The following is a 93,003-nucleotide window of genomic DNA, read 5'->3' on the forward strand; positions in this document are numbered from 1 at the left end:
GTTCATCAACCATTCGGGTCCAGCATTGCGCGACGCGAACGCTGTATCGCTGTCGCGGTGCGGAACGGCTTTGAGTATCGCTTACGCACGTGCAGGTATATGGAAGTGTTCGGGTCGAGCGGAACGCGCGGGATCGTCAACGAGTCGTTGACGCCTTCGTTTGCGATGGAAGTCGCACAGGCCGCTGGATCGGTCTGGAACGACGATCGGGTCGGGATTGCCCGCGATACACGGGTTACCGGCGAGATGATCGCCGACGCGGTCGCCAGCGGACTGGCAAGCGTCGGGACCGACATCGACCGGCTCGGCGTCACGCCGACACCGGCGGCGCAGGCCTACGCTGAGCGAGCCGGTATTCCGGTCGTCATCGTCACCGCGTCGCACAACCCGCCGGAGTTCAATGGTATCAAACTCGTCGGCTCCGACGGTGTTGGCCTCTCGGTCGACGAACTCGAACGTATCGAGGAGGTGTTCTTGGCGGACGCCTCGGACACGACAGCATGGAACGAGGTCGGACAATCTAGACGTGTCGAGACGGCAAACGACGACTATCTCGACGAACTGCTCGATGTCGTCGATGTCGACCGGATCGCCGGGGGCAATCTAACTGTGGCGCTCGACCCTGGGCATGGTGCGGCCTCCCTCACGAGCCCCCAGTTCTTCCGTGCGCTCGGGTGTGACGTCGTGACAGTCAACGCCCAGCCAGATGGGCACTTTCCGGGCCGTGATCCCGAACCGATCCCCGAGAACCTCGACGATCTCGGGAGACTCGTCCGGGCGACCGACGCTGATCTGGGGATCGCCCACGACGGCGACGGCGACCGTGCGGTCTTCTTCGACGAGACCGGCGAGTACATGGAGGGGGACGCGACACTGGCTGCGCTGGTCGCCGCCGAACTCGATCCGGACGAGACGACGGTCTCCGCGGTCAACGTCTCCCAGCGGCTCGTCGATGCAGTATCTGCGGCCGACGCCGAACTCGAACTGACGCCGATCGGCAGTACGTATATCGTCAGTCGGATCCGCGAACTCCAGAAACAGGGCATCTCCGTTCCGATCGCGGGCGAGGGGAATGGTGGGCTCTTCTTCCCGCGATATCGGCTCGCCCGTGACGGCGCGTTCACCGCCGCGCGGTTTCTCGAACTCGTCGCCAGCCGCAACGCCAGCGAGATCGTCGCACCGTACTCGGGCTATTACAACGTCCGCGTCAACCTCACGTACGAGGACCGAACCGAGCGCGACGCGATGCTCGATGCCGCAGCCGAGTGGGCCAGAGATGTGGACGCCGAGCTTTCGACACAGGACGGCATCAGACTCGACTACGGGGACGCATGGGTTCTCACCAGGCCAAGCGGAACGGAACCGTTGATCCGACTGTATGCGGAAGCAGGTAGCGAGCAACGAGCACAGGAGCTGGTCGACCACGTCCGGGAGGCCCTCGAAAGCGGTCGGCAGTGAGTGGTCGTCGGTCTAAATCAGGTCTCCGGTAGAGCGTCGAGTCGTTTCTGTAGTGTCTCTTTTTCCGTTCGGAGCTGTTCGAGTTCCCGCTTGACTCCCCCCGACGCGAGTCGCTCACGGGTCCGCTCGTTGAGTTCGTCGACCGCGACCGCCGCGTTGCGCAGGCGCTCGAACGACGCCTCGTCCCGCGTCAGTCGCTGGACTTCGCGGAGCGCTGCGACCGTCGAATCGGGTGCGAACCGCCCGACGACGCGGCGCAGCTCGTCGGCTCGCCAGCGGACAGTCTCGGCCGGTTCGGGCGGCCACACGAGCGTCAGCGGTTCGGCATCGAGCCGATCCAGATAGGTCCGCTGTGTGGCGATCTTCCGTTTGAGCGCGTCGGCGTCGTCGGCGTAGTGGACGAGTTTAGAGTGTGAGTAGTCGGCGTACTCCAGCAGGGTCGGCACCGACTCGGTCCCGTCGGGACTGTCCTTGACGTACTCCAGCAACTCCTCGGGCGGTCGCGGCAGCGGCACGAGCGGGAACTGCTTCGTCCGCTCGACGAACTCTAGAAAATCGCGAGCACTCGTCTCGCTTCGGTATTCGCGAAACGCCTCACGAACTCCCTCGTTGTAGCGTTCGATCGGCTCGCGGAGACGTTCGACCGGCGCGTCCAGATCCGCTTTACCCAGTTCCAGCGTCCGCTCGACCTCCACTATTTCCTCCTCGATCTGATTGATCCGATCGACTGCATCGAGGCGTGCCTCATGATACTCCTCCTGGGCCTCGTTCCGGTTCTCGATTAGCTCTACGAGATCGGTGACGCCGTCCAGTCGCTCCCGTGCGCGGGCAAAATCACCCTCGTTGAGCCGTCGCTTGTCGACGATATCGAGCGACTCCTCGAACACGTCCCGTCGCGGGAGCCCGTCCGGCAGGTTCTCGACGAACGTGGAGTACTGGCCCCGAAACTGGACGTAGGATTTGAAATCACCCGTGCCGGTCGCGTCGTCGGCGTACCGGTCGAGGATCCGGTGTGCGTCCCGATATGCGTCGACGGCTTGCTCGACCTCGCTCTCTCCGATTCTCTCTAGCTCCTCGCGAAGCCGGTGTAGCTCGTCGTGGGCGTCGTCGAGCGCGTCGACCGACTCGAACTCCTTGGCGGTGTGTTCGTTCATCTGTTTCTCCGCTGATTACTCGTAGACACTGTCGGGATCGAACACCTTTTCGCCGACGATCTCGCCGTCGATGGTCCGGTGGAAACAGGAGTCGTAGCCGGTGTGACAGGCCCCGCCCTCCTGTTGGATCCGGTAGACGATGGCGTCGCCATCACAGTCGACGAGGATCTCCTCGACGTGCTGGACGTGGCCACTAGATGCGCCTTTCTCCCAGAGTTCGTCGCGACTCCGCGAATAATAATGGGCGCGGTCGGTTTCACGTGTCCGATCGACGGCCTCGCGGGTGGCGTAGGCGAGCATCAGGATCTCGCCGGTGTCGGCGTCCTGTGCCACCGCCGGGATCAGCCCGTCGTCGCCGAAATCAAGCTCGACGTCCGCACGTGTCTCGCTCATACCCGGGAGAAAGCGGCTCCCGGTGGTAGGCTTTTTGGTCGGCGGGACGTCGCCCGCGGGATCCTCTGCTACCGGCTACACAAGCCCGAGCAGTTCCAGCAACCGGAAGAGCAGATCGCCGTACACCAGTGCGACAAGAAGTCCGAGGAAGATGGGGACGATGAACGGGACGCCCGGTGAGACCCACACCCAATCGCGCTCGACCAGCGTGTCCAGCCCGTCCCGGAGCTTCTCGGAAGTCGTCCCGTACGCCGATCCCTCAATGCTGTCGAGGAATGCGGCCGCACCCCACGGGTCGTCGTAGGTCGTCGATTCGGCATCCTCATTATCGGTGGACTCCTCGCCCTGGGCAATCTGCTCGGCAGCTGCCGATTCGCCGCCATCAGAAACGGCTTCTCCCTCCACAGTCACTGCGCCGTCGGTCGGCGGGTTCGGCTCGTCCGGAAGCGTCTCGGGATCCCGATACCGGTCTGGATCGTCGCGCAGGTCCGCGAGCGTCAGTCCGCGCCAGCGCAGATACATCCGTAAGGCGTCGAGATCGAGCCCGCTCCGGGTGAACCCCTCCTGGTCTTCCATCACCCGGCCGTGGGCGGTCGACAGATCCGACCAGTGGCGGACTCGCCCGACGAGCATCGCCGGTGCAAACCGACCCCGTGCGGCGTTGTACGCGGTCAGGGCAACTGGGAACGCGACCGCGACGAGCACGGCGTTGGTGAGGATGGTAAACGAGAAGACGCCTACATCGGTCTGGACCGCCGGATAGACGCTCGTTTCGACGTAGTAGGTGGGAAAGGCCGGAAACAGGATCCCAATCGTCATCAGTGCCTTTGCGTCCGCGCCGCCGAACCCGCCCATCCACCAGAATGCGTAGGACAGTGGGACGACGATACCGAGGCTGATCGCTGTCGTGACGAGGAACAACTGCCAGTCGTAGCCGCCGATTCCGAACGCGTGCCAGCCGTCCCAGACCAGCAACAACAGGCCCAGAACGGCAAGCGGAAGCCATGTGACGTTCGGGACCCGTCGCGTCCGGATGTCGCGCCACGCGGCCCACGCGAACACGGGAACGGCGACGAGCCGCAGGAGATCGGTCGTCCCGGCAAAGACCGGACCGAGTTCGAGCATGTCCCGTACGCTGTGGGGCACCGAGTTATAAATTCCGGCTCCTGTTGCTCAGCCACTCCTGGACGTCTCTCCGTCCCCACTCGGACCGCTCCGATAGACCGCGTAGAGAATAAGCATCGCAATCAGGAAGTCGAAGCCGTGTTCGACGAGGTGGTGTGCTGTCATCGGGACGACGCCGAGGACCGTGCCCAGCCCGACGACCGAACGTGCGACGAGCAGGCCGAGCACTACCGTGATCAACAAATATCTCGGTGTCCGCCGACGCGAATAAGCGACGACGCCAGCGAGAAAGAGCGCTGTCGTTCCTACCACTGCGAGAATAATGATACCGACGAGCACCGGCGCAAGCTGTGGATCCATCCACGTGTCCCCGAACGATGCTGTCGCGACAAGCCGGATCCACGATGGGGACCAACACGCTGAAACCATCTTTTCTCTAGCTATCACGGCTCCGTAGTATGCTCTTCGGTCACCGTTCTCAGTCGCTGGGAAGAAACGAAACACCCTGTATTGAGGGGTCATTAAGAACAATCGAGTACCCTCGATAACAGATGACTCAGACACGACCCGCGATTCGGGCGCACGTCCACGACGACGCCGGGGTCCATTTCAACGAACTCGTCCGCGATTCGGAGTACGCACCGGGACAGATCCAGTACCACATTCGGCGGCTGATCGACGCTGGCGAGGTGGTTCGCGGCGAGTTCTATGGCCGAACACACTACTATCCGCCGTCGTATGACGAGTGGGAGCGAGGAGCAGTTGCACTCTTTCGTCGCGAGACGGCCAGATCGATCGTCATCCACCTGATCGAACACGAACCTGCGGCCCCAGCCGATGTCGCCGGGGCGCTGGGTATCGCCCGCAGTACGCTCGAACATCACGTGGGACATCTCGTCGAGCAAGATGTCGTCGAGAAACACTATGACGAGCACAATCGGGTGACGCTGACACTGTCGAATCCTGGACGGACTGCGACGATGCTCTCGGACGTGACGCCCCGCGTCTCTGACCGGTTTGTCGATCGGTTTACCCGTCTCGTCGACGACCTACTGGAGCGCGCTACTGAAGATTCGATCGACTCCCAGGAGTGCTGAGCAGACCGAGCGTCTCCGGACCGGTCTCAACGTTTTGCATGAAAGACGAGTAATTTTCCACACCGCAGCACCGTGTACAGGGGTCCAATCGTCAGTCTGCAAAAAATGGAGTCCGTTCGACCGTCTATACTCGCTCAGATGACGCGGTTCTAGATACTGACGTAATACTAGCGTTTAACACAAATGCACCCATAGATTGGCTTACCGTGACAGATAGAACGGAGTTTGTTGGGGTTCGACTCACGCCGGAAGAACGAGAGGAGTTTGAGAACTTCTTGCGTGACGAGGGCGAATTCAACAGTATGAGCCGATTTTTACGTGTTGCAGCGTACCGATACATGGCTAGTGCAGACGAAGAGTCGTCGATCGACCCGGAGGAGCTCATTGACGCCGTAGATTCAGCGGTCACTCCGATTTCCGAACGACTAGAAAGAATTGAAGATCATGTCCTCTCGATCGATTCGAACGTCTCGGACGACGATAACATCGACCGATTAGCACGCGATATCTACTCTTCGCTTCCAGCTCATACCGACACAAATGAACTGCCTGACTTCGGCGAAATCGGCCAGTTCGAATCTCCTAGTGATTTAGCATTAGCCAAATCGATTTCCACGCCGGATGTCTGGGCGCAGTATTACGACGAAGATCTTGCTGATACACGCCGTGCCTGCGCACGGATGCTAGAGTACTATCCAGATGTTAACTACATTGAAGACACGACAGGTGGTGCAGATAGTCACATACCTCGTCACGACGATATTGGCGTCGAGGATCCACCAAGCCATACAGATGTGTCGACTGATCAGACCACATCCCAACCTCGGTATCCTGAATCATCCAACCAGGACCGCACCACTGTGCGACGATACTACAAGGAATCAGGTGACTGACTGTGCCACCACAATACAAAGCCGTCGAAGAATGTCGCTCGGAAATCAGCCAGTATCTAAGACAGTTGGATACAGAGACTGACGACGATAATTCAGAGCTGCGCGATACAAAAAGTACTACCAGATACAAACAGGATCTACGATGGTACGACCACTGGTTGGACGACGCTGAAGTCAATTCACCGGTAGATGTAACGCCGGCTCAGGCTAATGAAGTTGGCCAGACATTGGCGCGAGAATTCAATGGGACAACTGACTTGTATCGGTGGGATCGGATAAACGCGTTCCACGATTGGCTAGTGAGAATGGATTATACCAGTTCGAATCCGTTTGAGCGGTGGAACGAGGATAAAGACGAACTATTCGGGTTCAGCAAGAGCTCCGAACAATCGAGTCGTCTCAAGGAAGCCGAACAGTATGCTGTCTCACAAGAAGAGACACGGGCAATGGAAGAGAACGTAGGGCGAAATCGCGTACGAGATCAACTTGTTATACGATTAATTTGGCAGACAGGCCTACGACGCGGCGAAGCGTCAGGATTGGTAATCAGTAACATTGATCGAGAACAGAGAGAAATAACCGTCCCTGCACCTATTGCTAAAAATGGCAAAGAGAGAGTTGTTGCATATCAGCAGTCACTAGATGGGTTGATAACAGAATGGCTGGATTATGGGTATCGGGACGAAAAGGCAGCCACTGCTGATCACTCTCGATTGTTCGTCGGTGAGCGAGGCGCACCACTATCGGGCGAGAGAATCAACGAGATTGTTATTGATGCCGCTGATGAAGCAGGATTCAATCGCAAAATCTACGCAGACGCTAACGCTCCCATTGACGAAGATGGCGATCGGATTCCCAACAGGTGGCTCATAACCGCACACAACATTCGGCACGGATTTGGCACCTACATGATCAACGAAACCGATGCCGGACTTTGGGAGGTGTCTAAGGCTATGGGTCACTCTTCAGTCAAAATAACTGAACGAATCTACGTCGAAGATGACCCGCGGGCAGGGACAGATCATCTCCACAAGTACGGACCTGATTAACTAGTACGGTCTGATAATCCGAGTCTTGTTTCTGAACTCTCGATCAGGAGGCCACATATATTGTAGCGATAGCTGTATTTCCGCTAAACATGATATGGGGTCTTTAGCGGAAGCAAAAGAACACTTGACTAACTTTCTTAACTCATACTTCTATTACCTGTGTGGCTTATGAAAACAATCTGGCTGGCTGCGCGGCAGGATGGCTTTTCCACCATACGCTTAAGACGTGTTTCGCCCCACTTGCAGGTATGACACCGCCCAGTAGTTTTGATATCGGGTTCGTGGTAGACCGACTGGGTGATCTCCCAGAGGTTGAGACGGTCGAATTCCAGCATGAAAGTGTTCAACTTCGGTACCAGAATAAACTGATCCGTATCAGGTTCGTTGATACTCATCGGGGTGGCCGGTGGTGGATGAACGGTGGTGATGTTGATCGGCTTTTTGTCCTCCTCGATGACAATGTCTTGGAAGTTGACGAGGCAACGATCTATTCGTATGAACTGCAGAGTGTTGACAGCGAGGAGGTTCTTGTCGAACGATTCGCCAACATTTTTACAGAGACAGCTGAGCGTCAGCCTCTCAGTTGGAATGAGTTGGCAGATGTGCTTGCTGCAAGTGATCTATCCGTCATCGATACACCGCGACAAGTCGCTGAGATCATCGCAGGGTGGGCGGTCACAGATTCGAGTGACAGCGTCCTTGATATCGCCACGGGGACAGGTACCGTGCTTTCTGAGGCTGCTGACCAACTCAATCTGACGATCGACGCTTCTTCCAGGTGCGTCGGGATTGATGCAGATCCGTTTGCCTGTGCGTTAGCCCGTAACCGGTTACAGGACATCGAGGCAGCCAATCTCATCAACACAAACTTTTTCGAATGGAACCTAGAGCACGATATTGACGGTGAGCAGGCTACGTTGACAGATACAGAGGGAGAAGTGCCAACCAAATTTGATGCAGTTGTCGGCGCACCGCCGGCTGTCCGGCTCGAACATCTCACATCAGAGCAACGTGACCAGCTTCAAAACTGGTCTCCTAGTGACGGGCGGCAGATCGGTGGGGCCTACGTTGCGAAGGCAGTGACGCACCTCAAAGACGGTGGCCGAGCCGCGTTCATCCTGCCGCAATACGTGTTACGAGATGGTCTGATTGATCATTTGACACAGACTTGTGCATTGCACCGGATCGTGGCGCTACCACTGGGTGCATTCACGGAAACACGGAAAGGGTTCGAAGCAGTCGTCGTGTCTCTGGTGAAGGAGGATCGGTCACCGGAGGTACGTGAAACGGGGGTTGCGAAATTCAACGGGATGGAGTTGCCGGACAATGCCCGGGGCTTATTTGAGCAGCCATTAGATGGGATCCTTGCGAACCGGTACAACACGTTCAATGCCGAGATTGTGAAGGCAGCGCATAACGATTTAGACGGGGAGAACTTGATGCGGTTGCTGTCTTCTCCCTCCATCTACGATGTACTCACAGCAGGTTGCTTTACCCGGTTAGGTGATCTTGGATCTGACATCGAGGTCGGGTCAGGTGTAACCAGCGGTAACAACGAGTTGTTTTATTTCGATCCAGAGGAACGTGATGTGTCGGGGATTGATGACCGATTCTTCCGGCCACTAATTGAGAACCTCTCGGACGACACACAGTCGATTACTGCGGACGAGATCGATCAGTATGTGCTGGATCTCCAGCCGTATCTCGATGAGTTGCCAGGCAATGCTACCCCTGAAACAGACAGAGAAATCATTGAGCATCTGGATCAAAACGGCTACGACAATCTTGTCGAGTATCTCCAATCAGCTGAAACTCGTCCGAACCGAACCAATCGCTCCAAAAGTAGCTTCACATTGCAGCGGCGAGGCAAGTTCCAGAATCCAGATCTGGTGCTTCCCGAATTCTTCGATGAGCCACAGTGCTACACGGTCGAGGTAGATGACGCGATGTTCGAGTCTACCGTGATCGGGATACGGACAGCAACGCAGGAGCTGAAGGTATCCCTGCAGCGTCTCTTGAATACGCCACTGTACAGCGAATTTCTATCAACGTTTGGATCGCCTGTGGATGTAAATTGGTATCGGATCAATCTGAGGGAACTGCGTGATGTCCCAGTGATTGAGGAGGCGTTGACAGCGGAGGTGGCTGAGAAGTTGGATGCGTTTCTCCCACCGTCGGATAATAACGATGTCATTGGAGCGAATCAGGTGTTGATCGAAGCCTGCCCCACAGATGAGGCGGAACAAGCATTCCAGCAGTACATGGCGTCGCGGGACGACTATGCCTGGTCTTGGTTCTTAACCCTATCCGAAATCGAACGGTTTCAAGAGCTTGTTGACAAAGACCGCAAAAAGGCACAGGAGTTCATCATCGAACGGTTCGACCGAGAGCTGCTCGACAAAGCCCGGCAAACGTTCAACCAGTTAGAGTTCTTCGAGCACCGGCGCGACTTACTTAACGACCTGCTTATGGAGTTCGAATCAAACCACTACCGGAGCTTCCTGGCTGGCATCACCCTCCAGTTCGAAGGCATCCTAACCGATCTTGTTCTCAAAAGCGGCGGCGACATCGTCAACCAGAACGGTGAAACAAAATTCAAACTCCCTGGTGAGAACCGGTCACAACAAAAAAACCTGAACAACCTTATCTCAACCTTCTTCGACGGTATCTTCAGCACGTTTATGCATGAGAATATCCGACAGAGACGTAACGCTATCGCTCACGGTGATGTGATTGAAGATGATCAGGACCTCGCGGTTCATTTCTTCATCGCGTTCTACGCCCTTTGCTATGCTTCACTGGCAGAGTACACCCGCCAGACCACCACAGACAGAATGACATAGCGACCAATATAATGGTGCGAAAAGATAGAAACGATTGGTCCTGTTGAAACCCTTATGGAGTGACATTTTCTCGTGGTCGTGCTGAATATAGAGTATGAACTCAGCACAAGCGTTGAATCGAATATCTGCCAGTGGACGTTCTAACAACACACTTCAGAAAATCATGATCACCGCTAATTATTAAACGGTCCATTACAAACTTAGTAGGGTGGGGCTACCTCGTTTATCCGAACAACAACCACCACTCGTCACGTACGAAATTGAAGATGGTGAAACGGTTTACGAAGCGATAACCGAGGCATTCGGAGCGATTGGAATTGACGTTTACGAAAAAAAAACGACCATTGAAGATTGGACAAAGAAGGACCTATTTGATTTGAGTATACTTGACTCAGAAGCACAGTGGCGCGTGTCCACCATCATATGGGATCGTCCAGTTGTTATCACTCCCGGCGAAATTCGAATCTATGAGCATTTGTGAGTCAATCCGAATAATTGCGAATCCGCCTTTCGACCTACGGCTGCTAGTGACCGTGTTTTGAGTAGATTAACGTATTGAAGGGCAGCGCAGGTTCGTCATTTGTCATCTGGACCGGGGACATCCGAAACCGTGTTCCAAATCGCTATGATGCAAGGGGCGTTCTCCCCGAGTTCGACGGTGTTGTCATTCCGATGAAAGACGACAACATCAGCGTCAGCCAATTTCGGAATATGCAACTGATGAACGTGGGTTTGGATGCTATCCTGGAGATCCGAGGGTGCCGTGGATGATTCCTGGGACTCCGCGTCAGCAATCTGTTTGGCAAGATCGGCTATCGGTATCGGCGTCGTTTCTTCTTGGAGATGATAGACAATGTCCCGACAACGCTTCTCTGCCAGCAAGCCAAGTGCCGTATCCAGAGAGAGGTCAGTCTCCCATTCCGTCAGCACTCCTTCCTCGACGGGTGACATCATACATATCTACTTGCAGGCATAGCTAATCTCAAATTTGGTGGTATATACAACACCTTTAAGAACACTTGGCCGACCATAGCTTATTGACATGCGGTCCCTGTCAGCGCGGCCCCCGCTTCTACTCAAGCGAGACGAGTTCCTCGATAGTTAGGACATTACTGATGATATTCCCATGGGCTCGACGGAGGCGTTTAGAAAGAGCCTGTTGGGAGATCCCGAGGGTTTCAGCAATTTCCGTCATCGTGGCATCCGGAGGGACTAGATAAAAGCCGGCATCAAGGGCAGTGACGAGAGCTTCGCGCTGTTTGGGGGTGAGGCCGAACTGTCCGCCGCCCTTGGCGGTCGTGGGATTGTATATTTTATTCACGTTCAGCGGAATGTCGTTTTTCTCGCAATACTCGTGGAAGGTCGAGAGGTTTCCCTGGCTGTCAAATCGCAGTCGAAGTTCCCATCTCTGATTACGGCCCGACGCTTCTAGTATGGTTGCGCCTGCCTCAAGATACGCCTGACCGACAGATTCGACATTATCCGGCCATACGGCCCGATAAAGCGTCTCGTCTTCAAGGATGTCAATGCGGGTAGCTTCCATGACAGATGGATCGTCCTCGAGAGCGGATTTGAACCGCTCCATATCACCACCAATAACCCAAAAATACGGGGTTAGAGTCCCACTCTCGTGCGCGACGATCCGCTCGATCTCCACAGTTATTTCCGGTACTTTGGCGAGGGCTTGCTGCATTGCCAGCGCACTGGCCGGCACAGTGAATTCCCCAAGGACGCTCATTGATATAGTCTCATGCCACTATGACACGGGAGGAATAATAAATCCGATTCTTTGACGGGGTGCTTGATAAGTCGATTCGAATTCTACCCGATGTGTTTCTGTTCTGTATACCTGCATTATTTGAGGTCCAAGTGTAGCTCTTTGAGTGCAACATACGCGCGTTGTATTCAGCACTCGGTTCCTATCAGGGCTAAAGGATTTCAACAGAGCCAAACGATTGTAATCAGAAGTTCAGTATTCGTCTCTTTGGTTAGCTATCACATCCTTAATATGAGTCTTAAGGTCTGTTCCGTTGGGCAGATTTATTGACGACCAGTAGTCGAACCGAAGAATTGGATATTTGTCGGCGACGAATAGTTCCCCATATGAAACGTCTTCGGCTGTTGTATCGTCTATCGCCGTACTCGTTACACTGGTTGTGATCGGTTCCCTTGTCGTCTCTAAACTTGATCTAAACAGCTCTGATTTTTAATGCGCTTCTCAAAGAGAAAATGGCGAGACTCTCAACTTCGAGTCGGTCGAGATACCGGCATCCCTGCTTCATACGCACAGCTGTATAGTAGTCGATGTGCTGATCATCAAACGGAACAACCCTAAAGTATAGTTCCCTAACACGATCCGCTAAGATTCTAAAATCCCGGTCGGTGTCGCATTCCGTTTAGCGGCGACCGTTTCAACAAGGTCCCAGTCCCGTTCCTCAGAGCACTATAGTCGTGGAGATCTCCGGCCCACTGTGCATATGCTTCGATTGGGTTGAGGTCGGCCTCAAACATCACAAAACAAACGTACCAGAGCAGTCCGTAACTGCTTGTCTGTGCCTTGGCTAACAGCCAACGTGAGCACCCAGTTGTGATTAGTGTCTCACACAGTCACTCAAGTCTCTCGCGTAGGGACCTACCGGATACGCACACCACACGCAAAACTATGTTGAAAGACTGATAATTGCCGCACAAGTCCACTCCTATATGACGCTTGATTATAGGACTCCGCCTAAGTCACGGGCCCCAACCTCTGGGGCTAAATGCCTCATCCCATCTATACTGGACACCATTTGCGGAAAATTTGCGGGGGTATACTACCAACAGAACCGCGTATAACAACTCTAGGCCCACTTAGTGGTCGTATAAAGCCGTTAGCTACCCTAAGATGAAAACCGGTGTTTTTGGTGTGACATTGAATGGCCGTTAAAACCAATTGGAAAATCAAATGAGAATTGGATAATCGAATGAGCGGAAAGGGGTGAATTTCTGAAAATCGGCGAATCTGAGTGAGATTGAGAAAGCAGTTGCTCGTTGCTTCAAAACAGAGTGTTAATAACTAATTGGTATTTTAAATGGTTTTTAGGTAACCGGGGGACAATAGTCGGAAAACGGCTAATGTAATTATTGAATGGATTTGTAGATTCTCGGTGACGTGAGAAAATGACTGTTTTCAGTCCTCTCCACAAAAGGATCTGAGTTATTAACTCATCGATCAATATCGTCAAGAACCAATCACTTCCCGGAACACAGACCAATTGGTAATTTAAATGGAAACCCATTATGTCGTACAGGGGAAGCGGATAATGGAACCAATTGGAATTTTCGATGAAAATTGAATTATTGGGTGACTGAATAGGCGACTCTCCTTTTTTGCAAGATCGTGAGCTCCCCACTATTTATTGTCATAATGTTTACGTTGAGAGGTTTGCTTGATCGAGCAAAAAGGAGTGTACAAACCACATTTTCCCTGTGGATATTCTTATGATTAAAATGTCATATTGGTGTTGATGTGTGGTTCCAAGTGAAATACTTCCGATAAAGATTATAACATATTCTAAAACATTTTGTGTAGAAAGTTCGAATTTATATGCGTGTGTGTTTTGTGAACGCCCTTGGTGTTAAAATGGGTGGGCCCCTCAAACGGATGTATATGTGCGATCACATGGTCTGCGGGCAGGTGAGTCGAGATGCCTGAGTGTCATAACTGTGGCGCGCACCTCACTCCGGAGTATGTTCGTGTTTTCGGTGATTCGAGCGGCTCAGTCCCGATCTGTATTCATTGTGCACCGAACGCTGAGGCGAGGGATGCCATAGCTGATAATGAGTGACGGCACCTCGAAAAAATTCAGGTTCCACGCTGATCGCTCGGCTGATCAGAATATACTGTCCTATGGCCCTCCCCAAAGTGATCAATCTGCTTGGCTTCTAAATAACAACTCCTCTGCTGGTTGCTTGTCGACAAGATTACTTGCGGGAGAATCGGGGATTGTGCATGACCAAAAGTTCAAATAGGTTATTGCACCGTGTTGAGGTAGGATGAGTCCTCCAGAGATCGCACATCTTCGGGAGGCACTCGATCAGGCGGGACACGCAATATACCTTACAGATTTTGATGGGAAGATTCGGTAGTGCATGCTTCATTTGAGGGCGTATCATAGAATAGAGCAAACGCCCTCCAGGCTATGTAGTGAACGTTCAGTACAGCGGCCAGTGTGATCTCGCTTTTCGATTCGAAACCCATTGAAGGAACGACAGAATGATTACGGTGGCGAGTCCGTCACGTCATTCGGCGGGGTCGTCTGCGTCTTCTCCAGAGGTTGGTGCGTGTAGCGGCGGGCGGAAGTGGGCTCGTGTGTGATCATTAGGATGGCAGTCCCAACGGCCTTCCCACGAGGACCCGTCTGGTACTGCTTGCTGCCATGGATGCTGAAGTTGTCTATCTAGAACATCGAATCCGGAGCGAAGTCTGCGTCACTCCGCTCGGAAAGTAGCCGAGGTCATAGTCAGCGACTACGGTGTTCAGCGTGTACGGGGGCGTGACTGTATATCCTCAAAATCGAGCGATCCGGCCGGTCCTTCAGTATCGATGGGAGCGGTCGTAGCTGGCTTGCCCGGCGTATCAGGCATCGATGTGGCCGGAAGTGCCGTCTGGGGCTGGGTAGTCATGTCGTGCTGCGTCGAGGAGAAACACGTGGATCTGGCCTCTTATTCACCAACCCACGCTAACGTTCTGAGCAGTAGTATATTCTCACAACAGATTTGTATCGTGTGTCATCAGGGAAGCCAGTATTAATTGTGCCGGGGGCTAAACAGTAGTTATGGCAACGGAATCGGCTCCGGAGTCGTTTTTCATCCACTCAGATCTGGAAATCGTCTTTGCTAATCCTGCGTTCTGTACACTCGTAGGGATAGAATCCCAACAGCAACTTATCGGCGCGTCAGTTGTCGATCTTGTCACGTCGGACTACCAGTCTTCACTCCGGGAGCAAGTGGCACGCATCGAAAATGGGGACGAACCCACTCTTGGAATAACTGCTGAGATCCAAACGTCGTCTAATCAGTCACAGCGTGCTATTCTCGTGAGTTCACTCGTTGAATGGGACGGCACGGAGCAGGTGCAAACGTCGGTGTTCCCGATTGCTGGGATGGACTCTGACAGTCGTCAACTGCTCTACAATGACGCCATGGATGAAGCACCGATCGGTATCACGATTTCGGATCCAGCTCAACCTGATAACCCTCTCGTCTATATTAACGATGGTTTCTGCGAACTCACGGGCTATCTGCGGGATGAGGTTCTCGGACAGAACTGTCGGTTTCTCCAAGGCGAAGCCACCCGTGGGGAGCCAGTGGCCCAGATGCGAGAAGCGATTGAAGCCGAAGAGCCCGTCAGCGTTGAGTTACGCAACTACCGAAAAGATGGCTCGATGTTCTGGAACCGTGTCACAATCATCCCGATTCGATCTGACTCCGGAACAGTCACAAAGTATCTCGGCTATCAGCAGGACATTACCGCCCAGAAGCGATACGAGCAGGATCTCTCGGTGTTTAAACGACAGGCCGAGCAGTCCGAGAAAGCTATCGTGATCACCGATTCGGATGGGACGATTCAGTACGTAAATCCGGCCTTTGAGCGAGTGAACGGCTACACAGCCGACGAAGCGATCGGTCGGAATCCACGGATTCTCAAGTCGGGACAGCATAGCGAGGAGTTCTATGCGGAGTTATGGGAAACGATCACCGCTGGCGATGTTTGGGAAGCAGAGCTGGTAAACAAGACAAAATACGGAGAACTCTACGAGGGAAAACACACTATTGCTCCAGTGACAAATCTGGACGGCGACATCACGCATTTTGTAGGGATCGCGGAGGATAGAACCGAGGATGTACTCACGACGCAGACGCTTGGTATCCTGAATCGTGTGATGCGACACAACTTACGTAACGCGCTCAATGTGATCGACGGGCACGCAGAGTTATTAGAAGATGAGGAACTGGATTCTGAGGCTCGACAGGCGTCGGTCGAAGCGATCCGGGATCGGGCTGCGCTGATGCGGAACGTCGCTGAGAAGACAGCGGAGATTCGGTCGATCTGGAGTCAAGCCGAAGATAGCGAAAGGTGGGAGCAACTGGATCTCGAATCAGTTTTGCAGACGTACCAGCGACAGTATCCAGATGCGGAAATTACGTGTCGGCTGGCGGATACAGAGGCTATTCAAGTTCGAAACGCAGAGCTATTCAAGAAAGCCCTTGAGGAGGCAGTCACGAATGCAATCGAACATACTGATCGGTCTCCACCTGACGTAACGATTACATTCCACCGCGACCCAGATGACGACCAGTTTCGACTGAGCGTTGCTGATAACGGCCCAGGGATTTCAGCAATCGAGCGCCAGGCAATCAAGTCAGGCGAAGAGACCCCGCTTGAACACGGTCTCGGAATTGGATTGTGGGTAATGAAGTGGGTTACCACAACACTCGGTGGTGAGTTGACGATTACCGACAACGAACCCCGGGGGAGTGTAGTAACGTTTTACCTGCCTACCGGCGATTCGAAGGCCAAATAGAGGCCTGTAAACATTGTTGGGGCCCCTGCGGGACAGGGTCCTCCCTCAAATAAGGGGAGCACCTTGTCTTGCAAATACTAAGAAATTGAACATACCCAAGTAGTCCATTACTGCTTGTCTGTACTTGGCTAATAGCTAACGTGATCGCCAAGCTGAAACCGGAGTCTCGAACAATCACTACAAGTTCCTCCCGCAGACGGACCTACCGGATACGCACACCCACATGCAAAATTATATTGACAATCTGATGAGTACAGCGCAAGCCCGCTCCTATATGGCGCTTGAATATAGGACTCCGCTCAAGTCACGGGCTACATCTTCTGGGGGCTAAATGCCCCATCCCATCTATACCGGACACCAACTGCGGAAATTTTGAGGGGGTATACTACCCGGGCAAACGGATATTACCACTTCATAATTGCCTAGAGGGTGTATAATGACTTTAGCTACCCGGGCAGCAAAAACGCCATTTTCGCGTGTCGTCGAACACCCATTGAAAACCAATTGGAAAATTAAACGAAAGTTGTAGAATCAACAGAAGTAATCGGGGTAATTTTCCGGAAAATCGGCCAATCTGAGTGAGATAGTGAGAGTGGTTTGTGGCTGCTTCAAAACGGAGTGTTAATAACTAATTGGTATTTTGAATGATTTTTAGGAAATCAAGTGACAGCAGTGAGAATATGGCTAATGTAATTATTGAATGATTTTTTGGATTCTCGGTGACGTGAGAAAACGACTGTTATCAACCCTCTCGACAAAACGATCTGAGTTATTAACTCACAGGCCAAAATAGTCAAAAATAAATTACTTCCCGGGACACAGACCAATTGGTAATTTAAACGAAAACTCCTTATGTCGCACAAGGGAAGGGGACAGTGGAACTAATTGGAATTTTCAATGGAAATTAAAATATTGGGTGACTGAATAGGAGACTATTCTTTTTTTTGCGAGATCGTGAGCTCCCCACCATATATTGTCATGATACTTATGTTGAGGTGTTTGCTTGATCGAGCTAAAAGGAGTTCACAAACCATATTTTCCCTGTGGATATTCTTATAAGTGGGTTGTTATATTGATGTTACTGTGTGGTTCCAAGTGATATATCTTCGATAAAAACCCATAATAACGGCCAAAATATTTCCCGTAGAAGGTTCACATCTATCTATATTTCTTTAATAATTTCTCCTAATAGTCTCGCCGATATTTATCCCACTTACTTACTACCAACCGCGACGAGTGACAACCTATCTGGAATCCATCAGAACCCCGGTGTAACATGCAGAGGATGAACTCAGCAGTCGGTCGGTGTTGGTTTCGAAGAGATCCAGATGAACTAACCGATCAGTAGCTGTACGGATCGATCGCTAGTCTAACTAGAAAATACGAACGATGTTCTGAGCGACGGGCAATTGATACACTACGCGTACCTCGTATTGGAAAAACTCTATACAACAGGGAAATAGTTAGTATAGGAAAACTTTAGGGGTGTTGTAGATAAGATATTGACAATTAGACTGCTAATGAGTTCTATCTTACTATCTGGGTATGTTGCCGTATTCGGAGTCTCCGCCGTGGCGTGTTTTGTGAGCTTGAGCCAGCTCCCACGAATCCAGAACACGGATGTACGAGTCGGCTTATTTAGTCTTCTCACAATCTGCGGTGTGTGGGCTGCTGCCCACGTTGGCTACCTTATTATGCCCTCAGCGATGGGGAAACTCGTATTCTACGTTGCGGGACTGATTGCTGGCATTGCTGCCGTTGGCGCGTGGCTGTATTTTTGCTCTGCATATACAGACCGCAGATATCACCGCCAACGCTCGTTTCGGTTCCTCGCTGTGATCGTCTTTACTGGGATCGTCCTGCTGAAACTGACAAACCCGGTTCATTCGCTCTATTTCACTACAGAAATCGTGTCAACGCCATTCTCCCATCTCGCAGTCGATCACGGGCTTCTCCACTGGAGTGTGATGGCACTTGCCTACGCGCTTTCATTCGTTGGGTTCTTCATGCTCTTCGAGCGGTTCGTCACCGTTGGCTTTGACACTACGCCGGTTGCTATCCTCGTTGGAATCACAGCACTTCCGGTTGTCCTGGATATTCTTGGCAATTCCAGTCCAGCCCTAGTAGATATGACGTATGAACCGATTGGCGTTGCCGTGTTCGCTGTTGGCGTGCTCTTCGTGTATCGTGACCGGTTTCAGAGACTCAATCTATCAGACGCTTCGGATCGCCCTGTGATTTTTCTCGACGAAGAGTATCATATCCGAGACTACAATCGTCGAGCACAGGAACTGTTCCCCGTCTTAGAAAATTCCATTGACAACCCCCTGTCTGATGTGTCGTCGCAGCTAGCGGATGGACTCCGATCCGAACAGCACATCATTGAATACGTGACAGACACGGAGACACGCTATTATATCGCGTCAGTAGCCCCATTTACGGCTGGAGAGACCGTAATCGGCCATATCTTCACACTTACTGATGTAACCGAGGCAGAACAGTATCGGCGTGAATTGGAACGAAAAACAACTAAATTAGAACAATTTGCAAGCGTCGTCTCGCATGATTTGCGGAATCCGTTGAGTGTCGCTCAAGGATACGCTGAATTAGCGCAAGAGGAGTCTGAGAACGCCGAGGAATACCTGGCGGAAGTCAGGAGGGCCCACACACAGATGGATGAGTTGATTTCAGATCTCCTTACGCTTGCACGGGAGGGCCAGTCAATCGAAGAGACGCATCCAACCGACGTATCCGATGTTGTCCTGCGGTGTTGGGAAGGTGTCGACACAGCCAATGCAGAACTCGTCGTTGACGCCGAGACGACAATTATGGCTGATCCTGACCGACTCGCACAGTTGTTCGAGAATTTGTTCCGGAACGCGGTTGAACACGCAGGGTCTGATGTCACAGTTACAGTCGGAATACTCTCGGACGGATTTTATGTTTCCGACGATGGGAATGGGATTGCCGAGTCAGATCATGAAGATGTGTTTGAGTATGGGTATTCAACGATGGAGGACGGAACTGGATTCGGCCTCTCGATCGTGAAAGAGATTGTTGATGGGCACGGATGGGAAATAACGCTTACAGAAAGCGTTGAAGGCGGTCTACGGTTCGAGGTTACTGACGTTGAGTTTGCTGAAGAGCTGGACTAACGGCTGACCGATCCACCCTCTTCAGTACAGCCTTTCTCACAGATACCGAGTAGGTTCCGACCTACCGTGTTACATCGTTCGCGTGTACTGGCCGATCCGGTCTGATCAAATCCGAGAATAACTCCGTGCAAGACTCGCGCTATATATAGCACGGCCTTCAGCATCTGTTTGAATTCTATCAATATCGACGTGACCGACTCGGAGCAGATATTCACCGGTAACTCTGCTTAGCGGTTACTGCCAATTTTTGGGATGGACGTTTCAGTACCCGCCTCCACCATCGAAGCAGCGCCCGCATTTACTGGCGTCCATGGCGGTATTTGACTGCTCGGTTGTGGTTGGGTGGAGATTATCATGCGATAGATGATAGTGGATTCCACAAAGAGTCTGACACTCTGACTTGCCGCCCTCATGTTTGTGGACTGTTCCTGTGACTTGGTTCATGATCACGTCCATGTGTGGTGGTGACGTGGACTGCTGGTATCACGTCACCGCTTGATACACAAAGGTATTTCACCACCTGTTAGCGCACGTAAAAATAACGGTTGACCGATACGCGTATTTTATTCAGCAGCGTCTGCAACACCTCTTCGATATCTGTCAGTAGCAACGTGCGAGACGTAGAGGATGAAATCAGCACAGGTTCGCCTGGAGAATTGCCGATAGTAATGCAACGGAACTATTTTACGATAGTGATGAATGGTTGATTCATATTAATTATGCCTCGTCAGCAGATCCATATTCTCCACGTTGACGATGAACCGAGACTCGCAGATTTGACCAAGACGTTACTCGAACGCGAGGATAACCGGTTTTCTGTCGAGACTGCAACCAGTGCTGACAAAGGGTTACAACTCTTGGCCGAGTCCGAGATAGATTGTATCGTGTCCGACTATGAGATGCCGGGAATGAACGGCATCGAGTTCCTCAAAAGCGTCACCGAGGATTATCCCAACCTACCATTCATCTTGTATACCGGCAAGGGATCCGAAGAAGTAGCCAGTGATGCTATCAGTGCGGGAGTTACTGATTATCTCCAGAAAAAGAGCGGTACCGATAACTACGCCCTTTTAACAAATCGAATAGTCAACGCGGTCAATAGCCGACGGCGCGAGCAAAAAATACAAATCCTACAAACATTCGAAAACGAACTCACAGAACTTGCCATAGATTTTCTTCGAACCAAAGAGCGTGACATTGATACTCTCATTGACGGTACACTGGAGAAAATTGGAACGCTTGTCGATGCGGATCGGACCTACGTTTTTGATATACACCATGAGGATGAAACGATCAGCAATACGTATGAATGGTGTGCAGGGGGTGTCGATCCACAGATCCACATGCTCCAAGACATTCCGCAGGATGCCGTTCCCTGGTGGATACAGAAGTTGGAGAATTTTGAGAATATAACCGTTCCGAACGTTTCCAAACTACCGCCAGAAGCTGAAGCCGAACAAGAGATCCTGGAAGAGCAAAATATCAAGTCATTAATTGTCACTCCAATGATTTCGAACGACGAACTTGTCGGTTTCATCGGATTTGACTGGGTTCAGGAGCAAGAAGCATGGTCGGATGAGTTCATCAACATCCTGCGGATGGTCGGCGAACTCATAATGACTGCGCGCAAACGTAAAGAGCGCGAGCAGGAGTTAGAGACGCTGAAAAGCCAGTACGAGACACTGGCTGAGAACTTCCCCGGTGGTGCGGTATTCCTCATCGACACGAATCTAAAATACGTACGCGCCGGTGGCGAAGAACTGAGCAACGTAGACCTGTCTCCCGATGATATCGAGGGCGCGAAACCGCACGACCTGTTTCCCGATGAACTCAGCGATGAACTTTGCCACTACTACAAGGAAGCGCTGGATGGTAACGCCAACACGTTCGAACAGGTATACGGGAGCGATCGATACCGGATTCAAACGGTTCCCGTTCGGACTGACGGTGTGGAAATCGACCATGTGATTGCAGTCTCACAGAACGTCACTGAGTGCGTAGAGGACAAACAGAATCTCCAAGCCCTGTTCGAGAGCTCTCCTGATATGATCGATATTCATACTAATGAGGGGACTATCGTCGATGTGAACCAGCAGTTCTGCGAGGCGTTCAACCAGCCAAAGGACGAACTCGTCGGGCAGAAAGTTTGGGAGATTGATCAGAATGTCGATCCAGAAGAATTGCAGGCCGCTTGGGATGAAATGGACGTTGGAGACCGGACAAAAATCGAAACGGAATTCGAGACCACTGACGGTACACTGTTTCCTGTCGAAGTTCATCTCACTCGGCTCCCTGTGGAAGATGGTAGCCGGTTTATGGTCGTCTCGCGGGACATTACTGAACGAAAGCAGCGGATGGAAGAAATCGAGACGCTCAAGGAACGTCTCGAACTCGCAATCGAAGGAGCGAATCTCGGCGTGTGGGATTGGGATATGAGGACCGATGAAGTAGAGTTCAACGACCAGTGGGCCGAGATGCTCGGCTACACGCTTGAGGAACTCGAACCTCACCTCCGTACGTGGGAGACACGCGTTCATCCGGAAGATATCGATGAAGTTAGAGCTGCACTTGATACGCATATCCAGCAGAACACGGATTACTACGACACCGAACACCGAATGCGAACTGCTGATGGTGAGTGGAAGTGGATTCGGGATCTCGGTAAAATCGTTGACCGAGATGAAGACGGAGAGCCAATCCGTGCTGTCGGGATCCACCTCGATATCGACGAGTCCAAACAGTACCAACAGGAACTCGAACAGAAAACTGAGGAGCTAGAAGAGTTGACAACCCGTCTTGAAGAGCAGTATCTGACCTTGTTTGAGGAGGCTCCCGTGATGGCGGTCGTCACACGAACAGAGAACGGCCGACCAATTATCGAGGACTGCAATAACCAGTTCGCAGAAACGCTTGGATTCGAAACAGAGGCACTCATCGGAACCGACCTCACGGAATACTACACGCCTGCCTCGCGGGAGGCACTGATCGAAGATGGTGGATACGAACGATCTTTGAAGGATGAATTCACCAGAGAGTCCCGAGAGTTAGTAGCTGCTGACGGGGAGATCGTGGAGACCGTGTTGCGGGCAGTCCCACGAAAGGATCCAGCCGGCGCGGTCGTTGGCACGATGGCGATGTACCTCGACATTACGGAGCGCGAAGAAGTAAAGCGAGCTAACGAGCGGCTTGAGGAGTTTGCTAGCATAGTCTCACACGATCTTCGGAACCCGCTGAACGTTGCTTCAGGGCATCTTGAATTAGCGCGTGAGGACTGTGAGAGCCCAGACCTAGAGGCTGTTGAGCAGGCGCACGACCGGATGGATTCTCTCATTGAGGATCTACTTACGCTGGCCCGTGAGGGAGACGGTGCGACTAATACGAAAGCAGTCGATCTCAAAGCCGTCGTTGCAGAGTGTTGGGAAACCGTTGAAACAGCCGAAGCCTCGCTTAGTGTCGAAACTGATCAGACGATAGTGGCTGATGAACGTCGGCTCAAACAACTATTTGAGAATCTCATTCGAAATGCGGTCGAGCATGGTGGTAGTGCTGTGACCGTAACGGTCGGCGGACTAGAGGACGGCTTCTACATTGAGGACAATGGGCCAGGGATTCCGGAAGACGACGATGAAACCGTGTTTGAGGTGGGATATTCAACGAATTCCGAGGGTACCGGATTTGGACTGAGTATCGTGCAACAAATTGTTGAGGCCCACGATTGGAACATACGCGTTACTACTCGCTCGGGTGGTGGCGCGCGCTTCGAGATCGCGGGTGTTGAGTTCATTACCGAATAATTGGCTCTGTTGAAATCCGATTAGTTCGATACCCTTACCGCTGAAACAGCTGTTGGGCAGGACTGGAAACTGTGCGGTGAGTTCAATAGTGAGATGCTGGAAGAAGCAAGTCATTATCAAATAAAACAAACGCCAAAACGCGTATCAGAACCGAAAACAGGGGTGTCCACAGTTGGGCTCACACCGGTACAAATCTATATCATCGGTCTTTGAATTCCACTGTGTGACCATTGTTCAGGAGTGCTTCAACAAGGTCGTCGTCGGGTCTGATTTTGAATTCTTTGAACGAGTTCTCCGGGGTTTCTGTCGAATACAGCTCTGAGTCGATATTCTCTGGAATCTCGTTCTGATGGGTATCCTCTTGAACGATAACCAGTTGACTGGGAACTTGTTTGGAGCTGTTACTTTCCGTCATCTGGATATATTCCGTTTAAACTATTAGATTATTTGCCTTCCGATTCCTATTTCCGTTGAGGTGGCTATTTGGTGAGGTTGATCTCCGTGAAGGGAATCTGGTAGTGACTGGAGAAGTTTTCCCTTGTTCATAATCGGGACACACTTCGGATTAGTGGCCCAAGCCAGTAAATTGAGGGAATGATGGTTGTGTGACTCTATAAAACCTATATAAGTTGTCACAACCCGAGTGCTAAATATAGAGGTTCTACTCAGCAGTCAGTCGGTGTTGATTTCGTATATTCCCAGGTGAATCAACCGGTCGGTATATGTGTGTACTTAGCGGTGTGACTCAATCTCGATCACAGGATTTCCATGCTCGTCGGCATCGATAGTGACCGTTGTTGTATCTGCCTCAAACCGGAGGGTCATGTTCAGGTGTTCGTCTTGAAATAACCCATCAAGCGCGTCAGGGTTGATATCATTGTTTATTATCCAATCCTGTTCAAGCACTCCCTCGTTATGTGCCAGCGCAACTGCGCTCACAACAGCCATACTCAACGATTCGCCTTCGTTCGGCTCATAGCGAAAATTCTCAGCCACGTTAGTCAATTCAGGTGCAGACATAATAGCCGTTGGCACCACCACTTCTCTAACCGATAACTCACGTACCCGATTGCGTGTACGATTCCGGTTTCCGAACGGGGGGATCGCAGAAACTCAGCTATCCACTGCTCATTATTGATTCTGCGCCAAAGGCGAGTAATCACCCTCTTTGGCAAGAATCCACATCGTTTCGAGCTCTTCGTCGGTAGCATCCGATGGATAAAGTATGCACTCGTTGGTCGAGCTTAGATTATCTATTATAATCGCACTTAGTTCACCACGGTCAGATACTCTTTCACCAGTGAAAATCATATTTCGGAAGGAAGTGTGTAGTCTGGTGGTGGATGTGTTTGAACGCATTGTTCGAAACCGTTCAGTAGCAGGTCAATTGCGTTCTTGTGTCCGTCCTTCTGGCGATGGATATGGGACGGGCGAATCGGTTGTGCATCGTAGGGCTCAAATGCACCGTATGGCACGTTATCCTCCTGTTCGAGGTACTGACGCATTTCGAGCAGTAGCGCGTGAAGGTAGATGAGTTCTTGGATCCTCACAGTATGAGATGCCACACCATCTCCCATAACTATTGTTGCAGTATAACCTGCATAGTGATTTTTTCAATAGGATTTGTGGCGACAATATCGGCGACGCTCTCCGTTTCGCAGTCTCTTATTGCATGGAGATCTCTTGGTGGCTCCGATAACTCCCTGCCCTGTAACCAACGCAAAAAAGGCAATTGTCGCTCTGCCGAATACAGACACAACATCATAGACTGGATGATCTGCAAATATCGTTCTCACTGAAACGTGTAGCAAGCAATTTCAACTGAGCCACACTCGGTGCACTTATTTGTATCTGAATCACCTGTTGCACCACAGTTCCGACACTCATAGAGGGTTTCACCGTTGCCATTACCTGCTTGGCGGATGATTTTGAGCAACCCCATTGAGTTGTTTATTCCACAGCAATACCCATTAAGGTTCGTGAATAAACCAACCCCCAATTAAACGCGGGTTCTATTCGTTCCATCACCTCTATCGACTAATCCAACAGATCTGATCTGAATCCGTTACCTGTGCAAGACTCGCGCTATACCTCTTGCATACCAGTATAGATACTATTCCATCTGTCAACGTCCTCACCGAACAGTTCGCAGGTTCCTTCTGACGGCTGATCCACCGAAGATCGGATACAAAAATGAAGGAAGAAAACATATCGTTCACGGGTGACAGCGATATTTGGATCTCCGACAGTTTATCTCCAGACACAGAATAGCCACTATACAGGCTAATAATGAATGATTCCCGGGTATTGGCGGCAGCGCGACCCCGGGATACGGCACCTTTGTTTAACGAGCGTTTTACGCTGTTAATTAGATGACGCGGTTCTGCAGGTAATCGAGGTGTTTCGCGTTGTAGACGATCTTGACTTCCTCGGCGTCGGGGCTGCCGATACAGGTCAGGCGAACGCCTTTCTCTTCGACTTCCTCGTCGCTGAGGATCTGCTGCATGTCCATGTCGATTTCGCCTTCGAAGACGATCGCTGCGCAGTTCGCACAGGCACCGGCGCGACACGAGAAGGGCCAGTCGTAGCCCTGCGCCTCGGCGGCTTCGAGAATGTACTCGCCTTCGTTCACTTCGAGGGAGCCGTAGTCCTCGGCGTCGAGGCCAGCGTCGGCAGCCTGATCGAAGAGGTCGTCGTCGTCCATGTCCCAGCCCTGGTCGTCCAGCACTTCGTAATTGAGGTATTCTACAGTGGGCATCAGGCTGACATTCGCGGTCCTAACGGTTAGAAGTTATTGTTTTCCGCCGCCGACCGAACGTCCGGAAATAGCCCGCAAGAATACGGTAACACCCCATACACGAGTCGGTAGATTTTAAAAAGGGAACACCGGTACGAACCGGAAGACGAGATACGCACCGATCGTCGAAATGGCGGGGACGAGGTTCTGGAGCAAAATCACTCGACCGGTCGTTCCAGGATCGAACAGATCGCCCGCGCTCGGGATGTCCTCGGGCTCTTCCTCGCCGATATCGGGCAGTTCCTCGCCCTCTTTATCGGCTGACAGCGCTCCCACGGAGACGGTCGCCTCTTTTTCCCCCCGGACCCCTTCCCGGACGCCGACCGTCCGGGTCGCACGCCCCCAGCCGAGTCCCACGATGCCCATCGTCGCGATGACGACGAAACTCGCGGGGATACCTAGCGCCGACAGCGCGACGACGATGAAGGAACTGACGGTCGCAATGACGATCGCGGCCGTCAGCGGGAGATGGGTGATATCGTTGCCCAGTGTCTCCATCGTCCGGCGACCGATCGTGAACGCACCGATCCCGACTGCAACGCTGCCGATAATGATCCCTGTGTTCATCTCTAGATCACCGCTGCCGACCAGCGGAGCGATCGCGTTGGCGATGTTACTCGTCCCCGAGCTAAACGCCATCAGACAGCCGATCGCGATGACGATCCCGGCACCGAACAGCTCGCGTCTCGTGGACTCCTCGCTGATTGTCACCCGTGGGATCCGTCTCGAGGTGTCGATAATAAACAACTCGTTGTCGCTGCGCTGGATGTTGATCCAGGCGTTAATCCGCGGGTAGAAGTACCGACCGATCACTCCACAGACCCAGAAGCCGATCAGCGGTGCGACCAGCCACCAGGTAACGATCGTCCCGAGTTCCGCCCAGTTGAGCGTGCCACTCGCCGACCCCAGCGCCGCGATCGCGCCGACGGTCGTCATCGACGTCGACGCGGGGACGCCGAAGAAGTTCCCGATAAACAGCGCGAACCCGATAAAGAACAGCACGGTAATACTGGTTTGCAGGGTGAACACGCCCGGATCGATCAGCCCTTCACTCAGCGTGTCGACGACCTCTCGACCGATCGTGAACGCGCCGACGAAGAAGAATACGGACATAAAGGCCGCCGCCGCGGTCTTCGTAATGACGTCGGCACCGACTGCCGGTCCGAACGCCGGGCCGGTCGTCGCTCCCCCGATATTGTAGCCGACGAAGATCGCTACGACGAGTCCGATCAGTAGTAGCGGTTCGATCACGAATATCTAGATAGTAACTACCGACTTAACGCGTTGGATATCGGCCTAACGCCGATGCGGCTTCCCGGCCCAACTACCGAACGAGTACCACGGGAACCGTCGCCCGCTTCGATACCGTTTCGGCGACGTTCCCGACGAGAAACCGATGTGACACGCGGCTCCAGTCCGCCCCGTGAGCGCCGAGCACGATCGTGTCATACTTTTCCGCCCGGTTGAGGATGTTTTTGGCTGGATGCCCGATCCCGACTACCGTTTCGATATTCCGATCCCGGTCGTTTGCGAGCCTGTTCGCTCGTTCGAAGACCGGTTCAGCGCGTTCCGCAGCGGCTTTCTCGATATCGTCTTCCAGTGCCAGTGCCGTGGCATCTCCCATCATCATCGACGGTACGCCGACGACGTGGAGAACGGTTATTTCGGCGTCTGGGTAGTTCTCAAACGCGTATTTGAGTGCATCTTCGGCGTGTTCAGAGTCGTCCATCGGGACGAGAACTCGTGAGACCATAGGATGGGCTACGACGGGGACTTACCTAAGGCTCCGGTCTAGACGACGCCCGGAAAGAGCACGAAGAAGCCGTAGGCAAGTCCGGTCGACATCGACGGGCCGATAATCCACATCGAGATGTATTTAATGATGGCTCGTGGGTTGAATAGATCGCCAGCGTTGAGAACTTCGTCCGGCTCCGCCTCGCCGATCGGTGCAGACTTGTTGCGCGGCTGATCGGCAGTAATCGCTCCGGGTGCTATTTCTTGATCTCCCACGTCACGGCGCACTGCGTCGCTGACCGTTATCGGCCGAGTCGCGCGCCCCCAGCCGATGCCGACGATGGTCATGACCGTCGCCATCACGAGGCTGATTGGAATCCCGAGCCAGGACAGCACTGTCGTGATTGTCGATGCTGTCAACATGACAAACAGAGCGGCGAGTAACGGGATATCGCTCAGTTCGCCGCCGACCGACTCCATTGTTCGGCGAGCGATCGTGAACGCACCGATGCCGATCGCCAGCGTGGCGATGATGATGGCAGTGTCGTCGGTGAGGCCGCCAGCCGTCCCCACGAGCGGTGCTGCGGCGTTCGGAACGTTACTCGCTCCTGCGCTAAACGCCATGTAACATGCGATAACGAAGACGACAGCCGTACTCACAACCTCCGACCGCGTCGTGTTCGGTCCGAGGGTTGGTTTCGGAACGGATCCTCTTCGGTCGAACACGAGGAGCGGTCCAGCCGATTTCTCGATATCGACCCGCTGATTGATCGCTGGATACAGATATCGCCCGATAACACCGCCGATCCAGAACCCGATGATCGGCGTCACAAACCACCACGAGATAATCTCGGCGATCAGCGCGTAGTTGAGCGTATTTGTTGCGAGCCCGAGTCCCGCGATCGCACCGACGGTCGTCATGGAGGTTGGGACGGGAACGCCGAAGACGTTCGCCACGAGGATCCCAAGGCCGATAAAAAAGAGGATCGCGACACCTGCGGCCAGTGGAATGCCGCCTTCGAGCGTGATGATTCCCTCACTCAGCGTTCCAAGAACGTTACGGCCAACTGTCCACCCACCGAGGAAGACGAAAAACGTCATGAGTACCGCAGCGGTCGCTTTACTTACTACTCCGGCACCGACGGGCGGCCCCCACGCGATCCCCGTCGAGGAACCGCCGATGTTGAAGCCGACGAATATAGAAGCGACGACTCCGATCAGCAGAATCGTTTCTACCATTGACAAAACATACGAGAAAGATATGGAAATATGTATCGTAGTGTACTGATACCGTCGCGAGTGCCGGTCCCGACTGTGGACCTCCCTCATACTCTGACGTTGCTGCCCTTTCTCGCTTCGGTGGGTTTAGGCGCTCCCCGGTCTACCCCCCACGTATGAGTGCATTTCCCGAGTTCGAGGTCGTCCCCGCGGTCGACCTGCAGGACGGCGAGGTCGTCCAGCTGGTACAGGGCGAGCGCGGCACCGAGAAACGCTATGGTGATCCTGTCGAGGCTGCCGAGCGCTGGATCGATCAGGGCGCGGCGACGCTCCACCTCGTCGATCTGGACGGCGCGTTCGAGGGCGAGCGCGCGAACGCCGACGCCGTCGAGCGGATCGTCGAAGCCACGGACGTCTCCCTGCAACTGGGCGGCGGGATTCGCACCGCCGCCGACGCAGCGGACCTGCTGGATCGGGGAATCGACCGGGTCATCATGGGAACTGCCGCGGTGAACGACCCCGACCTCGTCGCCGAGATCAGCGCGGACTACCCCGGGAGCGTCGTCGTGAGCCTCGACGCGAAAGACGGCGAAGTCGTCGTCGAGGGCTGGACCGAAGGGACGGGAATCAACCCTGCGGAGGCCGCCGCCCGGTACGAGGAACTGGGGGCGGGGGCGATCCTCTTTACCGACGTCGACGTCGAGGGGCGGCTCGAGGGCGTCCAGACCGAGCCGGTCAGGAAGGTGGTGGAGGCGGTCGACATCCCCGTGATCGCCAGCGGCGGCGTCGCCTCCATCGACGACATCCGCGACCTGCGCGCTGCGGGCGCGAGCGCTGTGGTCGTCGGGAGCGCGCTGTACGAAGGGGAGTTCACGCTCGAAGAGGCGCGAGCGGCCCTGGAGTAAGGGGTCGGCGAACAAATTAAGTCGATTCCGTGATAGGTAGGGACGATGACCCGTCTAGACCGACGGCCCTCCAGTTGGTCGAGTAGCGTCTCGCTGGCAATGGCGTACGTCGTTCGCGGCCCCTACGTCGGGCTCTTTTTCGTCCTGCTCGCCGGCTGGGCGTTCCAGTGGTTCGGGACGATGATGATCGCGGGTGGAACAGCGCTCCCCGAGGCACTGTTCGGTGCTGCGCTCGTGGTAGCCGGGGGATTTTTGCTCTTTGCCGCGCTCGTCGCCACCGCGTATACGGTCGTCCGGGACGCCGTCGCCGCCGCAGAGACACAGGAACCATAGTGGTCGGGTGCGTTGTCGTCGGTATGACCGACCGCGCCGCGGCAGTTACCCGCGAGACGGCCGAGACCGAGATCGACGTCACCGTCGAGATCGACGGAGACGGCGACGCCGCCGTCGACACCGGAATCGGCTTCTTCGATCACATGCTCGAATCGTTCGCCAAACACGGCCTCTTCGATCTGACGGTCGAGTGTGACGGCGATCTGGAGATCGACGACCACCACACCGTCGAGGACGTCGCCATCGTGCTCGGCGAGGCGTTCGAGGAGGCGCTCGGCGACAAGCGCGGGATCGTCCGCTACGCCGACCGAACGGTGCCCCTCGACGAGGCCGTCGCCGGGGTCGTCGTCGACGTGAGCGGTCGCCCGCTCTTCCGATTCGAGGGCGAGTTCTCGCAGGCCTCGGTGGGCGGGATGACCAGCCACATGGCGAAACACTTCCTGCGCTCGTTGTCGATGAACGCCGGGCTCACCCTCCACGCCGAGGTGACTGGGGAGAACGCCCACCACGAGATCGAGGCACTGTTCAAGGCGACGGCACGCGCGCTCGACGACGCGACTCGGATCGACGAGCGACGGAGCGACACGCCGAGCACGAAAGGCGAACTCTAGTCCACTACCTAGAAGTGTCGGCCCCGCTACCCTGAAAACAAGGATGTTCGACGAGATCATGGAGAAGTTCGAGGGGAGCCCGTCACAGCAGGCGGTGATCCGCTTGCTGTTGGAACGTGGCTTCTCGGTCAACGACGATGGCCGTGTCGTCTCTGGCGGGATCGAGATTCCGAACACCGGGATCGCCCGCGAGATTGATGTCGATCGCCGGGTCGTCGATTCGACGACCGACGCCATACTCGCAGACGAAGAGCTCACGCGGATCTTTCAGAACATCTCGCAGGTCCCCAGCCTGATGGATCTCGCCCCCGTTCTCGATCTCACCGTCCTATCGATAGAGGTCACCGACGCCGAACAGGAAGGAATCGTCGCCAGAGTGACCGGCCTGCTCGCCGAGGAAGGCGTGTCGATCCGCCAGACGATCAGCGAGGATCCCGAGTTCACCGACGAGCCACGGCTCTACATCGTCACCGATCAGGAGTTGCCCGGCTCTCTGATCAATGACCTCTCCGATCTCTCTTTTGTCCGCTCGATCGAACTGAAATGAGCCCGCGGGAAACCGATGGGCTATTACTGATATAGCGACGAGTTCGGGTATGGACGAGAGCGTCACGGGCACACTGGAGTTCGCCGCGGTACAGCTGGCGGCGGTCGTCGCCGGACTCCACCTGTACTGGGGGCTCCCCAGACTCGTCACGGCGGCACGGATCGATCAGCCGATCTACTGGGATCCGCGTCCGTTGTTATTTGTCGCCTCCGGGATCGGTATTCTCCTCGCCCTCCTGCTGGTCCGCCAGCAAGTTCTTTCGCGTATTCGGGCGTACGTCCTCGGCATCGGGATGATGCTGACCTACATCTTCGGCTGGGCGTACTGGCATCTCGGTGGGCACATGGCAGTCGTTCCCTGGGTCGAGGATGCACATGCTCATTCCCACGGCGGCAACCCACTGATCCTTCTCGGTGAGCACCTCGTCGCATCACCGATCGACGGGATCTCGAAGACCGCAGAGCTGCTGTTGCTCGCCGTTCTTGGACTCCTCCTGTACGCCGAGTATTCGGTCGATGACGGCGCTGCTCGCTCACAATCGACTGACAGTTCCGCGGACAACGACTGAGCCGACGATGGACGCCTACCGTACTGTCGACGAGCGTGCGACAGCGCGGTTCGAGGTGATGGGCTCGGAGTTTATCGGGCACGTTGCCCCGGTCGAAACCACAGAGCACGCCGAGACGTTTGTCGACGCGATCGAGAGCGAGTACGACGACGCGACGCACAACGTCCCGGCCTACCGGGTCCGGGCGGATCCGTTCCGCGAGTGGTCGAGCGACGACGGCGAACCCGCGGGATCGGCCGGGAAGCCCGCCTTGAACGTGCTTCAACAGGAAGATATCGAGAACGTAGTTGTCGTCGTGACACGGTACTACGGTGGGACGAACCTCGGCGTTGGGGGACTCGCTCGCGCGTACTCACGGGCCGTCAAGGAAGCACTCGACGAGGCGGGCGTCGTCGAAGAACAGCCACACGAGCGCGTCTCGATCACGGTTGACTACGACGACTCCGGGACAGTTCGGGGCGTCCTCGACAGCGCGGGCGTCGAGTTCGAGGCTGAGTACGAAGCAGACGTCACCTTCGACGTTCGCGTCCCTGTCGAGACTGCCGCCGATCTTCGTGACCGGCTCCGGAGTGCGACCAGCGGGCGAGCCGAGATCCAATAGCTCCGTTTCGCTAGCGGTATTCTGCAGGGTTACAGCTACTCCCTCTCGCGGTTTTCGATCCGAAGCGAAGGGGTCGTTCTCGTGGGTCGATTTCGGCGCGGCAGCACTCAGTCGACGATGATTTCGTCGTCGGAAAGCGGGTCGTCGTCGCGTTCCATCTCCGCGCGGTAGCGACCGATCCAGTCGGCAAAACAGGGCGGACAGAGCCGCTGGGTATCGACCTGCGAACGGTCGACGGTAAGCCGGACCGTCCGCGCGAGCGGATCGGAGACGGGGTCGCTACAGGAGTCACACGGATCTGACATCTACTCGGACGTGTGTGCCTCTCCCACAAAATTCTAGTGGTCGTCTCTTACCGGCTTACTGCGTGCGGAAGGCGCGGTCACCGGCGTCGCCGAGGCCGGGGACGATGAACCCGTCCTCGTCGAGATGGTCGTCGATCGCGACGGTCAGAAGATCGACCTCGTCGAACTCGTCGCCGACGCGCAGGAGGCCGTCCGGCGCGCTTACGGCGGAGAGAACGATAAAGCGCTCGGGTTCGGGGGCGTTCTCGAGGACGTGATCCAGCACGGTACACATCGTCGACCCGGTCGCGAGCATCGGGTCGGCGACGATGACGGTATCGTCTTCGGTGATCTCCGGTAGTTTCACGTAATCGACGGTGATCGGGAACGAACCGTCCTCCTTGCGTGCGGTCTCGTCGCGGCTGGCGCTGATAACGCCCTGACGCGCTCGCGGGAACGCCTTCAGAAGCCCCTCGACGAAGGGCGTCGCCGCGCGCAGGACGTTGATTATGACGACGTCGTCGAGTCCTTTTACGCGCTCGCCCATCGTCTCCTCCAGGGGGGTCTCGATCGTGACGTACTCGGTCTCCATCCGCCCGTCGATGATCTCGTAGCCACAGATCCGGCCGAGCTTGACGAGCCCCTTCCGGAAGGCGACCTGCTCGGTCTCGACGTCCCGGATCTTCGAAAGCGTGTCCTTTGCGAGCGCGTGCGTGACGACATGTGCCTCGTCTCGGTCTTCGATGGTCATGTTCGCCAATCGAGCACCCGGCGAGTATAAGCTATCGATCTGCCTGCGTCGCCGCCGGCCTGAGCCGCCGTCTTGGGGGACTGTCGTTTCGTCGACGCCAGTTCCGGAACCGTCCTCGCCGATCACCGCGGCTTTGTGCCCACGGTGAGTAGGTCCGACGATGACAGAGGATCTGTTCTCCCCCCTCGCACTGCGCGGGACGGAGATCCCAAACCGCGTAATGGTCTCGCCGATGTGTCAGTACTCCTGCGAGGAGCGGGACGGACTCGCGACCGACTGGCACCGAACCCACCTGGGCGCGCGTGCGGTCGGCGGCGCGGGCGTTGTGATGACTGAGGCTACTGCGATCGAACCCCGAGGCCGGATCTCCCCCGAGGATCTGGGGATCTGGAGCGCCGAGCACGCCGAGGCGCTCGCACCGATCACCGAGTTCATCCGCTCGCAGGGAAGCGTCCCGGCGACCCAGCTCGCCCACGCCGGTCGGAAAGCGAGTACACGAAGACCGTGGGAGGGGGGAGGTCCGCTCCAGCCCGACGAGGGGGGCTGGGACGCCGTCGCGCCGAGCGCGATCCCCTATCCGGGTCACGAGTCGCCGGTCGACGTCACGGCGCTCTCGTCGGCTGAAGTTACGGAGATGGTCGACACGTTCGCACAGGCTGCCGAGTACGCGCTCGACGCCGGCTTCGAGATCGCGGAGCTCCACGCGGCCCACGGCTACCTGCTCCACGAGTTCCTCTCACCGGTCGCCAACGGTCGGGACGACGAGTACGGTGGAAGCTTCGAGAACCGGATCCGGTTCCTCCTCGAAGTCACCGACGCGGTACGGGCTGTGTGGCCCAACGAGTACCCGCTGTTCGTCCGGATCTCGGGGACTGACTGGCTGCCCGACCGCGAGTCGTGGACCGTCGAGCAGTCCGCCCGACTCGCGGATCGGCTTGCGGCGGCTGGCGTCGATCTGGTCGACGTCTCCAGCGGGGGCATCCACCCCGATCAGCAGCTCCCGCCGTCCGGCCCGAACTACCAGGTGCCGCTCGCCGAGCACGTCCGCGAGCATACGAGCGAAGCTATCGGAATCGGTGCTGTCGGCGGCATCACGACGGCCGAGCAGGCGGACGCGCTGATCCGCAACGATCGGGCTGACCTCGCGATCGTCGGCCGCGAGTTCCTTCGCGATCCGCAGTTCCCGCTCCGGGCTGCCCGCGAACTCGACGCGCTGGACCGTGTTGACGTCCCGCCGCAGTACGAACGGGCGTTCTGAGTCCGGCCGGACCGTCTGCACGGTACATGTGGATACTTGTCAGCACGCTCCCGAACCGAACTGCCTTTGTCGGCGGCACCTCTTTATCAACTATGGGATTTGGTAGCTACGACGAGTCCGAACAACAGGATCAGAACGTGGAAACCGACGACGACGAGGCCGTCACCGTCCACGAGAACGACCACGATGGGGCTGTCAGTTTCGATACCGACGAGTCGACCGAGGATCTGGTCGGCCGACTCGACGAGATGCGAGACGACGACGAGGAGTAAGGCGATTCGGTTCGGCTACTGTCGTACCACGGAGTGTAGGGATAAAGCGTATATAGACGCCTGTTTTAGCGGTTACTCACACGGCCATGGAAGAGAGCATCTCGGGATTCAAGATCCGAGGGACGTGGGGAGATATCGTGGAACACGGTGAGCGGATCTCACGCGCGCTACGTGACGTGAAAGTCCATCGTGGCGACGAGTACAACGAGGCGTTCGAGGAGTGGGACGAGTGGCGGCCCAAATCCCACGAGCGGATCGAGGAAGACGTCAGCAAGAAGACCGCCGACCAGGCGAGCGTCGCCGAGGGGAAAGGCGAGCAGGCGGGTAAAAACCCCGACGAGGATATCAAAACGGCTGGCGAGAAACTCAGCGAGTCCTACGAGAAACTCGACGAGGACGACGCTGAGGGCGCGGTCGGCAAGTGGGGTGAGTCCATCGACTACGTCGCACGGGCGGCCGACTCGGCCGGACGAAAAGCCCTTCGCAAAGTCGAAGACACCGTCTATCAACAGGTGATGACGCAACTGGCTCCGTATTACTTCGACAACGCATTAATCAGCGCGAACCTCCAGCAATCGACCAACGGCAACGAGGAGGAGTTCATCTTCGAGGTCAACGTCAACGACGACGGGCTGAAAGACGACGTCTCCCAACGGCTCGCGGAGTACGAGGACACGATCGATCGCTGGCATATCGACACGGAAAAGGAGACAACAGTCGCAGAGGCGGTCGAGGGCGTCGAGCCGCCCGAGAACGACGTTGATGGACGCTCCAAGTCGACGAAGAACTGAGCGCGCGCGAGCGTACCCGATCCGTTCGATACTATTTTGAAATCCCATATATCGGCCTAATAGGCCGTCTAACGACTGATTTTAGCATATTACGGTTACCGTTCTGATCTCGCAGTGATCGGTGGGTCGTTGCTGGTCGACCGGTTCCGGTTCGACAGCCGGTGGTCATTCGTCCAAAAGTTATACACAGAGTGTTGACGACCGGGGATTTTACAACCTTATATGAATATAACCAACCCTTATTTTTGTGCTATTCAAATCCTTTGTGGGAAATTTGTTAGTATGTAAACGCAAACCCTTATATTGGGTTGTTTCAATACGATCAATCGCAATGGCAGTCATGAACGTGCGAAATAAGTTGGAATCGCTGGACGAACAGTCACTGATGTTCCGTAAGCCTGTGGACGACTCCACGGTGGTCGTATGGTAGACCCAGTTATCCTGGAAGTCAGTGTCGCGGATCTGGAACAGCTCGCGACCGGCGTCAACATGGTCTGGGCGCTCACGGTCACGTTCCTGATCTTCTTCATGCACGCTGGCTTCGCGATGCTGGAATCCGGGCAGGTGCGCTCGAAGAACGTCGCAAACCAGTTGACGAAGAACATGCTGACCTGGGCAATCGGGATTGCAGTGTTCTTCGTGGTCGGACTCGGGATCGCGAATAACGTCGGTTCGTTGCTCGGCGGCGGCGAGTCGAGTGCCTTGACGATGTTCGGGGCCGACTCCAGCTTCGGTCTCGTGAACGTCCTGTTCAGCGCGGTGTTCGCGATGACCGCCGCGACGATCGTTTCAGGTGCAGTCGCCGGACGTGCGAAACTCCGAGCATACCTGACTTACACCTTCCTGCTGGCGGCGATCATCTACCCCGTGGCCGCGGGACTGGTCTGGTACGCACCAGGCGGGACGCCACTCCTGACTGACCTCGGCTTTGCCGACTTCGCGGGCGGTATGGTCGTCCACGGACTCGGCGGCGTCGCCGGACTCACTGCAGCGTGGGTGCTCGGTGGCCGGATGGACAAGTACAACGAGGACGGCAGCACCAACATCATCCCCGGTCACTCGATGACCTTCGCCGTACTGGGGACGCTGATCCTCTGTTTCGGCTGGTTCGGCTTCAACGTCGGTACGGCCGCGACGGTCCTTACTGTCGAGGAAGGCGTGGTTCAACTCGCTGCCTTCGAGATAGTCGGCCGCGTCGCAATCGTGACGGCGCTGGGCATGGGTGTCGGCGGAATCGGTGCGGCGGCCGCCGCGCTGTACATGACCGGCAAAGTCGATACGCTGTACGTCGCAAACGGGATGCTGGCCGGGCTGGTCGGTGTCACCGGTCCGACGGATCTGATCACGCCGATGGGTGCGATCGCGATCGGCTTCCTCGCCGGCGCACAGCTCCCCCTGGTGTTCAAGTTCGTCGAACAGACGCTCAAGATCGACGACGTCTGTGCAGTCTTCCCGGTCCACGGGAGCGCCGGGATGCTCGGTCTGATCGTCTACCCGCTGTGGTCCGTCGAGGGAACGGCGATCGGCGGCGGGCTCATCGCTGGCGGAATCCTGTCGATCGATGCGGCGGCGTTCGGTCCACAGATCCTCGGCGTCGCGGTGCTGACGATCTGGACCGTCGTCTCTACGGCGGCTGTCTGGGGTGCACTCAAAGCAGCGGGTCAGGCACGTGTCACGCCCGAACACGAGCGTGACGGCCTCGACGTCTCCGAACACGGCGTCGACACCTACCCCGAGTTCGGCGGTCCCGACGTTGCCACGGATGGTGGTGAGATCGTAGAGCGATCCTCGTCGGAGCTCCGCTCCGACGGTGGTGTCGACACCGAGTCCTACGAGATCCGCACCGACGGTGGCGAGGTCGAAACGGACGACTCGATCAAGATGATTATGGCGGTCGTTCGACCCGACCGACTCGGCGCAATCAAAAAGCAGCTCGCGGAAGTCGGTGCCCCGTCGCTGACGGTGACGAACGTCTCCGGTCGCGGCAGCCAGCCCGCAAAGAAGGGTCAGTGGCGCGGCGAGGAGTACACGGTCGATCTCCACCAGAAGGTCAAGATCGAGACGGTCGTCGCGGAGGTCCCCGCGGAGGATGTCGTCGAGGCGATCCGTGAGGGTGCCAACACCGGCGAGCCCGGTGACGGCAAGATCTTCGTGATGGACGTCGAGGATGCGGTGCAGGTACGAACTGGCAAAACCGGACCCGACGCGGTGTAGGGGCAACTGGAGTACTGAGTGTGTCCAGGGCGGACGCGACTGGTTGGCGCGTCCGTCCGATCGGACGAGTGATCGTCCACCCCTCCGGGGCTCGCTGGCAGGTGGCTCCTGCCGCGAGCCCCTCTTTTCTTTCGAACGGCGTGTTCCGGCCCGTTTCCGCGAATCTCTTGGTCCCTCAGCTCACTTCGAAAACTGTAGTGTTACACTTCGAAATCCATAGCCATTCACTTCGAAAACTGTAGTGTGATCAGAGCGGGAGGACGAACGCCGGCAGTACGAACATGGCACCGACCGCGAGCACAGCAACGCCGACCCCGAGCCGCCAGAGCCCACCCTGTGCGAACCGCCACGCAGTGGCACGCTCGTCGGTGTCGGAGACGACGAACGTCGGGATGGCGTCGCCGTCACCGATCACTGCGTCGACGACCGAACTCCCCCAGCCCGCCGATGGGCCACGCGTCGCTTGCCCGTAGACGTAGACCGTCTCGCCGACATCAAGGCGACGCTCCGTAAAGCGCTGTTTGTTTCCCGTGTTCACTTCAGTGACGAGGAGGTTCACCGTCCCGTCCTGTTTATCGACGCCCTCGGTCGCTTCGACGTATCGTTCCAGTCTGTCAGGCAACTCCTTGCCGGGCTTGACGGTGATCGAGTCACCGTCGAGGCGGATGTCCGCTCCCTGTGGATTGACGCGCACGCGTCCCGTTCCGTCGTCGACGAGGAAATCGACGCCGCCCTGTCCCTCGTCGAGGGTCTGCCAGCTCGAAGAGTTCCCCGACGATCGCCACTCCTCGACCTCGTACGTGTAGGCGAGACACTCGGTGCCGGTAAAGGGGGCTGTGACGGTCCCGTGGTCGTCGTCGGGGACCGCCGTTCCCTCGACCTCGACCGGCCCGCGATGGCCGTTGACCGACCGGATGTCGAGCGGGTCGTTTCGGAGAATGTGATACGTGGTTCGCAGCCTGCGGCCGCCGCCGAGCAGGAAGTAGCCCGCTACGCCGGCGACGCCGAACAGGAGGGCGAGTTCGACAAGCATCACCGGCTATTGTCGGCTTGGCATCAAATCGTTTCCGTTGCGCGCGATGATGTCGTCGCTGTGGTGTGTCTGCCGTCGCACGACGCGCCCGAGCGGGACGGCTCGACGCCGCGATGCCGGTACTCACTTTACCGGCGCGTCCCAACCCGCGGGCATGAACCACGACCGCTCTCGCGAACTATACGACCGAGCACTGTCGTCGATTCCGGGCGGCGTCAACTCCTCGGTGCGCGCGATCCGACCGTACCCCTTCTTCGTCGAGCGAGGCGACGGCGGCCACGTCATCGACGCCGACGGGAACCGGTATCTCGACTTCGTCAACGGCTACGGCCCCCTGCTCTACGGGCACGACCTTCCACAACCGGTCCAGAGCGCCGCTCAGTCGGCGGTCAGCAAGGGGCCGATGTACGGCGCGCCGACGGAGATCGAGGTCGATCTCGCGGAGTTCGTTTCCCGGCACGTCCCGAGCGTCGAGATGATCCGGTTTGTCAACTCCGGCACGGAGGCGACTGTCTCCGCGGTCCGGCTCGCCCGCGGGTACACCGGCCGCGACAAGATCGTCGTCATGCAGGGCGGCTACCACGGCGCACAGGAGTCGACGCTGGTCGAGGGCGAGGACGGCCACGTCCACCCGAGCAGTCCGGGGATCCCCGAGGAGTTCGCCCGGCACACGATCCCGGTGCCGTTCAACGACGTCGACGCCGTGCAGGACGTCTTCGCGGCCCACGGCGACGAGATCGCCGCGGTGCTCACCGAGCCGATCCTCGGCAACAAGGGGATCGTCCACCCGGTTGATGGCTACCACGAGACGCTCCGGGATCTCACGGAGGACCACGACGCCCTCCTGATCTTCGACGAGGTCATCACCGGCTTCCGCGTCGGCGGGCTCCAGTGCGCGCAGGGCAAGTTCGGCGTCACGCCCGACGTGACGACCTTCGGCAAGATCGTCGGCGGCGGCTTCCCGGTCGGCGCGATCGGCGGCAAAGCCGAGATCATCGAGCAGTTCACGCCCGCGGGCGAGGTGTTCCAGTCGGGCACCTTCTCGGGTCACCCCGTCACGATGGCGGCGGGCTACGAGTCCCTGAAATACGCCGCCGAGAACGACGTCTACGAGCACGTCAACGCGCTGGGCGAACAGCTCCGCGAGGGGCTGACCGAGATCGTCGCCGACCGCGCGCCGAGTTACACCGTCGCCGGGACCGACAGCATGTTCAAAGTCCTGTTCACCCGCGAGGGGCCCGACTCCACTGAAGGTCAGTGCGAGGCTGGCTGTCGCCAGCGGTCCGACTGCCCGCGCTACGAGCACTGCCCGAAAAACGGCGCGGACGTCGCCGACTGCGAGGACGAGCGCTGGGAGCGGCTGTTCTGGCCCGCGATGAAAGAACAGGGGATCTTCCTGACGCCCAACCAGTACGAGTCCCAGTTCGTCAGCTACGCGCATACCGAAGAGGACGTCGAGACGCTCCTAGAGGCGTACGAGGCGGCGCTGTGACTCCTTCGAGCTCAGCCATCGCCAGTCTCGCGCTTTATTGCTACTTCTGCCGGTCGGAGCCGGCGCTGGTCACCGATTCACTGGTACCCTTCTGACGTTTTGATTTGAGTCTCCTAATGACCAACTGCTGATAAACAATTACAAAGGAAAGGGCCATCATCCCGATCGCCATTATTGGGGCCTCTATGATGGAGAGCCGGTCGTAGAATCCACTGAAGTAAGCCGCGAATCCAGCCACGACGAGGACGAGTGGTACAACCGTTAGAACGATTCTGCGTCTTGATATATTTTACTAATTGTATAGATTGAATTTGAATACTGTGATCCGGTGTTTGGATACAGTTGACTGCTTTCGATCTGAAATCTGTTCACTATAACTGGTCCGAGCGAGCAACGTTCCCGGACTGTCCCTTTCAGCGTCCCCGCCACCGCAACACCCGTACGACTCCCTCAAACAGCACGATCAGTCCGAGTGCAGTCACGATAGGTAACAGGCCGGTCGGATCCGGTGCCAACAGCAAACTGCCAAAAAAGAATACGGCCCACGCGACGTATCGACGTCCTGCCAACCGTTGCCAGAGACGCCCGGTGTCGTCCGATTCGAGAGATTTGCCGGAGTGAGCTCGATCAGCCACACGAACTACCTGCGATCCCACGATAATAAACCTCGGTCCCGGAAGCGTTTATTTTCCGGCGGCTGTTGGTCTCAGTATGGGACTGCTCAAACACCTCGCGAACGGCATCATCTCGGTCATCATCAGCGTCGGAATCACGGTCGCACTCGCGGACGAAGAGGACGGCCCGTGGGGGATCGGCGAGGTCGCGCTCTCGGTCGCGATCACCGCATTCCTCTCGGGCTTTTTCACGAGCTACTTCGCCAAGTGAGCTGTTCGGCTGCGTCGCCATCCAAAGAACGTGCTTTTCACCGTGGCAGATAGAGAGCAGGGTATGAGCAATCGCGATACGATACGGCTGGCGACGCGGCATTCGGATCTTGCGCTCCGCCAGGCGGCGACGGTGAAGGAGGCCCTCGAAAGCCGTCGACAGGACGTCGAACTGGTGGAGGTGGAGACGACGGGTGATCGGATCCGCGACGAGTTGATCCATCGGCTGGGCAAGACCGGTGCGTTCGTCCGCAGCCTTGACGAGAAGGTTATCGATGGCGACGTCGACGCCGCGGTCCACTCGATGAAGGACATGCCGACAGACCAGCCAGAGGAACTGATCGTCTCGGGTATCCCCGAGCGCGGCCCGCCGGGCGACGTGCTCGTCACACCCGAGGGAACGGGGCTGGACGACCTGCCCGAGGGCGCGACCGTCGGCACGTCGAGCCTGCGCCGACAGGCACAGCTCCTCGACGCGCGCCCTGACCTCACCGTCGAGCCGCTCCGGGGCAACGTCGACACGCGCGTCGAGAAACTGCTCGCACCGGGCCTGCAGGCCGAACACGAGGCCCGGACTGAAGCCGAAAAAGAGCGCAAGGGGAACGCGGGCAACGACGAGTACGAACACCCCTACGATCGGGACGTCGAGGAGTGGTTCTCGGATCTCGCCGAAATAGAGCGTCGCTCGATGGAGCGGCAGGTCGAGACGGAGTACGACGCTATCGTCCTCGCCGAGGCTGGACTCGAACGGAGCGGGCTGCTCCACCGCATCGAGTACGAGCGACTGCCGACGACCGACTTTGTCCCCTCTCCGGGCCAGGGCGCGCTCGCGGTGACGAGTCTGGACGACGCGGTCGGCGAACGGATCCATACCGCGCTCGACAACCCACGGACGCGCGTCGAGACGACGGTCGAACGGACGATCCTCGCAGAACTCGGCGGCGGCTGTGTCGCACCGATCGGCGTCTACGCCGTCGTTCAGGGCGAGCACGTCAACGCGACCGTCCAGGTGTACAGCCGCGATGGCGGCGAGACCGTGGCGACGAGTCGCGATCTGTCGGTCGAACGGCACGTCCGCGACGCGCGAGCGTTCGCCCAGGACCTGGCCGAGCGTGGCGCGGCCGAACTGATTGAGGATGCAAAGCGCGAGGAGAGTGAGGGAGAAGCAAAGCGGGTGGAGCGTGACGAGGAATGAGTGAGGAGGACTCCCCGGATCCGGACGATGCGGTCGGCAAAGTGTATCTCGTCGGCAGCGGCCCCGGCGATCCGGACCTCCTCACGGTGAAAGCCAGACGCCTGCTTGATGAGGCCGATGTCGTGCTCCACGACAAACTCCCCGGCCCGGATATCATCGACTCGATCCCCGAGGAGAAACGCGAGGACGTGGGCAAACGAGCAGGTGGAGAGTGGACGCCACAGGAGTACACGAACCGGCGGCTGGTCGAGACCGCCGAGGCGGGCAACACCGTCGTGCGCCTGAAAGGCGGCGACCCGTTCGTCTTCGGCCGCGGCGGCGAGGAGATGGAACACCTCGCCGAGCACGGGATCCCATTCGAAGTCGTCCCCGGCATCACGTCGGCGCTTGCGGGCGGCGCAGTCGCCGGGATCCCGGCTACACACCGCGATTACACCTCCAGTATCTCCTTTGTCACCGGTCACGAGGATCCGACCAAGGAGGAGTCGGCGATCGACTGGCAGGCGCTTGCCGACACCGGCGGCACGCTCGTCGTCCTGATGGGCGTCGGTAAACTGCCGCTGTACACCGACGCACTGCTGGACGCTGGCAAAGATCCCGAGACGCCAGTTGCACTGGTCGAACGCGCGACGTGGCCCGACCAGCGCGTCGTGACGGGCACACTCTCCACGATCGTCGACGTCCGGGACGAGTACGATATCGAGCCACCTGCGATCACGATCATCGGCGAGGTCGCGGCGACACGCGAGCGGGTGATCGAGTATCTCGAAAACGAACAGGGTGGGGACGATGCCGCGTGACACCACCGTCGCCGTCTTCCGGCCCGACGACGAGCGCCTCGACGACGCCGCCGAGTTGATCGAATCGCTGGGCGCGACGCCGGTTCCCGACGCGATGCTGGCCGTCAAACCCACCGACGCGACGCCCCGAACCGACGCCGACCTCGTCGTCCTGACGAGCAAGACCGGCGTCGAACTCGCCGCCGCGGCGGGCTGGGAACCCGCCGACGCGACGGTTGCGGCGATCGGCGAGAGCACCGCAGCGGCGCTTCGCGATGCCGGCTACACGGTCGATATCGTCCCCGAAGAGTACACCTCGACGGGGCTGGTCGATGCGCTCGCCGGGGACGCGGCCGGCAAGCGTATCGAGGTCGCACGGAGCGACCACGGCAGCGACGTGCTCACAGATGGGCTCGACGAAGCGGGCGCGTACGTGCACGAGACGATCCTGTACCGGCTCGTGCGACCCGATGGTGCTGGCGAGTCGGCCGCACTCGCCGCCGAGGGCGAACTGGACGCTGCGGCGTTTACCTCGTCGCTGACGGTGGCTCACTTCGTCGAAGCCGCAGAAGAGCGCGGCATCAGGGAGGCGGCGATCGAGGGGCTGAACGACGCTGTCGTCGGCGTCATCGGCCCGCCGACCCGCGAGACCGCCGCGGAGTACGGGATCGACGTCGACGTGGTCCCCGACCGGGCGGATTTCGAGGAACTGGCCTGTGACGTCGTCGAGGCGGCCGCGCCGACGCACTTCCAGTGACGGGTCCGGAGCGGATAATACTCATTTGAATCGGGATTAATTTATGTGTTGGGGGAGGGGTTCTTCTAGTATCCATGCGTTTCCGCCGAACGTTTCTCGCCACACTCGCGGCCGGGACGAGCAGTCTCGCCGGCTGTGTGAGCACTGGCGATGATGACGGGCCGGAACACGCCGAACCAGAGCGGGAACTGTGGTCGTTTCAGGCAGACGGGCGAGTCTCGACGACGCCGGCAGTCGTCGACGGGCGCGTGTACGTCGGGAGCAACGACACCAACATCTACGCGCTGGACGCCGCCGACGGCGAGGAACACTGGCATTTCGAGACCGGTGGCGAAGTCTGGTCGGATCCGGTGATCGAAGGCGACACGCTGTACGCAGGAAGTCGCGATTCTCGCATCTATGGGCTCGCTCTCGACGGTACCGAGCGGTGGACGTACGAAACCGAAGGCTCCGTATGGGCATCGCCAGCGGTGAGAGACGGCCGTATATTCGTCGGTAGCGGTGACATCCTGTACGTACTCGCAACCGACGTCGGTGAGAGAGAGTGGGACCTCGCTACCGGTGGTTCGATACTGTCGGCTCCGACGATCACAGACGATCGGGTCTACGTCGGGAGTAACGACTCTTACCTGTACGCGGTAGACCGTGCCGACCGCGACCTCGCGTGGCGCTACGAGACCGGGGAACACGTCTCGACGACTCCAGCACTGCACGAGGAACTCCTGCTTTTCGGGTCGACGGATAGACGCTTCTACGGAGTCGACCGTCGGACGGGTTCGGAACTCTGGAGTTACGGAACCGATGGTGGTATCTCATCCTCACCGACAGTACACCGCGGAAGTGTCTACTTCGGCAACTGGCGAATGCGGGTACACGCTCTCGATGTCGGGACGGGTGACCAGGAGTGGCGAGTCACACTCAACGGCCGGATCAACGGCTCGCCGACGATCATTGATGACGTGCTTTACATCGGGGATTCGTCGGGGATCGTCCACGCACTTGATCCTGATACCGGCGAGACGCACTGGCAGTTCGAGACGGGCAACGCGGTCAATGCCTCGCCGACGATTGTGGACGATGTCGCCTACATCGCGAGCAACGACGGACACGTCTACGCGCTTGATATCACGTAGGGACCGGCAGGAATGGTCCTCGCTACTCCGGACAGTTGGCGCTCTCTCGCATAGAAAGTACGGGACGAAAATCCACGACGTTGGAGTAGCTACGAACTGTCGTTTTCGATAGATTCCACCACTTTGGCAACCTGCCGCTCGGTTTCGAACGGCTCCAGCGCGGTCTCGATGTCGACCGCGAGCCGATACGCCGGGTTGCCCTTCCCGACCGGCGATCGGTCGTCGATCCGGGTTTGCTCGGCGTATGCCGTCTTGGAGAGGTCCTTGAGCCGCCGAACGACCTCCTCGTTGGAGATGTCTGCCGATAGATCGCCGAAGTTCCGTTTGCAGGCTGCAGACACGTCTTCTGCGTGAGCGGGCGTCTCCTCTTCTTCGTCGAGCCAGACCAGCGCGAGCAATGTTAGCCGCCCGGTTACGTCCGAAATTGGGGCCGATTCCATACGACGTTCCTGCATGATCGTACGTGTTGTTCAGGGTGACATATAGTTGTCGGGCGTGGTATGCAAACGCCAGTTGGATGTGGAGAACTACATTCCCGGAGATGACTGGTGTTTCGTGCGTACGATTTCAAGAGTTGTCGTCGCTGAGATGTGTTGATTCGAGCTCGCTGAACCCATTTTTGAGGTTCTTATTACGGATCGCTGTTTCAAGATCAGATCTAATGAGATCATTGCATGCTTCAACGAATTCGTTATCGCTTCTTCGTCCATGAACGGTGTATCGTCGGTCTCTATCAGTCTTAATTCCTATAACAATAACATCGTGACTTTCGCGTCTGAAGTATTCAACCGTCGTGGTAAATCCACCCAGGATCAAGAAACCCATGATGAGGGTGATACTATTGACTTCGGGATTTGTTATTTGGCCGGCAAAGAACATCATATAGGAGAGTATCACTAAGCCGGCAGTAGTAGCTGCGAAGAACCAGCCCAGGAATCTGTTCCTGGTGAGTGTTGTATCCCGGTTAATCGTAATACTGGTAACTTCGTCCGCCGGGATCGAAAATGATGGCCAGGTAGACGGATCTTCTGGACTGTACGTGATATGTGTGTCATCCCCGGCGAAGATTCCAGAATTCTCCCCATCAATGACGTATTCATCGATGTACCCTAGAGCTTCGAAGTCCATTGTTGAAAAGTATCTGAACTAGGTATGTTTGTTTATTGTGAATAAGCGTATTCGTTTAGGAAAATATAGCTGTCGGCGAGCTTACTGGGTGACCGTAGTATCATTATACCATTGTTTAATAGTAGTATACTTACCAGTTCAGTTCTTGTGCCGTGATAATGGATACACGCAGGCGTGCTGTGGTGCTCACCGCCTCCGTTTTCGTGGCGGTCGCAGTCGGTGTCTCGTTTCTCCCGGCCGCGCTCGGCGGCGTTGTCGGTGCTGACGCGTATTCCGACAGCACTGTCGAGTTCGACGACAACTCGCAGTTGCTCGATGAGACGAGCAGCCAGTCTGAGGGAGCATCGGTCGCTGAACCGCTCGACTCGGCAACCGGTGAGACGACGGTAATCGTACAACTGGCAGAGCCAGCTGGCTCTCTCGGTGAGACACCCGAGCAATCAGTTGCAACGCTCAAAGGCCATGCCGAACTGTCACAGGAGCCGGTCGTCAGGTTCGCGGACGCTCACGAGGGCGTCACCGTCGAACGGCAGTTCTGGATCACGAACGCCGTACTCCTGACCGTCGACACAGATCGCGTCCCGCTTGCGGAAGTCGCCGCAGTCGACGGCGTCACCGCTGTCGAGGAGAACAGCCAGGTCCGGGCGCTCGACGCACAGGCGTCCAGTCCGGACACGTCGTTGCTCTCTCCATCCGACTCGCTCACCCAGCAGGGCATGTCCAGCACCGACGCGACGTACGGGCTCGATATGATCAACGCGCCCGAGACCTGGCAGGAGTTCGGCACGCAGGGAGAGGGCGTCCGAGTTGCTGTACTCGATACGGGCATCGATGCCGAGCATCCGGACATCGATCTCCACACCGACGATCCGAACGATCCGACGTATCCCGGTGGCTGGGCGGAGTTCGATACTAGCGGGAACCAGATCGAGGGTTCGGAGCCCTACGACGTAGAATCACACGGTACTCACGTCTCTGGTACAGTGGGCGGGGGTGACGCGAGTGGCACGCATATTGGTGTTTCCCCCGGCGTCGAACTCACGCACGGCGGCGTGTTGATGGAGTGCATCGAAGACGACGGGGACGAATTCTGTGGAACCGGAACCCGGGCACAGGTCCTCGGCGGGATGGAATGGGCGGTCGACAATGACGCGGATATCATGAGTCTAAGTCTCGGTGCTAGCGAGTACGACGACGAGTACGCAACCGAAGTTAGAAACGCCGAAGCTGCCGGCGTCCTTGTTGTTGCAGCGTCGGGGAACGATGGTGAAGAAACCAGTAATTCGCCGGGTAACACGTACGAATCGTTTAGCGTCGGTGCAGTCGATTGGGACGAAGAAGTCGCGTCGTTCTCCAGTGGAGAGGTCGTCTCGAAGGACGATTTCGACGATCCGCCGGCCGATTGGCCTGACGTGTGGATTGTGCCGGATGTGACGGCTCCCGGGGTGTACACAGAGAGCACCGTACCGGGCGGGGACTACGAACCGAAATCCGGGACCAGCATGGCCACGCCCCACGTTTCGGGTACGGCCGCGCTGATGCTCTCGACGAACCCGGACCTGACGCCCGAGGAGACTAGACAGGTGCTCGCCGACACGGCGCGGAAACCTGCTGGCGAACCCGTGGAGCAAGACACGAGATACGGGAACGGGATCATCGACGCCCATGGGGCGACAAGCGCGGTCTCCGCTCAAGGTGTTCAGGGTACCGTCATCGGGGAGTCAACTGGCGAGGGTATCGACGGCGTCACCGTCACACTCTCCAATGATGACGGGGAGATCACCACTACGACAACTGACGAACACGGTGAATACTGGATCGAGCACGAGGAGTCCGGCACGTTCCAGCTGGCGATCGACGCCGGGTTCTCCAGCGAGACGACCGACACCGAGATCGGTAGCATCGTGGAGACGGTCGACGTCACGCTCGACGACACCGTCACCGTCGACGGGACGGTCACAGAGGACGTCACTGGCGAACCCGTCCAGAATGCGACCGTCACAGTCGCCGCCAACGACGACGAAACGACCGTCGACACCGACGAACACGGCGAGTACTCGGTCGGTGCCGTCTTCACCGCAGCGACGACCGACGCGACCGTCGACGTTGCGGCAAGCGGGTTCGAACCGGATAGCGACGACGCTTCGATCGCCGACACGTCCGCCGTGACGGTCGATCGGGTGCTGGTCGGGACTGCAAGCCTCACTGGGACGGTTACCGAGGCCGGTACCGATATCCCGATAGAGGGTGGCACAGTCACGGTCGAACGGGATGGCACGACGTACGAAACGGAGACCGATTCGGCGGGTACCTACGAGTTCGCTGCCCTGAAAGGTGCTGACGAGTACGATATCTCGATCACGGCATCAGGATTCACCGAGACGACCGATTGGGGTGTCGAAGTCGCTGATGGAGCCGACGAGACCGCCGACTACGCGCTAACTGGCAACGCCAGCCTCAGCGGGACCGTTACCGAGGCCGGGACGGACGCCACAATCGAAGGTGCGACGGTCACAGCGGAACGAAATGACGTTTCATACGAAACGGAGACCGATTCGGCGGGCACCTACGAGTTCACTGCACTGAAAGGCGCCGACGAGTACGACATCGCTGTCAGTGCGACCGGGTTCGAGGACGAGACCGAGACCGGAGTCGAAATCGCTGATGAAGTCGCCGAGACTGCCGACTACGCGCTAACTGGCAACGCCAGTCTGAGCGGTACCATCACCGAGGCAGGGACGGAAGCACCGATCGAAGACGCGACGATCATAGCAGAGCGAAACGGTATCTCCTACGAGACAACGACCGACGAGAACGGCGAGTACACGTTCGAGGCACTGAAAGGCGACGACGAGTACGGTATCTCGGTCGCTGCGGCAGGGTTCGAAGGGGAGTCCGATACCGGAGTCCAGATCGATGAAGGAGAGAACATGGCCGCCTACGAGCTGACTGGGACTGCCAGTCTCACCGGGACCGTTACAGACACCGATACGAATCCGATCGACAGCGTGACGATCACGGCCGAACGCGACGGGGTCACGTACGAGGCCATAACCAATCAGGACGGCGAGTACACGATCGAGGCGTTGAAAGGCGACGACGAGTACACCGTGACCGCCGCGAAACCGGGGTACGCGACGAACGCCACGGACCGGTCGATCGCCGACAGCGACGTCGCGGTGATGAATTTCGAGCTAACATCTGGCGGCACGGTCACTGGCACCGTCACGGCGTCGGATAGTGCCGAATCGCTCCCGGGCGTGCTGATCGAACACGACGCGGACAGCACGGTTCCGCCGGTCGAAACGGACGACTGCGGGACGTACTCGATCCGGCTTCCGGAGGGAGAGCAGTCGATTACCGCGTCGCTCGAGAACTTCGAGCCCCGCACCGAAATGGTAGATATTAGCGTTGGCGAGGCCACCGAGCGAGACTTCGCACTCGACCCGAAACCCGCCTCCGTCTCGGGAACCGTGACGGACATCGAGACCGACGATCCGCTGGAAGGGACGATCGTTTCGCTCTCCTCGGAGGGTGAAACCTACTCGGTCGAGACCGACGAGGACGGCGCGTACCAGCTCCAGCAGATCCCACGTGGCGAGTACGAGCTTTCGGTGAGTCATCCCGACTACGAGGAGGTCGATTCGAGTAGCCTGAGTCTGGCCGCCAACGCGGATAAAACGGGAGTCGATGTCGCGCTCACACCGAAACCGGGCGTGATCGAAGGTCAGATCATAGATGGCGCGGGCGAGCCCCTGGCGAATGCCACGGCACAGGTTACCGGCGAGGAGATGATTGCTCTCGACGCAAAGACGGATGCCGACGGGACCTACTCGTTTGCTGTCCCACGCGGCGAGTACACCGCCAAGACGACGAAACAGGCCTACGAGAGCGACACGACAACACTGACCGTCGGCCCCAACGAAACCGTCGCCCACGATGTCACGATCGTCCAGTTGCCGGTGTACTTCGACGTGATCGGGTTCGAGGCTCCGGATGCCGTCGAGCAGGGAGACACGATCGACATCGCGGCCGACGTCGACAACCTGGGTGCGGAGACCGGAACGATGAACGTCGAGTACCGGTTCGACGGGGAGACCGTCGACACGACGGAGCTGACGCTCGACGCGGGCGCGAAGGAGACCACCGCGCTCTCCTATGCGATCCCCGACGACACAGAAACCGGCGAGTACGACCACGGTGTCCACGCGAACACCAGCGCAACCGGGACGATCACCGTCCAAGAGGCCGAGGAAGACACCAGTGGCGGCGGTGGAGGTGGCGGTGGCGCGTTCGGACCGCCCGATTTCCAGGTGACGATCACCGACACGAACTCGCCGGTCGATGCGGGAGAGCGACTCGATGTCTCTGTCACGCTCCGAAACGAGGGCGACCGCTCGGACACCCAGTCGATCGAACTCGTCTACCGTGGTGAGGTAGTCGATAGTTCCGAACAGCGTGTTGCTGGTGGCCAGCAACGGTTCCTCACGCTTGCTGCTGACACGTCTGCTGAAGACATCGGCGAACAGGAAATCACGGTCCGGAGCGCGGACAGCGAGGACTCGACGACCGTGGTTATCGACGGCGACGAACCGGCCGGGGAGGCAGAGCCGTCGGACGATGGTGACGACGACAGCACCCCACCAGATTCCGACGACGGCGATGAAGATGAACCGACCGATGAGGAGGAGTCCGCGAATGGCGACGATGGCACCACTGACGACGTGGAATCAGAACCCGGTGACGAGGGTACGGACGACGAGTCACTCCCCGGCTTCGGACCGCTCGCTGGAGTGCTTGCGGTACTGTTAACAGTCGTGTTGCTGGCGCGTCGGTAGGCGTAGACCCGCAAGTTTAACCCTCATTCCGCACAACTCTCTCCCGACCAGATGGACGCTCCGATTCCAGAACTCGCCGAGCGCGCCGCCGAGTGTGCCCAGCGACTGCGCGACGCAGACGGCGTCGTCCTCGCCTCCCACATCGACGCGGACGGCCTTACCAGTGCCGCCATCGCAGCGAGCGCGCTCGAACGTGCCGGTATCCCCTTCGAGACGGTGTTCAGCAAACAGCTCGATGAGGGCGAGATCGCAGGAATCGCGAACATGGATCGGGACATCGTCCTCTTCACTGACTTCGGGAGCGGACAGCTCGATATCATCGCAGCACACGAGCAGGCGGGCGATTTTACGCCGGTGATCGCGGACCACCACCAGCCTGCCGACGCCGAGACGGCGTACCACCTGAACCCGCTGCTGTTCGGGATCAACGGCGCGTCCGAACTCTCGGGTGCGGGCGCGAGCTACGTCCTCGCCAGGGCGCTCGAACCAGACGACGGCGACAACCGTGATCTCGCCGCGCTCGCCATCGTCGGCGCGGTCGGCGACATGCAGGCCAGTGGGGGCGAGCTCGTCGGCGCAAACCGAAGCATCGTCGAGGAAGGGGTTGCGGCTGGCGTGCTCGACGAGGGTACCGACCTCTCGCTGTACGGCAAACAGACCCGCCCGCTCCCCAAACTCATAGAGTACTCGACAGATGTCTATATCCCCGGCATTAGCAACGACGAGCGCGGCGCGATGGGCTTTCTCGACGATCTCGACCTCAATCTCAAAGCCGACGGCGACTGGCGGCGGTGGGTCGACCTGACCGACGACGAACGCCAGATCGTCGCCAGTGCGCTCGTCCAGCGCGCAGTATCGAGAGGCGTCCCGGCGGACAAGATCGACGGCCTCGTCGGCACGACCTACTCGCTCACTGCGGAACCGGAAGGAACCGAACTACGGGACGCAAGCGAGTTCTCTACGCTGCTGAACGCGACCGCCCGCTACGAGCGCGCGGACGTGGGCCTCGCCGTCTGTCTCGGGGATCGTGGGGACGCGCTCGACCGGGCACGTCAGCTTCTGCGAGATCACCGGCGAAACCTCTCGGAGGGGATCGAGTGGGTCACCTCGGAAGGCGTCACGCGTGAGGAGCACGTCCAGTGGTTCCACGCCGAGGACCGCATTCGCGAGACGATCGTCGGCATCGTCGCCGGGATGGCGGTTGGTGCTGACGGCGTCGACCGCGGCACGCCGATCATCGCCTTTGCACATAAAAACGACGAGGAGGTGAAAGTCTCGTCGAGGGGCACGCACTCGCTCGTCCGGGAGGGACTCGATCTCTCGGCGGTGATGGGTGAGGCCTCACGTGCAGTTGGTGGCGATGGTGGCGGACACGACGTCGCCGCGGGGGCGACCGTCCCGGCAGGGACCGAAGCGGAGTTTATTGAGCTGGCTGACGAGATCGTCGGCCAGCAACTCTCCTGACCACTCCCGCTGGCGTTACTCAGCTGGGCAGGTATCGATCCCCAGGAGTTTGTTCACCGTGCACCGTTGTGTGAGCGCGCTCGCGAGGAGTCCCGCTCCAAATAGTAGCGCTCCGAGCCCGTTCTGTTTCGATCTGTGTGAGAGTGCTACGACCCCAGCGAGTAACAGCACGGCTCCACCGACGAACCGGACTGTGCGGTCGGTACCGCCGACGTTCTTCTCGAACATATCCGACGTTAGGAACGGATCTGCTTGAGCGTGACGCCACACTACCCGGAGTTTATATACGTTCGAGGGGCCAGGACCGCCATGCGCTGACCCGCCGACACGGCGCTGGCCGAGGCCGGTGTGCGACACGCCGCGTCGTGGACGTTCCCGTCGCCTGTTTGCTAACCTCATAGCCCGTCTGGCACGACCCCCAGCCGCAGGGTTCAAACTCGCTGCTCACCTAGCCCGCGCTGATGGACGCGTCCACGGTACGTGAGCGTGCTACGGATCTCCCCACCGAGCCCGGCGTCTACCAGTTCCTCGCCGACGAGCAGGTGCTCTACGTCGGGAAGGCGGTGGACATCCGTGCCCGGGTCCGCTCGTACGCCGACCCCAGAAGTCGGCGGATCGCGCGGATGGTCCGACGAGCCGACGCGATCGACGTTGCGGTAACCGACACCGAAACCCAGGCACTGTTGCTGGAGGCGAACATGATCAAGCGCCACCAGCCCCGGTACAACGTCCGGCTGAAAGACGACAAGTCCTACCCGCTGGTCCAGCTTACCGACCACCCGGTCCCGCGGATCGAGATCACGCGGGATCCGGACGAGGGTGCGACCGTGTATGGCCCGTACACGAGTCGCTCCCGCCTCGAAACAGTCGTCAAAGCACTCCGAGAAATCTACGGACTGCGCGGCTGCTCGGATCACAAGTACGCGAACCGGGACCGTCCCTGTCTCGACTACGAAGTCGGCATCTGTACCGCGCCGTGTACCGGCGAAATAAGCGAGGCGGCGTACGCGGAAGACGTCACCGCGGCACAGCGATTCTTCGAGGGAGAGATCGGCGTCCTCGCGACTTCCCTCAGCCGATCGATGGAGCAGGCCGCGGAGAGTCAGGAGTTCGAGCGGGCGGCCAACCTCCGCGACCGGCTGGAGACCGTCGAGGCGTTCCACGGCGACAGCGGCGATGCCGTCGCCACCGGGGACTCCGACGGCGAACGACTGCTGGACGTGCTTGGTGTCGCCATCGAAGGCGAGGAGGCGACCGTCGCCCGGCTCCACAGCGACGGCGGCCAGCTCGTCGACCGGGACCGTCACACCCTCGCTGCACCCGACAGTGGCCCGGATCAGATCGCCCGGGTCCTATCGGCGTTCGTCCCACAGTACTACGCCGAGCGGGAGCTTCCGGACGCGCTCGTGCTCCCGGAGCATCTCGACGACGAGGAGCTGGAATCGTGGCTCGACACCGAAGGCGTTGCGGTTCGCGTTCCGGGTGCCGGACGGGAAGCGACGCTCGTCGATCTGGCGCTCAAAAACGCCCGTCGCGGCACCGACAGTCGGGACGAGGTCGGAGCCCTCGCGGCGGCGCTGGACATCGAGCGCCCGACACGGATCGAGGGGTTCGACGTGAGTCACGCCCAGGGAAGCCAGGCGGTCGGGAGCAACGTCACGTTCGTCGACGGCTCCCGCGAGAGCAGCGACTACCGCCGCAAGAGACTGGGGGGCGGAAACGACGACTACGCGAATATGCGTTCGCTGGTCGAGTGGCGGGCCAGCCGTGCAATCGAGGGGCGTGACGACAGACTCGATCCAGATTTGCTGGTGATCGATGGCGGCGAGGGCCAGCTCTCGGCGGCACGGGAGGCGCTCGATGCGGTCGGCTGGGACGTTCCAGCGATCGCCCTCGCGAAAGACGAGGAGCTCGTAATAACGCCAGAGCGGACCTACGACTGGTCCGACGATGCCCTACAACTCCATCTCCTCCAGCGCGTCCGTGACGAGGCACATCGGTTCGCCCTCCAGTACCACCAGACGCTGCGGGACGACGTCTCGACGGCGCTCGATGGGATCGATGGGGTCGGCCCGGAGACGCGCAAACGGCTGCTGGGTCGGTTCGGCAGCGTCGAGGGGGTGCGGGAGGCCTCGATCGAGGAGCTCACAGCGGTCGACGGCATCGGCCAGAAGACTGCCGAGACGCTCGTCGAGGCGCTGTAGTTTACTGGGTTCCGTCGGGGTCGAACAGCGCGTCGTGGTCGTCGTGCGTCGGTGCCATTGTGAATGTTACAATATTGTCAGCGTGATGGATGTCGACGACCAGCCCATCAAGTACCCAGCGGTCGGCGTCGCGGTGGGCGCTTGCGTCGTACTGTTCTGTGACCGCAGTCGCGATACGGCCGGCTGCGGTCTCGGAGGCCCATGCGGTGTCCCACCGGTATGCCTGTCTGTCGAGATTATCGAGATGCCCGTATCCAGTTAGCCTGTCGCCGCGCCAGTCGGCGAGGCGGGCGTCCCCAGGCAGCGTCTGGATGCCCGTACGACGGGCGAGCTCGGCCAGACTCTCGTCGACATCGGACACAGCAGTGGGCGACGCCGCCCCGAGGAGCCGGAGCTTCGCATACAGTCCGGTGACACCGATTCTGCTCGCATCGATTTCGACCCAGTTGTCCCCATATATCGTTGGCGATGGGACCGATTCCGGATCGAACGGTCCGTTCAGGTAGAGTTGCGAGAACATGATCGCAGCAGTATGGGGTGGGAACGAGCGATGGGCCTCCCACACTCCCGCCCAACCGGCTCGTTCGTACAGCGTATGGACGAACGCGATGCCAACGGGAATCGCGATCGAGTTGCGAGGGAGTATCCACCGTGGAATCCCGTTTTGGAACGCCGGCTCCTCGATGTCACAGTGGCCGTACTCCCCATCCGAGCAGTTCATCCAGTAACGCGTCTGGATGTACTGCGCCGTTCCCTCGACGATTGCATGCCGGGTCCGGCGTCCGTCCACAGTCCTGTTCGGCGGATCGAGTGAGTCGAATCGCTCGCCCTGTAGCGCATGCACTAGCTCGTGAGCAATTGTCGACTCATCGACTGGTGGTGACGTCAACAGCATCGTTCGTTCGTCATAGAGGAACATCCCCGAGGGACCAACCTCGTCGGGCGGATCGTCCGCCCTGCTGGCGTGGACGGCTGTGTTCTTGATCTGTCCGAATCGATCGAGCGGGTCGCCAGTGTCGTGCGAAAACGGTGCTCCCTCTGCGATCTTTACAGTAACGGGGCTTTGCAGTTCGAGATCGAGCATCGTCTCGACCCGGCGTTTTGCCCGTTCGGCCTTATCGCGGATCGAGTCGGGAACCGACGGCGCATACCTGAGCACCGAACTGGACTGGGTTGGCCGCCTCCCGGAGAGTAGTACCATCCCACCGGTTGCGGATGTCGCGACCGTGAGCAGCCGTCGTCGCGAAGTGATGGTGTTCATGCTTCGACAAGTGCGTGGAGTGTCGCTGGAATCGGTACGTCGTTGGCAACACTCTCGTTGCCAGTTGGTCTCGTCGTTACGTAGACTCCCGAATCGAGAACTGTCGGTCCGTCTCTGAGTAGTGCGTCGAGTTCTAGTGTCCAGTCGGGTTCGAAAGAGCTGTAAGATAGTGCCGTAACACGCGACCCTCCTGCGATGTAGAGTCGATCACCGGCTGCTGTTATACCTTCAGCTGCGTTGTTCTCATGGGCTGTCACGAGGTGTTCTCCCGAGTCGAGATCTAGTCCCCACACCCCTGCAGTGGTGCCAGCATACACGGTAGATGCCTCCACGGCGAGACTGTAGACGGCCCGGTTCGAGACTGTTCTGTGCCACTTCGGGGTGCCGCTCCGGTCGAACGCATGGACCGTTCCTGCGTCGTCACCGACGAGTACCGTCCCGGACACGAGAACTGGGTCCGCAGCAGGTTCCCCATCAAGGCGTACGCTCCAGAGGCGTTCCCCCGTCGCTGTGGACAGTCCTACGAGAAGCTCACCGGTCGTTACGACGACGAGATTACCGTCGGCTGCTGGGGCTCCAGGGGTGGTATCGGCGGTTTCGTACGTCCACAGCACGGTCCCGTTTTGCTCGTCGAGTGCGTACAGCTCGCCGCCGAAGAGCGTCCCGACGTAGAACCTTCCGTTTGCGTAGTTGGCCATCGGAGCAATATGGGTCGAAAACGACTCCTGCCACTGCTCTTCGCCAGTCTCGATATCGATGGCCCGGACGATGCCGCCGGTCCCGTTGGCCTCGAAGACGAGGCCGACATTGTGGGCGATGTAGAGGGGGCTGCCGTTGGTTGCACCGGTAAGCGCCGTGGCGATTCGGTCACCAGTCGCCGCCTCAAACGCCGTGATGGTCTCGGACTCCGGTGTACTGTGGTAGACAAGACTGTTCGCGACCATTGGGTCTCCGGTCAGAGTCGCGTCGACCTCGCGCGTCCAGCGGACGTCGACGTCTCCTGTGGGGCCAGCAACTGAGACAGCTCGGCTGTTCGTCGGATCGTTGTGCTCCATCGGCCAGTCGCCGTCCATGTGCCCGGCCGTCCGCTCGCTCCCCGGCCTGTCGTCGGAGTGATCGACCAGCCGGTCCGTGCAGCCAGCAGTTCCGACGAGCGCCGCGCAGCCAACTCTTCGCAAGGCTGTGCGCCGGTGGATGTTCACTTCCTGGTCGGTCATCGTTTGCCCCACAGCGCGAGAGTGTTCCACCACATCCGTTTTCGCCGGTTTAACATTCTTTGGACCACCACTCGTCGAGATCGACCGAAAAGAGCGACTCCAGCAATGCAGCTCTCTCCGCAGGATACGTTTTGAGGAGCTGATTTGCATCACTCTGCCACGATCGTAACTGGGCGATCAGTTCATCGTCACTCATGAATCTCATAGCGTTCCATATCTCACCCGTATCAGTTGCTTCTCTGGTACGGTACTGCTCGGCGTCGAGAATAAACTGCTCGTATTTGAAAAAAAGTCCCCCGAGACACTCCGCGTTCCTGATCTCATTCTGTTCTGCGCCAGCGACCACCGCTCCAAGACCAGCGAGGAATCCAAATAGTACTGACTGTTGGTGGACGATGTCGTAGTATAGCGACCCTGAAGGGTCTAAACCTGCTTCTGCAATTTGTCCTTCGGGAAGACACATCGCTCTGTGAGTCCAGTACGATACGGCATCGTCACCAAGTCGGCATAGCAATCGTAACGCGAGAGGGAACATTACCTGCCACGTCGCGATGACCTCTCGGCGCGCTGTTGCCACGTCATCATCTAAAATGTCGTCATAGATGTCGTAGTACTCACCGATCAAGACACTAAACTGTAACAGTGTGTCCAGATCTTCTTCGTCAGTGGTGTATGATAAAAAAATCTGCTCGACGAGAAATGGAATCTCGATTTTTGGTCGTTTCGAACGTTTTGGTAAGAACTCATTGGGCGTGAAGGCCATTGACGAAACGCGTTTGCGCAAGGGTTTTTCGGGAATTTCCGCCAGCAGCTCGTCGACGAGCGAATAGGTTCTATACTCTAGGTCTGTGTAGTATTCCATCGCTCGTTGTACCTCGGATTCCGATAGGTTGAGAGGGCGGGCTAACATGGTGTCCTATATCATCCATTAATATATAGAGCTTTATACTCATTTATGTAGAAAGTGAATAAGATTTATATTATTAGAGTTTATTTCTATGTTTGATGGCAGATAATAGCGGGCATGGACCGAAACGACGGTCGATTCTCAAACAATTAGGTGGCGTGAGTGCTGGTACTGCAACGTTGTCTAGCGTTGCGGCTGCATCACCCGATGATACACCCCAGCCTCTACGGGAGCGTCAACGCCTCGAAAGCAAATATAAAAACACGGGACGAATCCGAAAGGCGGTCAACGAATATGCAAGTACTCTTCTCAATGAACTGCAACAGAGAGAGATTCTTCCGAGAGCGAACGTCTCAGTTCTCAACACTGAATCCGTACTGAAAGGTCGGGATTCGGTACGAGCCGAGCTAAAAGAGGAGGGCGTGGCTGTGACGACTTTCGAGAAGACTGAGGAACAGCATACAGATGGGGATGCCGGTCTACAACCCCTAATTATGATATCAAAAAATACACAAACACATAATATTGCTATTTATATTAAACCAAGAGAAAGCAAGAGCTATGCGATCGTGGATCCGGATTCAGACAGGGAAAGGTTCCTGATTGCACCGCACCGGGAGGAAGTGAAACTGCCAAAAAACCCGGATATAGGCGCCGCCTTCAGTACTGCTGGCGTGGTTGCAGTCGACAGATATGATTGTCCGGACAAAGAGTACTGTGGTAGTACCTGCTCACCATGTGCCAATAACGGCCGACAAGTGAAGCGTGATCACATTGTTGAGGAATGTTTCTATTCTCCGAAAAATATGGAATGTGTCTGTGAGGAAGTGAGCTCCACTTGCGGCGGTGACTGCAATTGCTCTAGTCAAGAGTGTGGCTATTGTTGTCCCGGCGATTGTGATGGCGTTGGCTGGTAAGCGCAAAAGAGTACGCTGATCGGAAGAAAGTACATAATAATCCCCACATCTAACGCAACGGTCCCGATATTGCTCGACGGCACCGGGCACAAAATATGAAAGCGACTGCTGGGTCGGTTCGGGAGCGTCGAGGGCGTTCGGACTGGCTCTTCGGAAGAGCTCCTGTCAGTCGATGGTGTGGGCAAGCGGACGGTCGCGTCGCTCGAACAGCAGCTGTGATCCCGCAGCTACTGATCGGATCCGGTGCCAACCGTTAACCCGCGTCAGTCCTAACGATCGGATATGTCCAACTCAGGGGGAGACAGGATACAGAGCGTGCATAGAACGCACGGTCTTCGGCCACAGACAGTGTTGATTGGCGCGCTGGCGCTGGCAGCGAGTGCCGTGCTTTTGACCAACTTCCTCGATCTAACGCCGCTCTCTATCGTCGGCGCGCTGTTACTGACGCTTGCCGTTGTGACGGTTGCGAGCGCAGTCGAGATCGTCAACGCGTACGAGAAACGTGCACTGACCGTCTTCGGCGAGTACCGGAAACTCCTACAGCCCGGGATCAACTTCGTCCCACCGTTCGTCTCGAAGACGTATGTCTTCGATATGCGAACGCAGACCATCGACGTCCCGCGTCAGGAGGCGATCACCCGTGACAACTCCCCGGTGACCGCCGATGCCGTCATTTATATCCGTGTCATGGACGCCAAGAAGGCGTTCCTGGAGGTCGACGACTACAAGCACGCGGTCTCGAATCTCGCCCAGACGACGCTCCGTGCCGTGATCGGTGATATGGAACTCGACGAGACGCTGAACAAACGCGAGAAGATCAACAGCCGCATCCACGACGAGGTCGACGAAGCGACCGATCGCTGGGGCATTCGGGTCGAAGCGGTCGAGGTCCGTGAGGTCAACCCGAGCCAAGACGTCCAGCGGGCGATGGAACAGCAAACGTCCGCCGAGCGTCGCCGTCGGGCCATGATCTTGGAAGCACAGGGTGAACGCCGAAGTGCGGTCGAAAAGGCCGAAGGTGACAAGCAGTCGAATATCATCCGCGCGCAAGGTGAGAAACAGAGCCAGATCCTCGAAGCACAGGGAGACTCGATTTCGACCGTGCTTCGAGCGAAGTCGGCCGAGTCAATGGGTGAGCGGGCAGTGATCGACAAGGGAATGGAGACGCTCGAAGAAATCGGCAAGGGCGAGTCGACCACCTTCGTCATGCCCCAGGAGCTCACTTCCATGATCGGCCGCTACGGCAAACATCTCTCGGGCAGCGATGTCCAGCAGGGTGAGGGATCGCTCGAAAGTCTGGATTTCGACGACAAGACGTCCGAACTACTTGGTCTCGACAACATCGAAGAGCTGATCAGCGAGTTCGGTACCGAGGAGTCATCAGCGCAGGCGGCCGAGAACATCGGCCGCGACTCACGTGCTGAAATCGATGACGCCGAGCTGGTCGACGAACTAGAAAAATAAGCTGATACGTTCGATTTTCGCCGGAATATTTACCACTCGTAGGTATGTAGTCTGGCGTATGATTGCGTCGATTCGCTGGCAGGGTGACTAACTGTATGCACGGAATCGTTCATAAGGCGTTCAAGGAGTTCGTCGAGAGTGAAATCGACGGTATCGACTGGGATTCGGTTGCCGACGAGGCCGGGCTGGACCCGAAATTGTATCTGCCGGTTACCCATTATCCCGACAACGAGTTCACCGGAGCGGCCACGGCGCTCGCCGAACTGGGTGGCCGAACAGACGCCTCCATCCAGCAGTCGTTCGGCCGGTCGCTGGTGCCGTCCCTGCTCGATACGTTCAAAGCGCACATTCGCGATGACTGGGATGCTCGAGAAGTGATTCTCGCACTGGATTCGATCTACGAACAGCTGGATTCAGACGACGGGTCCACCACGTCGGCGACGGTCTCGACGCGGAGTGATGGAGACGAAATCGTGTTAACGTATCGTTCGGACCACGAACTCTGCACGGTGTTGCGTGGCGTCGTACTCGGTATTGCAGACGAGTACGGTCAAACAGCGGAAATCGCGGAACCAGTCTGTCTACGGGAGGGCGACGAGCAGTGTGAGCTCCGCGTCACACTCGATTGAGTCGGTGGACGCGCACGCCCAAGAAGTGCTAATATTTATTATATACTTGGTTACGAAGCAGCTGACTAGAGGCAAATACTAGTTGTATGTGTGGTATTATACATGATGAACTATTACCTCACTCTGTGTCGATGAGTCGCAGCCAAACCAGTTGCGGGTACGAACGGCGGCCCCGTTCTGCAGCTGAATCGGCTATTTTCACGTCCGAACTGCAGCACACTGGCCCCCTAATTGCCCGCGACCGTTATCCGTCTCCTGCCATTTCGGCATCGGATAACGTCGTTACAGGAGACGTTTCCGCGCCAGTCTTCTGTGTCGTAGACACACGCAATTTCCCAACCACATCATGAGTAACAACAACAGCAATCTCAACCCAGATCTGGGTCGCAGAACAGTTCTCGGCGGGATGGCAGGGCTCGGTGCCCTCTCGTTCACGTCGATGCCATCGACAGCAGAGTTGATGGACGAACACGGCGAAACCCACGCATCCGGGCCCGACTCGCATCATCCGGGCCACCCTCGCTTCGTCGAAGTGGGCGAACAGCTATCCAACCCCGAGGATATCGGTGGCTGGTCATTCGATCCTCGAGACAATCTCTCGCCCCGGATTCCAGACTTCGAGCGAGATCCGGATAACTACGACGCCGATGAGTTCGAGTGGTCGATCGCCGAAAAGCCAGCAGACAGCGACGCCGAACTCGAATTCGAGCAGACACACGATAGCGCACCGGTACCGCGGTACTCGACCGGCGACGAGAACGTCGCCGAGTTCGTCGCCGATGTCCCCGGAACGTACATCCTCGAACTCGACGCGCCGGACGGCACACACCAGATGACGATCCACGCGTTCCCGGAGGGTGACGGTGCTCGCCCGAAAGTCGAACTCGACGGCGAGTACGGCGGCGGCGAGTTCACGCTGGCCGCGAACCCGGAGCTCGCCCCTGCAAGCCGTGCGGCAACCGACGACCTCGAAGTGGTCTTCCTCGCGGACGATCGGGACGCGCTCGATACCGACGATATCGAGACCGACGGTCACCAGGCCACGGTTCCAGAGAGCGCACTCGGTGGAGAGACCGGTCGCGTGCACGTCGCCGCACACGACGGCCACGCCCGGAGTATGCTCGACACGATCGAGCTGGACCAGGACGGCTCGATCCACTATCCGAACCGTGCTCCAGAGTGGATGGAAGACGGCGTTATGTACCAGATCTTCCCCCGCTCGTGGGGCGGAGAGCGCGGACAGACCACGTTCGATACCCTGATCAACGGCGACGAAGAGACCGGAGCACGCGGGCTCGACTACATCGAGGAACTCGGCGTCGACGCGCTCTGGTTGACGCCGGTCGTTCCGGCCGAGAGTGTCGACAAACTGTTCTTGAACAATAACCTCTCTAACTTCCCGGAGGACCAGCCGCCCGGTGGCGGCCCGCACGGCTACGACACGAACGACTACTTCGGCATCGCCGAGGACCTCGTTCCGGAGGGGAAAGAGCCGGTTGAGGCCTACAAGGAGTTCGTCGACGCGTGTCACGAACGGGACATCAAGGTCGTGTTCGACATCGTCATCAACCACGCAGGTCGCGGCCACCCGTACTTCCAGGATACGATCGCGAGCCAGGACGAAGAGCGCACACAGGCGCTGCTCGACGCTAACTTCGAATATCCGGCGATCAACGAGTGGGACGAGGACTCCAAGTACTTCGACTGGTGGGACCGCGTCGAAGCGGCCGGTACCGTCGAGGGGCTCCAGGAGAACCCGACCGCCGAGATCGCCGACCCTGCCCCGACGAATACGGGCTTTTTCGGCCTCCGTGTGATGCCGAACTTCAACTACGACAACGTAGCGGTCCGCGAGCACATGCTCGCAGTCGCTGACTTCTGGTCCGGCGAGGTCGGCGTCGACGGCTTCCGCTGTGACATCGCGTGGGGCGTTCCCAACAGCATGTGGAAAGACATCCGCGAGGTCGTCCGCGAGAACAACAGCGAATACCTGATGCTCGACGAAACGATCCCGAAGGATCCGACGATGTCCGAGAACGCCTTCGACATGCACTTCGATACCGAAGGGTTCACTGGGACATCCCACTCCGTTGCTAGCGGTGATACGGGCGCAGAGTCCCTGATTAGCACAATCGAGGACCGGGAGAATCAGGGTTTCCCGAACTTCTCGCTGATCCTCAACCTGATCGAGAACCACGACGAGGAACGACTGCTCAACAACACGGTCGTCAACCTCAACGATCCGCCCGAGGACCCCTCGGAGATCCCCGACGAGGAGTGGGAGTACGGTGCGAAGCGACAGCGTGCTGCGTGGGCAGCGGGTGTCGGCTTGCCGGGCGTCCCGTCGATCTACTACGGACAGGAACGCCAGATCAGTCGATGGGGCGAGAGCCGCTGGCCAGCCAGTTCGCTCGATGCCTTCGACGAGGACAACCGCGGTCGCGACGATGCGGGCAACATCGACACCGCGGCGGACGTTCGCGAAGGGGGCAAACAGCGCGCCTTCATGAACTGGGAGGAGTACGACGAGGACCATCTCCAGTTCTACAAGGACGTCATCGACACCTACCACGAGCTCGACGTGCTCAAACCGGCAGCCGAGCTCCGGAACGCGTACGCCTTCACCCAGGACACGCCGAATATGATCGTGTTCGGCCGGGACGCGTCCGAACTCGACGACGTAGATGGGCCCGAAAGCGTGATCGTCATCGCCAACTTCGAGGAGGATACCGTCAGTCCGATCCTCCGACCGGAGGTCGACGGCACGAACCTGGTCACCGGTGAGAACATCGCTACCAACGAAAGCGACACCGGGATCACCGTCGAGGTCGATACGTTTGCCGTTCTCGAAACGCCGTCGCTGTTCTCGCTTGGCGACATGATCATCGAACTCAGTGCGGAGCGCGGGACGGACGCCGGGCCGGGCACCTACGAGTACCCGACCGGCGACGACTTCGACGAGGGCGTCTTCGATCTGACGCGCTTTGACGTCCACCAGTCGAAAAACGACTTCCAGTTCGCTGTCGAGGTCGATGGCGACCTGACCAACCCGTGGGGCTACGATCACGGTATCTCCCACCAGCATCTGCAGGTGTACATCCGAGATCCCGACGCCGACGGAGGCTCCACCGACGCTCGCGAGGGCGTCAACGCGACCTTCGAGGCTCCGTACCAGTACCGTGTCGTCGCCGACGGCGAACACGGTGTTCGCGTGGAGGACGCGGACGGGAACGAACTCGCCACTGGCGAACTGACGATCAACAACGCCAACGAGGCGATGCTCTTCGAGTTCCCACGCGACGCCATCGAGGGGAACCTCGACCAGATGGCGATCGCTCCGCTCATGCTGGGCTACGACAGCTCGGCGTCGGGCAACGTCCGACCGGTCGAGGCCGAGGCCGGCCCCGAGGTCTTCGGCGGTGCAGAAAACGATAGCGCGCCGAACGTTATCGACATGGCCGGCGACGCGTCCGTCGAGGACGCTCTCGGGTACTCCGACGGTACCCTCGCGGAGATTCCGTACTCCTCACTGGTCGCCGAGTTCGAGGAGATCGAACAGTTCGAGACCGGTACCGGCGGCGAGCCGTACGGTCCGGATCAGTATACCTACCCGACCGGTGACGACTTCTACGAAGGGACCTGGGACCTCAGCGAGGTGACCATCTACGAGTCACCTGCCCGCGTCCAGTTCGAGTTCACTATGGCCGAGGACATCCAGAACAACTTCGGGCTCGATCCGGTCTCTCATCAGTTCGTCCAGATCTACATCAACTCCCCTGAGGCCGACGGCCCCGAGGGCGTCGAAGGTCGACCCGGGACGAACTTCAACACCGCTGTCCCACACCACACACGTGTGCTCGCACACGGCGAAGGGACGACCGATGTCGAGGATGCAGAGGGCGAACCGGTCTCCGGCGACGTCGAGTACTACATGACCGACTCGGACAAGGTCGCTGTCGACTTCCCGAAAAGCGCCGTCGACTGGACCGACGACGTCTCCTTTGCCGCGATCATTACGCCGTTCGACGGCTTCGGCGAGGGCGACATCCGAGCGATCAATCCAGAACCGGGCGAGTACTCGATCGGCGGCGGCGATGCGGACGCCGACGATCCAGCTGCCATGGATCTGCTCCTACCGGAGGGCGAGAGCCGGGCGGACGTGCTGACGTACGACGCAGATACGACGCCCGAGATTCCGCTTGTCGCGCTCGGTGACGCCGAGCCCGAACCGGCTAACGGCGAAGAGAACGGTGAAGACGACGAAGCGGACGACGACGACGGACTCCCCGGCTTCGGGGTCGCCGCCGGTGCAGCCGGTGTCGGTGCCGGCGCGCTCGCGGCAAAACGCCTCTCGGAGAACTCCGAGGAAGAGGCCGAGGAATAGGCTCGCTGCTTGCGGATTCGATCTTATTTTTTGCCGATCGATTAGCACTGGCTATCGAACAGCCACGATGCTCTCCTCGAAAAACGCGGTCCTCGTGAGCCACGCGAACGAGGGCTCGTCAGCGCGTGCGCTGACGGTGGGCGAAAAAGCCGACCGGCGGGCCCGCTCGGTACTACTCGGTAGCTTCAGGAGCCGCAACCGGCTGGACCGTAATCTCCATCTCGACGCCCTCGACGTCCCAGGTCTTCTCGTGACCGTCCTCGACGTCGCCGAGTTCGTCGGCTCGGACCTCCTCGGCGATCAGGTCCTCGTGTTCGGCCACCAGCTCGGCAACGCGGTCGTCGGCGATCTCGACGTCGAGGCGGATCCGCTCCTCGATGTCGAGATCCATCTCCTTGCGCATCTCCTGGACCCGCCGGATCACCTCGCGGGCGTAGCCCTCGCTCTCGATGTCCTCGGTGAGTTGCGTGTCGACGTAGACGACGCCGAGATCGTCGCCGTTCCGGCTGAAGGCGGTGCCAGTGACACCCTCTGGCGTCTCGGTGACGAATTCGACCATCGCGTCGGTGAGCGACTCGCCCTCGAGTACATCCGCGACGGCAGCTTCGAGCGCGTCGAGCTCCGGCTCATCGACGCGGGCCTCGTTGAGCGCGTTCATGACCTCGCCCGCCCGGCCGCCGAAGGCCGGACCGAGTTCGCTCATGTCCGCTTCGGCGCTGTAAGCGAGTTCGCCCCAGTCCTCGCCAGCTCCCACGAGTTCGATCTCGCGGGCGTTGAGCCGGTCGGCCAGCAGCACCCGGTGGCGTTCGACGGCCTGGATGGCTCGCTCGTCGTTCGCCGCAACGACCGCCCGCGTGACGGGCCAGCGCAGTTTGCGCTCGGCCTGCTGGCGGGCGTTCGAGCCCGCCTCCTCGACGGCCCGCAGGAAGGCGACGTCGGTCTCTAGCTGTTCGTCGGCCCAGTACTCGTCAGCTTCGGGCCAGTCCAGCGCGTGGACGGTGTCCTTGCCAGTATCGCCGGTGAGCGTCCGGTGGATCTCCTCGCTGACCAGCGGGGCGAAAGGCGCGAGCAGGCGCACGACCGTCTCCAGCACCTCGTAGAAGGTGGCGTAGGCGGCCTGCTTGCTGGCCGATCCCTCGTCGTCCCACATCCGTTCGCGGACGACCTGGATATAAAATCGGGAGACGTCCTCGACGACGAATTCAAGGAGCGCGTCGAGCGCGTTGTCTTGGCGGTACTCGTCCCAGGCCTCGGTCATTTCCGCGACGACGGTCTGCAGGCGGGCGAGCACCCACTCGTCGACGAGTTCGAGGTCGTCGTCGACATCCTCTAGTGTGGTTTTTGCTGGATTAAATTCGTCCAGACGCATGTACTCCAGCGGGAACCGGAACACGTTCCAGAGGATGTTGAGGTTCCGTTGCATGCTCTCGGTCTCGTCCCAGGAAAAGCGCATGTCCTCGCCCTGTGGGTTGACCGACAGGAGGAACAGACGCATCGGGTCCGCGCCGTACTCCTCGATCACTTCGTCGGGCTCGACTGTGATCCCCTTGGACTTGGACATCCCGCGGCCGTCGGGCATGTTGGCGTAGCCGTGCATCAGGACGTCCTTGTAGGGGATTTCGCCCGTCGCCGCCGTGCTCATGCCGAGCTGGGACCAGAACCAGCCACGGGTCTGGTCGTGGGCCTCCATGATGAGGTCGGCGGGCCAGAGCCGATCGAAGTCCTCGTCGCTCTCGGGGTAGTCGAGGGTGCCCCACGTCGCGACCGAGGAGTCGAGCCAGACGTCGAACACGTCGGCGACGCGGCTGTACGTCTCGCCGTCCTCGGTGATCGTCAGCTCGTCGACGGTGCCCTTGTGCAGGTCGACGGCTTTGGGATCGATCTCCTGGTCGACGCGCTCGGCGAGCTCCTCGCGGTCGCCGATCACGATGGCGTCGTCCATCGATCCGTTCCAGCCTCCGGCGGCTTCGCCGCCTCCGTTCGCGGACGAGTCCGCGTCGGGTAACCAAATGGGAACTGGGATGCCCCAGTAGCGCTGCCGGGAGACGTTCCAGTCCGGCGCGTCCTCGACAAAGTCCTGGAAACGGTTGTCCCGTGCCCACTGTGGGTACCACTCGCTGTCCTCGATGTTGTCGAGCAGGTCCTCTTTGATGTCGGTGATCGTGATGAACCACTGGTCGGTGACGATCTGGATGATCCCGGTGTCACACCGCCAGCAGTGCCCGTAACTGTGGTGGGTCTCGCCGGCCTGAAGCATCGCTCCGCTGTCCTGGAGGTCAGCGATGATCCCCTCGTCGGCGTCCTTGACGAACTCGCCGGCGTACTTGCCAGCGGCATCGGTGTAGACGCCGTCGCCGCCGACCGGACAGAAGATGTCGAGGCCGAGTTCGCGCCCGCGCTCGAAGTCCTCCTCACCGTGTCCGGGCGCGGAGTGGACGAGTCCCGTCCGGTCCGCCTCGACGTACTCGGCGGTGTACACCTGAAAAGCCCCCTCTCCGCCGGGGTGGTCGACGGCGTCGGCCAGCGGGTGGTCGTACTCCCAGCCGACCATTTCCTCGCCGGTCAGTTCGTCCACGACCTCATAGTCCTCGTAGCCCCCCTCCCGCAGGACGTCCTCGACGCACGCCTCGGCGATGTAGAGGACCTCCTCTTCGCCCGCTTTCTCCGCGCGGACGCCCTGATAGGTCAGCTCCTCGTCGACCGCGACGAAGGTGTTCGCCGGGATCGTCCACGGCGTCGTCGTCCAGATGACGAGCTGGCCGTCTCGATCCGCGAGATCGAACTTCACGTAGATCGAGGGGTCGGTGACATCCTCGTACTCGACCTCGTTGTTCGCGATCGCGGTCTCACACCGGGGACACTGCGAGATCGAACGCTGGCCCTGCTCGACGAGCCCCTTCTGGTGGGCTTGCTCGAAGCCCCACCAGGCCGCCTCCATGTACTCGGGGTTCACAGTCTTATACGGGTTGTCCCAGTCCATCCAGACGCCGAAGGACTTGAAGTCGGATTCGAGTCCTTCTAACTGCTCGTTGGCGAACTCCTTGCACTCCTCGATAAAGGCCTCCTCGCCGAACTCCTGGATGTCCTTTTTGTTCTCGAACCCCAGTCGCTCCTCGACTTTCGTCTCGATCGGCAGGCCGTGCATGTCATAGCCCGGCCGGTCGGTGACGTCGTAGCCGGACATCCGGAGATAGCGGATGTAGGCGTCTTTCAGCGTCTTGTTCCACGTCGTTCCCATGTGGGCCGCGCCCGACGTGTACGGCGGGCCGTCGACGAAGAAGAACTCTTCTGCCCCCTCGCGCTCGGCCTTTGCTTTCTCGTAGGCGTCGACTTCCTCCCAGTACTCGAACGCGCGGTCCTCGACCGCGTCCGGATCATACTGGTCGGCGACTTCGCGAAATCGGTCCATACCGGGCCTATCTCACTCCTGAACCAAAGGGCAATCGGTAGCCCGCTCCGGCTGTCGGTGTATTGCCGATCAGCTGCTGTCGCCGGTATCGTCTTCGAGCAGACGCTTGCCAGCGAGCAATCCACCGCCGATCGCCGAGACCGTCGCACCGATGCCGAAGCCGGGGAGGTCGTCGTCAGCCGGTCCCGTATCGTCTTCTGGCGTGCCGGCGTCGCTGTCGTTCGTCTCGTCCTCCGCCGCGGTGTCATCACCGTCGTCGGTCTCGGACTCGCTGGCGCTCACGTCGTCGTCGTCAGCGTCGGCGTCGCTCTCATCTGCTTCACCGTTAGCGCCGTTGTCGGAGCCACCGTCATCGGGGCCACCGTCGTCAGAGCCACCGTCGTCGGAGCTACCATCGTCAGAACCACCGTCGTCGGAGCTACCATCGTCAGAACCACCGTCGTCGGAACCACCGTCGTCAGAGCCGCCATCGTCGGAACCACCGCCGTCGGAGCCGCCATCGTCAGAACCTCCATCGTCGGAGCCACCGTCGTCGGAGCCACCGTCGTCGGAGCCGCCATCGTCAGAACCTCCATCGTCGGAGCCACCGTCGTCGGAGCCACCATCGTCAGAACCTCCATCGTCGGAGCCACCGTCGTCGGAACCACCATCGTCGGAACCACCGTCGTCGGAACCACCGTCGTCAGAGTCACCGTCATCGTTCGTGCCGTCAAACCCGTCCTCCCAGCCCTGGTGCGACGGGGCCGTGGTCTCGCTCGTGTGGTTACTCCCGTCTTCCCAGACATCGCCGTCGCCGGCGGACGGGCCGCGACGCGTCTTCCACTCGAAGGAGCCGGGGTCGTCGATCGTCAGCTCCCAGGTGTCGCCGTCGACGTTCGTCCCCTCGACACCGGTTCCCCAGCCGGTCAACTCGGACACGGTGCCGGTGAAGTAGACGGATTCGCCCTCCGCGGTCGGTGCGTCTATCCGGAGCGTGAGTTCGCCGTCGCCGCCGTCGTCACCGCCACCGTCGAGGTCGTCGTTTTCGACGGGCGGATCCCCGGCAGCATCTTCGGGCGCGTACACGGCCCAACCGCCGGCGGGTGCGGTAATCTCTGACCAACCGTCCGCATCGGCTTCGGTATCGTCGGCGTTGCCGGTGTACTCCTGGAGCGGTTCGTCGGTCCAGGGCACGGAGACGTCCTCGGTTCGTTCGCTGCCGCTTTTATTGAGCGCGACGACGGCGTTGTCCTCGCGTTCGTAGATGATGACGTCCTCGTCGACGTAGCGGGTGATCGCGGACCCACCGAGCAGGGTCGAGCGGATCCATAGCAGGTTCTGCAGGCCGGGGTCGTCGAAGTCGATCAGGTAGTTGTAGACCCGGGGATAGCCCTCGTAGGTGAGGATGAACGCGCGGGCGAGTGCTTCGAGTTCCGGCGGCGCGCTGTCGTGGTTGGCGATCATCGTCAGCGACTGGAACGGGTTCTGGGCGACGTAGCCCGCGTCGTCGCCATCGAGTGTCCGGAAGTCGCCACCGGTGGTGAACGCCTCCTCCCGCATCGTATAAAAGAGGGCGTAGTCGGTGATGTCCATTCCCGTCTGAGCGTACTCGTCGATGTACCCGATGGGACCGAACAGCACTTCTCCGACGGTGTACAGGCCCAGTTCGTCGGCCCACGGGTTGAGGAAGTCCTCGAACACCCAGTTGTGCATGTGTTTGGCGGCGTCCCAGCGCACGCCGTCGGCCCCGCAGTCGGCGATCAACTGCAGGTAGTCGTAGGCGAGATCCTGGACGGTGTCGGTCGTCCAGTCGAGCGTCGGGAGCCCCACCAGATCGTGGTGTTCGATCCGCCAGGGGTCACACTCCCACCGGTTGGGGTCTTTCGGCTCGCCATCCTCGAAACAGTCGTCGTCGTTCGGATCGAAGGCGTACTCCCATCCCTCGATTCCGCCCTCCTGATAGAAATGCTCGGAGTCGACGTTCGGGAAGTCATCGAGCGGCACGCTGGCACCGTTGTGATTGAGCACGATGTCGACGATGACGTCGATGCCCTGGTCGTGGGCCTCGTCGATCATCGAGCGGAACTGTGTTTCGGTGCCGAACTCGCTGTCGAGCGACGTGCGGTCGAACGGCTGATAGCCCAGCGGCGGATGATACGGGTAGTTTGGGCCGTATTCGGGGTGCTCATCGCCCTGATCGTCCTCGGTGAGGACGCTCTCCTGTGGTGCCGGCACGTGGATGGCGTCGAAGCCGGCGTCGGCGACCGTCGACATATTGGCCTCCATCTCCGTCCAGTCGGTGTGGAAGTACTGGAGCATCGTCGTCTCGCCGGGTGCGTCGCCTGCAGCGACTGTCCCGCTGGCTCCGGAGGCAACGCCGGACGCGACTGCCGCGCCGCTGATCCCCTTAAGCACGTCGCGGCGGTGTACTCCTGTGTTCCCCTCTGACATGGTTTGTTACAGAAATCGACCACTCAGCAAAAAGGCTGTTGATGTATTTCGTCGCAGTTCGATCTCCCGACGTGACAGCTGCCGACCCGGCTGCCGACCCGGCTCAGACGGCGTCGCGGATCGCTGGCAACAGCTTTCCGTAGCCGAGCATGTAGACGCCCGCGTACAGACAGAGCAGCCCCATCCCCGCGAGCCAGAGTGCGACGGTCGTCTCACCGCTGGTCAGGTAGACGTAACTGTTGATCTCTGCGGCAATACCGACGGCAGTTACCACACCGGCCAACAGTAGGTACGCGACCAGTTCGACCAGTACTTCGGGTTGCATATTCAGTCCGAGTCGTTCAACCGTTATGGCTCTTTCTGTCGGATTGTCTCCGTCTGACACGGGTAACGTGGCCGCCACAGCCACACTGGTCGACGTATTCGACGGTGGCTTCCGGGAACTTGACGGCAAGTCGGTCGTGGAGATATTCGCTCGGATGGCCGTGATCGCCGTGCGTGACGAGATTGACGTGATTCCCGGCGGTCGTGTGTTCGACGGCCTCGATTGCCTGTTCGATCACGAGCTCCCGATCGTCGGCGTGGCGTGGTGTTTCGAGGTTCGCCGACCAGGAGTTGTCGTGAACGCGTTCGGTCACTGGATCGGGGTCGTTGTGGTCGTGGTCTCCGGCCGTAGATCCCATATCGATCGTTCGGTCGCCGTCCGGGTACCGATTTCTACGAACATGTTCGACATCGCTACCGAGAAGTTTATAATGAATCGGGGGACCACAGGAGATATGGCACACAGAGCCGGTCGGTACGGCGATCTCGATTACCCCACGCTGACGAAGTACGGGTTCTTCCTCGGCCTCGGGATGTTCCTCGTCGGCGTCGTCGGCGAACTACTGCTCGCGGGCATAGTGCTCTCTGACGTCCCGGGCTGGGTGCATACACTCTTTTTTGATATGGAAGCGCTCGGCGTCGTCGTCGCGTTCCTCTCGGTAGTCGTGTTCGGCATCGTCCTCCCGTTGACCGAGTAATGGTCGAGTTCCCGACTACGCGCAACGCCCTCGAACCGGGCTGTGAGCGGTGTCCTGCACTCGTCGACTCCCGGGAGTGTATCTCGTGGGGGACCGGGCCGCTCGACGCCAGCGTCGTGGTCGTCGGCGAAGCGCCCGGTGCGGGGCTGTCGCCGGACGAGGCTCCCGACGAGCAATGGCGCGGCGGCAACTGGACAGGGAAGGCGTTCACGACACGCCACTCCGGCAGGCGGATCCGCCGCCTTCTGGACGAGGCGGGCTACGGCGATGACGTGTACTACACTAACGCCGTCAAGTGCTTTCCCGAAGCCGAGGACGGATCGAACCGCGAGCCGACCGACGAGGAGTGTCGGACCTGTCGAAGGCATCTCGACACCGAACTCGACCGGATCGATCCCGATGTGATCGTTCCTGCCGGCAAACACGCCAGCCGGTCGGTGTTCGCGCTCGCCGACCGCTCGCTCGATGGGTTTCTGGACTGCGTCCTCGATCCAGTCGAGTCGGCGAGCATCGAGCCCGCTGTCCTGCCAATCCTGCACCCCTCGTACCAGGATATCTGGATCGCCAGACTCGGGTACGAATCCGACGAGTACGTCGCGACGTTCGCCGAGCGATTGGACGCACTCGCCGGGTAATATCGATTACTTCGAAAGTTGTAGTAAATCGATACAAATACGGTAGTAATATACTTCGAAAATTGTAGTTAGTGAGATGTCGGGGCGGTTGACCTCGATGTTGGAGCCGCGGTTGTCGAATCGACGACTAGCTCCCGTCTGGCTGGACAACGTTTTTGCTACCGGCCGCCGACGTGTGGCGTATGAGCGAGGACTGCATCTTCTGTTCGATCGTCGATGGCGACATCCCCAGCCGCACCGTGTACGAGGACGACGAGACGCTGGCGTTTCTCGACGCCAACCCGCTCGCGCCCGGCCACACGCTCGTGATCCCGAAAGCCCACCACGAGCGGCTGAACGACCTCCCGGAGGACCTGGGAACCGAAGTGTTCGACACGCTTCACTACCTCGTTCCGGCCGTCGAGGACGCCGTCGGGGCCGACGCCTCCAACGTCGCCTTCAACAACGGCGCGGAAGCCGGCCAGGAAGTCCCCCACGTTCACGGCCACATCATTCCCCGCTTCGAGGGCGACGGCGGCGCGCCGGTCCACGCCATCGCGGGCCAGCGCCCCGACCTCTCGGAGGACGATCTCGACGACATCGTCGCAGATATCAAAGCCCGGGCCTGATCCGTGGGCGGTCACTGACGCGAACGAAAACGCGTTTAACCGATGGCGGAGTTCCATCGGGTATGATCCTCAGCGGACGCCACTCCCAGTCGCTCGCGGCCGATCTGGCCGAGCTGCTCGACGAACCGCTCGCGCCGGTCGCGTTCGATCGGTTTCCCGACGGCGAGGTGATGGCGAGCATCGGCGACGTAACACCGGAAGACAGTGAACGCGCGATCGTCGTGGCCTCCACACCGACCAGCGACGCACACCTCGAACTCCTCCAGTTGCAGGACGCCGCCCGCGAAGCCGGGTTCGAGGAGATCGTCACCGTCCTCCCGTACATGGGCTATGCACGGCAGGATCGGGCGTTCGACTCCGGCGAACCGGTCTCAGCTCGCGCCGTCGCTCGGGCGATCAGCACCGGGACTGACCACGTCTTGACGATCGACCCACACGAGGAGGCCGTCTGTGACTTTTTCGAGCCGAGTGCCACTGCCGTCAGCGCGGCAGGACGGCTCGCCGAACCGCTCCCCGACGAGCTGGTCGAGCCGCTCTTTCTCTCGCCCGACGCCGGTGCGATCGCCCTCGCCACAACGGCCCGAGAGGCTGCCGGGACGGGTGCGGTCGATTACTTCGAGAAGACCCGCCACTCGGGGACCGAAGTCGAAATATCGCCGAGCGACGCCAGTGTCGAGGGGCGGGACGTGGTTGTCGTTGACGACATCATCGCCACCGGCTCCACGATGAGCGAAGCCGTCGGGATCCTCCACGAGCGCGGCGCGAACCGGGTCTTCGTCACCTGCGTTCACCCCCTACTCGCCGAAAACGCTGTGACGAAGCTCTCGCGTGCCGGCGTCGATGCGATCTACGGCACTGATACGATCGAGCGTCCACACAGCGCGGTCAGCGCCGCGCCAGTGATCGCCGACGCGCTCGAAGAGCAGTTCTGAGGGCGGACGTTTATACGGGATCGGGCGGCCAACACCGCCGTGCTCTGACATCGCCGACACGACGCTGGTCTGCGCGGCTGTGCGACGCACCGCGTCGTGTTCTCTACGTGTCGCCTGTTTGCCCACAGTTCCGTCGCCCCTACAGCTCACCGAGTGCCGCTTCGATCGCGTCGTAGTCGGGGAACTCGGGCCACTCCCCGGCGACCCACCCGTACTCGACGACGCGCTCCTCGTCGAGCAGGAAGACTGCTGGACGCGGTTCGGACACGCCCGTCATGCCGTCGAGATCGTGTGGAATCCCGTACTCGACGGCAATGGTGTTGTTCGGATCGCTGAATAGATCGTAGTCCATCTCCCGATCCGCTATCAGCTGCTTGTGGGCGTACGGATCGGAGATCGAGCAACCGACGATCCGGACGTCGTAGTGCTCCTCCCAGGCCCGATCGCGCAGCTCGTTCCAGATGTACGTCGCCGGAAACGCGCCGTCCATCGGGTAGAAGACCAGGAGCACCGGGCTGCTGTCGGTCAATTCCGAAAGCGACCGGTCCTCCCAGAACTCGTCGTTCACGAGCGGGCGCGTGAAGTCGGGTGCGACCTCGCCCGCCTCGACGTGCTCGCGTTCGGGCAACTCGACGACGTCGAAATCGAGATCGGCCATCAGTGCTCACCTCCGTACGTCCCTTCGAGGTACTCGACGATGTTCCCGCTCTCGGACATCGTGACGCCCGTCCGCTCGTCGACGAGCGCGGGGACCGATCGTTTCCCGCTCACCCGCTTTACGACGTTCCGGTCGGAGTGCATCGGCTCGACGAACCGGGACCGATAGTCCAGATCGAGTCCGTCCAGCGTCCGAACCACTCGCTCGCAGAACGGACAGGCCTGGAGCCGGTACACCGTGATCGCTGTGTCGCTCATACCGAATGGTAGGTCCGCAGCATCGAAAACGTTGGCATGGTGCACCTTGCGGTCCCCTCACAAGAGTTAATTTACCCGATAGACAAGATATCCGCACATGAGTCTCGCCCTCTCGTCGATTCTGCAGTCAGCTCTGGTCGGGTTCTCGTTGCTCGGTGTCGATTTCACCGACTCGACGATCACTATCGTCGGAGTCGCTACGCTGGTCGTCCTGATGGGTCTGTCCGCGTTCTTTTCGTCCTCGGAGATCGCGATGTTCGCGTTGCCGGACTATCGGACCGACGTGCTGGTTGAGGAGGGGCGACGTGGTGCCGCGACGCTCAAGCGACTCAAGGAGGATCCCCACCGACTGCTGGTAACGATTCTCGTCGGTAACAACCTCGTCAATATCGCGATGTCCTCCATCGCGACCGGTCTCCTGGCGCTGTATCTCAGTCAGGGGGCGGCGGTCGCTGTCGCGACGTTCGGGATCACCGCCGTCGTCCTGCTGTTCGGTGAGAGTGCGCCCAAATCGTACGCCGTCGAGAACACCGAGTCGTGGGCCTTGCGGATCTCGCGCCCGCTCAAGCTCTCGGGCTATCTTCTCCTCCCTCTGGTCGTCACGTTCGACGTCCTCACCCGGCAGGTGAACAAGCTCACCGGCGGGCAGGCCGCGATCGAGTCCGGCTACGTCACCCGTTCCGAGATTCAGGACATGATCGAAACCGGAGAACGTGAGGGAGTCATCGAAGAGGAAGAACACGAGATGCTCCAGCGTATCTTCCGGTTCAACAAGTCGATCGCAAAGGAAGTAATGACGCCGCGGCTCGACATGACCGCTGTACCGGTCGATGCGGACGTCGACGAAGCGATCCAGACCGCCGTCCAGAGCGGCCACGCACGCGTACCGGTGTACGAGGGAAGTCTCGACAACGTGGTCGGCGTCGTCCACATCCGCGATCTAGTCCGCGATGTCAACTACGGCGAGGCGGACGTAAACGAACTCGACCTCGAGGATCTGATCAGTCCGACGCTGCACGTTCCCGAGTCGAAAAACGTCGACGAGTTGCTGACGGAGATGCGCGAGGAGCGAATGCACATGGTGATCGTGATCGACGAGTTCGGGACGACGGAGGGTCTGATCACGATGGAGGATATGGTCGAGGAGATCGTCGGCGAAATCCTCGAAGGCGGCGAGGACGAACCGATCGAGCATGTCGACGGCGGAGCAGTCGTTCAGGGGGAGGTCAACATCCACGAGGTCAACGAGGCCCTAGAGATCGATCTACCCGAAGGCGAGGAGTTCGAAACCGTCGCTGGGTTCGTGTTCAACCGCGCGGGACGGCTCGTCGAGGAGGGAGAGCAGATCGAGTACGACGGGATTCGGATCACTGTCGAGGAAGTCGAGAACACGCGAATCAAGCAGGCACGTCTGGAGGAGTTCGAGGCCGAGACTGACACTGACGATGGTGACGACGACAACGACGAGTAGCTCACAGCAGGAGATCGATGACCGAGAATGCGCCAAAGCCGATGACAATCGCCCCGACCAGCGAAGCAACCCAGGCGAACACGGTATACGCCATCTTGGACCGACTGACGCCGCCGTCGCCCGCGGCGTAGCCGCTCCCGATGATTGAACTGACGATGATCTCGTTGAATGAGACGGGGATGCCAAAAAGGACGGCAGTCTGTGCGATCGCAAAGGAAGGGATCAGCGCGGCGATCGATCGGCGCGGCCCGAGCGAGGAGTAGTCCTGGGCGATCGCCTTGATCATCCGCGGTGCGCCGGTCCACGAACCGATGAGCAGACCGATCCCGCCGCCGACGAGGATTGCCGTGATCGAGATGCCCTGTGGTTCCAGCAGCGGGAGCAGGGGGCCGATCGCCAGCCCAACCTGACTGCCACCGGCCGAGAAGGCAACCAACCCACCCATCACGAGCAGGAACCGCCGTTCGCCCCGCTCGGCGTTATGCCCCATCTCGCGGAACAGCAGCCCACCAGCGAACGCGGCGACCAGTAGCGAGACGAGGAGCGGTCCGGCAAGTGTTGGACCTGGGACCGACGCACCAACTGTCGCAGCGAGCGTCGCCCCCTCGCCGGGCGGGCCGAGGACGACGAACTCGATGTTCGCGAGGATCAGCCCGACGAGCCCACCGAGTACGGAGACTGCGTACCGTTCCGAGATCGACTCGTTTCGGAGGAGTTTCGCCGTCCCATAGGCGATCCCGCCGCCCACGAAGGGAGTCAGTACCCACAATGTCGTGATCTCGGCGTACTTCGCCCACGCCGGGTCGCCGCCCATCGCCAGTCCGACGCCGACAACGGCCCCAGTAACCGTAAACGCCGTCGCTATCGGGTAGCCAGTAAAGACGCCGATCGCCACGAGCGTTGCGGCGATGATCAGCGCGAGCGTTGCCGCAGTCGCCGATAGCGTCACGTCCCCGGCAATCAGTTCCCGTCCGACCGCCTCGGAGACGTTTGCACCCTGCAAGACAGCGCCGGCAAAGCCGAGCAATCCGACAAAAAAGCCCGCTCGCATTACAGAGACTGCGTTGGCACCGACTGCCGGTGCAAACGGGGTCGAGCCGCTCGACCCGGCACCGATCGCCCAGGCCATAAAGAGGCTCGCGAGGCACGCGATACCCAGTGTCGCCAGCGTCGCGGCGTCGACCATCTACCCCGGGCTTACCGGTGGGTCCTATAAGTGTCTACCGTCCTGCCCGTCGCTCCGACTGGCCGGAGTCAGGATTGCCCCTCGACAGCGCGCGCCTCGATCCAGGGCACGACGACCGCTGCGAATCTATCGTGAGCCTCCTCGTACGTCAGTGGTGACGCCGAATCGCCGCGCTGGCCGTGATAGGAGCCAAACTGCGTGTGGTTGACGTCCGGCAGCTGCTCGCTCGTGGTTGCGGCGGGCAGATCCGCTTTGCTGGCGCGGTAGTCCTCCCAGTCGAGCACGGTATCCGCGCTTCCGGTGACACTGAGGACGGCGATATCACGATCGCTGATGTCGTCGTTGCAGTAGGAGGCAACCATGAGCAGCCCGTCGACGTCTTCCTCGGCGGCGTAGCTGCAAGCCGCGACACCCCCGAGCGAGTGGCCGCCGACGACCCACGTCTCGATCTGGTCTTCGTCTGTGCGAATATCGTCCACCGCGTCGGCGTCGAGCAGCGCGACGTTCAGCGGCATCTCGGCGATGTAGACCGTCGCGTTCGCCTCTGTAACGAGCGGTGCGAGCGATCGGTAGTACGCGTTCGGCGCAACCCGTGCGCCCGGATAGAAGACGACGCCGACCTCGGAGTCACCGTCGGCGGGGGAGAGCACGCTGACTCCATCGGTCGTCTCGACGTCGACGCGCGGGTCGTCCTGCACGGACTGGATAGACGCCTCGGACCCCTCGTACGGCGTCGAGAAGTAGAGGACGATGCCGCCGCCGACCAGCGCGAGGACGAGCACGAGGACGACCGCGATCCGTTTCCACATACCGGATACGCGAGCGGTGGGATAAAAAAAGCCGCCGCCGAGTCAGTTCCGGAAGCCTGAGGCACCGAGTTTCACGAGCCGATAGCCGGCGTAGACGACGGAAGCAAGGACGGCGACGAGCACGAGCAGCCCAGCCGCGATAACGGGACCGCTGGCTGGCTCTCCGTAGTCAGGGTCGGAGTTGCAGTCCCCACAGCCGCCCGACTCACAGGAGCCATGCGAGTGGTCCCCGTCGTCGAGGAGATCGATCGCCTCGCTGAGCTCCTGGCTGCCTTCGAGGGTGGCCTGCTCGTCGGGCTGGCTGGGGCTCAGATCGACAGCCGCACCGTTCGTCGCCGGTTCTCCGGTGTCGGGCTCGGCGGCTCCACCACCCGGCTCGTCGATGTCGATGGCGACGCCGTCCCCCTCGAAGATCTCGGGTGCCTGCTCCCGGAGACTCTCCAGCCCGGACTCGATCTGTGTCTGATCCTGATGGCCCTCCGCGTACTCGGCGAGCTCGTCGGCCAGCTCCTGTGCACGCTCAGCACGGCCGGTCTCGACGTAGGCTCTCACCGCATCGAACATCCCGCGGCCGAGCCAGTGCTCGAAGATCGGGTTATTGTGTGCCGATTCCAGCGCTCTGAGCCGGTCGAGCTTGTCTTCGCCCGCCTCGATGTCGGCATCGAAAAACGACGCCCGGGCGGAGTAAAACGTCGCGACGGCTGCCCAGGTTGCGCTCGTCGGCGTGTTCAGCCGGTCGTGGTACTCCAGGGTCTTGCGGCCCCAGTGTTCGATCCGGCTGTAGTCGGCCTGCTCGAAGCTCGCGCGGGTCGCGTTGGCCGCCGCGATCGGGAGCCAGCGAGCGATCTCCGCTTCGACCGCCGGATACTGTTCGGCGAGGGCTTCGATCCGCGCGATTCGGCGTTCGATCGCCTCGACGTCCTCGCTGGCGGCATCGACGTTGGTGTGCCCGGCAAGCACGCCCGCGAGACCGACCGCGACGTCCCGGTCGGGATGGGCACTGTAGAGGTTTTCCGCCCGGGAGAGGTACTCGGCGTCGCCGAGATAGCGTTCCGCGTGGGCGTAGCCGTGCATGACCGCGGCTGCGACCTCGGTCACCTCGTGGCGGTCGTAGATCGCTTCGAGTCGGTCGAGCAGCGGCCCGATCCGTCCGGACTCCTCGGCTTTGCCGTACGCGTGGATCGTCTCCGCGGTCGCCTGCGCGAGCGGTCCGGCGATCGTCGGTTCCGACCGTGCCGCGTACAGCTCCTCGATGGCCTCCCGGTGGCTCTCGATTCGTTCCGGGTCGATTCCAGTCTCGTAGATGTCATCGCGTGCGTCCACCGCGGTCGCGTTTGCCCGTGCCGCCGCGAGGTGAATGTCGATGTTGGCGTTGGGGTGTTCCTCGTGGAGCCGCTCCAGTCGCTCCAGCATCTCGGTTTCCTCGTCGAGCTCGCCCCGACTGCCGTACGCGTCGGCCAGCGCCACGAGCGCGTCGACCAGCCGGCCACGTTCGTCCTCGTCCAGTGCTTCGGCTGGCGTCTCCTCGAAGGATCCGACCGCCGCTTCGAGCTCGCCGACGGTCCGTGTATCGCTGTCAAACATCGGTCTCTCCATTCCTGTTCGCGCTGCGCATACCTAAATACACGTTTCTCGGTCCGTTCAACCGCCACCCCACCTTTTTTATCGGGGGTCCCCATGGTTACAGTGAAAAACCGGTAGTGGGCGAAAATCGACTTCGATCGGCGACAGCTCTTTTCGACGGTCGTCCGTACGCCAACGGTATGGAGAAAGTTCGGATCGACGAGGTTGACGACCAGCTCAGTCCGCTGGGTGTCCATAGCGTCCGCAAACCCGTTTCGGACGCGCTCGGGACGACGGACTTTGCGATGAACTACTTCGAACTCGAACCGGACGAGTCGTTTTCCGGTGGACTGCACGCCCACCACGACCAGGAGGAAGTGTTCTACATCGAGGAGGGCGTCGCAACGTTCGACATCGGCATCGAGCGCGATGCCGTCGATGTCGCGGCGGGCGAGCTGATCCGGATCTCGCCGGGCGAGTTTCAGGAGGGGTACAACGACGGCGACGAGCGCGTGGTCGGCTGGGCGCTCGGTGCGCCGGGTGCGAGCCACGACTGGGATGCCCTGCAATCTCGACTGTACTGCCCCGAGTGTGACGAAGAGACGACCCAGGACACGCGGCTGGTCGAGGGGCAGTTCCAGTTCACCTGTACCGACTGTGGGGCCAAGCAGCCCTAGAGGTGCTCGGCGACGTCTTCGGCGAAGTAAGTGAGGATCAGGTCTGCGCCGGCGCGTTTGATCGAGACCAGCGACTCCAGTGCAGTGGCCTCGAGGTCGAGCCAGCCCCGGTCGGCGGCGGCCTGGAGCATGGCGTACTCGCCGCTGACGTTGTAGGCGGCGACGGGTCGGTCGAACTCCCGGTCGATGTCCCGGACGATATCGAGGTACGGCAGCGCGGGCTTGACCATCAGGACGTCCGCGCCCTGTTCGACATCGAGGTCGACTTCACGGATCGCCTCCTCGGCGTTCCCCGGATCCATCTGGTAGTGGCGCCGGTTCCCGAACGCTGGTGCGCCGTCGGCGGCGTCCCGGAAGGGACCGTAGAAACTGCTCTCGTATTTGGCCGCGTAGCTCATGATCGGCACGTCCTCGAAGCCCTCGCGATCTAACCCCTCGCGGATGGCGGCGACCATCCCGTCCATCATGCCACTCGGGGCGATCATATCCGCACCGGCCTCGGCCTGTGAGACGGCGATCCGCGAAAGCAGCTCCAGGGTCTCGTCGTTGTCGACGGTCAGCCGTGGCTCCTCGGCGGCGGCGTCTTCGAGCACGCCACAGTGGCCGTGGTCGGTGTACTCACACAGACAGAGGTCGGTGATGACGTAGGCGTCCGTTTCGGCCGTGATTCGTCGGGTCGCCTCCTGAATCACGCCGTCCTCGGCCCACGCCCGAGTGCCGCGGGCGTCTTTCGATTCCGGGATTCCAAAGAGAATGACGGCGCTGACACCCGTTTCGAGCACCTCCTCGACCCGGTCGACGGCTTCCTCAAGCGGGACGCGCTCGTGGCCCGGCATCGTCTCGATGGGGACGCGCTCGTCGGTCGTCGCGTCGACGAACACCGGCGCGATCAGATCGGCCGCCGCAAGCTCCGTTTCCCGAACGAGTTCGCGGATCCCGTCGCGGCGAAGTCGACGGGGGCGGTCTGTGAGGTCCATACCCGGGCTTGGTTCGGCGAGCGCAAAATCCCATCGTTCGCTCGGCAACGGATTTATACGCTGAACAGGCGCAATACTAGGGCCTTCAGGCCGTGGATACGCGCCGTCACTCTCGGAACGTCCCACCGTTCAAACGCCTGCCCTGAGTTTCCTACGGTGACATTTAAATTACAGGCCGACCTATCGAGACGTAGGAATCGGTCGGAACGGAGCGGATTCCGAACCGTCCTGCGGAGGCGGCCTGTCCGCCCACGTAACGAGGTAATATCCGAAACGGCAGTCGGTGAACGCACATCTCCGAAGGGTGTGTCTGTGCCGACTGCTGAAAGCGAGCACCACGATACCCCCGACTCTGCTGACACCTGCTGGCGTCCCTGTGGCAAAAACAACACTGGGACGCCGTACACGGTCGAAGATAGGGGTAACGGCGGTTTGGCACTGCCAGCAGTCCACCAGTCCGATACCGTGGGACTACCTGTGCCCGGAAGGGCTGGTAGTCCGATGACTGGACTGCAAACCTGAAACTCCTACCGCTCGGGATTCCTCCACCTTCAGGTGGAGGAGGATGTCAATGACTGAGAGAGGACGTATCTGAAAGCCTTTAAGCGACCGGCCCACCTCCCATCGAATATGAGTCAGGCTACCAAAATCGTCGTCGGAACGATCGGTGTCACGGGCGTGCTCGCTGTCGCATTGATCCTGCAGAACCTGCTCGCCTGATGTTCCAGGTACGTGATCTCCCAGACGATCTCGATGCTGTCCGCGACGCGCACGCCCCGGCGGCCATCGTCGTCGACGCCGCGTCGGATTTCAAGACGGTCCCGTCCGCACAGGCCGAGGATCTGGGCCTGATCGTCGACGCGCTCGACCCCTACACCGCTCCCGCCGACTGGCTTCCCAACGATGCGCCGACGGTACTTCGACGCTACGCCGGGTCCGATTTCACCATCGGACTGCCCGGCGACGGCAGTGTCGCGTGGACACACCAGACTGAGCCGCCCGTTGTCATCGTTAAGCCCCGAGTCCAGGGATCGCCCGAGGACTTCGTCGACTTCCTGATCGCCGAGGCACTCGTCGAAGTCGGGCTCGGTGTCCCCGAGGGATTTCTGGGGTTTTACGGCGAGCAGTATCGGGACCTCGATGCCGCGGTCGATCTCGGCCCGAACGGCACGTATCAGGTCGCTGCCGCGCTGTACGATGGCTGGCTCGGACTGCAGACGCGGGAGATCTTCGCCGAGTGGCTCGACACCCAGCCGCGGCTGGGCGAAGCGTGGCAGGACGCCGGCGAGCGGATCGAGGGGCGGCTATCCGGGCTTCCGGGCGCGATGGCACACGGCGATACCGACTTCGCCGATGCCACAGAACTCGCCTGCAGTTCGATCAAGCACGCACTGGAGCTCCCGGCACCGTACACGGCGCTGGACACCGACGTGTACCGGGACCGGGGGGCCGAGTACGCCGTAGCGTGGGCCGAAAAGACGTTCGAGCAGCGCTGACTCCGCTCAGAACTCGACTGTCGTCTCGCCGTCCTCGTCCAGATCGATCACGCCGGCGAACTGCTCGCGGTAGCTCTCGAGTACCTCGTCGGGGTGGACCTCCTTCGAGAGGTGGAACAGGCCAACCGCATCGTGATCGTCTAGCAATCCGAGCAGGCGCGTCACTGCTTCCTGCGCCGGATCCTCGCCCGCGTAGTAGGCCAACTCGGTAATCGAGTCGAGTGTGATCCGGAGCTTGCCGTCGTGGGAGTCGAGAAACTCCTCGGCCTTTTCGATGATCCCGTCCAGATCGTCCGGCGATCCGACGTAGTGCACCGAGTCGCCGGTTCGTCGGGAGTAGCCCCGCTCGACGCTGAGCGTGTCGAGAATCTCTGCGCGGGTCTCGTCGACGTCGTAGTACTCCAGTTTCTGTTTGACCTCGCGGGCAGTGGTTCGAGTGGAGATGACGAGGAAGTGATCCGTATCCGTCTTCAGAAAGTCGGTGTCGATCCGATCCGTCTCACCGGTGCTTGGATGAAGCAACAGTACGCCGGTGCCGCCGGGAATCGTCTCCGGCGTTCCGTCCACTGCAAGCGCGTAATCCATACATGTCGAAAACTGGTGAACCGTCTTAAGCCTGCGGGTAACGGCGGTTCAGTGGTCGACAGTTCCGTATGTCCGGTTGCAGTGGCCCGGTTACGACTCCGTCGAGAGGACTCCGTCCGCCGCGAGGACATCCTGTAGTTCCTCGAAGCTCTCGACGACGATTTCGCAGGCGGGCTCGACGGCCGCTTTCGGCTCGAAGCCGACGGACAGTCCGGCGACTTCGAGCATCGGAAGATCGTTTGCGCCGTCGCCGACCGCGATCGTGTCAGTCATCTCAACACCCTCTCGCTCTGCGAGGTTCGCCAGCGCGTCGTCTTTGGTCCCCTCGATCAGCGGTCCCTCGACCTCCCCGGAGAGGGCACCGTCCTCGACGGGCAGCCGGTTGGCGACGATCTCGTCGACTTCGACGCCCTCCCGGGAAAGCGCTGCAGCGACACCGCGCTCGAAGCCGCCGGTGAGGATGGCGGTGTAGACGTCAGCCTCGTTGAGTCGGCGGATCGTCTCGGCGGCGTCCTCGCGGAGCCGAACCTCATCGTAGGCGGCGTCGGCTTTCTCCTCGGGGAGGTCCTCGAGGAGCGCGGCCCGACTGCGCAGGCTTTCGGCGTACTCGATCTCGTCGTTCATCGCCCGTTCGGTGATCTCGTCCATCTCGTCGGCGACGCCACACTGGTTGCCGAGCAGTACTGTCATCTCCGAGTCCGAAAGGGTGCCGTCAAAGTCGAATGCGACGATCGTCATTACCGGACGTTCGGCCAGCAGGACTGAAAAGGGTGCGATTTTGCTCGCGGCGATGAAGAAAGGGTTATCCCTACCCCGGGCAATCCCACGGATATGAAGGTACTCGTAACCGACCCGATCGCTGACGCCGGTCTCGACCGGCTCCGCGATGCGGACCACGAGGTCGAAACGGCGTACGATGTCGAAGGTGAGGAGCTGCTCGAAGCAGTCGCCGACGCGAACGGGTTGATCGTCCGTTCGGGCACCGAAGTCACCGAGGAAGTCTTCGCCGCCGCCGAGGAACTCGTCATCGTCGGCCGTGCTGGCATCGGTGTCGACAATATCGACATCGACGCCGCCACTGACCACGGCGTGATCGTCGCCAACGCACCGGAAGGAAACGTCCGGGCGGCCTCGGAACACTCGGTTGCAATGGCATTTGCGACGGCTCGGTCGATCCCGCAAGCACACCAGCGCCTCAAGAACGGTGAGTGGGCCAAGGGCGACTACCTCGGTACCGAGGTCAACGGCAAGACCCTCGGCGTCGTCGGTCTCGGCCGCGTCGGCCAGGAAGTCGCAAAGAAGCTCTCCTCGCTCGGCATGGATCTGGTCGCGTACGACCCCTACATCAGCACCGAACGTGCCGAGCAGATCGGCGCGGAGCTCGTCGACCTCGACGGCTGTCTCGAACGGGCGGATCTGCTGACGGTCCACGTCCCGCTGACTGATGAGACCGCAAACCTGCTGAGCGACGACGAGCTCGCGAAGCTCGAGGATGGCTACCTCATCAACTGCGCCCGTGGCGGCGTCGTCGACGAGGCCGCACTCGCCCGTGCAGTCGATGAGGGCGTTATGGCCGGGGCGGCAGTCGACGTCTTCGGCGAGGAGCCGGTCTCGCCCGATAACCCGCTGCTCGACGTCGACGACGTCATCGTGACACCACATCTGGGTGCGAGCACCGAGGCAGCCCAGGAGAACGTCGCCGTCTCGACGGCGGATCAGGTCGTCGCCGCGTTCCACGGTGAACCCGTAATCAACGCGCTGAATGCCCCCTCGATCGACGAGAGCGCGTTCCCGCGCGTCGAGCCGTACCTCGATCTGGCCGACACCGCCGGAAAGGTCGCTGCCCAGTTGCTCGGTGACCGCATCTCAGAGATTGAAGTCGCCTACGAAGGTGAGATCGCCGATGAGGACGTCGATCTCGTGACAGCAAGCGCGCTGAAAGGGGTATTCGCCCCGCTAGAGTGGCGCGTCAACGCGGTCAACGCACCCTCGATCGCCGAGGAGCGCGGTATCGACGTCACCGAGTCCAAGAGCCAACAGAGTGAGGACTTCCAGAGTCTGGTCGCGGTGACCGTCCGCGACGGTGACGAGGAGATTACCGTCGAGGGGACGCTGTTTGCCGGTGAGGATCCACGGATCGTCCGAATCGACGGCTACCGTGTCGACGCAATCCCCTTCGGCCACATGCTGGTCGCCCGCAACGAGGACGCACCCGGCGTGATCGGGTACATCGGCAGTGTGCTCGGCGAGCACGACGTCAACATTGCCGGGATGTTCAACGCCCGCGAGACGATCGGGGGCGAGGCGTTGTCGGTGTACAACCTCGATCAGGGTATCCCCGAGGAACTCCGTCAGGAGCTCGAAGACGACCCACGGATCATCGAGATCCGCCAGATCACACTCGACGGCCGGGACGACTGACCCCGCGGGTTTATTCCTCTTTTAATTCCACATAATAAGCGCCGTCACTGTTTTTATGCTGGGCAATAAATCAGAGGGAGACGACACTCATGGCCCACGCTCTCGAGCCGATGACTGTACTGCTCGTCGATCCGATCGATGAGCTCGGGCCGCTTTCGCGTGCACTCCGAGAGACTGACGAGACGATTACTGTCGAGACTGTCTCGTCCGTCGATGAACTCGCCACGACCTCCGTCGAGCCGGACTGTCTCGTCGTAATCGATTACACGGCCAGAGACGTCGATGGCATCGATCTGATGCATGCGGTTCGCGAGGAGCTCCCTTCAGTTCCGGTTGTTATCCACTCCATCGATCCAGCTGCGTACTACGTAACTGGCGCGCTAGGAGCGGGTGCGACCGATGTAATCTGTACTGGACCCGAAAACAGGATCGATACGGATCGTCCCGTGGTGACCGTGCGTCGGATTCGCCATGCAGCGGGCAAAGGTGAATCGTTCCAGACCGACAGCGAACTGCTCGATTCGGTGATGGAACACCTTCCACACCAGGTGTTCATCAAGGACGATGTCGGCCGGATCGCGGCGATCAGCGACGTTTCGGTTCGCGAGCACAAGCCCGATCGTGATCAGTTGATCGGGATGACCGACTACGATCTGTTCGGCCCGGAGACCGCACGTGCCCTGCGCGAGCAGGAAGACGAGATCATGGCAACCGAGGAGCCAATGATCAACAACGTCGAACAGTTCGTTGACGACGAGGGGAGAGATCGATGGGTTAACACAACCAAGGCTCCACGATACGGACCCGACGGCGAGGAAGTCATCGGGATTATCGGCACTGCACGGGATATCACCGAACAGAAACGCAACGAGGAGATGATGAACGCTCTCCACGTTGCAAGCCGCGAACTCGTCTCCGCAACAGCCACCGAAAGTGTCGCGGACACCGCAGTCGAAATCGCCGACGAAATCCCGGATCTGCCAGTTCTCGACGTTCTTCTCGCTGACGCGTCCAGCGACTCACTACAAACGGTTGCAACAAGTCGCAGTGACGATTCGATGTCGATCTACGACCGATATACGCAGTGGTTCGATCGCGCGTACGAAACCGGCGAACTGCAGTTCATCGTACAGCTTTCGGAGAACGATCCGTCAGTCGTTGTCGGGTACGCCGAATCCGAGGCGGATGACTCGATCGACCCCGTTACGGTCGCGCTCCCGCTTGGTGAGCACGGTGTGCTCGGGTTCGAGTCACAGACCAGCCCGATAGACGATTTTGCGGTCGACCTGATGGAAGTGCTCGCTGCAAACGTCGAAGCCGCACTCGACCGCATCGCCAGAGAGGATGCGATCCGCGAGCGCGAGCGTGAACTCGCCAGACAGAACGAACGACTTGAAGAGTTTGCCAGCATCGTCAGCCACGATCTCAGGAATCCCCTGTCCGTCGCTCAGGGGTACGCCGAGACCTTCGACGAGGACGACGAGAGCGGCGAGCAGGTGCAGTGGGCGCTCGAACGGATGGAGCGGCTCACCGACGAACTGTTGACGCTTGCCCGCCAGGGGCAGATCGTCGGCAACACCGAACCGGTGTCGCTTCGAGAGATCGCCGAGCAGGCGTGGAAAAGCGTCGACACCGGGGAAGCGGAGTTAGATGTCCGAGACGATCGGACGTTTGTGGCCGATCCAGCACGGACGAGCGAACTACTCGAAAACCTGATCAAAAACTCCGTAGAGCACGGCTCCAGCGGATCGTCCATTCGGATCACTATTGGGACAATGGACGGCGGCTTCTACTTCGAGGACGACGGTGTGGGCATCCCGGAGGAACAACAGTCGCGTGTCTTCGATCAGGGCTTTTCCGCCGGGGACGGTACCGGATTTGGCCTGTACATCGTGGAGACGCTTGCGGAGGCTCACGGCTGGACTGTCGAGGTGACCGATGCGAAACACGCCCAGAGCGGTGCTCGCTTCGAGTTCGCGGGGGTGACGGATGACTGAGCAGATCGACGTACTGCTGGTTGATCCGGTCGAGACACTCGGACAGGTCGAACGCGCACTCTACGCGGTTGATGACGCAGTGACTGTCGAATCGGTTCCGAGTTCGGACGCGGTCGACGATCACGACCCCGACATCGTCGTCACATATCACGATCTGGACGCCGATATCGACGGGGCCAGACAGCTTTCGATGGTCCGGTTACGACTCCCAGATGTCCCGGTCGTCGTCGTAGCGAGGGATCCAGCGACGGAGTTCGTTTCGGAGGCGTTCGATGAGGGTGCTGCCGACGTCATCTCGCTCCCGCCGGAGATCACGATCGCCGAGGAGATGCCGGTTGCCGTCACTCGCCGACTCCGATACGCTGCTGGCAAGGGCGGTGGATTCGCTAGCGATAGCGAGTTGCTTGACTCCCTGATGGAGTATCTGCCACATCAGGTGTTTATCAAGGACGACCGCGGTCGGATCGCCGAAACCAGTTCCGTTGCGGCCGAGGAGTACGGCCTCACCCGTGAACAGATGATCGGTCTCACCGATCAGGAGCTGTTCTCGCCGGAGTACGCCCGCGATCTCTGGGCCGAAGAGTCGGAGATCATGGAGACGGAGGACGCAGTTATCAATCGGACTGAACACTATACCGATGAGCTCGGGTCGGACCGCTGGATCAACGTCACCAAAGCACCCCGCTACGACAGCGACTACACAGTCGTCGGAATCATCGGGACGGCTGTCGACGTGTCGGATCAGAAGCGCCAGGAGCAGATGGTCAACGCGCTCCACACGGCGAGCCGCGACCTGATGAGTGCCCAGTCCCGCGAGGAGATCGCGGAGATCGTCGTTGATATCGCGGACGATATCCCAGATCTCCCCGTCGTACAGGTGTCGCTGGTCGACGGTGACGGGGTTGAACCGGTCTGCTCCGGTGGGGCTACCGACGGAACGAAAGTGTTCGAAGCACAGCAAGAGTGGTTCCAGCGCGCGTTCGAGACTGGGCAATCGCAATATATTCACCTCCCATCCAGCGACGCCTCACCCGTCGTTCGCACGGAAACTCAGATCGACGACATCCCGGAGTTTGAACCGCACGTTGTCACTGTCCCGATCGGCGACCACGGCGTCCTCGGCTTTGGCGCGACCGGCGACTCGCTTGACGAGTTCGGGATCGATCTCGCCGACGTACTGGCCGCCAACGTCGAGACGGCACTCTCGCGCATGACTCACGAGGAAGCACTGCGTGCCCGCGAGCAGGAACTCGCCAGGCAGAACGAACGACTCGAAGAGTTCGCCGGAATCGTCTCCCACGACATCCGCAACCCTCTCTCGATCGCAAAGGGGTATCTCCCGCAGACCGAGGTCGACGACGAGATTAAAGATGAGATCCGTCACTCGCTCGACCGGATGGAGCGACTCACCGACGAACTGCTGACGCTCGCCAAAAAGGGACAGGTTGTCGGCGAAACGACCTCCGTCTCGCTCGATGCGGTGGCTCGTTCAGCGTGGCAGGAGGTTTCGACACCAACAGCCACGCTCGAAGTCGTGTCGGGGGACGCTCAGATCGAGGCCGACTGTGATCGTCTCGTCGAGCTGCTGGCAAACCTGTTCACGAACAGCGTTGAGCACGGCTCAGGGACCACGGACTCGCCCGTCGTCATAACGGTCGGGACAACGCCAACGGGCTTCTTTGTCGAGGATGACGGACCGGGAATCCCCGAGACGGAGCGAGCGAAAGTGTTCGAGCAAGGGTATACAAACAGTGATACTGGAACCGGCTTCGGCCTCTATATTGTTCGGACCCTCGCGGAGGCGCACGGCTGGTCGGTGTCAGTCGACGACGCCGCACTCTCGGACACGGGTGCTCGATTCGAGATTGACACGACTGGTGGCTAGTTTCTCCCCCGCCCATGGGTAGTAGTAACACGACATCTTTTTGTCATCGAATGATAACGTATAGACATTAACCAGATCACTGGGGGTGATACGATCTCAGCAACCGTCCTTGTAGCAGATCCAGCAGGGGTACTTACACAGGTCGATCATGCGCTCGAGGGGCTGAGCGACGAGGTGACGACCCGACACGTCGACTCGATATCCGTGGCAGAGTCGGCCGATCCGGACTGTATCGTCGTCCCGGACTGTTCGGACGTCGACGGTATCGAGGCAGTTCGTCGGGTCAGTGACACCATTGGGTCGGCCACGGTCGTCGCGGTCACAGTCGACGCAACGGATACGTTTGCTCCCACGGCAAAACGTGCCGGTGCGGACGATGTCATCTGTCTCCCATCGGAGGACTGGACTGACGACAGTTTTGCCGATCTCGTCGCGGAACGCCTCCTCCACGCGGCGGGGGAGATCGAGCCCTTTGCCGAGGAAGCGGTGCTGCTCGACGATCTCCTCGATAATATCCCACATCGTGTATTCGTCAAAAACGAATACGGCCAGTTCGCGGCGGTAAGCGAGGCGAAAGCGGAACATTATGGTCTTTCACGCGAGGAGCTGATCGGGCTCACGGACTTCGAACTCGTTCCCGAGATCGGTGCGGACCTTCGCGAGGAGGAAACAGACATCATGGAATCGGGGGATCCGGTCGTAAACAGCATCGACGAATACGTCGATGACGAAGGCCGAAGGCGGTGGGTCAGTACGACGAAAGCGCCGCGCCGCGACGATGACGGCGAAGTCGTCGGTATCGTCGGCTCGACGCGTGACGTAACCGAACAGCGTCGCCATGAGGAGATGCTCAACACGCTTCACACTGCCAGTCGCCGGCTCGTCGCGGCAGAGAGCCGGGAGGAAATCGTCGACGTGGCGACCGCGATCCCGACTGAAGTCCCCGACATGCCCGCTGTTGTCCTCGCTATCACGGACACTGGCAGGGAACTTTCGTTCGAGACCGCCCCAGAGGCTGGAACCGACTCTTTCGAACAGTGCACGTCGACGCTGGAGGCCTGTTACGAGATGGAAGAGCCGGTGTTCATGGCACCCGACGAGGGGACCCGTCGATACGCCGCAATAGACGAGCTGGATTCACCGCCCTGCGTCGCGTTTCCGCTTGGTCACCACGGTGCCCTCGGCGTTGTCGACACTGGGGAGGTTCTCGACGAGTCCGCGGCCGAGCTGGCGGAAGTGTTCGCTGCGAACGTCCGGACGGCACTCGATAGTGCTGCGCGGAAAGAACGGCTGGCGACCCAGAACGAGCGATTAGAGGAGTTCGCTGGCATCGTCTCCCACGACCTCCGAAATCCGCTCTCGGTCGCACAGGGCTATCTCGAACTGCTGGATTCGGATCCCGAGCTTGTCAGCGAAATCGAAGCGGCGCTCGACCGGATCGACCGGATGAGCGATGACTTGCTGACGCTCGCGCGGGACGGCGAGATCGTCGGTGAAGTCGGTCCGGAGCCGATTGCTGACGCTGCTGCACTCGCGTGGGACACCCTCAACACGGAAGAGGCGGCTCTCGTCGTCCAAGACGATGTCGGCAGTATCAACGCCGATCGTGACCGCCTGCTCGAACTCCTCGAGAACATCTTTTCGAACGCCGTGGAGCATGGCACCACGAGCCCTGACTCACAGGCTCGGCAGGACGCCGTGGAGCACAGCTCCACGAACCCTGACTCGTACACTCCTCAGGACGCCGAAGCACGAGATGCTTCGAGTCCTGCTCCGCAAGCTCAGCAGGACGCCGTGGAGCACAGCTCCACGAGCCCTGACTCACAGGCTCAGCAGGACGCCGAAGCACGAGATGCTTCGAGCCCTGCTTCGCAAGCTCAGCAGGACG

81 protein-coding genes are annotated in these 93,003 nt (G+C 59.5%); 44 read left to right on the forward strand and 37 right to left on the reverse strand.

All coding sequences use genetic code 11. The features are described from left to right. Window positions 1-99: 99 nt before the first annotated feature. Entirely contained in the window at window positions 100-1,458 is a 1,359-nt protein-coding gene (gene glmM / locus AArcSt11_RS01110) for a phosphoglucosamine mutase (RefSeq protein ID WP_250593778.1), read from the forward strand. Window positions 1,459-1,475: 17 nt separating this feature from the next. On the opposite strand, the gene AArcSt11_RS01115 is transcribed toward glmM, so the two are convergent. The 4 genes from AArcSt11_RS01115 to AArcSt11_RS01130 all read right to left on the reverse strand — a co-directional run bounded on the left by AArcSt11_RS01115 (window position 1,476) and on the right by AArcSt11_RS01130 (window position 4,490). After that, entirely contained in the window at window positions 1,476-2,612 is a 1,137-nt protein-coding gene (locus AArcSt11_RS01115; RefSeq protein ID WP_250593779.1) for a DUF7118 family protein, read from the reverse strand. A gap of 15 nt (window positions 2,613-2,627) precedes the next feature. Beyond that, on the reverse strand, window positions 2,628-3,005 hold the full coding sequence (gene hisI / locus AArcSt11_RS01120; RefSeq protein ID WP_250593780.1) for a phosphoribosyl-AMP cyclohydrolase: 378 nt from the start codon (window positions 3,003-3,005) through the stop codon (window positions 2,628-2,630). A gap of 75 nt (window positions 3,006-3,080) precedes the next feature. Further along, the gene (locus AArcSt11_RS01125; RefSeq protein ID WP_250593781.1) at window positions 3,081-4,130 is read right to left on the reverse strand and encodes an A24 family peptidase; all 1,050 of its coding nucleotides are present in this window, start codon (window positions 4,128-4,130) and stop codon (window positions 3,081-3,083) included. 48 nt (window positions 4,131-4,178) lie between these two features. Then, window positions 4,179-4,490: a DUF7471 family protein gene (locus AArcSt11_RS01130; protein WP_250594948.1), complete on the reverse strand. Its 312-nt coding sequence runs from the start codon at window positions 4,488-4,490 to the stop codon at window positions 4,179-4,181. Window positions 4,491-4,681: 191 nt separating this feature from the next. Here AArcSt11_RS01130 and AArcSt11_RS01135 point away from each other — a divergent pair, with 191 nt between their 5' ends. From AArcSt11_RS01135 to AArcSt11_RS01150, 4 genes are all read left to right on the forward strand, one after another. Further along, entirely contained in the window at window positions 4,682-5,227 is a 546-nt protein-coding gene (locus AArcSt11_RS01135; protein WP_250593782.1) for a winged helix-turn-helix transcriptional regulator, read from the forward strand. A 206-nt stretch (window positions 5,228-5,433) separates the two neighbouring features. Beyond that, a complete protein-coding gene (locus AArcSt11_RS01140) occupies window positions 5,434-6,120 on the forward strand; it encodes a hypothetical protein (protein ID WP_250593783.1) in 687 nt (228 codons plus the stop codon). Between the two features lie 2 nt (window positions 6,121-6,122). Next, window positions 6,123-7,169 (forward strand): tyrosine-type recombinase/integrase, encoded by a 1,047-nt coding sequence (locus tag AArcSt11_RS16870; RefSeq protein WP_250593784.1) that lies wholly within the window; start codon window positions 6,123-6,125, stop codon window positions 7,167-7,169. 248 nt (window positions 7,170-7,417) lie between these two features. Next, the gene (locus tag AArcSt11_RS01150; protein WP_250593785.1) at window positions 7,418-10,012 is read left to right on the forward strand and encodes an HsdM family class I SAM-dependent methyltransferase; all 2,595 of its coding nucleotides are present in this window, start codon (window positions 7,418-7,420) and stop codon (window positions 10,010-10,012) included. Between the two features lie 576 nt (window positions 10,013-10,588). Here AArcSt11_RS01150 and AArcSt11_RS01155 read toward each other — a convergent pair. Continuing rightward, the gene (locus AArcSt11_RS01155; protein ID WP_250593786.1) at window positions 10,589-10,966 is read right to left on the reverse strand and encodes a DUF7344 domain-containing protein; all 378 of its coding nucleotides are present in this window, start codon (window positions 10,964-10,966) and stop codon (window positions 10,589-10,591) included. A gap of 118 nt (window positions 10,967-11,084) precedes the next feature. Further along, window positions 11,085-11,750: a helix-turn-helix domain-containing protein gene (locus AArcSt11_RS01160; RefSeq protein WP_250593787.1), complete on the reverse strand. Its 666-nt coding sequence runs from the start codon at window positions 11,748-11,750 to the stop codon at window positions 11,085-11,087. 1,948 nt (window positions 11,751-13,698) lie between these two features. On the opposite strand from AArcSt11_RS01160, the gene AArcSt11_RS17180 reads away from it, so the two are divergent. The 4 genes from AArcSt11_RS17180 (at window position 13,699) to AArcSt11_RS01175 (ending at window position 23,527) form a co-directional block, all read left to right on the forward strand. Then, window positions 13,699-13,839, forward strand: coding sequence for a DUF7563 family protein (locus tag AArcSt11_RS17180; RefSeq protein ID WP_434803485.1), 141 nt, complete (start codon window positions 13,699-13,701; stop codon window positions 13,837-13,839). A gap of 990 nt (window positions 13,840-14,829) precedes the next feature. Beyond that, a complete protein-coding gene (locus AArcSt11_RS01165; RefSeq protein WP_353617653.1) occupies window positions 14,830-16,578 on the forward strand; it encodes a PAS domain-containing protein in 1,749 nt (582 codons plus the stop codon). 1,520 nt (window positions 16,579-18,098) lie between these two features. Beyond that, window positions 18,099-19,733 carry a sensor histidine kinase gene (locus AArcSt11_RS01170; protein WP_250593789.1) on the forward strand — a complete coding sequence of 545 codons (1,635 nt, stop codon included), beginning with the start codon at window positions 18,099-18,101 and terminating at the stop codon, window positions 19,731-19,733. 719 nt (window positions 19,734-20,452) lie between these two features. Next, complete coding sequence (locus AArcSt11_RS01175) at window positions 20,453-23,527, forward strand: PAS domain S-box protein (protein ID WP_259371224.1); 3,075 nt, start codon at window positions 20,453-20,455, stop codon at window positions 23,525-23,527. 199 nt (window positions 23,528-23,726) lie between these two features. On the opposite strand, the gene AArcSt11_RS17025 is transcribed toward AArcSt11_RS01175, so the two are convergent. The 8 genes from AArcSt11_RS17025 to AArcSt11_RS01200 all read right to left on the reverse strand — a co-directional run bounded on the left by AArcSt11_RS17025 (window position 23,727) and on the right by AArcSt11_RS01200 (window position 29,297). Then, window positions 23,727-23,942, reverse strand: coding sequence for a hypothetical protein (locus AArcSt11_RS17025; RefSeq protein ID WP_353617654.1), 216 nt, complete (start codon window positions 23,940-23,942; stop codon window positions 23,727-23,729). A 317-nt stretch (window positions 23,943-24,259) separates the two neighbouring features. Beyond that, window positions 24,260-24,523, reverse strand: coding sequence for a HalOD1 output domain-containing protein (locus AArcSt11_RS01180; RefSeq protein WP_250593791.1), 264 nt, complete (start codon window positions 24,521-24,523; stop codon window positions 24,260-24,262). A 135-nt stretch (window positions 24,524-24,658) separates the two neighbouring features. After that, window positions 24,659-24,886, reverse strand: a complete 228-nt coding sequence (locus AArcSt11_RS17185) for a DUF7511 domain-containing protein (protein ID WP_434803486.1) — start codon at window positions 24,884-24,886, stop codon at window positions 24,659-24,661. Continuing rightward, window positions 24,835-25,104, reverse strand: coding sequence for a UPF0058 family protein (locus AArcSt11_RS17030; RefSeq protein WP_353617655.1), 270 nt, complete (start codon window positions 25,102-25,104; stop codon window positions 24,835-24,837). Before AArcSt11_RS17030 ends, AArcSt11_RS17185 begins: the two co-directional genes overlap by 52 nt. 791 nt (window positions 25,105-25,895) lie before the next feature. Next, window positions 25,896-26,285: a ferredoxin Fer gene (fer, locus tag AArcSt11_RS01185; protein ID WP_250593792.1), complete on the reverse strand. Its 390-nt coding sequence runs from the start codon at window positions 26,283-26,285 to the stop codon at window positions 25,896-25,898. 114 nt (window positions 26,286-26,399) lie between these two features. Then, a complete protein-coding gene (locus AArcSt11_RS01190) occupies window positions 26,400-27,575 on the reverse strand; it encodes an inorganic phosphate transporter (RefSeq protein ID WP_250593793.1) in 1,176 nt (391 codons plus the stop codon). A 73-nt stretch (window positions 27,576-27,648) separates the two neighbouring features. After that, window positions 27,649-28,077: a universal stress protein gene (locus AArcSt11_RS01195; protein ID WP_250593794.1), complete on the reverse strand. Its 429-nt coding sequence runs from the start codon at window positions 28,075-28,077 to the stop codon at window positions 27,649-27,651. A 38-nt stretch (window positions 28,078-28,115) separates the two neighbouring features. Beyond that, a complete protein-coding gene (locus AArcSt11_RS01200; RefSeq protein WP_250593795.1) occupies window positions 28,116-29,297 on the reverse strand; it encodes an inorganic phosphate transporter in 1,182 nt (393 codons plus the stop codon). A gap of 155 nt (window positions 29,298-29,452) precedes the next feature. Here AArcSt11_RS01200 and hisA point away from each other — a divergent pair, with 155 nt between their 5' ends. Genes hisA through AArcSt11_RS01230 form a run of 6 tightly spaced genes read left to right on the forward strand, consistent with a single transcriptional unit; the run spans window position 29,453 to window position 32,841 of the window. Then, a complete protein-coding gene (gene hisA / locus AArcSt11_RS01205; RefSeq protein WP_250593796.1) occupies window positions 29,453-30,181 on the forward strand; it encodes a 1-(5-phosphoribosyl)-5-[(5-phosphoribosylamino)methylideneamino]imidazole-4-carboxamide isomerase in 729 nt (242 codons plus the stop codon). Window positions 30,182-30,226: 45 nt separating this feature from the next. Beyond that, complete coding sequence (locus tag AArcSt11_RS01210; RefSeq protein ID WP_250593797.1) at window positions 30,227-30,514, forward strand: hypothetical protein; 288 nt, start codon at window positions 30,227-30,229, stop codon at window positions 30,512-30,514. A gap of 23 nt (window positions 30,515-30,537) precedes the next feature. Next, complete coding sequence (gene hisB, locus AArcSt11_RS01215; RefSeq protein ID WP_250593798.1) at window positions 30,538-31,125, forward strand: imidazoleglycerol-phosphate dehydratase HisB; 588 nt, start codon at window positions 30,538-30,540, stop codon at window positions 31,123-31,125. Between the two features lie 43 nt (window positions 31,126-31,168). Then, the gene (gene trpY / locus AArcSt11_RS01220; protein WP_250593799.1) at window positions 31,169-31,672 is read left to right on the forward strand and encodes a TrpY family transcription regulator; all 504 of its coding nucleotides are present in this window, start codon (window positions 31,169-31,171) and stop codon (window positions 31,670-31,672) included. Between the two features lie 49 nt (window positions 31,673-31,721). Further along, the gene (locus AArcSt11_RS01225; protein ID WP_250593801.1) at window positions 31,722-32,240 is read left to right on the forward strand and encodes a hypothetical protein; all 519 of its coding nucleotides are present in this window, start codon (window positions 31,722-31,724) and stop codon (window positions 32,238-32,240) included. 7 nt (window positions 32,241-32,247) lie between these two features. Next, window positions 32,248-32,841 (forward strand): IMPACT family protein, encoded by a 594-nt coding sequence (locus tag AArcSt11_RS01230; RefSeq protein ID WP_250594950.1) that lies wholly within the window; start codon window positions 32,248-32,250, stop codon window positions 32,839-32,841. Window positions 32,842-32,948: 107 nt separating this feature from the next. Here the strand turns inward: AArcSt11_RS01230 and AArcSt11_RS01235 are convergent, their stop codons facing one another. Together AArcSt11_RS01235 and upp are read right to left on the reverse strand one after the other, a co-directional pair. Next, entirely contained in the window at window positions 32,949-33,146 is a 198-nt protein-coding gene (locus tag AArcSt11_RS01235) for a DUF7569 family protein (RefSeq protein WP_250593803.1), read from the reverse strand. A 55-nt stretch (window positions 33,147-33,201) separates the two neighbouring features. After that, a complete protein-coding gene (gene upp, locus AArcSt11_RS01240) occupies window positions 33,202-33,876 on the reverse strand; it encodes a uracil phosphoribosyltransferase (RefSeq protein WP_250593805.1) in 675 nt (224 codons plus the stop codon). Between the two features lie 160 nt (window positions 33,877-34,036). On the opposite strand from upp, the gene AArcSt11_RS01245 reads away from it, so the two are divergent. From AArcSt11_RS01245 to AArcSt11_RS01260, 4 genes are all read left to right on the forward strand, one after another. Beyond that, window positions 34,037-35,134: an NADH:flavin oxidoreductase/NADH oxidase gene (locus AArcSt11_RS01245; RefSeq protein WP_250593807.1), complete on the forward strand. Its 1,098-nt coding sequence runs from the start codon at window positions 34,037-34,039 to the stop codon at window positions 35,132-35,134. A gap of 92 nt (window positions 35,135-35,226) precedes the next feature. Further along, window positions 35,227-35,406 (forward strand): DUF5786 family protein, encoded by a 180-nt coding sequence (locus tag AArcSt11_RS01250; protein WP_250593809.1) that lies wholly within the window; start codon window positions 35,227-35,229, stop codon window positions 35,404-35,406. 86 nt (window positions 35,407-35,492) lie between these two features. Then, window positions 35,493-36,197, forward strand: coding sequence for a DUF5828 family protein (locus tag AArcSt11_RS01255; protein WP_250593811.1), 705 nt, complete (start codon window positions 35,493-35,495; stop codon window positions 36,195-36,197). 423 nt (window positions 36,198-36,620) lie between these two features. After that, complete coding sequence (locus AArcSt11_RS01260; protein WP_250593813.1) at window positions 36,621-38,411, forward strand: ammonium transporter; 1,791 nt, start codon at window positions 36,621-36,623, stop codon at window positions 38,409-38,411. A 247-nt stretch (window positions 38,412-38,658) separates the two neighbouring features. Here AArcSt11_RS01260 and AArcSt11_RS01265 read toward each other — a convergent pair whose 3' ends face one another. Beyond that, window positions 38,659-39,444, reverse strand: coding sequence for an E3 ubiquitin ligase family protein (locus tag AArcSt11_RS01265; protein ID WP_250593815.1), 786 nt, complete (start codon window positions 39,442-39,444; stop codon window positions 38,659-38,661). Window positions 39,445-39,598: 154 nt separating this feature from the next. Between AArcSt11_RS01265 and hemL the strand changes: the two genes are divergently transcribed. Continuing rightward, a complete protein-coding gene (gene hemL / locus AArcSt11_RS01270) occupies window positions 39,599-40,936 on the forward strand; it encodes a glutamate-1-semialdehyde 2,1-aminomutase (RefSeq protein WP_250593817.1) in 1,338 nt (445 codons plus the stop codon). 40 nt (window positions 40,937-40,976) lie between these two features. Here hemL and AArcSt11_RS01275 read toward each other — a convergent pair whose 3' ends face one another. Both AArcSt11_RS01275 and AArcSt11_RS01280 read right to left on the reverse strand, forming a co-directional pair. Next, complete coding sequence (locus AArcSt11_RS01275; RefSeq protein ID WP_250593819.1) at window positions 40,977-41,174, reverse strand: hypothetical protein; 198 nt, start codon at window positions 41,172-41,174, stop codon at window positions 40,977-40,979. A gap of 175 nt (window positions 41,175-41,349) precedes the next feature. Continuing rightward, window positions 41,350-41,571, reverse strand: coding sequence for a hypothetical protein (locus AArcSt11_RS01280; RefSeq protein ID WP_250593821.1), 222 nt, complete (start codon window positions 41,569-41,571; stop codon window positions 41,350-41,352). Window positions 41,572-41,647: 76 nt separating this feature from the next. Here AArcSt11_RS01280 and AArcSt11_RS01285 point away from each other — a divergent pair, with 76 nt between their 5' ends. The 5 genes from AArcSt11_RS01285 to AArcSt11_RS01305 all read left to right on the forward strand — a co-directional run bounded on the left by AArcSt11_RS01285 (window position 41,648) and on the right by AArcSt11_RS01305 (window position 45,684). Further along, window positions 41,648-41,821 carry a hypothetical protein gene (locus AArcSt11_RS01285; protein WP_250593823.1) on the forward strand — a complete coding sequence of 58 codons (174 nt, stop codon included), beginning with the start codon at window positions 41,648-41,650 and terminating at the stop codon, window positions 41,819-41,821. A gap of 63 nt (window positions 41,822-41,884) precedes the next feature. Continuing rightward, window positions 41,885-43,015, forward strand: coding sequence for a hydroxymethylbilane synthase (gene hemC / locus AArcSt11_RS01290; protein WP_250593825.1), 1,131 nt, complete (start codon window positions 41,885-41,887; stop codon window positions 43,013-43,015). Then, a complete protein-coding gene (cobA, locus tag AArcSt11_RS01295) occupies window positions 43,012-43,815 on the forward strand; it encodes a uroporphyrinogen-III C-methyltransferase (protein ID WP_250593827.1) in 804 nt (267 codons plus the stop codon). The genes hemC and cobA overlap by 4 nt, the downstream gene beginning before the upstream one ends. After that, entirely contained in the window at window positions 43,805-44,551 is a 747-nt protein-coding gene (locus AArcSt11_RS01300; RefSeq protein WP_250593829.1) for a uroporphyrinogen-III synthase, read from the forward strand. Before cobA ends, AArcSt11_RS01300 begins: the two co-directional genes overlap by 11 nt. A 74-nt stretch (window positions 44,552-44,625) precedes the next feature. Continuing rightward, entirely contained in the window at window positions 44,626-45,684 is a 1,059-nt protein-coding gene (locus AArcSt11_RS01305; protein WP_250593831.1) for an outer membrane protein assembly factor BamB family protein, read from the forward strand. Window positions 45,685-45,773: 89 nt separating this feature from the next. On the opposite strand, the gene AArcSt11_RS01310 is transcribed toward AArcSt11_RS01305, so the two are convergent. Then, entirely contained in the window at window positions 45,774-46,139 is a 366-nt protein-coding gene (locus AArcSt11_RS01310) for a hypothetical protein (protein ID WP_250593833.1), read from the reverse strand. A 112-nt stretch (window positions 46,140-46,251) separates the two neighbouring features. Further along, window positions 46,252-46,812 (reverse strand): hypothetical protein, encoded by a 561-nt coding sequence (locus AArcSt11_RS01315; RefSeq protein WP_250593835.1) that lies wholly within the window; start codon window positions 46,810-46,812, stop codon window positions 46,252-46,254. 158 nt (window positions 46,813-46,970) lie between these two features. Between AArcSt11_RS01315 and AArcSt11_RS01320 the strand changes: the two genes are divergently transcribed. Continuing rightward, entirely contained in the window at window positions 46,971-51,650 is a 4,680-nt protein-coding gene (locus AArcSt11_RS01320) for a carboxypeptidase regulatory-like domain-containing protein (protein WP_250593837.1), read from the forward strand. A gap of 51 nt (window positions 51,651-51,701) precedes the next feature. Continuing rightward, complete coding sequence (recJ, locus tag AArcSt11_RS01325; RefSeq protein ID WP_250593839.1) at window positions 51,702-53,114, forward strand: RecJ family nuclease; 1,413 nt, start codon at window positions 51,702-51,704, stop codon at window positions 53,112-53,114. 15 nt (window positions 53,115-53,129) lie between these two features. Here recJ and AArcSt11_RS01330 read toward each other — a convergent pair whose 3' ends face one another. Further along, window positions 53,130-53,342, reverse strand: a complete 213-nt coding sequence (locus AArcSt11_RS01330; RefSeq protein WP_250593841.1) for a YgaP family membrane protein — start codon at window positions 53,340-53,342, stop codon at window positions 53,130-53,132. Between the two features lie 233 nt (window positions 53,343-53,575). On the opposite strand from AArcSt11_RS01330, the gene AArcSt11_RS01335 reads away from it, so the two are divergent. Further along, complete coding sequence (locus tag AArcSt11_RS01335; protein ID WP_250593842.1) at window positions 53,576-55,318, forward strand: excinuclease ABC subunit C; 1,743 nt, start codon at window positions 53,576-53,578, stop codon at window positions 55,316-55,318. 1 nt (window position 55,319) lies between these two features. Here AArcSt11_RS01335 and AArcSt11_RS01340 read toward each other — a convergent pair whose 3' ends face one another. Genes AArcSt11_RS01340 through AArcSt11_RS01350 form a run of 3 tightly spaced genes read right to left on the reverse strand, consistent with a single transcriptional unit; the run spans window position 55,320 to window position 58,658 of the window. After that, window positions 55,320-56,579 carry a hypothetical protein gene (locus AArcSt11_RS01340; RefSeq protein WP_250593845.1) on the reverse strand — a complete coding sequence of 420 codons (1,260 nt, stop codon included), beginning with the start codon at window positions 56,577-56,579 and terminating at the stop codon, window positions 55,320-55,322. Beyond that, on the reverse strand, window positions 56,576-57,796 hold the full coding sequence (locus tag AArcSt11_RS01345) for an outer membrane protein assembly factor BamB family protein (protein ID WP_250593847.1): 1,221 nt from the start codon (window positions 57,794-57,796) through the stop codon (window positions 56,576-56,578). The genes AArcSt11_RS01340 and AArcSt11_RS01345 overlap by 4 nt, the downstream gene beginning before the upstream one ends. A gap of 49 nt (window positions 57,797-57,845) precedes the next feature. Then, window positions 57,846-58,658 (reverse strand): hypothetical protein, encoded by an 813-nt coding sequence (locus AArcSt11_RS01350; RefSeq protein WP_250593848.1) that lies wholly within the window; start codon window positions 58,656-58,658, stop codon window positions 57,846-57,848. Window positions 58,659-58,801: 143 nt separating this feature from the next. Between AArcSt11_RS01350 and AArcSt11_RS01355 the strand changes: the two genes are divergently transcribed. The 4 genes from AArcSt11_RS01355 (at window position 58,802) to AArcSt11_RS01370 (ending at window position 66,097) form a co-directional block, all read left to right on the forward strand. Further along, window positions 58,802-59,620, forward strand: coding sequence for a hypothetical protein (locus AArcSt11_RS01355; RefSeq protein ID WP_250593850.1), 819 nt, complete (start codon window positions 58,802-58,804; stop codon window positions 59,618-59,620). A 282-nt stretch (window positions 59,621-59,902) separates the two neighbouring features. Beyond that, the gene (locus AArcSt11_RS01360; RefSeq protein WP_250593852.1) at window positions 59,903-61,084 is read left to right on the forward strand and encodes an SPFH domain-containing protein; all 1,182 of its coding nucleotides are present in this window, start codon (window positions 59,903-59,905) and stop codon (window positions 61,082-61,084) included. Between the two features lie 95 nt (window positions 61,085-61,179). Next, complete coding sequence (locus AArcSt11_RS01365; protein WP_250593854.1) at window positions 61,180-61,713, forward strand: heme NO-binding domain-containing protein; 534 nt, start codon at window positions 61,180-61,182, stop codon at window positions 61,711-61,713. A gap of 346 nt (window positions 61,714-62,059) precedes the next feature. Beyond that, window positions 62,060-66,097, forward strand: coding sequence for a glucodextranase DOMON-like domain-containing protein (locus tag AArcSt11_RS01370; RefSeq protein ID WP_250593856.1), 4,038 nt, complete (start codon window positions 62,060-62,062; stop codon window positions 66,095-66,097). A 172-nt stretch (window positions 66,098-66,269) separates the two neighbouring features. Here AArcSt11_RS01370 and ileS read toward each other — a convergent pair whose 3' ends face one another. The 4 genes from ileS to AArcSt11_RS01390 form a co-directional block, all read right to left on the reverse strand. Then, complete coding sequence (ileS, locus tag AArcSt11_RS01375) at window positions 66,270-69,506, reverse strand: isoleucine--tRNA ligase (protein WP_250593858.1); 3,237 nt, start codon at window positions 69,504-69,506, stop codon at window positions 66,270-66,272. A 69-nt stretch (window positions 69,507-69,575) separates the two neighbouring features. After that, window positions 69,576-71,936, reverse strand: a complete 2,361-nt coding sequence (locus AArcSt11_RS01380) for an alpha-amylase domain-containing protein (protein WP_250593860.1) — start codon at window positions 71,934-71,936, stop codon at window positions 69,576-69,578. A 103-nt stretch (window positions 71,937-72,039) separates the two neighbouring features. After that, complete coding sequence (locus AArcSt11_RS01385; protein WP_250593862.1) at window positions 72,040-72,261, reverse strand: DUF8151 family protein; 222 nt, start codon at window positions 72,259-72,261, stop codon at window positions 72,040-72,042. 16 nt (window positions 72,262-72,277) lie between these two features. Next, window positions 72,278-72,619, reverse strand: a complete 342-nt coding sequence (locus AArcSt11_RS01390) for a CGCGG family putative rSAM-modified RiPP protein (RefSeq protein ID WP_250593864.1) — start codon at window positions 72,617-72,619, stop codon at window positions 72,278-72,280. A 96-nt stretch (window positions 72,620-72,715) separates the two neighbouring features. On the opposite strand from AArcSt11_RS01390, the gene AArcSt11_RS01395 reads away from it, so the two are divergent. From AArcSt11_RS01395 to AArcSt11_RS01410, 4 genes are all read left to right on the forward strand, one after another. Next, a complete protein-coding gene (locus AArcSt11_RS01395; RefSeq protein WP_250593866.1) occupies window positions 72,716-72,958 on the forward strand; it encodes a DUF7860 family protein in 243 nt (80 codons plus the stop codon). Beyond that, window positions 72,958-73,593, forward strand: a complete 636-nt coding sequence (locus tag AArcSt11_RS01400; protein ID WP_250593868.1) for a uracil-DNA glycosylase — start codon at window positions 72,958-72,960, stop codon at window positions 73,591-73,593. Before AArcSt11_RS01395 ends, AArcSt11_RS01400 begins: the two co-directional genes overlap by 1 nt. A 182-nt stretch (window positions 73,594-73,775) precedes the next feature. After that, window positions 73,776-74,201: an HIT family protein gene (locus tag AArcSt11_RS01405; protein ID WP_250593871.1), complete on the forward strand. Its 426-nt coding sequence runs from the start codon at window positions 73,776-73,778 to the stop codon at window positions 74,199-74,201. Between the two features lie 62 nt (window positions 74,202-74,263). Beyond that, the gene (locus AArcSt11_RS01410) at window positions 74,264-75,133 is read left to right on the forward strand and encodes a ribose-phosphate diphosphokinase (protein WP_250593873.1); all 870 of its coding nucleotides are present in this window, start codon (window positions 74,264-74,266) and stop codon (window positions 75,131-75,133) included. Between the two features lie 139 nt (window positions 75,134-75,272). On the opposite strand, the gene AArcSt11_RS01415 is transcribed toward AArcSt11_RS01410, so the two are convergent. Then, entirely contained in the window at window positions 75,273-75,791 is a 519-nt protein-coding gene (locus AArcSt11_RS01415; RefSeq protein WP_250593875.1) for a peroxiredoxin family protein, read from the reverse strand. Then, window positions 75,791-76,048 carry a glutathione S-transferase N-terminal domain-containing protein gene (locus AArcSt11_RS01420; RefSeq protein ID WP_250593877.1) on the reverse strand — a complete coding sequence of 86 codons (258 nt, stop codon included), beginning with the start codon at window positions 76,046-76,048 and terminating at the stop codon, window positions 75,791-75,793. The genes AArcSt11_RS01415 and AArcSt11_RS01420 overlap by 1 nt, the downstream gene beginning before the upstream one ends. Before the next feature lie 97 nt (window positions 76,049-76,145). Between AArcSt11_RS01420 and AArcSt11_RS01425 the strand changes: the two genes are divergently transcribed. Next, entirely contained in the window at window positions 76,146-77,519 is a 1,374-nt protein-coding gene (locus tag AArcSt11_RS01425) for a hemolysin family protein (protein ID WP_250593879.1), read from the forward strand. A gap of 1 nt (window position 77,520) precedes the next feature. On the opposite strand, the gene AArcSt11_RS01430 is transcribed toward AArcSt11_RS01425, so the two are convergent. The 3 genes from AArcSt11_RS01430 to AArcSt11_RS01440 form a co-directional block, all read right to left on the reverse strand. Further along, on the reverse strand, window positions 77,521-78,705 hold the full coding sequence (locus AArcSt11_RS01430; RefSeq protein WP_250593881.1) for an inorganic phosphate transporter: 1,185 nt from the start codon (window positions 78,703-78,705) through the stop codon (window positions 77,521-77,523). A gap of 68 nt (window positions 78,706-78,773) precedes the next feature. Further along, entirely contained in the window at window positions 78,774-79,514 is a 741-nt protein-coding gene (locus AArcSt11_RS01435) for an alpha/beta hydrolase (RefSeq protein WP_250593883.1), read from the reverse strand. A 42-nt stretch (window positions 79,515-79,556) separates the two neighbouring features. Further along, the gene (locus AArcSt11_RS01440) at window positions 79,557-81,110 is read right to left on the reverse strand and encodes a hypothetical protein (RefSeq protein WP_250593885.1); all 1,554 of its coding nucleotides are present in this window, start codon (window positions 81,108-81,110) and stop codon (window positions 79,557-79,559) included. A gap of 167 nt (window positions 81,111-81,277) precedes the next feature. On the opposite strand from AArcSt11_RS01440, the gene AArcSt11_RS01445 reads away from it, so the two are divergent. Next, on the forward strand, window positions 81,278-81,754 hold the full coding sequence (locus tag AArcSt11_RS01445) for a cupin domain-containing protein (RefSeq protein ID WP_250593887.1): 477 nt from the start codon (window positions 81,278-81,280) through the stop codon (window positions 81,752-81,754). Here the strand turns inward: AArcSt11_RS01445 and hemB are convergent. Further along, window positions 81,751-82,731: a porphobilinogen synthase gene (gene hemB / locus AArcSt11_RS01450; RefSeq protein WP_250593889.1), complete on the reverse strand. Its 981-nt coding sequence runs from the start codon at window positions 82,729-82,731 to the stop codon at window positions 81,751-81,753. The two genes, AArcSt11_RS01445 and hemB, sit on opposite strands and share 4 nt — an antisense overlap. 630 nt (window positions 82,732-83,361) lie before the next feature. Between hemB and AArcSt11_RS17190 the strand changes: the two genes are divergently transcribed. Further along, window positions 83,362-83,451, forward strand: a complete 90-nt coding sequence (locus tag AArcSt11_RS17190) for a hypothetical protein (protein ID WP_434803487.1) — start codon at window positions 83,362-83,364, stop codon at window positions 83,449-83,451. Beyond that, window positions 83,451-84,227, forward strand: a complete 777-nt coding sequence (locus AArcSt11_RS01455) for a DUF7089 family protein (RefSeq protein WP_250593891.1) — start codon at window positions 83,451-83,453, stop codon at window positions 84,225-84,227. The genes AArcSt11_RS17190 and AArcSt11_RS01455 overlap by 1 nt, the downstream gene beginning before the upstream one ends. Window positions 84,228-84,233: 6 nt before the next feature. Here AArcSt11_RS01455 and AArcSt11_RS01460 read toward each other — a convergent pair whose 3' ends face one another. Both AArcSt11_RS01460 and serB read right to left on the reverse strand, forming a co-directional pair. Continuing rightward, on the reverse strand, window positions 84,234-84,812 hold the full coding sequence (locus AArcSt11_RS01460) for a DUF7090 family protein (protein WP_250593893.1): 579 nt from the start codon (window positions 84,810-84,812) through the stop codon (window positions 84,234-84,236). A 90-nt stretch (window positions 84,813-84,902) separates the two neighbouring features. Then, the gene (gene serB / locus AArcSt11_RS01465; RefSeq protein ID WP_250593895.1) at window positions 84,903-85,550 is read right to left on the reverse strand and encodes a phosphoserine phosphatase SerB; all 648 of its coding nucleotides are present in this window, start codon (window positions 85,548-85,550) and stop codon (window positions 84,903-84,905) included. Window positions 85,551-85,643: 93 nt separating this feature from the next. On the opposite strand from serB, the gene serA reads away from it, so the two are divergent. The 4 genes from serA to AArcSt11_RS01485 all read left to right on the forward strand — a co-directional run. Further along, window positions 85,644-87,233, forward strand: coding sequence for a phosphoglycerate dehydrogenase (serA, locus tag AArcSt11_RS01470; protein WP_250593897.1), 1,590 nt, complete (start codon window positions 85,644-85,646; stop codon window positions 87,231-87,233). 89 nt (window positions 87,234-87,322) lie between these two features. Then, window positions 87,323-89,230 carry an ATP-binding protein gene (locus tag AArcSt11_RS01475; RefSeq protein WP_250593899.1) on the forward strand — a complete coding sequence of 636 codons (1,908 nt, stop codon included), beginning with the start codon at window positions 87,323-87,325 and terminating at the stop codon, window positions 89,228-89,230. Continuing rightward, the gene (locus AArcSt11_RS01480; RefSeq protein ID WP_250593901.1) at window positions 89,223-91,115 is read left to right on the forward strand and encodes an ATP-binding protein; all 1,893 of its coding nucleotides are present in this window, start codon (window positions 89,223-89,225) and stop codon (window positions 91,113-91,115) included. The genes AArcSt11_RS01475 and AArcSt11_RS01480 overlap by 8 nt, the downstream gene beginning before the upstream one ends. 174 nt (window positions 91,116-91,289) lie before the next feature. Next, a partial coding sequence (locus AArcSt11_RS01485; protein WP_250593903.1) for a PAS domain-containing protein occupies window positions 91,290-93,003 on the forward strand: 1,714 nt, incomplete at its 3' end.

Source organism: Natranaeroarchaeum aerophilus, from assembly GCF_023638055.1.
Classification (GTDB): Archaea; Halobacteriota; Halobacteria; order Halobacteriales; family Natronoarchaeaceae; genus Natranaeroarchaeum; species Natranaeroarchaeum aerophilum.

Excerpts from the sequence above, each read along its gene's own strand:
- glmM (WP_250593778.1), top strand. The coding sequence starts at position 100 with ATGGAAGTGTTCGGGTCGAGCGGAACGCGCGGGATCGTCAACGAGTCG.
- AArcSt11_RS01115 (WP_250593779.1), bottom strand. The coding sequence starts at position 2,612 with ATGAACGAACACACCGCCAAGGAGTTCGAGTCGGTCGACGCGCTCGAC.
- hisI (WP_250593780.1), bottom strand. The coding sequence starts at position 3,005 with ATGAGCGAGACACGTGCGGACGTCGAGCTTGATTTCGGCGACGACGGG.
- AArcSt11_RS01125 (WP_250593781.1), bottom strand. The coding sequence starts at position 4,130 with ATGCTCGAACTCGGTCCGGTCTTTGCCGGGACGACCGATCTCCTGCGG.
- AArcSt11_RS01130 (WP_250594948.1), bottom strand. The coding sequence starts at position 4,490 with ATGGATCCACAGCTTGCGCCGGTGCTCGTCGGTATCATTATTCTCGCA.
- AArcSt11_RS01135 (WP_250593782.1), top strand. The coding sequence starts at position 4,682 with ATGACTCAGACACGACCCGCGATTCGGGCGCACGTCCACGACGACGCC.
- AArcSt11_RS01150 (WP_250593785.1), top strand. The coding sequence starts at position 7,418 with ATGACACCGCCCAGTAGTTTTGATATCGGGTTCGTGGTAGACCGACTG.
- AArcSt11_RS01155 (WP_250593786.1), bottom strand. The coding sequence starts at position 10,966 with ATGATGTCACCCGTCGAGGAAGGAGTGCTGACGGAATGGGAGACTGAC.
- AArcSt11_RS01160 (WP_250593787.1), bottom strand. The coding sequence starts at position 11,750 with ATGAGCGTCCTTGGGGAATTCACTGTGCCGGCCAGTGCGCTGGCAATG.
- AArcSt11_RS17180 (WP_434803485.1), top strand. The coding sequence starts at position 13,699 with ATGCCTGAGTGTCATAACTGTGGCGCGCACCTCACTCCGGAGTATGTT.
- AArcSt11_RS01165 (WP_353617653.1), top strand. The coding sequence starts at position 14,830 with ATGGCAACGGAATCGGCTCCGGAGTCGTTTTTCATCCACTCAGATCTG.
- AArcSt11_RS01170 (WP_250593789.1), top strand. The coding sequence starts at position 18,099 with ATGAGTTCTATCTTACTATCTGGGTATGTTGCCGTATTCGGAGTCTCC.
- AArcSt11_RS01175 (WP_259371224.1), top strand. The coding sequence starts at position 20,453 with ATGCCTCGTCAGCAGATCCATATTCTCCACGTTGACGATGAACCGAGA.
- AArcSt11_RS17025 (WP_353617654.1), bottom strand. The coding sequence starts at position 23,942 with ATGACGGAAAGTAACAGCTCCAAACAAGTTCCCAGTCAACTGGTTATC.
- AArcSt11_RS17185 (WP_434803486.1), bottom strand. The coding sequence starts at position 24,886 with ATGCGTTCAAACACATCCACCACCAGACTACACACTTCCTTCCGAAAT.
- AArcSt11_RS17030 (WP_353617655.1), bottom strand. The coding sequence starts at position 25,104 with ATGGGAGATGGTGTGGCATCTCATACTGTGAGGATCCAAGAACTCATC.
- fer (WP_250593792.1), bottom strand. The coding sequence starts at position 26,285 with ATGCCCACTGTAGAATACCTCAATTACGAAGTGCTGGACGACCAGGGC.
- AArcSt11_RS01195 (WP_250593794.1), bottom strand. The coding sequence starts at position 28,077 with ATGGTCTCACGAGTTCTCGTCCCGATGGACGACTCTGAACACGCCGAA.
- AArcSt11_RS01200 (WP_250593795.1), bottom strand. The coding sequence starts at position 29,297 with ATGGTAGAAACGATTCTGCTGATCGGAGTCGTCGCTTCTATATTCGTC.
- hisA (WP_250593796.1), top strand. The coding sequence starts at position 29,453 with ATGAGTGCATTTCCCGAGTTCGAGGTCGTCCCCGCGGTCGACCTGCAG.
- AArcSt11_RS01210 (WP_250593797.1), top strand. The coding sequence starts at position 30,227 with ATGACCCGTCTAGACCGACGGCCCTCCAGTTGGTCGAGTAGCGTCTCG.
- hisB (WP_250593798.1), top strand. The coding sequence starts at position 30,538 with ATGACCGACCGCGCCGCGGCAGTTACCCGCGAGACGGCCGAGACCGAG.
- trpY (WP_250593799.1), top strand. The coding sequence starts at position 31,169 with ATGTTCGACGAGATCATGGAGAAGTTCGAGGGGAGCCCGTCACAGCAG.
- AArcSt11_RS01225 (WP_250593801.1), top strand. The coding sequence starts at position 31,722 with ATGGACGAGAGCGTCACGGGCACACTGGAGTTCGCCGCGGTACAGCTG.
- AArcSt11_RS01230 (WP_250594950.1), top strand. The coding sequence starts at position 32,248 with ATGGACGCCTACCGTACTGTCGACGAGCGTGCGACAGCGCGGTTCGAG.
- AArcSt11_RS01235 (WP_250593803.1), bottom strand. The coding sequence starts at position 33,146 with ATGTCAGATCCGTGTGACTCCTGTAGCGACCCCGTCTCCGATCCGCTC.
- upp (WP_250593805.1), bottom strand. The coding sequence starts at position 33,876 with ATGACCATCGAAGACCGAGACGAGGCACATGTCGTCACGCACGCGCTC.
- AArcSt11_RS01245 (WP_250593807.1), top strand. The coding sequence starts at position 34,037 with ATGACAGAGGATCTGTTCTCCCCCCTCGCACTGCGCGGGACGGAGATC.
- AArcSt11_RS01250 (WP_250593809.1), top strand. The coding sequence starts at position 35,227 with ATGGGATTTGGTAGCTACGACGAGTCCGAACAACAGGATCAGAACGTG.
- AArcSt11_RS01255 (WP_250593811.1), top strand. The coding sequence starts at position 35,493 with ATGGAAGAGAGCATCTCGGGATTCAAGATCCGAGGGACGTGGGGAGAT.
- AArcSt11_RS01260 (WP_250593813.1), top strand. The coding sequence starts at position 36,621 with ATGGTAGACCCAGTTATCCTGGAAGTCAGTGTCGCGGATCTGGAACAG.
- AArcSt11_RS01265 (WP_250593815.1), bottom strand. The coding sequence starts at position 39,444 with ATGCTTGTCGAACTCGCCCTCCTGTTCGGCGTCGCCGGCGTAGCGGGC.
- hemL (WP_250593817.1), top strand. The coding sequence starts at position 39,599 with ATGAACCACGACCGCTCTCGCGAACTATACGACCGAGCACTGTCGTCG.
- AArcSt11_RS01285 (WP_250593823.1), top strand. The coding sequence starts at position 41,648 with ATGGGACTGCTCAAACACCTCGCGAACGGCATCATCTCGGTCATCATC.
- hemC (WP_250593825.1), top strand. The coding sequence starts at position 41,885 with ATGAGCAATCGCGATACGATACGGCTGGCGACGCGGCATTCGGATCTT.
- cobA (WP_250593827.1), top strand. The coding sequence starts at position 43,012 with ATGAGTGAGGAGGACTCCCCGGATCCGGACGATGCGGTCGGCAAAGTG.
- AArcSt11_RS01300 (WP_250593829.1), top strand. The coding sequence starts at position 43,805 with ATGCCGCGTGACACCACCGTCGCCGTCTTCCGGCCCGACGACGAGCGC.
- AArcSt11_RS01305 (WP_250593831.1), top strand. The coding sequence starts at position 44,626 with ATGCGTTTCCGCCGAACGTTTCTCGCCACACTCGCGGCCGGGACGAGC.
- AArcSt11_RS01310 (WP_250593833.1), bottom strand. The coding sequence starts at position 46,139 with ATGCAGGAACGTCGTATGGAATCGGCCCCAATTTCGGACGTAACCGGG.
- AArcSt11_RS01315 (WP_250593835.1), bottom strand. The coding sequence starts at position 46,812 with ATGGACTTCGAAGCTCTAGGGTACATCGATGAATACGTCATTGATGGG.
- AArcSt11_RS01320 (WP_250593837.1), top strand. The coding sequence starts at position 46,971 with ATGGATACACGCAGGCGTGCTGTGGTGCTCACCGCCTCCGTTTTCGTG.
- recJ (WP_250593839.1), top strand. The coding sequence starts at position 51,702 with ATGGACGCTCCGATTCCAGAACTCGCCGAGCGCGCCGCCGAGTGTGCC.
- AArcSt11_RS01330 (WP_250593841.1), bottom strand. The coding sequence starts at position 53,342 with ATGTTCGAGAAGAACGTCGGCGGTACCGACCGCACAGTCCGGTTCGTC.
- AArcSt11_RS01335 (WP_250593842.1), top strand. The coding sequence starts at position 53,576 with ATGGACGCGTCCACGGTACGTGAGCGTGCTACGGATCTCCCCACCGAG.
- AArcSt11_RS01340 (WP_250593845.1), bottom strand. The coding sequence starts at position 56,579 with ATGAACACCATCACTTCGCGACGACGGCTGCTCACGGTCGCGACATCC.
- AArcSt11_RS01345 (WP_250593847.1), bottom strand. The coding sequence starts at position 57,796 with ATGACCGACCAGGAAGTGAACATCCACCGGCGCACAGCCTTGCGAAGA.
- AArcSt11_RS01350 (WP_250593848.1), bottom strand. The coding sequence starts at position 58,658 with ATGGAATACTACACAGACCTAGAGTATAGAACCTATTCGCTCGTCGAC.
- AArcSt11_RS01355 (WP_250593850.1), top strand. The coding sequence starts at position 58,802 with ATGGCAGATAATAGCGGGCATGGACCGAAACGACGGTCGATTCTCAAA.
- AArcSt11_RS01360 (WP_250593852.1), top strand. The coding sequence starts at position 59,903 with ATGTCCAACTCAGGGGGAGACAGGATACAGAGCGTGCATAGAACGCAC.
- AArcSt11_RS01365 (WP_250593854.1), top strand. The coding sequence starts at position 61,180 with ATGCACGGAATCGTTCATAAGGCGTTCAAGGAGTTCGTCGAGAGTGAA.
- AArcSt11_RS01370 (WP_250593856.1), top strand. The coding sequence starts at position 62,060 with ATGAGTAACAACAACAGCAATCTCAACCCAGATCTGGGTCGCAGAACA.
- ileS (WP_250593858.1), bottom strand. The coding sequence starts at position 69,506 with ATGGACCGATTTCGCGAAGTCGCCGACCAGTATGATCCGGACGCGGTC.
- AArcSt11_RS01380 (WP_250593860.1), bottom strand. The coding sequence starts at position 71,936 with ATGTCAGAGGGGAACACAGGAGTACACCGCCGCGACGTGCTTAAGGGG.
- AArcSt11_RS01385 (WP_250593862.1), bottom strand. The coding sequence starts at position 72,261 with ATGCAACCCGAAGTACTGGTCGAACTGGTCGCGTACCTACTGTTGGCC.
- AArcSt11_RS01390 (WP_250593864.1), bottom strand. The coding sequence starts at position 72,619 with ATGGGATCTACGGCCGGAGACCACGACCACAACGACCCCGATCCAGTG.
- AArcSt11_RS01395 (WP_250593866.1), top strand. The coding sequence starts at position 72,716 with ATGGCACACAGAGCCGGTCGGTACGGCGATCTCGATTACCCCACGCTG.
- AArcSt11_RS01400 (WP_250593868.1), top strand. The coding sequence starts at position 72,958 with ATGGTCGAGTTCCCGACTACGCGCAACGCCCTCGAACCGGGCTGTGAG.
- AArcSt11_RS01405 (WP_250593871.1), top strand. The coding sequence starts at position 73,776 with ATGAGCGAGGACTGCATCTTCTGTTCGATCGTCGATGGCGACATCCCC.
- AArcSt11_RS01410 (WP_250593873.1), top strand. The coding sequence starts at position 74,264 with ATGATCCTCAGCGGACGCCACTCCCAGTCGCTCGCGGCCGATCTGGCC.
- AArcSt11_RS01415 (WP_250593875.1), bottom strand. The coding sequence starts at position 75,791 with ATGGCCGATCTCGATTTCGACGTCGTCGAGTTGCCCGAACGCGAGCAC.
- AArcSt11_RS01420 (WP_250593877.1), bottom strand. The coding sequence starts at position 76,048 with ATGAGCGACACAGCGATCACGGTGTACCGGCTCCAGGCCTGTCCGTTC.
- AArcSt11_RS01425 (WP_250593879.1), top strand. The coding sequence starts at position 76,146 with ATGAGTCTCGCCCTCTCGTCGATTCTGCAGTCAGCTCTGGTCGGGTTC.
- AArcSt11_RS01430 (WP_250593881.1), bottom strand. The coding sequence starts at position 78,705 with ATGGTCGACGCCGCGACGCTGGCGACACTGGGTATCGCGTGCCTCGCG.
- AArcSt11_RS01435 (WP_250593883.1), bottom strand. The coding sequence starts at position 79,514 with ATGTGGAAACGGATCGCGGTCGTCCTCGTGCTCGTCCTCGCGCTGGTC.
- AArcSt11_RS01440 (WP_250593885.1), bottom strand. The coding sequence starts at position 81,110 with ATGGAGAGACCGATGTTTGACAGCGATACACGGACCGTCGGCGAGCTC.
- AArcSt11_RS01445 (WP_250593887.1), top strand. The coding sequence starts at position 81,278 with ATGGAGAAAGTTCGGATCGACGAGGTTGACGACCAGCTCAGTCCGCTG.
- hemB (WP_250593889.1), bottom strand. The coding sequence starts at position 82,731 with ATGGACCTCACAGACCGCCCCCGTCGACTTCGCCGCGACGGGATCCGC.
- AArcSt11_RS17190 (WP_434803487.1), top strand. The coding sequence starts at position 83,362 with ATGAGTCAGGCTACCAAAATCGTCGTCGGAACGATCGGTGTCACGGGC.
- AArcSt11_RS01455 (WP_250593891.1), top strand. The coding sequence starts at position 83,451 with ATGTTCCAGGTACGTGATCTCCCAGACGATCTCGATGCTGTCCGCGAC.
- AArcSt11_RS01460 (WP_250593893.1), bottom strand. The coding sequence starts at position 84,812 with ATGGATTACGCGCTTGCAGTGGACGGAACGCCGGAGACGATTCCCGGC.
- serB (WP_250593895.1), bottom strand. The coding sequence starts at position 85,550 with ATGACGATCGTCGCATTCGACTTTGACGGCACCCTTTCGGACTCGGAG.
- serA (WP_250593897.1), top strand. The coding sequence starts at position 85,644 with ATGAAGGTACTCGTAACCGACCCGATCGCTGACGCCGGTCTCGACCGG.
- AArcSt11_RS01475 (WP_250593899.1), top strand. The coding sequence starts at position 87,323 with ATGGCCCACGCTCTCGAGCCGATGACTGTACTGCTCGTCGATCCGATC.
- AArcSt11_RS01480 (WP_250593901.1), top strand. The coding sequence starts at position 89,223 with ATGACTGAGCAGATCGACGTACTGCTGGTTGATCCGGTCGAGACACTC.